At 53.1% G+C, this 115,343-nt stretch carries 104 protein-coding genes and 1 riboswitch (1 of these 105 running past the window's edge); of the genes, 46 read left to right on the top strand and 58 right to left on the bottom strand.

The window, feature by feature from the left end; all coding sequences use genetic code 11:
• Both gsiA and SC127_RS18545 read right to left on the bottom strand, forming a co-directional pair.
• Positions 1 to 11 carry the 5' end (the start) of a glutathione ABC transporter ATP-binding protein GsiA gene (gene gsiA, locus SC127_RS18550; RefSeq protein WP_243078266.1) on the bottom strand. The gene continues 1,846 nt to the left of window position 1, outside the view, so 11 of the gene's 1,857 nt are visible here — the first part of the coding sequence; the start codon lies at positions 9 to 11; its stop codon lies beyond the left edge, outside the window.
• A 9-nt stretch (positions 12 to 20) separates the two neighbouring features.
• Entirely contained in the window at positions 21 to 986 is a 966-nt protein-coding gene (locus tag SC127_RS18545) for an isoaspartyl peptidase/L-asparaginase family protein (RefSeq protein ID WP_215847233.1), read from the bottom strand.
• Positions 987 to 1,212: 226 nt separating this feature from the next.
• On the opposite strand from SC127_RS18545, the gene moeA reads away from it, so the two are divergent.
• Both moeA and moeB read left to right on the top strand, forming a co-directional pair.
• Positions 1,213 to 2,448 (top strand): molybdopterin molybdotransferase MoeA, encoded by a 1,236-nt coding sequence (gene moeA / locus SC127_RS18540; protein ID WP_332627440.1) that lies wholly within the window; start codon positions 1,213 to 1,215, stop codon positions 2,446 to 2,448.
• Positions 2,449 to 3,204 carry a molybdopterin-synthase adenylyltransferase MoeB gene (gene moeB, locus SC127_RS18535; RefSeq protein WP_215847234.1) on the top strand — a complete coding sequence of 252 codons (756 nt, stop codon included), beginning with the start codon at positions 2,449 to 2,451 and terminating at the stop codon, positions 3,202 to 3,204.
• A gap of 40 nt (positions 3,205 to 3,244) precedes the next feature.
• On the opposite strand, the gene SC127_RS18530 is transcribed toward moeB, so the two are convergent.
• The 8 genes from SC127_RS18530 to mntR all read right to left on the bottom strand — a co-directional run bounded on the left by SC127_RS18530 (position 3,245) and on the right by mntR (position 12,584).
• Entirely contained in the window at positions 3,245 to 4,837 is a 1,593-nt protein-coding gene (locus tag SC127_RS18530; RefSeq protein WP_215847235.1) for an ABC-F family ATPase, read from the bottom strand.
• 177 nt (positions 4,838 to 5,014) lie between these two features.
• On the bottom strand, positions 5,015 to 5,416 hold the full coding sequence (locus tag SC127_RS18525; RefSeq protein ID WP_215847236.1) for an H-NS family histone-like protein: 402 nt from the start codon (positions 5,414 to 5,416) through the stop codon (positions 5,015 to 5,017).
• 923 nt (positions 5,417 to 6,339) lie between these two features.
• Complete coding sequence (locus SC127_RS22640) at positions 6,340 to 6,486, bottom strand: MFS transporter (RefSeq protein ID WP_442955762.1); 147 nt, start codon at positions 6,484 to 6,486, stop codon at positions 6,340 to 6,342.
• A gap of 116 nt (positions 6,487 to 6,602) precedes the next feature.
• Positions 6,603 to 8,126, bottom strand: a complete 1,524-nt coding sequence (locus tag SC127_RS18520) for an efflux transporter outer membrane subunit (protein ID WP_442955766.1) — start codon at positions 8,124 to 8,126, stop codon at positions 6,603 to 6,605.
• Between the two features lie 10 nt (positions 8,127 to 8,136).
• Positions 8,137 to 9,705, bottom strand: coding sequence for a DHA2 family efflux MFS transporter permease subunit (locus SC127_RS18515; RefSeq protein ID WP_215847238.1), 1,569 nt, complete (start codon positions 9,703 to 9,705; stop codon positions 8,137 to 8,139).
• Positions 9,702 to 10,853 (bottom strand): HlyD family secretion protein, encoded by a 1,152-nt coding sequence (locus SC127_RS18510; RefSeq protein ID WP_370661505.1) that lies wholly within the window; start codon positions 10,851 to 10,853, stop codon positions 9,702 to 9,704. Before SC127_RS18510 ends, SC127_RS18515 begins: the two co-directional genes overlap by 4 nt.
• 141 nt (positions 10,854 to 10,994) lie before the next feature.
• Entirely contained in the window at positions 10,995 to 12,104 is a 1,110-nt protein-coding gene (locus tag SC127_RS18505) for an SLC13 family permease (protein ID WP_215847240.1), read from the bottom strand.
• A gap of 21 nt (positions 12,105 to 12,125) precedes the next feature.
• The gene (gene mntR / locus SC127_RS18500; protein WP_243078269.1) at positions 12,126 to 12,584 is read right to left on the bottom strand and encodes a manganese-binding transcriptional regulator MntR; all 459 of its coding nucleotides are present in this window, start codon (positions 12,582 to 12,584) and stop codon (positions 12,126 to 12,128) included.
• Between the two features lie 267 nt (positions 12,585 to 12,851).
• Between mntR and SC127_RS18495 the strand changes: the two genes are divergently transcribed.
• Positions 12,852 to 13,043, top strand: coding sequence for a hypothetical protein (locus SC127_RS18495; protein ID WP_215847242.1), 192 nt, complete (start codon positions 12,852 to 12,854; stop codon positions 13,041 to 13,043).
• Positions 13,044 to 13,347: 304 nt separating this feature from the next.
• Here the strand turns inward: SC127_RS18495 and ompX are convergent, their stop codons facing one another.
• Together ompX and SC127_RS18485 are read right to left on the bottom strand one after the other, a co-directional pair.
• Positions 13,348 to 13,860 (bottom strand): outer membrane protein OmpX, encoded by a 513-nt coding sequence (gene ompX / locus SC127_RS18490; RefSeq protein ID WP_215847243.1) that lies wholly within the window; start codon positions 13,858 to 13,860, stop codon positions 13,348 to 13,350.
• Between the two features lie 159 nt (positions 13,861 to 14,019).
• Entirely contained in the window at positions 14,020 to 14,175 is a 156-nt protein-coding gene (locus tag SC127_RS18485; RefSeq protein ID WP_332627434.1) for a hypothetical protein, read from the bottom strand.
• 54 nt (positions 14,176 to 14,229) lie between these two features.
• Between SC127_RS18485 and rhtA the strand changes: the two genes are divergently transcribed.
• The 6 genes from rhtA to ybiO all read left to right on the top strand — a co-directional run bounded on the left by rhtA (position 14,230) and on the right by ybiO (position 20,900).
• A complete protein-coding gene (gene rhtA / locus SC127_RS18480; protein WP_243078271.1) occupies positions 14,230 to 15,144 on the top strand; it encodes a threonine/homoserine exporter RhtA in 915 nt (304 codons plus the stop codon).
• A gap of 324 nt (positions 15,145 to 15,468) precedes the next feature.
• A complete protein-coding gene (gene dps / locus SC127_RS18475; protein ID WP_215847246.1) occupies positions 15,469 to 15,972 on the top strand; it encodes a DNA starvation/stationary phase protection protein Dps in 504 nt (167 codons plus the stop codon).
• A gap of 329 nt (positions 15,973 to 16,301) precedes the next feature.
• Positions 16,302 to 17,048 (top strand): glutamine ABC transporter substrate-binding protein GlnH, encoded by a 747-nt coding sequence (glnH, locus tag SC127_RS18470; protein WP_215848313.1) that lies wholly within the window; start codon positions 16,302 to 16,304, stop codon positions 17,046 to 17,048.
• A gap of 76 nt (positions 17,049 to 17,124) precedes the next feature.
• On the top strand, positions 17,125 to 17,784 hold the full coding sequence (gene glnP, locus SC127_RS18465) for a glutamine ABC transporter permease GlnP (RefSeq protein ID WP_332627431.1): 660 nt from the start codon (positions 17,125 to 17,127) through the stop codon (positions 17,782 to 17,784).
• Positions 17,781 to 18,503, top strand: a complete 723-nt coding sequence (gene glnQ, locus SC127_RS18460; RefSeq protein ID WP_215847247.1) for a glutamine ABC transporter ATP-binding protein GlnQ — start codon at positions 17,781 to 17,783, stop codon at positions 18,501 to 18,503. The genes glnP and glnQ overlap by 4 nt, the downstream gene beginning before the upstream one ends.
• Positions 18,504 to 18,629: 126 nt before the next feature.
• On the top strand, positions 18,630 to 20,900 hold the full coding sequence (gene ybiO / locus SC127_RS18455) for a mechanosensitive channel protein (protein WP_332627429.1): 2,271 nt from the start codon (positions 18,630 to 18,632) through the stop codon (positions 20,898 to 20,900).
• A gap of 81 nt (positions 20,901 to 20,981) precedes the next feature.
• Here the strand turns inward: ybiO and rlmF are convergent, their stop codons facing one another.
• Positions 20,982 to 21,899, bottom strand: a complete 918-nt coding sequence (gene rlmF / locus SC127_RS18450; RefSeq protein ID WP_215847249.1) for a 23S rRNA (adenine(1618)-N(6))-methyltransferase RlmF — start codon at positions 21,897 to 21,899, stop codon at positions 20,982 to 20,984.
• Between the two features lie 185 nt (positions 21,900 to 22,084).
• On the opposite strand from rlmF, the gene SC127_RS18445 reads away from it, so the two are divergent.
• The gene (locus SC127_RS18445; protein WP_332627426.1) at positions 22,085 to 22,717 is read left to right on the top strand and encodes a flavin reductase family protein; all 633 of its coding nucleotides are present in this window, start codon (positions 22,085 to 22,087) and stop codon (positions 22,715 to 22,717) included.
• Positions 22,718 to 22,749: 32 nt separating this feature from the next.
• Here SC127_RS18445 and hutG read toward each other — a convergent pair whose 3' ends face one another.
• The gene (hutG, locus tag SC127_RS18440; protein WP_332627424.1) at positions 22,750 to 23,574 is read right to left on the bottom strand and encodes an N-formylglutamate deformylase; all 825 of its coding nucleotides are present in this window, start codon (positions 23,572 to 23,574) and stop codon (positions 22,750 to 22,752) included.
• Positions 23,571 to 24,734 (bottom strand): imidazolonepropionase, encoded by a 1,164-nt coding sequence (gene hutI / locus SC127_RS18435; RefSeq protein ID WP_332628235.1) that lies wholly within the window; start codon positions 24,732 to 24,734, stop codon positions 23,571 to 23,573. Before hutI ends, hutG begins: the two co-directional genes overlap by 4 nt.
• A 136-nt stretch (positions 24,735 to 24,870) precedes the next feature.
• Between hutI and SC127_RS18430 the strand changes: the two genes are divergently transcribed.
• On the top strand, positions 24,871 to 26,226 hold the full coding sequence (locus SC127_RS18430; RefSeq protein WP_332627422.1) for a formimidoylglutamate deiminase: 1,356 nt from the start codon (positions 24,871 to 24,873) through the stop codon (positions 26,224 to 26,226).
• Positions 26,223 to 26,762 (top strand): HutD/Ves family protein, encoded by a 540-nt coding sequence (locus SC127_RS18425; RefSeq protein WP_332627420.1) that lies wholly within the window; start codon positions 26,223 to 26,225, stop codon positions 26,760 to 26,762. Before SC127_RS18430 ends, SC127_RS18425 begins: the two co-directional genes overlap by 4 nt.
• Here the strand turns inward: SC127_RS18425 and hutC are convergent.
• On the bottom strand, positions 26,746 to 27,501 hold the full coding sequence (gene hutC, locus SC127_RS18420; RefSeq protein WP_215847254.1) for a histidine utilization repressor: 756 nt from the start codon (positions 27,499 to 27,501) through the stop codon (positions 26,746 to 26,748). The two genes, SC127_RS18425 and hutC, sit on opposite strands and share 17 nt — an antisense overlap.
• A gap of 315 nt (positions 27,502 to 27,816) precedes the next feature.
• On the opposite strand from hutC, the gene hutH reads away from it, so the two are divergent.
• The 3 genes from hutH (at position 27,817) to SC127_RS18405 (ending at position 32,617) form a co-directional block, all read left to right on the top strand.
• On the top strand, positions 27,817 to 29,376 hold the full coding sequence (gene hutH / locus SC127_RS18415) for a histidine ammonia-lyase (protein ID WP_332627418.1): 1,560 nt from the start codon (positions 27,817 to 27,819) through the stop codon (positions 29,374 to 29,376).
• A gap of 10 nt (positions 29,377 to 29,386) precedes the next feature.
• Positions 29,387 to 31,072, top strand: a complete 1,686-nt coding sequence (hutU, locus tag SC127_RS18410) for a urocanate hydratase (RefSeq protein ID WP_243078279.1) — start codon at positions 29,387 to 29,389, stop codon at positions 31,070 to 31,072.
• Positions 31,073 to 31,459: 387 nt separating this feature from the next.
• Positions 31,460 to 32,617: a M20 aminoacylase family protein gene (locus SC127_RS18405; RefSeq protein WP_332627415.1), complete on the top strand. Its 1,158-nt coding sequence runs from the start codon at positions 31,460 to 31,462 to the stop codon at positions 32,615 to 32,617.
• Position 32,618: 1 nt separating this feature from the next.
• On the opposite strand, the gene ybiB is transcribed toward SC127_RS18405, so the two are convergent.
• Together ybiB and dinG are read right to left on the bottom strand one after the other, a co-directional pair.
• Entirely contained in the window at positions 32,619 to 33,587 is a 969-nt protein-coding gene (ybiB, locus tag SC127_RS18400; protein ID WP_332627413.1) for a DNA-binding protein YbiB, read from the bottom strand.
• A gap of 29 nt (positions 33,588 to 33,616) precedes the next feature.
• Positions 33,617 to 35,779: an ATP-dependent DNA helicase DinG gene (gene dinG, locus SC127_RS18395; protein ID WP_332627411.1), complete on the bottom strand. Its 2,163-nt coding sequence runs from the start codon at positions 35,777 to 35,779 to the stop codon at positions 33,617 to 33,619.
• A 331-nt stretch (positions 35,780 to 36,110) separates the two neighbouring features.
• On the opposite strand from dinG, the gene SC127_RS18390 reads away from it, so the two are divergent.
• Complete coding sequence (locus SC127_RS18390) at positions 36,111 to 37,196, top strand: iron-containing alcohol dehydrogenase family protein (RefSeq protein ID WP_243078283.1); 1,086 nt, start codon at positions 36,111 to 36,113, stop codon at positions 37,194 to 37,196.
• Between the two features lie 119 nt (positions 37,197 to 37,315).
• On the opposite strand, the gene SC127_RS18385 is transcribed toward SC127_RS18390, so the two are convergent.
• Both SC127_RS18385 and SC127_RS18380 read right to left on the bottom strand, forming a co-directional pair.
• A complete protein-coding gene (locus tag SC127_RS18385) occupies positions 37,316 to 37,840 on the bottom strand; it encodes a GNAT family N-acetyltransferase (RefSeq protein WP_243078284.1) in 525 nt (174 codons plus the stop codon).
• Entirely contained in the window at positions 37,837 to 38,400 is a 564-nt protein-coding gene (locus SC127_RS18380; protein ID WP_243078285.1) for a helix-turn-helix domain-containing protein, read from the bottom strand. The genes SC127_RS18385 and SC127_RS18380 overlap by 4 nt, the downstream gene beginning before the upstream one ends.
• A 149-nt stretch (positions 38,401 to 38,549) precedes the next feature.
• Between SC127_RS18380 and SC127_RS18375 the strand changes: the two genes are divergently transcribed.
• The gene (locus SC127_RS18375) at positions 38,550 to 39,284 is read left to right on the top strand and encodes a MerR family transcriptional regulator (RefSeq protein ID WP_215847261.1); all 735 of its coding nucleotides are present in this window, start codon (positions 38,550 to 38,552) and stop codon (positions 39,282 to 39,284) included.
• A gap of 173 nt (positions 39,285 to 39,457) precedes the next feature.
• Here SC127_RS18375 and SC127_RS18370 read toward each other — a convergent pair whose 3' ends face one another.
• The 4 genes from SC127_RS18370 to osmF are packed head-to-tail and all read right to left on the bottom strand — an operon-like array spanning position 39,458 to position 43,221.
• Positions 39,458 to 40,189 (bottom strand): ABC transporter permease, encoded by a 732-nt coding sequence (locus SC127_RS18370; RefSeq protein ID WP_243078287.1) that lies wholly within the window; start codon positions 40,187 to 40,189, stop codon positions 39,458 to 39,460.
• On the bottom strand, positions 40,177 to 41,139 hold the full coding sequence (locus tag SC127_RS18365) for an ABC transporter ATP-binding protein (protein ID WP_215848314.1): 963 nt from the start codon (positions 41,137 to 41,139) through the stop codon (positions 40,177 to 40,179). The genes SC127_RS18370 and SC127_RS18365 overlap by 13 nt, the downstream gene beginning before the upstream one ends.
• The gene (locus tag SC127_RS18360) at positions 41,126 to 42,307 is read right to left on the bottom strand and encodes an ABC transporter permease (protein ID WP_243078522.1); all 1,182 of its coding nucleotides are present in this window, start codon (positions 42,305 to 42,307) and stop codon (positions 41,126 to 41,128) included. The genes SC127_RS18365 and SC127_RS18360 overlap by 14 nt, the downstream gene beginning before the upstream one ends.
• 2 nt (positions 42,308 to 42,309) lie before the next feature.
• Positions 42,310 to 43,221 carry a glycine betaine ABC transporter substrate-binding protein OsmF gene (gene osmF, locus SC127_RS18355; RefSeq protein ID WP_215847262.1) on the bottom strand — a complete coding sequence of 304 codons (912 nt, stop codon included), beginning with the start codon at positions 43,219 to 43,221 and terminating at the stop codon, positions 42,310 to 42,312.
• 200 nt (positions 43,222 to 43,421) lie between these two features.
• Between osmF and SC127_RS18350 the strand changes: the two genes are divergently transcribed.
• The gene (locus SC127_RS18350) at positions 43,422 to 44,891 is read left to right on the top strand and encodes an MFS transporter (RefSeq protein ID WP_215847263.1); all 1,470 of its coding nucleotides are present in this window, start codon (positions 43,422 to 43,424) and stop codon (positions 44,889 to 44,891) included.
• 50 nt (positions 44,892 to 44,941) lie between these two features.
• Here SC127_RS18350 and idi read toward each other — a convergent pair whose 3' ends face one another.
• The 3 genes from idi to SC127_RS18335 all read right to left on the bottom strand — a co-directional run bounded on the left by idi (position 44,942) and on the right by SC127_RS18335 (position 48,825).
• Entirely contained in the window at positions 44,942 to 45,475 is a 534-nt protein-coding gene (gene idi / locus SC127_RS18345) for an isopentenyl-diphosphate Delta-isomerase (RefSeq protein ID WP_215847264.1), read from the bottom strand.
• A 149-nt stretch (positions 45,476 to 45,624) separates the two neighbouring features.
• Positions 45,625 to 47,520 (bottom strand): methyl-accepting chemotaxis protein, encoded by a 1,896-nt coding sequence (locus tag SC127_RS18340; protein WP_243078288.1) that lies wholly within the window; start codon positions 47,518 to 47,520, stop codon positions 45,625 to 45,627.
• Between the two features lie 195 nt (positions 47,521 to 47,715).
• Entirely contained in the window at positions 47,716 to 48,825 is a 1,110-nt protein-coding gene (locus SC127_RS18335; protein WP_243078289.1) for a suppressor of fused domain protein, read from the bottom strand.
• 255 nt (positions 48,826 to 49,080) lie between these two features.
• Here SC127_RS18335 and SC127_RS18330 point away from each other — a divergent pair, with 255 nt between their 5' ends.
• A complete protein-coding gene (locus tag SC127_RS18330; protein ID WP_252515295.1) occupies positions 49,081 to 49,392 on the top strand; it encodes a hypothetical protein in 312 nt (103 codons plus the stop codon).
• A gap of 90 nt (positions 49,393 to 49,482) precedes the next feature.
• Here the strand turns inward: SC127_RS18330 and SC127_RS18325 are convergent, their stop codons facing one another.
• Positions 49,483 to 50,361, bottom strand: a complete 879-nt coding sequence (locus SC127_RS18325) for an oxygenase MpaB family protein (protein ID WP_332627404.1) — start codon at positions 50,359 to 50,361, stop codon at positions 49,483 to 49,485.
• Between the two features lie 227 nt (positions 50,362 to 50,588).
• On the bottom strand, positions 50,589 to 52,886 hold the full coding sequence (gene bglX / locus SC127_RS18320) for a beta-glucosidase BglX (protein WP_332628233.1): 2,298 nt from the start codon (positions 52,884 to 52,886) through the stop codon (positions 50,589 to 50,591).
• A gap of 154 nt (positions 52,887 to 53,040) precedes the next feature.
• Between bglX and dld the strand changes: the two genes are divergently transcribed.
• The gene (gene dld / locus SC127_RS18315; RefSeq protein WP_243078292.1) at positions 53,041 to 54,744 is read left to right on the top strand and encodes a D-lactate dehydrogenase; all 1,704 of its coding nucleotides are present in this window, start codon (positions 53,041 to 53,043) and stop codon (positions 54,742 to 54,744) included.
• Between the two features lie 71 nt (positions 54,745 to 54,815).
• On the opposite strand, the gene SC127_RS18310 is transcribed toward dld, so the two are convergent.
• The 3 genes from SC127_RS18310 to SC127_RS18300 all read right to left on the bottom strand — a co-directional run bounded on the left by SC127_RS18310 (position 54,816) and on the right by SC127_RS18300 (position 59,107).
• Positions 54,816 to 57,257, bottom strand: a complete 2,442-nt coding sequence (locus SC127_RS18310) for a DUF3772 domain-containing protein (protein ID WP_215847267.1) — start codon at positions 57,255 to 57,257, stop codon at positions 54,816 to 54,818.
• Between the two features lie 137 nt (positions 57,258 to 57,394).
• The gene (gene pbpG / locus SC127_RS18305) at positions 57,395 to 58,342 is read right to left on the bottom strand and encodes a D-alanyl-D-alanine endopeptidase (protein WP_332627401.1); all 948 of its coding nucleotides are present in this window, start codon (positions 58,340 to 58,342) and stop codon (positions 57,395 to 57,397) included.
• A 177-nt stretch (positions 58,343 to 58,519) separates the two neighbouring features.
• A complete protein-coding gene (locus SC127_RS18300) occupies positions 58,520 to 59,107 on the bottom strand; it encodes a Yip1 family protein (protein WP_215847268.1) in 588 nt (195 codons plus the stop codon).
• Between the two features lie 212 nt (positions 59,108 to 59,319).
• Between SC127_RS18300 and SC127_RS18295 the strand changes: the two genes are divergently transcribed.
• Positions 59,320 to 59,904 (top strand): DedA family protein, encoded by a 585-nt coding sequence (locus tag SC127_RS18295; protein WP_215847269.1) that lies wholly within the window; start codon positions 59,320 to 59,322, stop codon positions 59,902 to 59,904.
• Here the strand turns inward: SC127_RS18295 and SC127_RS18290 are convergent.
• Entirely contained in the window at positions 59,898 to 60,671 is a 774-nt protein-coding gene (locus SC127_RS18290; RefSeq protein WP_243078294.1) for an SDR family oxidoreductase, read from the bottom strand. The genes SC127_RS18295 and SC127_RS18290 overlap by 7 nt on opposite strands.
• Before the next feature lie 116 nt (positions 60,672 to 60,787).
• Here SC127_RS18290 and SC127_RS18285 point away from each other — a divergent pair, with 116 nt between their 5' ends.
• The 5 genes from SC127_RS18285 to SC127_RS18265 all read left to right on the top strand — a co-directional run bounded on the left by SC127_RS18285 (position 60,788) and on the right by SC127_RS18265 (position 69,134).
• The gene (locus SC127_RS18285) at positions 60,788 to 62,602 is read left to right on the top strand and encodes a glycoside hydrolase family 15 protein (protein WP_243078295.1); all 1,815 of its coding nucleotides are present in this window, start codon (positions 60,788 to 60,790) and stop codon (positions 62,600 to 62,602) included.
• Positions 62,603 to 62,798: 196 nt separating this feature from the next.
• Positions 62,799 to 63,890, top strand: a complete 1,092-nt coding sequence (locus tag SC127_RS18280; RefSeq protein ID WP_215847272.1) for a L,D-transpeptidase family protein — start codon at positions 62,799 to 62,801, stop codon at positions 63,888 to 63,890.
• Between the two features lie 149 nt (positions 63,891 to 64,039).
• Entirely contained in the window at positions 64,040 to 65,302 is a 1,263-nt protein-coding gene (locus tag SC127_RS18275; protein ID WP_243078296.1) for an HlyD family secretion protein, read from the top strand.
• Entirely contained in the window at positions 65,302 to 67,413 is a 2,112-nt protein-coding gene (locus SC127_RS18270; protein WP_332628231.1) for a peptidase domain-containing ABC transporter, read from the top strand. Before SC127_RS18275 ends, SC127_RS18270 begins: the two co-directional genes overlap by 1 nt.
• Positions 67,414 to 67,532: 119 nt before the next feature.
• Positions 67,533 to 69,134: an inorganic phosphate transporter gene (locus tag SC127_RS18265; protein WP_332627396.1), complete on the top strand. Its 1,602-nt coding sequence runs from the start codon at positions 67,533 to 67,535 to the stop codon at positions 69,132 to 69,134.
• A 36-nt stretch (positions 69,135 to 69,170) separates the two neighbouring features.
• Here SC127_RS18265 and SC127_RS18260 read toward each other — a convergent pair whose 3' ends face one another.
• The 4 genes from SC127_RS18260 to SC127_RS18245 form a co-directional block, all read right to left on the bottom strand.
• Positions 69,171 to 70,361: an MFS transporter gene (locus SC127_RS18260; protein WP_215847274.1), complete on the bottom strand. Its 1,191-nt coding sequence runs from the start codon at positions 70,359 to 70,361 to the stop codon at positions 69,171 to 69,173.
• Positions 70,362 to 70,434: 73 nt separating this feature from the next.
• Positions 70,435 to 71,385, bottom strand: a complete 951-nt coding sequence (gene dusC / locus SC127_RS18255; protein WP_332627394.1) for a tRNA dihydrouridine(16) synthase DusC — start codon at positions 71,383 to 71,385, stop codon at positions 70,435 to 70,437.
• A gap of 3 nt (positions 71,386 to 71,388) precedes the next feature.
• On the bottom strand, positions 71,389 to 72,756 hold the full coding sequence (gene rhlE, locus SC127_RS18250; protein ID WP_243078297.1) for an ATP-dependent RNA helicase RhlE: 1,368 nt from the start codon (positions 72,754 to 72,756) through the stop codon (positions 71,389 to 71,391).
• 280 nt (positions 72,757 to 73,036) lie between these two features.
• Positions 73,037 to 73,429 carry a YbhQ family protein gene (locus SC127_RS18245; RefSeq protein WP_215847277.1) on the bottom strand — a complete coding sequence of 131 codons (393 nt, stop codon included), beginning with the start codon at positions 73,427 to 73,429 and terminating at the stop codon, positions 73,037 to 73,039.
• A 180-nt stretch (positions 73,430 to 73,609) separates the two neighbouring features.
• Between SC127_RS18245 and SC127_RS18240 the strand changes: the two genes are divergently transcribed.
• Genes SC127_RS18240 through SC127_RS18230 form a run of 3 tightly spaced genes read left to right on the top strand, consistent with a single transcriptional unit; the run spans position 73,610 to position 76,580 of the window.
• Positions 73,610 to 74,371 carry an endonuclease/exonuclease/phosphatase family protein gene (locus SC127_RS18240; protein WP_215847278.1) on the top strand — a complete coding sequence of 254 codons (762 nt, stop codon included), beginning with the start codon at positions 73,610 to 73,612 and terminating at the stop codon, positions 74,369 to 74,371.
• Complete coding sequence (gene clsB / locus SC127_RS18235; RefSeq protein WP_215847279.1) at positions 74,368 to 75,612, top strand: cardiolipin synthase ClsB; 1,245 nt, start codon at positions 74,368 to 74,370, stop codon at positions 75,610 to 75,612. The genes SC127_RS18240 and clsB overlap by 4 nt, the downstream gene beginning before the upstream one ends.
• Positions 75,612 to 76,580, top strand: a complete 969-nt coding sequence (locus tag SC127_RS18230; protein ID WP_243078298.1) for a lysylphosphatidylglycerol synthase domain-containing protein — start codon at positions 75,612 to 75,614, stop codon at positions 76,578 to 76,580. Before clsB ends, SC127_RS18230 begins: the two co-directional genes overlap by 1 nt.
• Positions 76,581 to 76,809: 229 nt before the next feature.
• On the opposite strand, the gene SC127_RS18225 is transcribed toward SC127_RS18230, so the two are convergent.
• Both SC127_RS18225 and SC127_RS18220 read right to left on the bottom strand, forming a co-directional pair.
• Positions 76,810 to 77,517: a Bax inhibitor-1/YccA family protein gene (locus tag SC127_RS18225; RefSeq protein ID WP_215847280.1), complete on the bottom strand. Its 708-nt coding sequence runs from the start codon at positions 77,515 to 77,517 to the stop codon at positions 76,810 to 76,812.
• A gap of 95 nt (positions 77,518 to 77,612) precedes the next feature.
• Positions 77,613 to 78,707 carry a DUF1615 domain-containing protein gene (locus tag SC127_RS18220; protein ID WP_215847281.1) on the bottom strand — a complete coding sequence of 365 codons (1,095 nt, stop codon included), beginning with the start codon at positions 78,705 to 78,707 and terminating at the stop codon, positions 77,613 to 77,615.
• A gap of 111 nt (positions 78,708 to 78,818) precedes the next feature.
• On the opposite strand from SC127_RS18220, the gene SC127_RS18215 reads away from it, so the two are divergent.
• Positions 78,819 to 79,601 (top strand): OBAP family protein, encoded by a 783-nt coding sequence (locus tag SC127_RS18215; RefSeq protein WP_243078525.1) that lies wholly within the window; start codon positions 78,819 to 78,821, stop codon positions 79,599 to 79,601.
• Here the strand turns inward: SC127_RS18215 and moaE are convergent.
• The 5 genes from moaE to moaA form a co-directional block, all read right to left on the bottom strand.
• A complete protein-coding gene (gene moaE / locus SC127_RS18210; protein WP_243078301.1) occupies positions 79,598 to 80,050 on the bottom strand; it encodes a molybdopterin synthase catalytic subunit MoaE in 453 nt (150 codons plus the stop codon). The genes SC127_RS18215 and moaE overlap by 4 nt on opposite strands.
• Entirely contained in the window at positions 80,051 to 80,296 is a 246-nt protein-coding gene (gene moaD, locus SC127_RS18205; protein WP_243078302.1) for a molybdopterin synthase sulfur carrier subunit, read from the bottom strand. It abuts the gene before it with no gap.
• Positions 80,293 to 80,775, bottom strand: a complete 483-nt coding sequence (moaC, locus tag SC127_RS18200; protein ID WP_215847284.1) for a cyclic pyranopterin monophosphate synthase MoaC — start codon at positions 80,773 to 80,775, stop codon at positions 80,293 to 80,295. The genes moaD and moaC overlap by 4 nt, the downstream gene beginning before the upstream one ends.
• Positions 80,776 to 80,777: 2 nt before the next feature.
• Complete coding sequence (gene moaB / locus SC127_RS18195) at positions 80,778 to 81,293, bottom strand: molybdenum cofactor biosynthesis protein B (protein WP_332627388.1); 516 nt, start codon at positions 81,291 to 81,293, stop codon at positions 80,778 to 80,780.
• Positions 81,294 to 81,306: 13 nt separating this feature from the next.
• Positions 81,307 to 82,293 (bottom strand): GTP 3',8-cyclase MoaA, encoded by a 987-nt coding sequence (gene moaA, locus SC127_RS18190; RefSeq protein WP_243078304.1) that lies wholly within the window; start codon positions 82,291 to 82,293, stop codon positions 81,307 to 81,309.
• A riboswitch (molybdenum cofactor riboswitch) is annotated at positions 82,283 to 82,417 on the bottom strand. Its footprint overlaps the gene before it by 11 nt.
• A gap of 206 nt (positions 82,418 to 82,623) precedes the next feature.
• Between moaA and SC127_RS18185 the strand changes: the two genes are divergently transcribed.
• Positions 82,624 to 83,529, top strand: coding sequence for a gluconeogenesis factor YvcK family protein (locus SC127_RS18185; RefSeq protein WP_215847287.1), 906 nt, complete (start codon positions 82,624 to 82,626; stop codon positions 83,527 to 83,529).
• Between the two features lies 1 nt (position 83,530).
• Here SC127_RS18185 and uvrB read toward each other — a convergent pair whose 3' ends face one another.
• A complete protein-coding gene (gene uvrB, locus SC127_RS18180; RefSeq protein WP_332627384.1) occupies positions 83,531 to 85,552 on the bottom strand; it encodes an excinuclease ABC subunit UvrB in 2,022 nt (673 codons plus the stop codon).
• Between the two features lie 900 nt (positions 85,553 to 86,452).
• On the opposite strand from uvrB, the gene SC127_RS18175 reads away from it, so the two are divergent.
• Positions 86,453 to 87,175, top strand: coding sequence for an ABC transporter ATP-binding protein (locus SC127_RS18175; RefSeq protein ID WP_215847289.1), 723 nt, complete (start codon positions 86,453 to 86,455; stop codon positions 87,173 to 87,175).
• A 1-nt stretch (position 87,176) separates the two neighbouring features.
• On the opposite strand, the gene bioD is transcribed toward SC127_RS18175, so the two are convergent.
• Genes bioD through bioB form a run of 4 tightly spaced genes read right to left on the bottom strand, consistent with a single transcriptional unit; the run spans position 87,177 to position 90,766 of the window.
• Positions 87,177 to 87,848 (bottom strand): dethiobiotin synthase, encoded by a 672-nt coding sequence (gene bioD / locus SC127_RS18170; RefSeq protein ID WP_332627382.1) that lies wholly within the window; start codon positions 87,846 to 87,848, stop codon positions 87,177 to 87,179.
• The gene (bioC, locus tag SC127_RS18165; RefSeq protein ID WP_215847291.1) at positions 87,845 to 88,600 is read right to left on the bottom strand and encodes a malonyl-ACP O-methyltransferase BioC; all 756 of its coding nucleotides are present in this window, start codon (positions 88,598 to 88,600) and stop codon (positions 87,845 to 87,847) included. The genes bioD and bioC overlap by 4 nt, the downstream gene beginning before the upstream one ends.
• A complete protein-coding gene (gene bioF / locus SC127_RS18160; protein ID WP_243078307.1) occupies positions 88,581 to 89,735 on the bottom strand; it encodes an 8-amino-7-oxononanoate synthase in 1,155 nt (384 codons plus the stop codon). The genes bioC and bioF overlap by 20 nt, the downstream gene beginning before the upstream one ends.
• A complete protein-coding gene (gene bioB / locus SC127_RS18155; RefSeq protein WP_215847292.1) occupies positions 89,735 to 90,766 on the bottom strand; it encodes a biotin synthase BioB in 1,032 nt (343 codons plus the stop codon). Before bioB ends, bioF begins: the two co-directional genes overlap by 1 nt.
• Before the next feature lie 86 nt (positions 90,767 to 90,852).
• Here bioB and bioA point away from each other — a divergent pair, with 86 nt between their 5' ends.
• Positions 90,853 to 92,145, top strand: coding sequence for an adenosylmethionine--8-amino-7-oxononanoate transaminase (bioA, locus tag SC127_RS18150; RefSeq protein WP_332627378.1), 1,293 nt, complete (start codon positions 90,853 to 90,855; stop codon positions 92,143 to 92,145).
• A gap of 75 nt (positions 92,146 to 92,220) precedes the next feature.
• Positions 92,221 to 92,697 (top strand): kinase inhibitor, encoded by a 477-nt coding sequence (locus SC127_RS18145; RefSeq protein ID WP_215847293.1) that lies wholly within the window; start codon positions 92,221 to 92,223, stop codon positions 92,695 to 92,697.
• A 182-nt stretch (positions 92,698 to 92,879) separates the two neighbouring features.
• Here the strand turns inward: SC127_RS18145 and pgl are convergent, their stop codons facing one another.
• A complete protein-coding gene (gene pgl, locus SC127_RS18140) occupies positions 92,880 to 93,881 on the bottom strand; it encodes a 6-phosphogluconolactonase (protein WP_332627376.1) in 1,002 nt (333 codons plus the stop codon).
• Positions 93,882 to 94,035: 154 nt separating this feature from the next.
• On the opposite strand from pgl, the gene SC127_RS18135 reads away from it, so the two are divergent.
• Positions 94,036 to 94,854: a pyridoxal phosphatase gene (locus tag SC127_RS18135; RefSeq protein ID WP_243078310.1), complete on the top strand. Its 819-nt coding sequence runs from the start codon at positions 94,036 to 94,038 to the stop codon at positions 94,852 to 94,854.
• On the opposite strand, the gene modC is transcribed toward SC127_RS18135, so the two are convergent.
• The 4 genes from modC to SC127_RS18115 all read right to left on the bottom strand — a co-directional run bounded on the left by modC (position 94,855) and on the right by SC127_RS18115 (position 97,670).
• The gene (modC, locus tag SC127_RS18130; RefSeq protein WP_243078311.1) at positions 94,855 to 95,913 is read right to left on the bottom strand and encodes a molybdenum ABC transporter ATP-binding protein ModC; all 1,059 of its coding nucleotides are present in this window, start codon (positions 95,911 to 95,913) and stop codon (positions 94,855 to 94,857) included.
• Positions 95,913 to 96,602 (bottom strand): molybdate ABC transporter permease subunit, encoded by a 690-nt coding sequence (modB, locus tag SC127_RS18125; RefSeq protein ID WP_215847296.1) that lies wholly within the window; start codon positions 96,600 to 96,602, stop codon positions 95,913 to 95,915. The genes modC and modB overlap by 1 nt, the downstream gene beginning before the upstream one ends.
• Positions 96,599 to 97,372: a molybdate ABC transporter substrate-binding protein gene (gene modA / locus SC127_RS18120; RefSeq protein WP_332627373.1), complete on the bottom strand. Its 774-nt coding sequence runs from the start codon at positions 97,370 to 97,372 to the stop codon at positions 96,599 to 96,601. The genes modB and modA overlap by 4 nt, the downstream gene beginning before the upstream one ends.
• A gap of 142 nt (positions 97,373 to 97,514) precedes the next feature.
• Positions 97,515 to 97,670, bottom strand: a complete 156-nt coding sequence (locus SC127_RS18115; RefSeq protein ID WP_215847297.1) for an AcrZ family multidrug efflux pump-associated protein — start codon at positions 97,668 to 97,670, stop codon at positions 97,515 to 97,517.
• A gap of 140 nt (positions 97,671 to 97,810) precedes the next feature.
• Here SC127_RS18115 and modE point away from each other — a divergent pair, with 140 nt between their 5' ends.
• From modE to gpmA, 6 genes are all read left to right on the top strand, one after another.
• The gene (gene modE / locus SC127_RS18110) at positions 97,811 to 98,593 is read left to right on the top strand and encodes a molybdenum-dependent transcriptional regulator (RefSeq protein WP_243078313.1); all 783 of its coding nucleotides are present in this window, start codon (positions 97,811 to 97,813) and stop codon (positions 98,591 to 98,593) included.
• A gap of 91 nt (positions 98,594 to 98,684) precedes the next feature.
• Entirely contained in the window at positions 98,685 to 100,157 is a 1,473-nt protein-coding gene (gene modF, locus SC127_RS18105) for a molybdate ABC transporter ATP-binding protein ModF (protein WP_243078314.1), read from the top strand.
• A gap of 249 nt (positions 100,158 to 100,406) precedes the next feature.
• Entirely contained in the window at positions 100,407 to 101,453 is a 1,047-nt protein-coding gene (gene galT / locus SC127_RS18100; protein WP_243078315.1) for a galactose-1-phosphate uridylyltransferase, read from the top strand.
• Positions 101,450 to 102,598, top strand: coding sequence for a galactokinase (gene galK, locus SC127_RS18095; protein WP_332627369.1), 1,149 nt, complete (start codon positions 101,450 to 101,452; stop codon positions 102,596 to 102,598). Before galT ends, galK begins: the two co-directional genes overlap by 4 nt.
• Positions 102,592 to 103,626, top strand: a complete 1,035-nt coding sequence (gene galM / locus SC127_RS18090; RefSeq protein WP_332627367.1) for a galactose-1-epimerase — start codon at positions 102,592 to 102,594, stop codon at positions 103,624 to 103,626. Before galK ends, galM begins: the two co-directional genes overlap by 7 nt.
• A 153-nt stretch (positions 103,627 to 103,779) precedes the next feature.
• Entirely contained in the window at positions 103,780 to 104,532 is a 753-nt protein-coding gene (gpmA, locus tag SC127_RS18085) for a 2,3-diphosphoglycerate-dependent phosphoglycerate mutase (protein WP_215847303.1), read from the top strand.
• Positions 104,533 to 104,594: 62 nt separating this feature from the next.
• On the opposite strand, the gene aroG is transcribed toward gpmA, so the two are convergent.
• Positions 104,595 to 105,647, bottom strand: coding sequence for a 3-deoxy-7-phosphoheptulonate synthase AroG (gene aroG / locus SC127_RS18080; protein ID WP_243078318.1), 1,053 nt, complete (start codon positions 105,645 to 105,647; stop codon positions 104,595 to 104,597).
• Between the two features lie 293 nt (positions 105,648 to 105,940).
• Between aroG and SC127_RS18075 the strand changes: the two genes are divergently transcribed.
• From SC127_RS18075 to zitB, 4 genes are all read left to right on the top strand, one after another.
• Positions 105,941 to 106,303: a YbgS-like family protein gene (locus tag SC127_RS18075; RefSeq protein ID WP_215847305.1), complete on the top strand. Its 363-nt coding sequence runs from the start codon at positions 105,941 to 105,943 to the stop codon at positions 106,301 to 106,303.
• A gap of 92 nt (positions 106,304 to 106,395) precedes the next feature.
• Complete coding sequence (locus SC127_RS18070; RefSeq protein WP_215847306.1) at positions 106,396 to 106,977, top strand: response regulator transcription factor; 582 nt, start codon at positions 106,396 to 106,398, stop codon at positions 106,975 to 106,977.
• Entirely contained in the window at positions 106,959 to 110,033 is a 3,075-nt protein-coding gene (locus SC127_RS18065; protein ID WP_332627363.1) for an ATP-binding protein, read from the top strand. The genes SC127_RS18070 and SC127_RS18065 overlap by 19 nt, the downstream gene beginning before the upstream one ends.
• Complete coding sequence (zitB, locus tag SC127_RS18060) at positions 110,011 to 110,970, top strand: CDF family zinc transporter ZitB (RefSeq protein ID WP_332627361.1); 960 nt, start codon at positions 110,011 to 110,013, stop codon at positions 110,968 to 110,970. The genes SC127_RS18065 and zitB overlap by 23 nt, the downstream gene beginning before the upstream one ends.
• Here zitB and pnuC read toward each other — a convergent pair.
• From pnuC to SC127_RS18045, 3 genes are all read right to left on the bottom strand, one after another.
• Entirely contained in the window at positions 110,964 to 111,686 is a 723-nt protein-coding gene (gene pnuC, locus SC127_RS18055) for a nicotinamide riboside transporter PnuC (RefSeq protein ID WP_332627359.1), read from the bottom strand. The two genes, zitB and pnuC, sit on opposite strands and share 7 nt — an antisense overlap.
• A 25-nt stretch (positions 111,687 to 111,711) precedes the next feature.
• A complete protein-coding gene (nadA, locus tag SC127_RS18050) occupies positions 111,712 to 112,773 on the bottom strand; it encodes a quinolinate synthase NadA (RefSeq protein WP_215847309.1) in 1,062 nt (353 codons plus the stop codon).
• Between the two features lie 154 nt (positions 112,774 to 112,927).
• The gene (locus tag SC127_RS18045) at positions 112,928 to 113,413 is read right to left on the bottom strand and encodes a methylated-DNA--[protein]-cysteine S-methyltransferase (protein ID WP_215847310.1); all 486 of its coding nucleotides are present in this window, start codon (positions 113,411 to 113,413) and stop codon (positions 112,928 to 112,930) included.
• 159 nt (positions 113,414 to 113,572) lie between these two features.
• Between SC127_RS18045 and SC127_RS18040 the strand changes: the two genes are divergently transcribed.
• Positions 113,573 to 115,021: an AlkA N-terminal domain-containing protein gene (locus tag SC127_RS18040; RefSeq protein WP_215847311.1), complete on the top strand. Its 1,449-nt coding sequence runs from the start codon at positions 113,573 to 113,575 to the stop codon at positions 115,019 to 115,021.
• Positions 115,022 to 115,343 lie beyond the last annotated feature (322 nt).

Genomic DNA, 115,343 nt, shown 5'->3' with positions numbered 1-115,343 from the left:
CGCTCAGTCATGCATGCTCCTTAGCTTTCGCGGTAGATCGCCACCTCAGCGGCTTCACCTACCCGCGCAAATCCGCGATACATGCCTTCACTGTTAAACGGCAGCGCGACATTCCCTGCATGATCGATAGCGATAAGACCGCCGCTTCCGCCCATTTCCAGTACTTTATCGTGAATAACACTCACAGTAGCCTGCTGCAGGCTACGTCCACCGTAGCGCATTTGCGCGGCAACATCGTAGGCGGCCAGCGTACGGATAAAGACTTCGCCTGTGCCGGTGCAAGAAACCGCCACGCTGTCGTTGTCAGCGTAGCAACCGGCACCTGGCAGCGGGGAATCACCCACGCGTCCGGCTTGTTTATTAGTCATGCCGCCGGTGGATGTCGCAGCAGCAAGATTCCCTTCGAGATCCAGTGCCACCGCGCCAACCGTACCAAATTTGCGATCGGGGTCGAGCGGATCATCACTGTGACGTTGTGCTTCACCATCATGATCAAGCACCATCTGATCGCTGTTTAGCGCACGTTGCAGCTGTTCCCAGCGCTCAGGTGTGGAGAAATAATCAGGTTCAACCTGCTCGATGCCTTGTGATGCGGCAAACTGCTCGGCGCCTTCACCGATAAACAGCACGTGCGGGCTCGCTTCCAGCACTGCGCGTGCAGCCAGTACAGGATTTCGAATGCGCGTGACGCCCGCGACTGCACCGGCTTCCAGCGTGCGGCCATCCATTACACTGGCGTCGAGTTCATGCGTGCCTTGATGGGTAAAAACCGCGCCTTTGCCCGCATTGAAAAGCGGACACTCTTCCAGCAGACGTACCGCTTCCGTCACCGTATCCAATGCGCTGGCGCCCTGCTCTAACATCTGTTGTCCACGCGTAACGATATCGGTTAATGCCTGACGATATAGTTGTTCTTTTTCTGCGCTCATCGCGGCACGCGTAATCGCGCCTGCACCACCGTGAATGGCGATAACTGCTGTTACCATAACGCTTACCCTGTCGTTGCATCAGATGGAAAAACACTGATTTAGAATGGTTTTCAGCCATTTTTAGTCGTTTTTGACTATAGAAAGCCTGCTAAGGGTTGTAAAGCGGAAACTGTCTCAACAGTCATAACCTTTTATTGTGGCTTATACCGTTGCAGCAGATGTGACTCCTTGCGCAAATGCCACCATAATAAGCAGCAAATGCGATAACCCAGGTTGATACCCAATGGAAAGCTTTACCGCAGGATTGATCTCCCTTGAGGAAGCTCAGGAAAAAATGCTGGCGCAGCTGACGCCCATTACCGATTCACTCAGTGTGCCACTGACCGAAGCCGCAGGACGTATTACCGCTCGCGCCGTGACCTCGCCTATTGATGTGCCGCCTTTTGATAACGCCGCGATGGATGGTTATGCCGTGCGCCTCGCTGATATCAACAGAGGTATTCCGCTGCCTGTCGCAGGAAAAGCGTTTGCCGGGGCGCCCTTTACAGGCAGTTGGCCCGCAGGCAGCGTCATCCGCATCATGACCGGCGCGCCGGTTCCTGCAGGTTGTGAAGCGGTGGTGATGCAGGAAGAGACCGAACAGCGCGACGACGCGATTATTTTTAATGCGCCGGTGAACGCGGGCCAGAACATTCGCCTGATTGGTGATGACATTCGTGCAGGCACAGGCGTGCTTGCGGCGGGCGTCAGGTTAGGTGCTGCGGAATTACCGCTGCTGGCCTCGCTGGGCATTGCAGAGGTCAGCGTGTTGCGTAAACTTCGCGTTGCGGTTTTTTCAACCGGTGATGAATTACAGCCGGTAGGTCATCCCTTGGCAGCAGGTCAAATCTACGACACCAATCGATTTACCGTCTCTTTAATGCTGAAAAAGTTGGGCTGTGAAGTTATCGATCTCGGCATTATTAAAGATGATCCCAACGCGCTGCGTGCTGCCTTTGAAGAAGCCGATCGTCAGGCCGATGTGGTGATCAGCACCGGCGGTGTTTCTGTCGGTGAAGCTGATTTCACCAAAACCATGCTGGAAGAGTTAGGCGCTATTACTTTCTGGAAGCTGGCCATCAAACCCGGAAAACCGTTTGCTTTTGGTCGCCTGGCTAACAGCTGGTTTTGTGGATTGCCAGGCAATCCGGTCTCCGCTGCGGTAACATTTTATCAGCTGGTTGTGCCGCTACTCGCCACGCTAACAGGCCAGAAAAAATCAGCGCTGCCACCGCGTCAAAAAGTCCGTGCGGCAACACGCCTGAAAAAAACGCCGGGCCGCCTCGATTTCCAGCGCGGCTTCTACCGTCGCAACGATCAGGGCGAATTAGAAGTGCATTCCACCGGGCCACAAGGTTCACATGTTTTTAGCTCCTTCGCACAGGCCAACTGCTTTATTGTTCTGGAGCGAGATCGTGAGAATGTTGAAGCGGGTGAATGGGTTGAAATTGAACCGTTCAACGCGCTGCTGGAGGGGTAAATGCTGCCCGAGTTAAGCGACGAAGAAATGCTGCGCTATAACCGACAAATTGTGTTGCGTGGTTTCGATTTTGACGGACAAGAGCAACTCAAAGCCAGCCGTGCGTTGGTGGTAGGTTTAGGGGGATTAGGCTGTGCCGCTGCGCCCTATTTAGCCGCAGCGGGCGTAGGAAGCCTGACGTTGCTTGATTTCGACACGGTGTCGCTCTCAAACCTGCAACGGCAAATATTGCACCATGATGCAGATATTGGTTACGCCAAAGTGGAATCTGCTGCGCAAAGTCTGGCGATGATTAATCCACATTGCCAGGTGAATACCGTGAGCACGCGGCTAGAGGATGAAGCGATGCGCACGTTGATCGCCACGCATCATGTGGTGCTGGACTGCACCGATAACGTTCAGGTGCGCGAGCAGCTAAACCGCTTATGCCGTCAGCAGCGCGTGCCGCTGGTTTCCGGTGCAGCGATTCGTATGGAAGGCCAAATCAGCGTGTTTACCTGGCAGCCGAATACGCCCTGCTATCGCTGCATTAGCCGCCTTTTTGGCGAGCAGACATTAAGCTGCGTAGAAGCTGGCGTCATGGCCCCGCTGGTGGGTGTAATTGGAGCTATGCAAGCAATGGAAGCGATTAAACTGCTGACACACTACGGCACGCCCGCAACATCTCGCTTATTAATGTACGATGCCATGAGTGCAGAATTCCGCAGCATGAAGGTGGCGCAGGATGCGCACTGCGAAGTGTGTGGCGACAAATAGCGAAGAAAAAAAACGGGGTAGCCAGCGCTACCCCGTTTTTTTAGACGATGCCCTGACTGCGCAGGTAATCTTCGTAGTTACCGGTGAAGTCCACGATGCGATCTTCTTTCATTTCCATGACGCGAGTTGCCAGCGAGCTGACGAATTCACGGTCATGTGAAACGAAAATCAACGTCCCCTCATACATTTCCAACGCCATATTCAGCGATTCAATGGATTCCATATCAAGGTGGTTGGTGGGTTCATCCATAATCAGGATGTTCGGTTTTTCCAACATTAACTTACCGAACAGCATGCGTCCCTTTTCACCACCGGAAAGCACTTTAGCTGGCTTCTTAATATCATCCTGAGAAAACAGCAGGCGGCCCAAAATGCCACGAATGACTTGCTCGTCATCACCTTGCTGTTTCCACTGGCTCATCCAGTCAAACACGGTGAGATCATTTGCAAAATCTTCGGCATGATCCTGAGCGTAATAACCGATGCGCGCATTTTCTGACCATTTAACGTTGCCGCTTTCCGGCGTCAATTCGCCCACCAGCGTTTTCAGTAAAGTCGATTTACCGATACCGTTGGCACCCAGCACCGCTAATTTCTCGCCGACTTCAAGCATCAGGTTTAAATTTTTAAACAGCGGACCGTTATCAAAACCTTTAGTAATCGCTTCAACTTCGAGCGCATTACGGAACAATTTTTTATCTTGTTCAAAACGAATAAACGGGTTCTGTCGGCTGGAGGCTTTTACTTCATCCAGCTTAATTTTATCCATCTGTTTCGCACGTGAAGTTGCCTGGCGCGATTTAGAGGCGTTGGCGCTAAAGCGGCTAACAAATGATTGCAGATCGGCAATTTGTGCTTTTTTCTTGGCATTATCCGATAACAGACGTTCGCGGGCCTGAGTGGCTGCGGTCATATATTCGTCATAGTTGCCCGAATAAACACGGAGTTCGCCGTAGTCTAAATCCGCCATATGCGTACAGACCATATTCAAAAAGTGACGGTCATGCGAAATGATAATCATGGTGCTGTCGCGTTCGTTAAGAACCTGCTCCAGCCAGCGGATGGTGTCGATATCCAGGTTGTTGGTCGGTTCGTCCAGCAACAAAATATCAGGATTAGAGAACAGCGCCTGCGCCAACAACACGCGTAATTTAAAGCCCGGTGCAATTTCGCTCATCGGACCATAATGCTGCTCAACTGGAATACCTACACCGAGTAATAACTCTCCGGCACGTGATTCCGCACTGTAACCATCCATTTCACCGTAAAGCACTTCAAGGTCTGCGACTTTATAGCCATCTTCTTCGCTCATTTCTGGCAAAGCATATATACGATCGCGTTCTTCTTTAACTTCCCATAATTCATGGTGACCCATGATAACGGTATCGAGCACACTATATTGTTCAAAGGCGAACTGATCCTGGCGTAACTTACCGATACGTTCATTCGGATCGTAAGAAACATTTCCGCCGCTTGGCACCAGATCGCCACCCAGAATCTTCATGAAGGTGGATTTACCGCTGCCGTTCGCACCGATTAAACCGTAACGATTACCGCCGCCAAATTTAACGGAGATGTTCTCGAACAGTGGCTTGCTGCCAAACTGCATGGTGATATTGCTGCTAACTAACACGGCATTGACCTTTGTGAAGAAGTGGATGAAAAAACGGCGGCTATTATGCCAGATGTGATGTAGCGCACGCCAGCGCAAGGCGTGCGGGCTAAGCAGAGTAGTTGATAAACAGGTGTAAATAAAAAAGCCGAGGCGCCAATATTGGCCCTCGGCTCCCGCATACAAGGATCGTGTCGATTAATCGATCAGGAAACTGTCCAGGCTCTTGCCTGAATCCAATGCTTTTTTAATCGCTGCTGGTGTACGGCCTTGGCCGGTCCATGATTTGGTTTCACCGTTTTCATCGGTATAAGAATATTTTGCTGGACGCGGAGCACGCTTAGAACGTTTTTTACCTGGCTCCAGAGCGCCTAATAATTCATTTGGGTCAATGCCGTCTGCCAACAGCATTTCGCGATATTTAGAGAGCTTTTCTTCTTTTTCGCGATTTTGAGTCTCTTCCGCTTCTGCTTCTTCGCGACGTTCGGTCACAACAACGGTTAATTTCTCGAGAATTTCTTCCAGGTCAGTCAGCGGCAGTTCACGAGCCTGGGCACGTAATGTGCGAATGTTGTTCAGAACTTTAAATGCGTCACTCATCACAATGTCCTTGATTGAGGGGGGTAATTAAAACTGTAGCGTTAAGATTACCTAATTCAAATAAAAAAATAAATTAATTTTACGCTACAGATTATTCTGAGCGCTAATTTAAATCGCTACGCTTTTTTTATCACCTCATTTTATGGGCTTTATTAACGTAGAATTAACAGTCTCGTGGCGTTAACCTCAAACTCTGGAATCGATTTCAGACGCGAGCATTTCATAAATTCTTCCTGATTGCTTTTAAACAAAATCATAAAAAGGTAACAGGATTATTCCCGCAGACGTTGGCGCGCGGCTTTTAACGGGGACTAAACCACGATCTCAATCAGAAGGTTCTACAAGCCACTGCTTTAAAAAAGCGGCTTAATAAATCAAATTTTTATAACCCTTACGAATTCTTCACGTTGGCGTTTTTTAATTACAGAGGTTAATGCTTGTGATTCTTCATCGGATGATAACCCATCATGCAAATAATCTTTCCTCTGTTCCAGGCGTCGGTTATGCGTTTCAGGAAGACACAAAATCACAAAAATGGTCTGCTATACGCGCTCGCGATACAGATAAAAAAGAGATCAGACAGCCCTGCGCTCGCCAGTAAAACAGGAAACATCAGTGAATTAATGAAATTCGCTGTCCCTATGGCAAATACTGCGCCATCCATAACCCAGGCGCGTAGGAAGAATTTCTAAAACAGCAATCATCTCACCGGTGAAAGCACGCCTTGATGAAAGCGATGAGACATAAGCATACGCAATAATCCCCTTTCACTGCACAAAACATCCGGCTAGCCATTCGCTGCTCCGGCATTAAATAGCCAGCGTTGTTGATAAATAATAAGCAAGCCATGCCATCCCATTTCCCCATCTTTGTTGGGGTACAGCGAGCTGTTTTTTCCAACAGCTAAATACTGACTAACGCCATTAAAACAGAAATAGCGCCGTGGTAAGGGTGTTAAATAAGAATACCCTATCGCTCATATCCGCCGCTTTTAACAACACTGGCGCGTAATAAATTCGGATTTTAACGCCGGTAAACGCCTGAATGGCCGCGATGACCATGCCAATCATGTGTTCGGGATGAAACCCGATCTCGCATGTGGCCGACAGGTCAGCGGGCTGTGATGAAACGTGTTTTCATCACAGCCGCGTATCCAAAAGCAATAAAAGTGAGAGGTGAAGGGGGATTAATTTACCTGGGTTGCCGGGCCAAACACATCATATTGCGGCAACGTAACGTTCTGATACGTTTCCCAACCACCCCCCAAGGCTTTATACAAGGCGACTAAGTCTAATCCGCTTTGCATCCTCGCTTGCGTCGCCTGCTCCTGCGCTTGCGCCAGTTGGCGCTGTGCATCCAGTACGTCAAGGAATGTCGACAGACCTTGGCGATAACTGTCGCTGGCAAGGTCAAACGCACGTTGCAGCGCACCCGTGGTTTCATCCAGCGCGGTGACACGCTGCTGGTCGGCGCGGTAACTTACCAGCGCGTTCTCCACATCTTGCAATGCGGTCAGTACCGTTTGGCGATAATCGAGTGCTGCGCTGGCTTGCTGCGCGCGCGCCAATTTCACACTGGAAACCAACTGACCGCCCTGGAAAATCGGAATCGACAGCGAGGGCCCATAGCTGTAGAAGTGGCTGCTCCAGTTATCTAAATAGCTAACATCAGTGTTACGTACACCCAGCTGACCGGTTAATGACAGACTCGGAAAGAGTTGGGCTACCGAGACGCCAATATTGGCCGTCTGCGCGTGTAGCGTGGCTTCAGCCTGACGTATATCTGGTCGACGACGAGCCAGTGTGGATGGAATGCCGACTGAAACAATTTGCGGCAGCGTTGGCAGCGCTTTTGGCGTATTGAGTTCTGCATCCAACGCGCCCGGCGTTTTACCCAATAACACGGCTAAGCCGTTCATCGCTTGACGCGCCTGAGCCTGATATTGCGGCAGCTGCGCCTGCAGCGTACTGAGCTGAGCGTGCGCATTTTCCACATCGGTCACGGGTGCTAAGCCGTTACGTTGCTGACTTTGCGTCAACTCTACGGTTTGCTGGGCAACATCGATCTGCTGCTGTAGCGTCTGCACCGTCGATTGCGCGCCGCGCAGTTGCAGCCAGGCACGCGCCACTTCAGCTTCTAACGACACTAACGCATCATTACGCTGCTCAATCGCTGCCTGCGTCTGTGCGTTCGCTGCCTCAACCTGACGTCGTACCCTGCCCCATAAATCAAGCTCCCAGCTGGCATCAAAACTGCCTTGATAGAGATTAACCGGCTGCGTCAGACTATTCAGCTGGCTGGTAACATCACTATCAAGCTGATCGTAAGCGCCATTTGACTTCAACAGGCCCTCAAGTCCTAGCTGCTGACGCGTCATTTTGGCTGAACCGTTCAGGCTGGGAAACAAACCGCCCTGCGCTTGCGCCAGCTGTTGTCGAGCGCCCGCAATGCGCAGCACTGCCTGTTGCAGCGTCAGGTTGCCTTCAATGGCACGCGCAATCAGGCTGTCGAGTTGCGGATCGTTGAAGCTGCGCCACCAACGAGCGTTGACCGCTGACGATCGCGGTTTAGAGGCTTCTTGTGATTCCAGCGAGTTGTAACCGCCCGGCATTTGCGGTTTCGGTGCCTGATAATCGGGCCCAACGGCGCAACCTGCCAGCCACATTGCCAGTGTTAATAAGCTCAACGGTTTGAGGCCGCGAGAAAACATAAACTTCATGTCAGTGTGCTCCTGCACTGCCTTCGCTCTTAATCGGCGACAGCAGCCAACAAAATGGAATCAATATCAGGGCGACGATGCTCAAACCTGAAAAGACGTCGATATAAGCGAGGATGCGCGACTGGGCAATCATCTCTTGATAAAGCTGCCCGGTGGCTAAGGTGATCGGATCGCCAACAGCCGACGTAAAGTCACGGATCGCCTGTGCCCAATGCTGCACGGTAAGATTGAACGGCTCATTAAGCGGTGTCATGTTGTGCACCATGTGCGCCGACCGCACCTGTTCACGCTCGGTGATCGCCGCGGTAGAAAGTGAGATCCCAATCGATCCTGCCACATTGCGAAACATGGTGAACAGCGCGGAGGCATCGGCATTCAGTCGTTGCGGAATGGTGACAAAAGCGATGGTGGTCAAAGGAACAAACAAGAAACCCAGGCCAATTGACTGAGCACTACGCATCAACACCAGCGTGGTAAAATCGACATTCGGCGTTAAGGTTGCCGAATAGAAAAACGCCACGGCAAGACAGCTAAAACCAAAGGCGATGATATAGCGCGTCTGCACGATCGGCATCAGCTTAAGCACCAGCGGAATGGTCATCACGATCAACACGGCGCCCGGCGATAACACCAAGCCAGACCAGGTTGCGGTATAACCCAAATCCTGTTGTGCCAGCTGCGGTAATACCACCGAACTGCCGTACAGGATCATCGCCATACCCGCCATCAATAAACCCGCCACCCAAAAGTTACGATCCTTCATCACCAGGATGTCGACCACCGGTTTACGCGCATACATCAGCCAGTAAACCGCGCCAACAATGCCGATAACCGCCAAAATGGCAAACAACACAATGAAGTTTGAAGAAAACCAGTCTTCATCTTCACCGCGATCCAGCATCACCTGTAAACAGCCAAGCCCGAGGGTAATCAGTGATATGCCAATGTAGTCGATCTTCAGGCGACCTTTAGCCCACTTGCGTTCCCACGGCGGATCTTCCAGCAGTTGATAGATCGCCATTACGGTTAAAATTCCTACCGGAATGTTGATGAAAAATACCCAGCGCCAGCTGTAGTTATCCGTAATCCAGCCACCAAGCGTTGGCCCGATCACTGGCGCAACAATGATGGCGATAGAGGAGAGACCAAAGGCTTTGCCGCGATCTTCCGGCTTGAAGTAGTCAAGTAGCACCGATTGCTGCACCGGCTGCAAGCCTCCGCCGAAAAACCCCTGTAATACGCGGAACAGAATGATTTGCCACAGTTCGGTGGCGATACCGCACAGGAATGAGCAGATGGTGAACATCACAATGCAGATCAAGAAGAACTGCTTGCGGCCAAACAGGCGACTGAAAAAGGCAGAGATGGGCAGCACGATGCCGTTTGCCACCAGATACGAGGTCAACACCCAGGTTGACTCATCGTAGCTGGAAGAGAGCGAACCCGCGATGTGCGGCAACGCTACGTTGACGATCGTGGTGTCAAGGATCTCCATAAACACCGCCAGCGTAACCGTGATGGCAACTAGCCACGGATTACTGGCGGGTTTCCAGCTCTGCGTTGGGCTCATTCCACCGTCACCTTCGGTTCAACCGACAGACCCAGCGGCAGCGGATGATTGGGATCTAAACCGTGGTCAATAACGATTTTCACCGGCACGCGTTGAACAATTTTTACGTAGTTGCCGGTGGCATTTTCCGACGGGAAGGTCGAGAAACGCGAACCGGATCCCATTTGAATACTGTCCACATGCCCTTCCAGTTTCATGTCTGGCCAGGCATCGACAGTAATCGCCACTTTATCGCCTGGGTTCATGCGCTCAAGTTGCGACTCTTTAAAGTTGGCCGTAATCCAGATATCGGCTGACACCAGCGAGAAAAGTGAGCTGCCAGCCTGCACCAGCGTACCGACCTGAACATTACGTTTCGTCACGAATCCGTCGTAAGGTGCACGAACCTGAGTGTATGAAAGGTTTAACTCTGCCGTGTTGAGTTGCGCTTTAGCCTGTTCAACCTGCTGCTGACGCGCTTCGACATTGGTTTCCTGCTGACGAATTTGCAAAGCAACCTGAGAGGCCACTTCAACTTGTGCTTTGGCACTTTGCAGTTGTGCCTGCGCGGAACGCAGTTGCGCATTCGCTGTATCAATATTGCGTTGGCTGGTCGCACGCGGATCAACACCGCGCTGACGACGATAATCGGCTTGGGCATTCATCATATTTGCCTGCGCTTTGGCTTGATCGGCTAACGCCTGATCGCGCTGCGCCGGATATTGAACGCGAGACAGCGCCAGTTGCGCCTGCGCCTGATGTAATTGTGCCTGCGCTAAGCCAAGCTGGGCTTTAGCCTGATCGCGCTGCGCACTGGTATCACTGGGATCAATCTCAACCAGCAAATCACCCTTTTTCACCCGCTGGTTATCTTTAACCAGCAGTTTGACGACATAACCTGAGGCTTTGGGCGCAATAGTGACCGCATCACCTTCGGTAAAGGCATCGTCAGTGGTCTCTTCATTGCGGGTACTAAACCAGAAATAGAAGCCGACGATCAGCATCACCACAACGATAATCGCTAAAATAATCAGCGGTTTTTTACCGGGGCGTTTACGTTCGGGTTCATCGTTATTCTGGTTTTCTTGTGACTGACTGTTTTTATCCGCCGCGTTATCAGCGTCTTCCTGGCGTGGCTCGCGTTGATCTTTCTCGCTCATAGTTCCCATCACTGGCTAAGGCCCTAATTCCCGGGCATAAAAGGTCAAATTAACCTTAGATGGGAAACTGACAAATTCCAGTGCAACTTTACATAACTTGATGAAAGACGCACGTCCTGCCAATTAATTCATTAGCAGGACGAAATGATGTCAGGAAATCAGGCGCAGCAGCAGCCAGCCGCTCAACATTGCCCAGGCGAGCAATGGCAGGGAAAAGAGATGAAAGCGCCACCAAACGCGGCGATCTTTTGCCATGCGCAAGGCAATCAAATTGGCAAGAGAACCAGGCAGCAGACCGAAGCCACCGATATTTACTGCCCATGCGAGTACCTCTGAAGAAGGCACTTTTTGCAGCAGCAGAATAGTCGCCGGTACGTTGCTAATAACTTGTGATAACGCGATAGCCAGCAAGTAAAGCGCGCCGTCGCCAAGATGCGTAATCGCATCGAAATGCGCCTGTAAAACGGGCAAGCGCGTGAGTAAATAGACATCAACAAACATGGCGATAAAAACTGCCAGCAAGCTCCAGTCGATATTGAGCAATACCGGGCGCGCCATGATTAAAAAGCACAGCACAATCAACAGGAGTGCCCAGCCAGTGAGATGCCATTCCAACGCGGCAATAAACAGCACATACAGCAAGACGCTCACCGCAAACAGCGGCTTCCGCCATTGATGCGTTTCATTATTTTGATGTTTTTGTATTTCTCGCGTTGAAAAGCTCCACCAGGTCAATGCAACCAGGCTCAGCAGCAGCCAGGCCGCCAAGGGAAACATCTGCCCGATAAATCCCGCCACGCTGAGAGAACCGTGGCTCCATAGCAAAATATTTTGCGGATTACCGACCGGCGTTAGCAACGAGCCAGCATTGACCGCCAACGCTTCAAAAATGATTAAACGTGAAAGGGGTAAGCGAGAGAATTTTCGTAGCGTTAACGTTAGCGGCACCAAAATAAACAGTGCAACATCGTTCGTCAGAAAGGTAGAAAGCAGCGCCGCGGCTAACACCATAAACAAGGCCAATGCCCGCTCATGCTTAAAACGGCTGATTAATCGCTCGCCTAGCACATCAAAATAGCCGCTGACTTCTAATCCCTTTGTCAGGATCAACAATCCTGTCAGCGTAATAATGGTATGCCAGTCCACGGCGCCAGGCAGGTCTGACCAACGAAAGTTGGCCAGAAACAGCAAGATCGCTCCAATGATTAACAGCAGATGCAAAATTCGGTCATGCAAAAAGGAGCGAAAAAGAGTGGGCATGTTGGCCGTTCGCCTTAAAGGTTAGCGATTTTCGTAGAATTTCTGGAAAACGGCCAGCGTTTCATCACTGACGTGATGCTCAATGCCTTCAGAGTCGCGGCGCGCGGTTTCTGGACTAATGCCCAGCGCTAACAAGAAGGTTTCAACAATGTAATGGCGTGCACGACTCTCTTCCGCCAGCTTTTCGCCTTCACTGGTTAAGAACACGCCGCGATAAGGAACCTGCTCAACCAAACCGGCGATGCTCAGGCGCTTCAGCATTTTCGCCACCGTCGGCTGTGAGACACCGAGGCGCGCAGCCATATCAACCTGACGCGCTTCGCCAAATTCACCAATCAAATCAGAGATTAGCTCAACGTAGTCATCAATAAGTTCACGGCGATGCGCTTCACGCACCTGCCGAAAACCTTCGACATGCTCTTCAATATCTTTTAGTGGTCCTTGCGGGGCAGTAACCACGCTTTTAGCACGACGACTCATTCAACTTCCTCTTTATTATTATCCGTATTCAACCTGCTCTACGGATTAGCTGCGCTCATTGTAAACCAGGTGCAAAGAAGCTCAAATTTTTCCTAATTAGCATTGGCTAAAGGATATAGCCAATGCTATATTTGTCGATAATGTAAGCAGCAACGCTGGTCAGCCAGTGAAGATCGTGCAAGATCCTTTTTCATCATTGCTGTTGTTCTAAGCTTAATTGACGATCTCTGCTTACTTTTGCGTCAACATTCATTGGGAGGTGATTCTATGAGCACCCTAAAAAGCTGTTTAGATTGCAGCAAATGCTTCCAGGCTGAAAAAACAACGTCCGTGGATATAAAATCCTGGTTGTGCCTGCTGACGCGTTCCCCTTTTACGCTTCGTCTGATGTTGATCGAAAAATTGCTCGGTAAAAAAACTGACAATCGTCGCTGCCAAAACCTGATCTGGCGCGGCTAAACATCCCGCTTTTTAAGCCTTTCACATTAATGCTGAAGGGCTACCAATCTTGTTAACTCCCCTTCGACCGCGCTCGCTTCGTTAGTTTGTGCCCTTTTAATCTGCGACATTGCGTTGTTCAATCATCCGTTTAAATTTTCATCCGAATCTGGAAAGCGCAGTGCATTTCTGAGTCGAAAAAGTGCGCGCCTGACTCAATGATGGTGGGAAAGGTCAATGAATAAGGTGAGAAAAGACGAGGAAGTGCAGAAACGAAAAAACGGCCCATTAAGGGCCGTTTTGGAATAGGCAGTCTAAGCTGAACTTAGAAGCTGTAACCTACGCCAGCAATCCAGGTGCCAACGTCAACGTTACGGATGCGGCTCTGCTCGTAGCCCACGTCCAGTGCAACGTTTTCGATTGGGTTGAACTGCATACCTGCGCCGTAAGAGAAACCTACGTCGCTTGAATCAGATTTGTCGCGTGATGCGGTAGTGTTCTGCTCGAACTTACCGTAGCCGAGACCAACAACACCGTAGATGCTTGCCCAGTCGTTCAGACGGAAAGCAGGACCACCGGTAATGCCGTAGTATTGGCCTTTGTTATAAACGCCAGCTTCGGTACGATCTTTCTCGGTGTAAGTGAAAGAACCGATCCAACCCAGTGGGTTAGAACCGTCTTCGTAGCGGTATTTCAGGTTGAAGCCGTTAGCTTTGTTAGCAACGCCCTGATAATCGCTCTGCGCATAGCCACCAGATACAGTGCTTTGCGCCATTGCGGAACCTGCGGATACAGCCAGAACACAGGCCAGTGCTGAAAGACATGCAATTTTTTTCATAACCACCTCAAATGTGAAAGTACTACTCTCCTGACAACGCTGAAAATATAACAAAAAATAGCGAGAAACTCTGCCCAGATTTTATTGTCTAACAGAAAGTTTGGTGTAACAGGACGTTAATGCACGATCCTATGTCATTCTTTTTTCTTATAAAAACCATCATTTTTCTGCAATAAACTTTTCGTCTTTTAATTTCCGCTTTAAGTAAAATCCTAAAAAATCCTGACGTTTCTTTACTAAATTGGCGCTGAAATTGCGCAATTCATGCGCAGTTAAACCAAATTTAAACCACGCGCCATCGTCTCTTTTGCCCATAAATTCCATTACACTGTGCACTTGTTAAGTAAATGATCAGGATGTAGCCACAGGATGTCACCTACCTCACCCCTAAGAAATCTCGCACCGGTTTTAATGCCTATTGCGGTACTGCTCATCGCGATGCTTTCACTGCAAGGCGGCGCATCGCTGGCCAAGTCGCTTTTTTCCACTGTGGGTGCCACCGGGATTACAGCGTTACGTTTAGGGCTGGGGACGCTTATTCTCTGTGCAATTTTTAAGCCGTGGCGTCTACATTTCACGCGTGCGCAGCGCATGCCGCTATTGATGTATGGCCTGGCGCTCGGCGCTATGAACTTCTTGTTTTATCTTTCTATTCGTACCGTGCCGCTTGGCGTGGCGGTTGCGCTGGAATTCACCGGTCCCTTAACGCTTGCACTGCTTGGTTCACGCCGCTTGCTGGATTTTGTCTGGGTCGTGCTGGCCGTGATTGGATTATGGTTTTTGCTGCCGTTCGGCGCGAACATGACGGCAATCGATCCGCTGGGTGCAGCATGCGCTGTTGGCGCAGGCGCATGTTGGGCATTTTATATTTTGGCGGGGCAACGTGCGGGCGCGGAACACGGTCCTGCCACCGTGGCGATGGGTTCGTTGATTGCTTCTGTTATTTTTGTACCGCTGGGTCTGACTTTTGCGGAAAGCGGCATCTGGCACTGGAGTGTGCTTCCCATTGCGTTGCTGGTCGCTCTGCTTTCCAGTGCCATCCCCTATTCTCTTGAAATGATCGCGTTAACCCGCTTACCGGCACGCATTTTTGGTACGTTGATGAGTCTGGAACCCGCGATGGCAGCGTTATCGGGCATGCTTTTTCTTGGCGAAACCCTGAATGGACAACAATGTCTTGCCTTGCTGGCGATCATCATAGCTTCTGCCGGTTCGACACTCACAATGAAGCCAAAAAAGAACCGGTTAAGTGAGGTTGAGTTAAATAATGCAGCGCCAAAATAAATTATTTGGCCTGTGAAAACGCGGGCCAAATAACAAGCGTATTAATCTTGATAAGCCTTCTTAATTAACGAACGGCTTTTACCGTATTATTTTGAAACAGTCAGATATACCACATTGACACATTAACCTAACCACCTGTAAATATTAAATTTTTATCTCACGCTAAATTTAACATTGCATTAACTACCTTGGCTAAATGCTTATTTATAACCAGGAAGTGCTCTATTTCAGCCATCGGCATAGCCGTTACTGCAAACTCCCAAAGCGCTGCTATACTTATTCCCGTACTTGACTAGGACAACCATCAAAGAGAGGACTGAAACGATGAGTACCGCTAAACTGGTTAAAACAAATTCTTCTGATCTCATTTACACCCGTAATGACGTGGCTGAAAACGATAAAAAAGCCACCATCGAGGTGCTGAACCGGCTGGTAGTGGAGTTCATTGACCTGTCGTTGATCACTAAGCAAGCGCACTGGAACATGCGCGGTGCGAACTTTATTGGTGTGCATGAGATGCTGGACGGCTTCCGCACCACAATTACCGATCATCAGGACACGATTGCAGAACGCGTTGTGCAGTTGGGCGGCGTAGCACTCGGTACAGCGCAGGTGGTGAGTGATAAAACGCCACTGCAAAGCTATCCGCTGAATATTCATAGCGTACAGGATCATCTGAAAGCACTGGCAGATCGCTACGGTCTGGTTGCTAACGATGTACGTAAAGCCATCACTGAAGTGAAGGATGAAGATACCGCTGATATCTTTACCGCAGCGTCACGTGACCTCGATAAGTTCCTGTGGTTTATCGAAGCTAATATCGAATAAGTTATAAGTTAACGTTCAACATGATAAATCAGGCGGGGAAACCCGCCTTTTTTTATGCCTTGTTACCGGCTTTTTATGACTTCGTTAACAGTTTTCCCTTTCAGATTTTTACCGCCTCCGCTTTTACGTCACACTTCCTGTTGCACCAAAATAACCTTACGCACCAATATAGGGCGCCATTTTAGTGCAAAGCGCTAATGCGATGCAAAATCGTGTCAGCCAGCCTGTCCAACTCACTGATTTTAGAGATTTTGCAAAGTTGGCATAATTCTTTCATATGACAAGCCGCAAACACGGGTTTTATAACCTTGTAGTAATAAGGAAAAATGATGAAGTCACTGTTTAAAGTCTCTGTGGCCGCGCTGGCGCTGGCCTTCTCACTCTCTTCTACCGCAGCTGAAAAGAAATTGGTTGTCGCCACTGACACCGCCTTTGTTCCTTTCGAATTTAAGCAAGGCGACAAATACGTCGGTTTTGACGTTGATTTGTGGGCAGCTATCGCGAAAGAACTGAAACTGGATTACACCCTGAAACCGATGGACTTCAGCGGCATCATTCCTGCACTGCAAACGCGCAACGTTGACCTGGCGTTAGCGGGTATTACCATTACCGAAGAACGTAAAAAAGCCATTGAGTTTTCTGACGGTTACTACAAAAGCGGCTTGTTGGTGATGGTGCGTAACAACGAAAACGACATCAAAGGCATCAGCGATCTGAACGGCAAAGTCGTGGCAGTGAAAAGCGGAACCGGTTCGGTCGAATACGCTAAAGCGAATATCAAATCTAAAGATCTGCGCCAGTTCCCAAATATTGACAGCGCTTATATGGAGCTTGGCACCAACCGTGCTGACGCTGTACTGCACGACACGCCAAATATTCTGTACTTCATCAACACCGCCGGTAAAGGCCGCTTCAAAGCGGTAGGCGACTCAATTGAAGCTCAGCAATATGGTATCGCCTTCCCGAAAGGCAGCGACGATTTACGTGAAAAAGTAAACGGCGCACTGAAGACCATTAAAGAAAACGGGACTTACAACGAGCTGTACAAAAAATGGTTCGGCAGCGAACCTAAATAATAATTTGAGCTCGATTTAATTTTCAGCAGGGAACATTTCCCTGCTTTTTTCCATCGCAACATATCTGGAGTTCACCATGGAGTTCGACTGGAGCGTTATCTGGCCAGCCATGCCCGCGCTGCTTGAAGGCGCCAAACTGACCCTAATCATCTCCGTTATTGGGCTGATTGGGGGGTTGATCATCGGTTTGGTCGCAGGTTTTGCCCGCGCCTACGGCGGTTGGTTCACCAACAACCTCGCACTGGTGTTCATTGAAATTATCCGCGGCACGCCAATCGTGGTGCAGGTAATGTTCATCTATTTCGCCTTGCCCATGGCTTTCCCGGACTTGCGCATTGATCCGTTCAGCGCAGCGGTTGTCACTATCATGATTAACTCGGGTGCCTATATCGCGGAGATCACGCGCGGCGCGGTGTTATCCATTAATAAAGGTTTTCGCGAAGCTGGATTGGCGCTTGGCCTGTCAGGCCGTGAAACCTTGCGTTATGTCATTATGCCGCTGGCGCTGCGCCGCATGTTGCCACCGCTGGGCAACCAGTGGATTGTCAGCATTAAAGACACCTCGCTGTTCATCGTTATCGGCGTGGCGGAACTGACACGTCAGGGTCAGGAAATTATTGCCGGTAACTTCCGTGCACTGGAAATCTGGAGCGCGGTTGCGATCATTTATCTGGTGATTACGCTGGTGTTGAGCTTTGTGCTGCGCCGTATTGAAAAAAGGGTGAAAATCCTGTGATTGAATTTAAAGACGTCTCGAAGCATTTTGGTAAAACGCAGGTGCTGCATAACATCGACCTGAAGATTAATCAGGGTGAAGTGGTGGTGATTATCGGCCCTTCTGGTTCAGGTAAATCCACGCTGCTACGCTGCATCAATAAGTTGGAAGAGATCACCAGCGGCGAGCTGATTGTTGATGGATTAAAAGTGAATGACCCTAAAGTGGATGAGCGTCTGATCCGCCAGGAAGCGGGGATGGTGTTCCAGCAGTTCCATCTGTTTCCACAGATGAGCGCGTTGGATAACGTCGCTTTTGGACCGATTCGCGTCCGTGGTGCGAAAAAAGAGGCAGCGCGCGCACTGGCGCAGGAACTTTTGGGCAAAGTCGGTCTGGCGGAACGCGCCCACCACTTCCCTTCTGAACTTTCTGGTGGTCAGCAGCAACGCGTCGCGATTGCGCGTGCGCTGGCGGTGAAGCCTAAGATGATGCTGTTTGATGAGCCAACCTCCGCGCTCGATCCTGAACTGCGTCACGAAGTGTTAAAAGTGATGCAGGATTTGGCCGAAGAAGGCATGACCATGGTGATCGTCACCCATGAAGTTGGCTTCGCTCAGAAAGTTGCCTCACGCCTGATTTTCATCGACAAAGGCCGCATCGCTGAAGATGGCAATCCCGATGCATTAATCAGCAATCCGCCAAGCGATCGTCTGCGCGAATTCTTGCAGCACGTCTCTTGATAAAACGGGCCGCTTTATAAGATTGCGGCCCTTTTTTATCTGCCCTTCTTCTTTCAGAATTTTGATTCGCCATCCCTGACTATACTTTTTCTCTTGTGAAGCAAGCATGTTGCTAAGGAGAAAGCCATGTTGTCAGCCTGCCCACCCCGCACATTTTTGCGGCGTTGGATTCTGCTCTGTCTGTTATTTTTCATTACGCTACCTACAGCACAAGCCGTTTCATTGCCCCAAGCCGCTGTTGCGGCACAACAAACCAAAACCGATTCAGGTAATGCGCAAGAACCTGGCCTGAGTGATAAAAAAGCCGCGTATGCGGCATTGGCAAACATTCTTGATAACGATCAGTCCCGCCAGGAATTAATTGAGCAACTGCGTAATGCCGCCGCGACACCCACCGATACCGGTACACCAGAACTGGCACCGCCAACCGAGGAGCCGGAAGAAAAGACCGTGCTGCAAGGGCTCACCGATATGACGCGCCAATATGGCGGTGAAGCCGCTACGCAATTCATTCGGCTGCACGACAATATTCTCTACGCGCCACATAAGCCCTTTAATCCCGTGACCTTTGTGAATGCGGTAAACCATTTTGCCGGCCTGGCCTTGGCGATGTTTGCCCTTTACTGGCTGCTGCGTCGTTTGGTTTATCCACTCTATCAACGTCTTGGAGCATGGGGACGACAGAAAAACCGCGATCACCGTAACTGGCTACATCTTCCCGCTACCATCATTGGCGCGTTTATCATTGACCTGTTGCTACTGGCGCTGGCGTTGTTTATCGGCCAAATTATCAGCGATAACTTTCACGGCGATAGTCGCACTATCGCTTATCAGCAGGGTTTGTTCCTCAACGCCTTTGCCTTAATCGAATTTTTTAAAGCGCTGTTGCGCCTGATTTTCTGCCCGCATTTTCCTGAACTTCGTTTTTTTCATCTCAACGATGAGCGCGCCAGCTACTGGAATACGCGGCTAAGCTGGCTCAGCGGCATTATGGGTTACGGTTTATTGGTGATCGTGCCGATTGTGTCTAATCAGGTGAACGTGCAAATTGCAGCGCTACTGAACATTGCCATTATGGCGATCATGACCTGTTGGGCGCAGTGGCTGATATTCAGTAACAAACGCAATATTCACAATGCGTTGATTGGGTTAGCCAACCGCAGCATGGCCTTTTTTGCCTTCTTCATTCGAGCGTTTGCGCTGTTCTGGCACTGGCTGGCGAGCGCGTATTTTATCGCGCTGTTTTTGTTTTCGATTTTCAATCCCGGCGACAGCCTGAAATTTATGATGTCCGCCACGGTACGCAGCCTGGCCATTGTCGGCATTGCCGCTTTTGTTTCCGGTATTTTGACGCGCTGGATAGGTAAAACCATTATTTTGTCACCCGATCTGCGCCGCAATTACCCTGAATTGCAAAAGCGCGTGAATGACTGGGTTCGCGCCATGCTAAAGCTGGCCCGCATTCTCACGGTTTTTGCTACCTTGCTACTGCTACTTAATGCCTGGAACCTGTTTGATCTTTGGCATTGGCTAACCATTGGTGCTGGCGAAAAAATGGTGGATATCCTGATCCGCATCGTGATGATTTTACTGCTGTCCGCGATCGGCTGGACGGTGCTGGCGAGTTTGATTGAAAGCCGTCTCGCCTCTGATTCACATGGCCGTCCAATGCCCAGCGCCCGCACACGTACGCTGCTGACACTGTTCCGCAACGCGTTAGCCGTGGTGATTAGCACCATTACCATCATGATTTTACTGTCAGAAATTGGCGTCAATATTGCGCCTCTGCTGGCGGGTGCAGGCGCCTTGGGGCTGGCGGTTTCCTTCGGTTCACAAACGCTGGTGAAGGACATTATTACCGGCATTTTTATTCAGTTTGAGAATGGCATGAACACCGGCGATTTGGTGACGATAGGCGCCATTACCGGCACGGTGGAGCGCATGTCAATTCGATCTGTTGGCGTACGTCAGGATACCGGCGCTTATCACATCATTCCCTGGTCTTCGATCACCACCTTCGCCAACTTTGTGCGCGGTATCGGCTCGTTTGTTGCGAACTATGATGTCGATCGTAATGAGGATACGGAACGCGCTAATCGAGCGCTGCAGGCGGCAGTAAATGAACTGCTGGAAAACCCAGAGATTCGCGGCATGGTCATTGGCGAACCAAACTTTGCAGGTTTAGTCGGGCTGACTAATCAGGCATTTACTGTGCGCGTCTCGTTTACCACCCAGCCGCTTAAGCAGTGGACGGTACGTTTTGCTTTAGATGAAAAGGTGAAGAAGCATTTTGATGCTGCAGGCATCAAAGCGCCGCACCAAACGGTGGAAGTGATGCAAACCGGACCTGACGTTGCAGGCGCCGCTAGCTTACCGGCGTTACCGGCCCCGCAATAACCGCGCTATTTTTAGTCGGTACCACAAGCAGAACATCCGTCACCTGAATACAGGTGGCGGATGCCATCAACAAACGTTGGATTAACGTAAACGCTGCGCGCGTGTCGCCGCAGGCATAAATGACCAGGCCAGGAAGCGGCTCTGTTTCTGGCCCTGAGCCATGTTCACTACGCGAACCTCTACATCCAGCGCCTGCAACTGTTTTTCCAGCGCAGCCAGATTATCTTTGCTGGAGATCAGCGACGTGAACCAGATGCATTGACGCGCCAGCGCCACGCTTTCCTGAATCATTTTGCTGACAAAGGCTTTTTCGCCGCCGACGCACCATAACTCATTATGTTGACCACCAAAGTTCAGCGGTGCGGATTTCTCCAGACCCAAATTACGCACTTTACGCTGTGAACTGGCCGCAGCTTCAGCGGCAGAGGCATGGAACGGTGGATTACACATCACGGCGTGGAAAAAATCGTTCTTGTTCACGACACCCGCCAAAATAGCATCGCTGTTTTTTTGACGGCGCAGGCGAATATTGCGCTGCAAACCAGGATTCGCAGCCACGATTTGATTCGCGGCTTTCAATGCGCTTTCATCAATTTCAGTGCCGGTGAAGCGCCAGCCATATTCAGCCTGACCAATCAGCGGATAGATGCAGTTTGCACCACAGCCGATATCCAGCACATCGGCCATCGGGATTTTTCCTTGATTATCCAGCGCCAGCAGATCGGCCAGATAATGCACATAATCTGAACGACCCGGCACGGGCGGGCAGAGTGAACCCGGCGCAAGTTGCCAGTCAATGCCGTAAAACAGCTTGATCAAGGCCTGATTCAGCAGCATCACCGCCTCGGGATCGGCAAAATCCACCGACTGCACGCCATAACCATTAGGGCGCACTTTCACCGCCAGCGGTGGATGTGCAGCGATTAAGGCGGCAAAATCGTATTCACTTTGATGGCGATTACGGGCATGGAACGGTGACGAACTGGCTGACTTTTTCATACTTTCTCTCAATTATTCGGGCGCGCGTACAATACGCTGTGCATCGCTGAAAATAAATAATGAATATGCGAAGAGCGTCGGGTTGAGACAACTACGCGGCTTCGCACAATCCGCTTACACAATTCTCGCCGACTCAATCAATGCTGTAAGACTAAGATAAAACAAAAAACGCTATCGGAGATTTCATGACGCACAAACGTTACTCTTACCAACCGCGCGCAGGTCACGGATTGCCGCACGATCCTCTCAATGCGATTGTTGGGCCACGCCCAATTGGTTGGATCAGTTCCATCAGCGCCAGCGGTCATCGCAACCTTGCGCCTTACAGCTTCTTCAACTGCTTTAATTATCATCCGCCCATCATCGGATTCGCCAGCAGCGGATGGAAAGACAGTGTGCAGAATATTTCTGAGACCAAAGAATTTGTCTGGAACCTGGCAACGCGTTCGTTAGCAGAAGCGATGAACGAGAGCTCCGCTTCGGTGCCCGCCGATCAGGATGAGTTTGCTATTGCTGGCTTAACGCCGTTGCCCGCCTCGCAGGTCAAGCCGAGTTTAGTGGCGGAAAGCCCGGTTAATTTTGAATGCAAGCTCACGCAGCTCATTCAGTTGCAGGATGCACAAGGTCAGCCGATTGATAGCTGGTTGGTCTTGGGTGAAGCGGTGGCGATTCATATTGATGAAACGCTGCTGGAAAATGGCATTTATCAAACCGCCAAAGCCGAGCCGATTCTGCGCGCTGGCGGACCGAGCGCCTATTACAGCATCACTGAAGCGCAGCGTTTTGATTTAGTGCGCCCGGATGCTCGTCGGGCATAAAGCATCACAGCGCGTCTTCTCGACGCGCTTGTTTACACCTTTCCTTGTTCGATAAATGCCTGTATCAGCGGCTTCAACACCTTCTGTAGCGCGGTGGCACGTTCCTGTCGCCAGGCAAAGGGGGGTGTTTCATCCATGTAATTGCATTGCGCCAGTTCGAGCTGCACCGCTTGCACATTCTCATCAGGTTGCGCGTAGGCGCGAGTAATGTAACCGCCCTTGAAGCGCCCATTCAGCACCCAGCTGTATTTATCTTGTTCAGCACACACAGCCTGAATAGCGTTAATCACCGCTGGGCTACAGCTGGCCCCGTCGTTGGTACCAATATTGATATCCGGCAGGCGTCCTTCAAACAGGCGAGGAATCACGCTGGCAATCGAGTGGGCATCAAACAGCAAGGCATAACCGTATTCGGCTTTGAGTCGCGCCAGCTCATGTTGAATTTGCTGATGATAAGGCTGCCAGATGTGATCAATATAGCTTTGGCGCTGTTCAGCGCTTGGCGTTTTTCCTTCCGCGAAGGTCGGTGTGCCATCAAACAGCGTTTCGGGAAACAAACCAGTGGTTGCGGTGGTGTACAGCGGTTGGTTGTCGGGCGGACGATTAAGGTCAACGACGAAGCGTGAGTAGCGGCCAATGATCACGCTGGCACCCAAATCGCGCACAAAATCGTACAATAACGGGATGTGCCAATCGGTATCCGGCAAGCTGCGCGCGGCATCGCTCAACGCGTTTTCAACCTCTGGCGTAAGCAGCGTTCCCGCGTGCGGAATGCTAACCAGCAGCGGGATCTTGCCTTGGGTAAAGTGAAAACAGGTGGATTCACTGCTTGTTTCGCTGATTTTTTCACTGCTCATTGTGCTTCTCCACGATAGATGACTTTACAGGGCAGCTCACCACCCAACCAGTAAACCAATTCTGCCGGACGGGCTAATGGCCAATGAACGAAGCTGGCGACTTTGCCCGCTTCAAGCGTGCCATGAGTCTGTTCCAGTCCAAGCGCTTTTGCTCCCCAAATCGTCACGCCTGCCAGCGCCTCTTCCGGTGTCATGCCAAATAGCGTGCAACCCATGTTTAACATCAAGCGCAGGGATAATGCCGGTGATGTGCCAGGATTCGCATCGCTTGCCAGCGCCATCGGCACGCCATAACGGCGGAACAGTTCAACCGGCGGACGCTGAGTTTCACGCAGCAGGTAAAACGCACCCGGCAGCAACACCGCAACCGTTCCATGCTGCGCCATGGCCTTAACATCATCTTCCGTGGCGTATTCCAGGTGATCGGCAGAAAGCGCGTCGTAACGCGCTGCCAGTGCGGCACCGCCTAGCGATGAAAGCTGTTCTGCGTGTAACTTAACCGGCAAACCCAACGCTGTTGCCTGATCAAACACACGCGCCACCTGCGCAGGCGACAAAGCCAGATGTTCGCAAAAAGCATCGACCGCATCCGCCAGCCCTTTCGCTTTTACCTGCGGCAATAGCTGATTGCAGATGACATCAATCCAGCCGTCGGGATTGTGTTTGAATTCTGGCGGGAAACCGTGGGCGGCTAAACAGGTCGCGAGCACATCCGCTGGCACGCTTTCGCTTAACTCACGAATCGCACGTAACATGCGCAGCTCACTCTCTTCATCCAGACCATAACCCGATTTGATTTCAACCGTAGTCACGCCTTCTGCCAGTAAGCGATCCAGTCGCCAGCGCGCAGAAGCCACTAACTCCTGCTGACTGGCCGCGCGCGTGGCACGCACGGTAGAAAGAATACCGCCGCCCTGCGCAGCAATCTCAGCGTAGCTAACGTTATTTAATCGCTGCTCAAACTCCTGGCTGCGATTGCCGCCAAACACCAAATGGGTGTGACAATCCACCAAACCCGGCGTGATGATGCCACCCGAAAGTTGATGCTGCTCACGCGCGTGAAACGCCGGCATCGTTTCACGCGGCCCTACCCAGTGCAGCTTCCCGGCTTTTACCGCCAGTGCGCCATCTTCGATGATCTGGTACTTACCGCCCTGCATAGTCACCAGATCGGCCCCTAGCCACAGGCTGTCTATTGATAAGTCATCTGCTGTTGTCACCTCATCGCTCCTGAGATTTACACTGCGCATCAAAGTATGTATATGTATATACAACCACATCCGTTGAGGATCAACCATGGCGACTTTTTTTGCCTCCCGCGCGCTGCTTACTGAAGGCTGGCGCAGGCAGGTGCGTATTTCAGTCAATCAGTCTGGATTCATTGAATCAATCATTCCCGACAGTCAGGCACAAGAGGCGAGGCCCCTGCATGGCGACGTGATCCCCGCGATGGCAAACCTGCATTCACATGCGTTTCAACGTGCGATGGCGGGATTAGCAGAAGTCGCTGGCGATCCTCAAGACAGCTTCTGGACCTGGCGCGATCTGATGTACCGCATGGTGCAGCGCCTGACGCCCGAACAGGTTGGCGACATTGCCGCGCTGCTTTACATCGACATGCTGAAAGGCGGCTACAGCCAGGTCGCTGAATTCCACTATCTGCACCACGACCCGCATGGCGCGCCCTATCCTGATGATGCGATGTTACAGCAGCTGATTTACGCAGCCGAGACAGCTGGCATCGGTCAAACGCTGCTGCCGGTGCTTTACAGCTACAGCGGTTTTGGTGCGCAGCCACCTTCAGACGGGCAAAAACGTTTTATTCAGCAAACCGATCGCTATCTGCAGCAGCAGGCTTGGTTGCAAAGCAACCTGCGCAATAAGCCGCTGCACAATCAAGGTCTCTGTTTTCATTCGTTGCGGGCGGTGAGCGAAGCGCAGATGCGCGAGGTGCTGGCAACCAGCGACGCCGCTTTGCCGGTGCACATTCACGTCTCTGAGCAGGAAAAAGAGGTCAATGACAGTCTGGCGTGGAGCAGCGAGCGCCCGGTGGCTTGGCTGATGAACCGCTTTGAGGTTGATGCGCGCTGGTGCCTGATCCACGCTACACATCTGGATGAGCAAGAAGTTCGCCGACTCGCAGCCAGCGGTGCGGTAGCGGGTTTGTGCCCAACAACAGAAGCTAATCTGGGTGATGGCATTTTTCCCGCCGTTGATTACATCGCGCAGGGCGGACGTTGGGGCATCGGTTCCGACAGCCACGTTTCGCTCAGCGCCCAGGAAGAGTTGCGCTGGCTGGAATATGGGCAGCGTCTGCGTGACCGCCGACGTAATCGCATCACCACGCCTCATCAAGCTTCGGTGGGCGATCTGTTATGGCAACAGGCGGCGCAAGGTGGCGCGCAGGCGTGCGGCATTCGCAGCGGTGGACTCGCCGTGGGGCAACGCGCCGACTGGCTGGTGCTCAAGGATGATGCCTGGTTTAGCCATATTGACGATCGCGCCCTGCTCAATCGCTGGCTGTTTGCCGGACAGCGCGATCAGATTCGTGATGTGTATGTTGCGGGCAATGCCGTTATCCAGGACGGTCATCATGCCGCAGAAGAAGCCTGCACCGCGCGGTTCAAACAGGCCATGGCGGCACTACGATGAAGCGCTTTTCCTATGCTGATTTACCGGTTAGCCGCTGGCGCAACGGCGGCGGCGAAACGCGCGAGATCGTCAGCTTTCCGCTTGGTGAAGCGCAGTTCGGCTGGCGCGCCAGTATCGCCACCCTTGCCGCGGACGGGGATTTTTCACTGTTTCCAGGGGTGGATCGGGTTATCACGCTGCTGCACGGTGATGACGTCTTGCTGAGTACATCGACTTTGCAGCATCGCCTGATCCCCCATCAACCCTGGGCTTTCCCTGGTGAGTGGGCACTGCAAGCCAGCCTTAAAGGGGGCGCCAGTGAAGATTTCAATATCATGACGCGGCGTGATGTCTGGCAATCTTCAGTTGCGGTGGTGACAAAACAGGCTGGCAGTGAAAACGGTGTGGCGTGGGTGTTATGCGGAGAATGGCAGCTGGCGAACGGAGAAACACTTTCTCGCCAGCAGGGCGTCTGGTGGATGGATGAAACGCTGCAGCTGACGCCTTTAGGCGATGATGCGCAGCTGCTGTTTACCCGCCTCAGCCGTGTCCTTTGAATCGGCCCAGCAGCTTGTAGCGTGAACCCGGATACAGTAAACGCGCATAGGTGACGATTTTGGTATCGCTCCACGTCTGGCGGCGGATCAGCAAGCAAGGTTCGTGCTCATCCAGCGCCAGATGTTTACGCTGACGCGCATCCGGTAATACCGCTTCAACAATATGTTCGCCCGCCGTCAGTGGCGCGACGCGCATCAAATAGGTGTAAGGCGTAAAGGTATGGTAATCCTGCGTCAGGTAATCCGGTGCCACGAGCGGATTGACCAGGCGATCTTCCAGCTGAACCGGCAGCTCATTTTCATAATGAACAATCAGCGAATGGTAAAGGGTTTGCCCAGTGCTTAGCCCTAAAACGGCGGCCTGCTCGGGATCGGCTTTGTTCTGACCGATGGCGAGGATTTTACAGCTGTGTAGATTCCCACGCTGGGCGATTTCATCGGCGATGTTATGCACTTCCAGCATCGCGGTGTAACCTTTCATCTCCGCGACAAAGGTGCCCACGCCTTGCATTCGCACTAAAAAACCTTCGCCAGTCAGCTCACGCAGCGCGCGATTGATGGTCATGCGGCTGACGCCCAACTCATTCACCAACTCGCTTTCTGACGGTACGCGCTGATTCGCTTTCCAGTGCCCTTCACGAATCTGACTCACGATTGCCTGTTTAACGCGCTGATAAATCGGTGCGGGTTCATCACTCATGGCCGCAGCCAGTTGTGCTATCGCCGTATGCTCGACCATTTGCTGTTCCTTATCCTGATAATACCCCGAGTTTACTGTCTCAACCTGCAAATGTATATACATCCATATCAGGTAGATGCACGTTGGTAGTGCAGCTGGCGCATCGTTGCAGTGCAAACCCTTGCGGTAAAAACAGCGCAACCACAGATGACAACAAGCATGAATTTTGTGATCGGTTTGGCACAGCCCTTGCTAATTGTATATACAAGGATAGACAAGATTAAACCCATATGCTTCACTCGAATAAATCCGCGGGGTCAATGCGCTTAACAGCGGCTAACAGCCCCAGCAAACTTGTATAGACAGGAGTAGGTTATGTCAGGCTCTTCTCAGCATTTGCGCCTGGTTCCAGGCGAGGTGGATCTCGCTACGTTACGCGCAATCTATCAAGGTGGTGTTTCGCTTAGTCTTGATGACCAGGCACGTAACGCCATCGCGCAGGCACAGCAAACCGTTGACACCATCGTCGCCTCTGGCAACGTGGTTTATGGCATTAATACCGGATTTGGCAAGCTGGCACAGACGCAAATTCCCACGTCACGTCTGGCCGATCTGCAACGCAATCTGGTGCTATCACACAGTGTCGGCTTGGGCAATTTGCTACCGGATAACGTAACGCGCCTGATTTTGGCTACCAAGATCGTAAGCCTGGCGCGTGGACATTCTGGCGTGCGTATCGAACTGGTTGATGCGCTACTGGCTTTGTTCAACGCGGGCATCATGCCTTGCATCCCCGAAAAAGGCTCGGTTGGTGCGTCTGGCGATCTGGCTCCGCTGGCGCACATGTCGCTGATGTTATTAGGTGAAGGTCAGGTCCGTGTTAACGGTGAGCTGATTTCTGCCGTTGATGGCCTGGCCAAAGTGGGATTAACCCCCATCGTACTGGGCCCCAAAGAGGGCTTGGCGCTGCTCAACGGCACGCAGGTCTCTACCGCATTGGCGCTGCGGGGATTATTCGAAGCAGAAAATCTGTTCGCAGCGGGACTCATGGCGGGCGCGCTGTCGCTGGAAGCGATCAAGGGATCGCTGAAGCCCTACGATGCACGCATTCATCAGGCACGCGGTCAGCAAGGTCAAATTGCGGTTGCCGCCGCAGTGACGTCGTTGATTGAAGGCAGTGAAATTCTGGGTTCGCACGCTAACTGCGGTCGCGTACAGGATCCTTATTCTATTCGCTGCGTACCCCAAGTGATGGGCGCATGTCTGGATAACCTGAGCCACGCCGCACGCGTCCTGCAAATTGAAGCCAACGCCGCATCAGACAACCCGCTGGTGTTCAGCGAGTCCGGTGACGTCATTTCCGGCGGCAACTTTCATGCTGAACCGGTGGCCTTCGCGGCTGACATTCTCGCCCTGGCAATCGCTGAAGTGGGCGCTATTTCTGAACGCCGTATGGCGCTGCTGCTCGATACTGGTTTATCCGGCTTACCGCCCTTCTTGGTGCGCGACGGCGGTGTGAACTCGGGCTTTATGATCGCGCAGGTGACAGCGGCAGCGCTGGCATCTGAGAACAAATCTCTGGCGCATCCGGGCAGCGTTGACAGCCTGCCAACTTCCGCTAATCAGGAAGATCACGTTTCAATGGCGACTTACGCCGCACGCCGTCTGGGCGACATGTGCTTTAACACCGCTGCGGTCGTCGGCATTGAAGCGATGGCGGCAGCACAAGGCATTGAATTCCATCGTCCGCTGCAAAGTTCGGCCTTAATCGAGCAGGAAATCAGCACCATTCGCGAGCAAGTGGCTTTCCTTGAGGAAGATCGCCTGCTGGCACCTGACATCGACGCCATGCGTCAGTGGGCAAGTCGCACCGCCTGGCCTCAATCCTTGACTGCGCTGCTGCCGAGTATGCGCGCTGTAACGTCTGCTGAATAAGGAACCTGTAATGAGCGAAACCCTGTCTCAGGCCGTAGCACGCGAAGTTCGTGCACCACACGGTAACGAACTGCATTGCGCTAACTGGCTGATTGAAGCGGCTTACCGCATGATCCAGAACAACCTCGATCCCGACGTCGCCGAGCGCCCGGAAGATTTGGTGGTATACGGTGGCATCGGTAAAGCGGCGCGCAACTGGGAATGCTTCGAGCAGATCCTGCGTTCTTTAGAAGTGTTAAAACCTGATGAAACGCTGCTGATTCAATCGGGTAAGCCGGTCGGTGTGTTTCGTACTCACGCCGATGCGCCGCGCGTCCTGCTGGCAAACTCGAATTTGGTTCCGCATTGGGCTAACTGGGATCACTTCCACGAACTGGATAAAGCCGGGTTGATGATGTACGGCCAGATGACAGCCGGCTCATGGATCTACATTGGTGCCCAGGGCATCGTGCAAGGCACTTACGAAACGTTTGTTGAAGCGGGTCGCCAGCACTACAACAACGACCTCAGCGGACGCTGGATTTTGACCGCAGGCTTAGGCGGTATGGGCGGCGCACAACCGTTAGCAGGTGTCTTAGCGGGCGCCTGTGTGCTGGCGATTGAGTGTCAGGAATCACGTATCGATTTCCGTCTGCGCACCCGCTATGTCGATCACAAAGCCACCTCGCTGGATGAAGCATTAGCGCTAATTGCAGAAGCGACCCAAGCGAAAAAAGCCATTTCCGTGGGTTTGCTGGGTAACGCGGCAGAGATTTTGCCGGAGCTGGTGAAACGCGCTAAAGCGGGCGGCCCACGCCCCGATATCGTCACCGATCAAACCTCAGCGCATGACCCGCTTAATGGTTATCTGCCGATTGATTGGGATCTGGCGCGCTGGCAGCAGGAGAAATCCAGCAATCCCAAGGCGGTAGAAAAAGCGGCGCGCGCATCAATGGCGGTGCACGTACAGGCGATGCTCGACTTCTGTCATATGGGCATTCCCACCGTTGATTACGGCAACAATATTCGTCAGGTCGCGCTGGATGAAGGCGTGAAAAATGCGTTTGATTTTCCAGGTTTTGTGCCGGCTTATATTCGCCCACTCTTCTGCGAAGGCAAAGGCCCGTTCCGCTGGGTTGCGCTTTCGGGCGATCCAGAAGATATCTACAAAACTGACGCCAAACTGAAAGAGCTATTCCCACAGCATGCCAGCCTGCATCGCTGGTTGGATATGGCGCAGGAACGTATCGCCTTCCAGGGTTTGCCTGCACGTATTTGCTGGTTAGGCTTGGGTGAACGTCATCGTGCCGGGCTGGCTTTTAATGAGATGGTGCGCAACGGTGAGCTCAAAGCGCCGGTGGTGATTGGGCGCGATCATCTGGACTGCGGCTCTGTTGCCTCGCCAAACCGTGAAACCGAGGCGATGAAAGATGGTTCCGACGCCGTTTCTGACTGGCCGCTGCTCAACGCGCTGCTAAACACGGCGGGCGGCGCTACCTGGGTCAGCCTCCACCATGGCGGCGGTGTGGGCATGGGCTTCTCACAGCATGCAGGCGTGGTCATTGTCTGTGATGGCAGCGAAGCCGCCGATGCACGTCTGAGTCGCGTATTGTGGAACGATCCTGCCACCGGTGTGATGCGCCATGCTGATGCAGGCTATGAGCAAGCGCAAGCTTGTGCTAAGGCGCATGGGCTGAATCTGCCGATGCAGAAGTAAAGAAGTGCGAGGTCGTTTGGCCCCCACCTCGCTCCTCTTGAGTGCGAGGTCGTTTGGCCCCCACCTCAATCCTCTTGAGTGCGAGGTCGTTTGGCCCCCACCTCAATCCTCCCCCATACATGGGGGAGGAAGATGCTGCAATATGCGAGTAGTAAAGCTGCCTGTGGCAGCGTCTCCTTCTCCCGCTTCACGGGGCGAGGCTGGGATGGGGGACCGCGCGCGCTTCACTTTCTGCGCGCCTACGCTGACTCAAACCCATCGCACTTCCTTATTACTTATTCCATTTTGATTTAGCCTATAGCCAAAATTCCCTGTTTCGGCAATAGACGTGCGCTCGCCAGACCTCTAAAGTGAAATCTTCTCAATCCGTAAGGAGCGCGTTTCTGCATGACCCTTTCCCCTGCTCTGCTTGAAGATGCCCTGCGCTGGCGCCACCAGTTTCATCAGGAACCTGAACTCGGCTATCAGGAGCACAAAACCAGTGATGTTGTCGCTCAACAGCTCGAACTGGCTGGCCTGCACGTTTTTCGTGGATTAGCGGGAACGGCAGTGATTGGCACGCTGGAAAATGGTGCAGGTCCGGTAATTGGCTTACGTGCAGATATGGACGCCCTGCCTATCACCGAAAAAGGTGATGTTGCGTGGCGCTCTGCGCAACCTGGCGTCATGCACGCCTGTGGACACGATGGCCACACCGCCATTCTGCTTGCTGCCGCAAAACAACTGGCCGCAACGCGTCAGTTCAGCGGCACGGTGCACTTCATCTTCCAACCTGCTGAAGAGAACCTTGGCGGCGCGCGGAAAATGGTAGAAGAAGGTCTGTTCCAGCGCTTTCCGATGGATGCGGTTTATGCCATGCACAACTGGCCAGGTATGGCGCTGGGCACGTTGGCGGTGAATCCTGGCGCAATGATGGCTTCGCTTGACTCCTTTGAAATCACTCTGAATGGCAAAAGTTGCCACGCGGCAATGCCAGAAAGTGGTGCCGATCCGATGGTGGTCGCTGCAGAACTGATTTTAGCGTTACAGACAATCCCCTCACGCCGCCTGTCGCCGCTGGCCTCTGCGGTAGTGAGCGTGACGCAAATCCACGGCGGCGAGGCAATCAACGTGATTCCCGAACAGATAAAGCTGCGCGGCACGGTGCGCTGTCTGCAAACCGACGTGCGCGATCGGGTACGTCAGTTAATTGAAGATTTTGTGAGTACTCTGCCGAAACCGTTTGGCGTCTGCGGAGAAATCGATTGGTTACCCGGTTATCCGGTAACGGCCAATCACGCTGAGCCAGCGGAACAGGTGCGCGCAGTGGCGCTGAACACGTTTGGCGAAGAGAACGTCAAATGGCAGGTTAATCCTTCCATGGCATCAGAAGATTTTGCCTGCATGATGGAAGCGTGTCCGGGTGCCTATTTCTGGCTAGGTGTGGATGGCGAAACGCCGTCGGCACCTTTGCACAACGCCCGTTATGATTTTAACGATGCGCTGATTCCGCTGGGCGTTGAATTTTGGCAGAACCTGGTTGAACAGGCGCTGCCAAAAGCCTGATTTAATAACCCGCCTCGCTAAGGCGCTGTAATCCCGCGTCCAGCGAGTCACTTTGTCCGCTGGCACGTAAACAGCAGGCGATCTGCAAACGCAGCGCTTCTGGCACCGGTCGCTGTTTCGCCAACACCGCGTCAATCCAACGCGCCGTCACGGCAGCTGTTTTATCGCCTGGCAGTTCCAGCGTGACTTCTGGCTGACGTTCAACCCACACCTCTGCTTCCGTTTCTGCGCCGTGAATGTAGCTGATTGCCGGACAGCGCTGTGGATTGGCATAAACCTCACCTTCAGTGCCGTTCAGTAAAAGGCCTGGCGCATCAATATCACTGAAGAATTTGCCCACGCGCGGCACATATTCTGGGTGCGACACGCTGGAAAGACGCAGCGCCTCACGCTCACCAAACGGGGTGGCCAATTTGACCAGCGTGTGCGCGCTGTTACGCACGCCCATGCGCCAGCGCAGCGACAGCTGTTTTGCCATGGGCGGGCAAAGGTTGTCGATGGTGATAAACACCAACTCGCCGTTATCCAGTTTTTCCTGCGCCTGCTGCTGTGTGGTCGCAGGTTGTACACCAAGTTCAGCAAAAACCGCTTCGCTGGTTACGCGCGTGGCATCTTCACTCACGCCATGCACCAGCACCGGAAAACCGAGCTGGTTGAGCAGCCGCGCCAGCAAAGGTGTCAGGTTGCCTTGACGACGTGCACCGTTGTAGCTGGGAATGACAATCGGCATAGGACGATCAACGGGTGCACGCAGCGTCATCATTTGCGTTTGCATCGCTTGATAAAAGCCGCGCATTTCGTCTTCGCCTTCGCCTTTAATACGCAGCGCAATTAAAATGCCGCCCAGCTCCAGATCGGGAACATCGCCCGCCAGCATTGCACTGTAAAGCGCCACTGCGGTATCGAAGCCGATGTCACGCGCGTGATTCTTTCCACGCCCAATCTCTTTAATAATCTTATTCAGTTCCATCACTCGCTTCCGTTAAAGTGCGCGACCATTTAGCGCCGCGTGGGACGTTTTTTACGCACGGTTTGCGTGGGTGTGCTTATTATTTTTGCAGGTTCGGGCGCTGCTGGCTGCTCAATCGGAAACACCGGTAACGCCGCCAGCAAGCGGCTGCCGTATGCTTTGCTCAACAAACGGCGGTCATAAATGACAATTTCGCCATAACATTGATGGCTGCGAATCAGGCGTCCGACCTGCTGAATCAGCGTAAATGAAGCGCTGGGTAAACTCTGCACCTCAAACGGATAGCGTTTCAGGCTTTTTAGCCATTCACCTTCGGTTAAAATTACCGGACTGTCCACCGGGGGAAAAGCAATTTTATGGATATGCACCTGACTTAGCAGGTCGCCTTTTAAATCCAGCCCTTCGGCAAACGACTGCAAGCCAATCAGGATACTGGTTTCGCCCTTTTCCACTCGCTTGCGGTGCAGCTCCACTAATCGACTGCGCGGTTGATCGCCCTGCACCAGCATCGACAGACGCAAATCGGGCAAACAGGCGACAAACTGCTGCATGGCACGGCCGCTGGCAAATAACACCAGCACCCCTTTGTGTTTCTCTTCGTGCATTTGCTGACGGAAAAATCCCGCCATCTCAGCAATGTGCTCTGCTTCGTTAGCCATGACGGGCTCGTAACGCATCTGCGGAATCACCAGCTTGCCTTGATCGATATGATTGAACGGCGAGTCGAGCGCCACAAAGCGATCGCCAGCCTTCTCATTCAGACCAGACATCTCCTGCAAGCGATTAAAACTGTTCAACGAACGCAGCGTGGCGGATGTCACCACCACATGCGGTATTTTCCGCCACAGCATTTTTTCCAGCTGATCGCTGACGCGAATGCCGGCGCAGTGAAACAGCAAATGTGCCTGACCCTCACGCAGTTCTCGGGTGATCCATTTTGATACCGGCGCGCCAGAGGCTTTTTCCAACGCCGCCAGTCGCCATAATTTGCTCACCGACTCAAACCAGCCAAACTGACGATTGAGCTGCAACAGGCTGCGGTGCAACCGCACCAGATCCACTTTGCCCGTTTGCTCGCTTAGCGCGTTGATCAGCCCTTCGGTTAAGCCTCGCAGCGCATCACTGAGCTTAAACAGGCGCGCACAGAGTTCGAGGATTTCCTGCGGCAATTCGCCCAGCACAAAACGGAATTCGCCGGGCTGATTATGCGAAGGCAGCAGCGGATTGAGTGCGTTACTCATAATCGTGAGCAGCTCACGTAGCTCATCGCAGTGCGCTTTAAGCCGTTCAGGATTCGTCAGTGGCGGCGGCGATTTAGGTCGCATCTGAGTCATGATGCTGTCCACCAGCTTCACGAAAAGGTCGAGCTGCAAGCTGCTCCAACCGGGTGTGATATCAGCGCTCATTTCCAGCGCATCGCGCGCCACTTCGGGCAGATGATGCCCTTCATCAAGCACCAGCATCAGCTGTTTAGCAGGCGGCAACACCGATTCGTTTTCCATTGCCGCCATCACCAACGCATGGTTTGCCACCACCACATCCACCTGCTCAATTTCACGGCGGGCGACAAAAAACGGGCATTCGCGATACCAGCGGCAATGCGCGCCCAGACAGCTGGCTTTATCGGTAGAAAGCCGCTGCCATAAGCTGTCGCTGATGTTGTCTTCACTGTGATCGCGCAAACCATCCCACTGATAACGATCCAGCGACTTCTGCAAGCGTCCGCATTGGGTTTGTTCTTCTTTAGTGCTGCTGATCGCTTCGTCATCCAGATAAAGCAGCAGATCGCCCTGCTGCTCGTCATCCGCTGCCAGTGCGGCCAAATTGCGCGGGCAAACATAGCGACCACGGCCAAAAGCAGCGGTAAAGGTGAGATCGGGAATGATTTTTTTAAGCAGCGGCAGATCCTTGGTGAAGATCTGATCCTGCAACGCCACGTTGGCGGTGCTGATCACCAACCGCTTCTCTTCAGCACGGCTCACCGCAATGCCGGGAATGAGATAGGAAAGGGTTTTACCGACGCCGGTTGGCGCTTCGACCGCCAGATGACGGCCATCGTCACCGGCCAGGCATTTCGCCACTTCGGCGATCATCTGCCGCTGCGGCGGGCGCGGAATAAAGTCAGGCACCTGTTGCTGCAGCGCTTTATACCACTGCGCTATCTGGCTTTTTATTGCTGCTGTCAGGGCCATTGTTTCATTACCACCAGGAACGCTCTACTACAGGAAATTGCCTGTATTTTTACACAGTGTCTGGACGGCGTCAGCTTTCGCTGTGATTTTTTCGCGTCATGTTCAGAATTTCATGCGTTGTGATGTTCACTCTTTCACGGCTGCACAGCGTAAAAAATAAAATATTATGGCCAGTTGTCGCGGCAGATCAGATTGATTATCACGCCGACTTTTGCTGTAGTCGATGCCTGCTTTGCCCTGCGATATCAGCGGCATGACTTCGCCGCAGATAAACACTATTTTTTTGAGATGCTGTGCGATCTGCCCGGCCTCGGTGATCTGGAAAAACAGAATGCATGAAATGAACCTTGTCTTTCCCGCTCGCGTACTGCGTGGTGCAGGCGTGTTAAATCAGCTTGGCGGCCTGTGCGCCAGCCTGGGGCAGCGAGCCGTGCTGATTGGCGGTCATCAAGCTTTGCGAGCAGTTGAAACGCAGGTACGTGAACAGTTGCAGGCCGCAGGCGTAACGCTGCTGGCGCAAGAGTGGTTCGGCGGAGAAACCTCGCTAACGCACATTGATCGCTTAGCCGCATTGGCAACGGAATTAGCAGCAGAGGTGATTATCGGTGTGGGTGGCGGTAAGTCGCTGGATACCTGCAAAGCGGTGGCGGCGCAAATCGGGCTGCCGCTGGTGACCATTCCCACTATCGCCGCAACCTGTTCAGCGGTCACGCCGTTAGCGATTCGCTATGACGACAACGGCAATTTTTTCGATATCTTTCCCTTACCACAAGCGCCTGCTGCGGTGTTAATCGACAGTGAGTTACTGGCAAAAGCGCCGGCGCGCTGGTTAGCTGCTGGATTGGGCGACACGCTGGCAAAATGGTATGAGTTTCGGGCGGTCAGCCAACGCCATCCCGCCCGTGATGGCAATGCGCGCTCTTCACTGGCACACAGCAAAATCTGTTACGACGTCATTGCAGAGCAAGGCCCGAATGCCTATCAGGCCGTGTTAAATGGCGAAAGTAGCGCGGCGTTAGATCAGGTTTTGGATGCGATTTTTACCTGGGCAGGCTTAACGTCGCTGATGAGCAATGGCTCGCATGCCGCTGCGGCCCATGCGATTTATGAAGGTTTTACCTTCTGTGATAAAACCCGTGAGTTTGGTCATGGGCTGCTGGTTGGTTTCGGTAATCTCTGCCTGCTGGCGCTGGAAAATCGCCCCGACGCGGAACTGCTGAATGAGATGCGGCTCGCACGCGATTGCGGCGTCCCGCTGACGTTACAAGCCATTGCCTCACTGGACGACACCGAACGGGCATTGATAATCAAAGAATCGGTACACGCACCAGACATGGCCATGATGGCGGAACCGGTGAATGAAGCGCGTCTGCTGGCCGCTATTCAGCGAGTAGAGACGTTAGCAGAGCAGGTTTAATCTTGTACTTTATGCCCGGCTTACTGCGGTAAATCGGGCATAACACGTTTTGCTGGCCGTAACGGCTACCCCGCTTTACAACATCGTTCGGCGACAAGCTGTGTAACACACTAATCGCGCTAAACTTTTTTTAACACTTTAAACATCACCGTTGTGGCATCCAATATTCCCGCTGTCGATTCTGCATAAAACGGAATCGACCCAGCAATCTGCCAACCAAGCGAAAGGTAGAGATCGCTGGCAACATCACCGCTGCGCGTATCCAGCACCAGTAATACTTTATCTTGCTCGCGGGCACGCTGCTCAGCCTGTTGCATTAATTGACGCGCAATGCCCTGACGCCGAGCCTGCGGCCGCACCAGCAGTTTACTGATTTCAGCACGATGGCGGCCGTTCGGCATACTGCTGTAATTCACCATCACGGTGCCTGCCACCACGCCATGCTGACGCGCGACCAGCAGCTCACACTCGCCGCTGGCGAGGCTACGTATTTTATTCTGCCAAAACTGCGTTATGACTTCCCGATCGTCAGCATTCACAAAACCAATGCTGGCCCCCTCAACCACGCACGCCTGTAGAACATCACATAACTGCGGCAAAACCTGTTGCGCCTGCCTCGCATTAAGCGGCTCATAATCGATCATGGTTTGCACACCACCAGTAAATAGCGCGCACCTTCTGTCAGATGTGCAGCGAAAGAGGATTTTCCTGTTAAGTGAAAACGTAAACTGTCACCCGCTTTCATCGTCCACTGCTGCGAATCCATGCTGACAGTGAGTTCGCCTTCACGTAGCCAGATATGTTGCTCCATGCCGTGCAGTGGCGGCGCGTCATAATCGATACGAGCGCCGGGACGTAACTTGCCCTCAACCAATTCGCATCTAAAATGAGTGGCAGGGGGTGAAACGTTACGGCGGTGAAACCCGCTGGTTTCATCTTGCCAGACCGGCTGCTGGTCACGCGTAAGCAGTAAGTCTACGCCCTCTTCTACTTCGCTTAACAAGCGTGACATGGTTAATCCATAAGCCACGCAGAGGCGATTAAGGAGCGCGGCTGTTGGGCTGGTCTCGCTGCGTTCAATACGTGATAATGAAGCGCGACTGATTCCGGTTGCGATTGAAAGTTCATCCAGCGACCAGCCGCGTTGCAGTCGAAGCTCTGCAAGACGCGCCGCTAAGCGTTGTTCGGTATCTTGAATCTGCATGATTATGTCTCACTTTTGGGAAATTATTCTCATAAGTGAGAATACAAACAAAATAAGCCCGCCGGCAAGTTGTACAGGCAAAAAAGTATTGTACAACTTAGCTTGCCTGGTTATGGTGTTTCGACTCAGGTCAGCATGAAGAGGAAAGTATGACCTTATACAGTATCGGTGATGTGGCCGAACGCTGTGGGATAAACCCGGTAACTTTGCGCGCATGGCAAAGACGCTACGGCTTATTAAAGCCACAACGCTCTGAAGGTGGACATCGCCAGTTCGACGACGTCGATGTTAATCGCATTGAAGAGATCAAACGCTGGATAGAAAGTGGCGTGCCGGTTGGGAAAGTCAAAGCGTTGCTGGAAGGCGGTGACGTTGATGCGCATGATGGCTGGACCGCCCTACAAGACGAATTGATTAGCGTTTTACGTCACGTTCGCCCCTCTAAATTACGCAATAAAATCGCGACAATTGGTCGTGAACATCCCGTTGATGCCCTTATCGATCATGTTTTCATGCCGGTAAGACAGAAGCTCGGACTGGATCAAAACACGGCGCGCACCATGTGCAGTCTGCTTGATGGCATATTGATCGATTACGTGGCTTTCTGCCTTACGGCAAGCCGCAAGAAAGCCGGTAAAGATGCATTGATTATTGGCTGGGGCACTGATGATCGTACCCGTATTTGGCTGGAAGGCTGGCGTCTTTCGCAACATGGCTGGCGTATCGATGTCTTGGCTGAACCACTTGATCTGCCGCGCCCAGAGTTGTTTCCAGGCATGAATATGTTTGTCTGGACCGGTAAAAAGCTGACGCGTCGCCAGCAGGAACAGATGGAACACTGGAAAGAGCAAGGTTATACCGTTCATCTGCACGAAACGCCTTGATAACAAAAACGCACGCTGGGCACTTTGCCTCCTGCCTCGCGCGCGCTATTATCCCCCGCTCCACGTCATCCACTCAGGTTTCTTCATGAACTGGCAAAAAATCTTCTTCGCAACTCTGTTTTTCATCATGGCTGTTGGCGGCACGGGCGGCATGATGCTAGTGGGTTATAGCCTTATCGTTCATTCAAACTAAACCAACGCTGCAAGCGCTCAAACAGGCGATCGCTGACAATCGCTAACAGCGCAACCAGCAAGGCTCCCTGAATAACGTAGGCGGTATTAAAGCCGCTCAAACCGATAATCACCGGCGAACCCAGGCTTTTTGCGCCCACGGTTGAGGCAATCGCGGCGGTACCTATATTAATGATCACCGAGGTACGAATACCGGCGATGATCACTGGCGCAGCCAGCGCTAACTCAACCTGCCATAAACGCTGCCATGCGTTCATGCCGACGCCTCGCGCAATTTCGCGACTGCTGGCGGGTACGCTATCAATACCCGCTAACGTGCCCTGCAAAATGGGCAACAGCCCATATAACAGCAACGCGACGATCGCAGGCCAGGCGCCGAATCCCATTACCGGCACAGCAATGGCTAATACCGCCACCGGTGGAACAGTTTGTCCAGCGGCAACAATTGTCTCAATCAAGGGACGAAAAGCGCGCCCGCTGCGACGCGTCACCGCTACCCCACTTCCCACGCCGATCACTATCGCCAGCAAACTGGCCGTCACCACTAAAAAAAGGTGCGCCAGCGTCAACTGCCAAAAGCTGTCCTGCTGATAAAGCGGACGCGCCAGCTCAGGAAACCAGTGGGCAAACAGCGGCGCGCTGTAAGGCATGGCGCTGAGCAGCGCAAGATAAAGGATAACCAACCACAGTAACGGATCTTTTAACCAGCGCATTGCACGCCCTCACGGAGATTAAGCTCGCGCAGATTAAGCAAATCATTGAAGTGAAGTACGCCAATCGGTTGTTGCCGATCGTCCACCACCGGCAATTTGTCGGTACGGCGGGTGATAAACTGCGACAGTGCTTCACGCAGCGTCAGCGCAGCGGCAATCGGTTCGCCTTCCAGCCATTCACCGCGCCGTGCCGCATTCCCCGCTTGTCCCAGCGCCAGTAACCGCACGCCCATTTCACTGCGGCCAAAGAAATTACGCACAAACTCATTTTTGGGCTGAGTCAGCAGTTCGACCGGCTTGCCCTGTTGCACGATTTCGCCCTCATCCATTAACACAATGTTATCGGCCAGGGTCAGCGCTTCGTCGATATCATGCGTCACTAGCACAATGGTTCGGCCCGATAAGCGATGGATACGCAACATTTCCTGTTGCAGTGCCCCGCGCGTGACCGGATCAAGTGCCCCGAAAGGCTCATCCATCAGCAGCACTTCTGGATCGGCCGCCAACGCGCGTGCCACGCCAACGCGCTGCTGCTGCCCGCCAGAAAGCTGATGTGGATAACGCTTTAGCAGTTGTCGATCAAGGCTCAGCAGCGAGAACAACTCCTCGACCCGCTCGCTTACTCGCACCTTTGACCAGCCTAACAAGACGGGTACCGTGGCGATGTTTTTCTCCACCGTCCAGTGGGGAAACAGGCCGATGGATTGAATGGCGTAGCCCATGCGGCGACGTAAAGTGCGCGCCTCCATTTGACGAATCGCTTCACCGGCAAAACGAATTTCGCCCTCATCTGCCTCAATCAAGCGGTTAATCATTTTTAAGGTGGTGGATTTGCCTGAACCTGAGGTGCCCAGCAGCACGCTGAATTCACCCTTCCCCACCGTTAGCGACAGATTTTTTACTGCCGCTTTTCCGGCGAAATACTTGGTCACGCCATCAAACTGAATCATCTTTTTTCTCCAGCAGAGAGATCAGCAACCGGAACAGCGCATCAATCACCACCGCCAGCGCAATCACAGGAATAACGCCCAGCAGCACCAAATCCAGCGCACTACTCAGCAGGCCCTGAAAAATAATGGCACCGAACCCGCCTGCGCCAATCAACGCGGCCACCACCGCCATCCCTAAAGTTTGCACCACCACCACACGCAGTCCCGCCAACCACACCGGCAGCGCCAGCGGCACGTCAACGGCAAAAAATTGCTGGCGCTCGCCCATTCCCATTCCGCGCGCACTTTCACGCACCTCATGCGGCACCTGCTGCAAACCCACTACCACGCTGCGAACCAGCGGCAGCAAGGCATACAGTACCAGCGCGATCAATGCGGGTGCCATACCAATACCGCTAATGCCCCACTCGCCCAGCCACGGAAAACGATTAGCCAGACCGGCTAACGGTGCGATCAGTAGCCCAAACAGCGCCACCGAAGGCACGGTTTGAATCACGTTGAGCACGCTGAATACGCTGCTTTGCCAGTGAGCCCGACGATAAAGCGCCACGCCAAGCGGCAGCGCAATCAGCAGCGCTGGCAGCACGGTGCCGCCCAGCAGCAGCAAATGTCGCGTTAGAGCTGCATCAAAAACGGCCTGCCGATTGGCATACTCTTTAAGTAATGACAGGTGCTCAAGCGTGCCGCTAAACAGCAGCAAGAGTGGAATGATCCATACTTGAAGATTCAGCAGCAGCTGCGCAAATCGATGGCGGGTTACGCGGCGTATTACATCCGTCATCAGTAATAGCGTTAATCCACTGGCGCACCACATGCCGCTGCCAAAACTGGTTCGCGCCAGCGGGCTACCTTGCTCCGCCAGCAGCGTCGCCTGATGGCCGCTGAGCCAGATCATTCCCGCCAGGAGCACTTCACTGGCGAGCAATGATAGCAGCAACGTTGTGCGCGACGACTTACACCACAGCAGCCCCAGCAGCAGCGCCAGCGGCGGCAACAACATCGCCGCATCTTTAATCTGCCACAGCATCAAAGGTTGCCCGCCAACCAGGCGATTGGCGGCGTATTTGAGAAAAGGCAGGCTCACTAAGCTGATGATAATTACTACCACCAGCAGCAGCGCAACCGGAGAATGGCGTGGGCGGATTATCGCATCCCGCGATAACAGCATGGTTACAAGAGCTTTTTCTGTTGCAGCCATTGAGTGGCTACGCTGCTGGCATCCTGCCCATCGACAGCAATTTTGGCATTCAGCTGTTGCAACGTTTTCTCATCCAGCGCACTAAATACCGGTTTCAGCCAGTTGCCGATCTCCGGGTAAGCTTTCAGCACTGACTCGCGAATCACTGGCGTAGGCGCATAGATCGGCTGGACGCCTTTCGGGTCGCTTAACGTTTGCAAACCCAGGGCCGCAACGGGACCATCGGTGCCATAAGCCATTGCCGCATTAACCCCGGAAGTTTGCTGCGCCGCTGCACTGATGGTGACAGCCGTATCACCGCCCGCCAGGGACAACAGCTGATCTTGTTTCAGATCGAAGCCATAGGTTTTTTCAAACGCCGGTAACGCATCGCTGCGCTCAATAAATTCCGCCGAGGCTGCCAGCTTGAAGGTGCCGCCCTTTTTCAAATATGCGCTGAGATCATCCAGTGATTTAAGCTGATTTTTGTCCGCGAGATCTTTGCGTACCGCGATCGTCCAGGTGTTATTAGCGGGCGCGGGTGTGAGCCAAACCAGATGATTTTTGTCTGCATCCAGCTTTTTCACTTTCTCGTAGCCCTGCTGAGCATTTTTCCATGCACTGTCTTTTTCATCGTTAAAGAAGAAGGCGCCGTTGCCCGTGTATTCCGGGTAGATATCTAGCTCACCGGCGGTAATCGCGCCGCGCACCACCTGCGTGGTGCCCAACTGAATTTTATTCACCGTTTTCACACCGTGCTTCTCCAGCACCTGCAAAATGACATTGCCGAGCAGTGAACCCTCCGTATCAATTTTCGACCCCACGCGTACCGGATCGGCAGCCTGCGCAACGCCCAAGCTGAGCAGCAATGCGCCCATCCCCACGATTCCCCGAAACTTAGCCATGACGCATTCCTTCTCTGTTTTTTGTTGATAGCGATGTGCATTAAAAGCGTAGCCTGGCATTGCCAATACGCGACCTACTTTAGCGCATCCTAATAACAATTCGAGATTGTTAGCTTATCATCTATAACTAAATAGAATTTACGTCTAGACGTCCAGACATTATTCTCAGTTACCATTTTTATAAAAAAACAGACAACATCATGTCCGAATTAACATCTTCAGCCCACGTGGCAACGGCAGGGAGTGCGCCTACGGGCGAAACGCAATGGATCCGCAGCGCGTCAGACGTTTCTAATCTGATAAACCACAGCGATAACGCCCGCAACAATGCGAGGATTGTGGTCGCTATTGCGCTTGGCGGCGTGTTTCTTGACGCGTATGACCTCGGTGCACTGGCGTTCGGTATCAAAGATGTCGCACGTGAATTTAACCTGACGCCAACCGGCACCGGCATGGTGGCTTCTGCTATCACCTTCGGTGCCATCGTTGGTGCGCTGATTGGCGGCTATCTCACCGATAAAATCGGTCGCTATCGGGTTTTCATGGCCGATATGTTTTTCTTTGTGGTCGCGGCTTTGGCCTGTGCGTTTGCGCCAAATGAGTACGTGCTGGGCGGTGCCCGCTTTGTGATGGGGCTTGGCGTCGGTATTGATTTACCGGTGGCGATGGCGTTTTTAGCGGAGTTCTCGAAACTGCGCGGTAAAGGCAACAAAGCCGCCTCCGTAGCGATGTGGTGCCCGACCTGGTATGCCGCCATTAGCATTTCCTATCTGCTGGTGCTGCTGCTGTATGCGGTGCTGCCAGAAAGCCATTCGGACTGGTTATGGCGTTTGATTTTGGGCTTTGGTGCGGTACCGGCTATTTTGATAATCCTGATTCGCAGCCGCTACATGAGCGAATCGCCGGTATGGGCAGCCAACCAGGGCGATTTACAGGGAGCCGCTAATATTCTGCGCAGCGCGTGGAATATTAATGCGCAGGTCGCAAAAGATGCGCCGCTGACGCCAGAAAAACCGGCACGTCGCGCCAGCTGGCGTAATTATGGCGCGCTGTTGCAGGGCGTTTACCTACGCCGAACGGTGTTGGCGACCATAACCTCGATCGCCTCAGCGTTTGCTTACAATGCCGTGGCGTTTGGTTTACCGGTGATCATTTCCAGCTTCCTGGCGCAATCGATGCTCACCACCATTTTGGTGTCGCTGGCGCTGAACCTGCTGTTTGCCTTTGTCGGCGGGATCCTTGCGGTACGGCTGGTGCCGCGTCTGGGGGCGTGGAAGATGTCGGTGGCGGGATATGCGTGTCAATGTATTGCACTGTTAGGACTGGCCTTGATTGGTCGCCCGGAAGGCGGACAAGAAGCCGCATTAGCGATCGCGATGCTGGCGCTGTTCCTGTTTGGTCAGGGTTTTGGTCCCGGTTCGCACACCATGACGTATGCCTCGCTGAGTTACCCGACTTCGCTGCGCGGCGTTGGCGTGGGCTTTAACCAGACGCTGATGCGCGGCAGCTCAACCGTTTCGCTGTTCCTTTTTCCGGTGTTGGTCGCTGCGCTGGGCACCGGGGTTTTCTGGGTCATCTTTCTCGCTCCGCTGGCGGGTTTGCTGGCGCTGCTGGCGATTCGCTGGGAACCCTCGGGCTACGACGTTGATGCGGAAGATTTTAATCGCTAAGACACAAGCCGCACCCTAAAAGGTGCGGCTTTTTTTATGCCATTCTTGATTTATGCAGGGAAAGAAAAAGCGTCGATGTAGGCAGGAATACGCGGAAAGGTGTAAAGAAACCACGGCGTAAACTGCTGAGGATTTTGCTCCATCTGTTGCTGAATCTTTTCCATTGGACGGTATTCAAACGCATCCGCTTCTTCCGGGTTGAGGTGCGGCAATGCATCGCAAACGGCAAAAAATACGTGACCATATTCATGTTCGGTCAAACCGTTACTCAGCGGCAGGTTGTAGCTCAGCTCAAACATCGGCGTCAGTGAGACGTTCATGCCCATCTCTTCACGCAGGCGACGTTCGGCCGCATCCTGGGTGGATTCATGCGGATACGGATGGCCGCAACAGGTGTTGCTCCATAATCCGCCGCAGTGATATTTTTCGCTGGCGCGACGTTGTAACAGCAATTCCTGTCGGGAATTGAAGACGTAAACCGTCACCGCACGGTGCAATAATCCTTTCTCATGCACTTCCAGCTTTTCCATTTTGCCGGTGGGACGATCAAGATGGTCGACGAGGATAACTTCAATAGCAGACATGTCGGTTCCTTGAGCTTATTCCTAACTATTTTGGCACAGGATTTGGCATATGGAGCGCATAAAATCGTGCTATTTGCCGTCAGGCCATGTCAGACAAGGGTTTCGAGCGAGGAAAAAAATTGGGCCAGCCGCGCTGGCCCATTGAAAATTTACAATTTGAAGCTTTGAACCACCAATTCCAGCTGCACGCTTTGCACTTCCATAGCCTGCGCGGCGGCAGAGACTTGTTCAACCAGCACGGCATTTTGCTGCGTGGTGCCATCAAGCTGCGTAATGGCAATATTGACCTGCTCAATGCCCATGCTCTGCTCACGGCTGGCTGACATGATTTCACTCATTAAGGTGGTCACGCTGCTCACGCCCTGCATCAGCTCATCCATGGTGTTACCGGCCTGTTCCACCAGCTGACTACCCGCATCGATGTTGGCTACTGACTCCTCAATCAGCTTTTTGATTTCACGCGCGGAATTAGCCGAGCGCTGTGCCAGATTGCGCACTTCCGATGCCACCACCGCAAATCCGCGCCCCTGCTCGCCAGCACGTGCAGCTTCCACCGCTGCGTTCAAGGCCAGGATGTTAGTTTGAAACGCGATGCTGTCGATAACGCTGATGATATCCACCACTTTGCGCGACGAATGGTGAATTTCGCCCATGGTGGTCACCACCTGCCGCACCACGTCGGTGCCGCGTGCTGCCACTTGTGACGCGCCATCCGCCAGCTGGTTAGCATGGGTTGCGTTATCCGCGTTCTGTCGCACCGTGCCCGTCAGCTGCTCCATTGATGCCGCCGTTTCAACAATCGAACTGGCCTGATCTTCGGTACGTGACGATAAGTTGGCATTGCCACTGGCAATTTCACGTGAGGCGGCGGTGATCGCCAATGCGCTTTCTCCAACCTGACGCATCAGGCCTTGCAGGTAGCTAATAAACTGGTTAAAGCTTTGCGCTACCGCATTGAATTCTGGGCTATTGCTGGCAGGCAAACGCTGGGTTAAATCCGCGCCGCCCATTGATAACGCTTCAATATTGCTATTAAGCACGTTGAGGCGTTTCATCATGGTACGCACGAAACCCAGCAGCACCAGCAGCAGAATCACTGCCAGCGGGATCTGCACTAAGCCCAGGCGCGTCAACATGTTGTGGGATTGCGCTTTTAGCAAACTGGTGGGCACGCTGCTGGCGAGATACCACGGACTGTTAGGGATCGCCTGCAAGAACAGCGTTTGCTCGCCCTCATCACTGTCGAATGTTGACTCAGCGGGCTGTGTGCCTGCACCTGCCAGCAATGCTTTCAACGGTGCCGCCATCGGCGATTGCAGGTCAGCCAGATTCTCAAGCTTCGGTGTGGCATCAACCAGCGCGGCGTTTCCGACCACCTTGCCATCAGCTTCCACAATCAGCACGTTGCCCTGAATGGCTTCACCCATCTGTTTTGCCAGTTGATTGAAGAAGCCGAGCGTCACGTCAATGGTTGCGACCCCCCAAACGTTGCCATCACGATAAATGGCCATGGCACAGTTGGTGCGCGGCTGCGGGCTGGCAGCATCCTGGTACGCTTTTGCCCAAGCGCACTGCCCTTTTGCCGCTGCTAAGCCATCCTTGTACCAAGACTGCTCCCAATATTTGTCGGCAGCGTCAGAGTTCCAGTAGGTGTTTACCTGCAGTTGATTACTGGCATTACGGGCGAAAAAGCTGCTGTTTTTCTCTTTGTCAGCATCACGACGATTAGGTAACGGCCAGATGCCGCCGCCAAATACGTTGCTGTCCTGATATTGGTTCACTAACGTCGGCAGCAGCGTATCGATGGTGGCGCTTTCCATCACCGATGCCGCTTCAGTGATGGCGCGTTGCTGCGCCTGTACGCGGTTCATCTGCTCTACGATGCCGCTGGCAAGCGAATCAACCTGATAACGCACCAGACGGCTTTCGTTATGAATGAGCTGTGGTGCGACAAACTGGTTGATCACCAATACGGTAATCAGCATCAATAAAATAAAGAATGCGATGAGTGTTGCGGTGAAGCGGGATTGGGTTGTTTTAAACATCTTTGTTCCCTCGAGCCTGGTGCGGCGCAATTGCCTGATCCGGTTTAACGGCGCGGCCGTGAGGAACTTGAGGTGGGCGAGATCACAGATTGACGAAATAGTTGATAAGGGTAAGGATTTAGTTAGCAGGCGCGATAAAAAAACCACCGGCTCTGCTCCGCGTGCAGACGAAAGAGCCGGGATAAGAGCTGAAGGTTACTCGGGTGAATCAACCACTTGCTGTCGGGGTCGGAAAATATGATTGCTGCCCTGCGCGGTTAATAGCTCTCGCAGCCGCTGACCGCCCTGTTCATCCGCCTGAGCAAATATACGCTCCGCTTCTGTTACCGGCGTGGCCCACAACAGTTTGGGTCGGTCATCATCGCGCTTCGGCAATTTAAACTGCGCTTTGTCTTCGGCCAGCTCATTAGCCAGCAGGAAGCTCTCAAAGCCCACCGGCGCAACTTCTGATGCCAGCGTATGACCTTCGCCCAGCCAGGTCAGGCGCGCCCACGGCAGATGAACGAACTCCGCCAGCGCACTGGCCATCTGCACCGCATTGCTTTCGGTCATCACTTCGCCATCCACCGCCATCGCCAGTTCGATGCGGCGATACTGCGGGGCTAACTCGTCAAACAAGTAATCCACCTGCGGCATAGGACGAATGCTCATACCCAGCGTCAGGAAATACCAAATGCCTTTGTGCCAGTGCTGCGAAATCGCCATAGGCGGCCAGCTACCCTGATCGATGGCGTAATATTTTACCGATTCGCCAAACTGCGCCTGGTAACTCACCATCAATTCTTTTTGTACCCGGTCCCATTCGCTGCCGTCATGCCATTCGCGCCAGAATTGGCGCTGCTGCTCAGCACGTGCGTAGTATTCATTGGTAGAGGCGGAACCCAGCGGCGCGGTTAACCGATTCTTTTTGATGCAGCCCGCAGAAAAGCTCACTTGCTTATCCTGATACAGGCTCCATCCCGGAATTACCGCCAGCAGTTGGCCGTAATACCACAACGCTGCACCATCATCGCTGGGTTCCCACAGCACCTGAAGCCCGGCGGGATCCAGGGCAGGCTCCGCTTCCAGCGTGCGGCAGAATTCAGCGCTCAACAGCGGCGCAATGCCCTGCTCCATCGCTTCGCGATCTTCTAACGCGGGAGCGGGCTCAAGGTTACGCAACCAGCAGCCACGCACCGCATATTGGCTACGAAACAGATCCGTCGGCCAGATGTAGAAGTAAGCGGTGCGCGCATCCTGTTCGACAATCGCCGTCAGGGTACGTTGCTGATTGTGGACTTCGGCAATCAGAGGTTGGTACGTCATAGAGCCTCGACAAAACCAGGAGGAAGTCATTTTCCCCGAGATTAGAGCAGGATCCTGACTGCCGCCACATGTGACAAGGGTAAAACTCTCAAAGTGTGAAAAGCACAGTTTAAGCAAACTGATTAACGCAAACTGGAAATGGTGATTACCCCGATCAAACCCGTAATTTGGCTTAAGATTATATACCGCGCTTTATGCAGTTTATTCCGCGATTGGACCGAGTAAGCCAGTGCTATCGTCAACGGATGCGGATAAATGCCAGAGAGAGTTAACATGTTGCTGGGCACATTAGATTTTGGATTTCGTGAGGCGGTGATTTTGGCGATATTTGCGTGGCTCTATTATCGCCATACCTGGGTGATGATTGCTGTTACGTTAATGGCGTTAGGCTTGGTCATTATAATGATTTTACCTGCCGATCTTTATTACAGTCTGCCACCGCTGGCGCTGTCTGGCTTTGGATTAGGCATGCTGTTTTATCACTATCAGCTACGACAAATTACACTCCGCCGGGAGGCTAAAACACCGCGTACTTATCACCGCAAACAGGATGGGCTCAAGAGTTAAAAGGCGTTAAAGGATCCGGTGACAATTAGCACAAATTTCCCGGTGTCCGCCGCGAAAAAAGCGTTCTAACCGGTTAGCCTGGGTAATATTTCAGCTTTGAGGATTTCTGCCCATACGCTGCATGGCACGCTGATAAGCGCCGCGCTGAATCGACCAGCGCAGTGCGGCAGAGATAACGTTGATCTGCCGATCAAGCAGTGATTGCTGCCAATGCCCGATGCGATAACCAGACATCTCCTGCGCCCAATCCGGCATCAACCCAACACCCGCTTTCAGCATGGTTTTCATCACCGGTTTCGCCTGCCAGCTTGGTGCGGGCGCATTCATCAAGGTATGGGTGACGTCTGCGGTGCGTGCATCGAAACGCAATTCGCTGCGCATCGATTGCAGATAATCTTCTATAGCTGCACAACTTTTTGGCACTTTTTCTGCGCCCAGCGCTTCAGCGACAATGGCCGCCTCGGCGTAGTAACGATCTTGTTCCGCTGGACTTAGCGACGGATTTTTATAGCGAAGATGGGCGGCCAGAAAGCGACTGGTTTCGGCGACGTGCACCCAAGTCAACAGATGCGGATCGCTGGCGGCATAGGGTTTTCCTTCGCTGTCTACGCCGCTGACCCTGAGATGGATACGCTTTACCTTCTCAATAAGAAATTGCGCGTCGTGTTGATTACCAAAAGTGGTGACGGCAATGAACTGGCTGGTGCGGCGCAGGCGCCCCATCATATCTTCACGAAAGTTGGAATGATCCCATACGCCCGCCAGCGCGGCCGGATGTAACATCTGCAAAAAAAGCGCACTGATGCCACCGCACATCATTGAGGAAAAATCGCCGTGTACGCGCCAGATTACACTGTCGGGGCCAAACAGGCCCGGATCACCCGGCGGTTGAGAAATATCGAATTCATTAAGCGCCAGACCATTCAGGCGAAAAACCTGCTGCTGGATGCGGTATCGGATGTTAACCATAGTGAGTTTTCTCAGAGTCAGGCGTCGTTTGCTCTCACTTCGGTCCTGTTAAGGGCGAGGTCGTTTGTCCCCACCTCAGCCCTCCCCATAAATGGGGAAGGAAGACACTGCCCTGTATCAGTGCTTTACCTGCATGTGGCAGCGTCTCCTTCCTACGCAAGCGGGGGAAGGCTGGGATGGAGGACAGCCAGCACAATCCAGGATCGGCCAGCACAAACGAAACAGACTTACAAATAATCGAACTGCGCATCCTGGGTTCGTACAGAATCCAACCCGATCATCACATTGAATTTACCTGGCTCAGCGACATGCTGCATCTGCTGATTCCAGAACTTCAGTGCATCAACGTCAATCTTAAACGTCACCGTCTGCGATTCACCCGCTTTCAGCATGATGCGCTTAAAGCCGCGCAACTCCTGCACCGGACGACTCATTGTCGCCACGGGATCATTCAGATAAAGCTGCACCACGGTTGCGCCGTCACGTTTGCCACTGTTGGTCACCGTCACGCTGGCGTCGATGGTGCCGTTGCGCGGCATGGTGCGCGAAGACATCTTGACCGGCGACACCGTAAAGGTGGTGTAACTCAGGCCATAACCAAACGGGTACAGCGGGCCGTTGACCGCATCATAATAATGCGAAGTGTACTTGTTAGGCTTCTCCGGATTGTAAGGGCGACCCGTTGGCAAGTGATTGTAGTAAATGGGTATCTGTCCAACCGAACGCGGGAACGAAGCGGGCAGTTTACCGGAAGGATTGTAGTCCCCGAACAGCACATCAGCGATTGCGTTGCCGCCTTCAGTGCCGCTAAACCACGTTTCAAGCATCGCGTCGGCCATGTGATCTTCTTTGACTACCGTCAGCGGACGACCATTCATCAGGACAATCACCAGCGGTTTACCGGTTGCTTTCAGCGCGGCCAGCAAGTTCTGTTGGCTTTGCGGAATCACCAAATCGCTGCGGCTGGACGCTTCATGCGCCATGCCCTGCGCTTCACCTACCGCTGCGACAATCACATCCGCCTGTTTGGCTTTCTCGACGGCTTCGTCAATCAACGCCTGCGGCGAGCGCTTATCGACCGTTACCGCAGGTTCGTAGAGATTGAGGAAATCCTGAATGCCTTTATTGTCAGAAATGTTGGCACCCTTGGCATACAGCAGCGTCGCTTTGCCCGCTGTTGCATTGCGCATGCCTTGCAGCAGCGAAATGGATTGCTTCGCGACGCCCGCGGCTGACCAGCTGCCCATGATGTCACGTTGGCTGTCTGCGAGCGGCCCCACCAGCGCAATCGTGCCCGATTTCTTCAGCGGCAAGGTTTCCAGGCGATTTTTCAACAACACCATACTCTTACGCGCCACATCGCGAGCTTCCGCACGGTGCAGACGGCTTTCAGCGTTGGTGTCCTGAGGATCGCTTTCTTTCGGACCGAGATGGCTGTAAGGATCGTTAAACAGCCCCATATCATATTTAACGTTCAACACATGACGCGCAGCATCATCGATTTCCGCGATGCTGACCGCGCCACTTTTCACCAAACCCGGCAGATATTTGCTGTAGTACTCGTCGCTCATACTCATGTCGACGCCCGCTTTCAGCGCAATGCGCACTGCATCCTGCGGATCGCTGGCGACACCGTGCTTGATCAGCTCTTTGATCGCGCCATGGTCGCTGATGGTAATGCCTTTGAACTTCCATTCGCCGCGCAGCAGATCTTTCAGCAACCAGCCATCAGCAGTTGCCGGTACGCCATTGATGGAATTCAGCGAGACCATCACGCCACCGCTGCCGGCATCTAGCGAAGCCTTATAAGGCGGCAGGTAGTCCTGGAACATACGCTGCGGACTCATATCAACGGTGTTGTAATCACGTCCGCCTTCTACTGCGCCATACAGTGCGAAGTGCTTCACGCTGGTCATGATGGAGTAACGATCTGCCGCGTTTTTACCTTGCATCGACTGCACCATGCTGCGACCCATTTCAGAGGTCAGCCAGGTATCTTCGCCAAAGCCTTCCGAAACGCGACCCCAGCGCGGTTCGCGGCTGACATCAACCATGGGTGCCCAGGTCATATTCAAACCATCATCTGCGGCTTCATAGGCAGAAATGCGTCCGACATCGCCAACTGCATCCAGATCCCAACTGGCCGCTAAACCCAGCGGAATGGGGAAAATGGTGCGCTGACCATGAACCACGTCATACGCGAAGAACAACGGAATTTTCAGGCGGCTGAGCTGCATCGCCTGATCCTGCATCGCGCGAATATCCTGGCGCGTAACCGTATTGAAAATGGCGCCAACCTGGTTTTTTTGAATCATCTCGCGGATGACTTCTTTCGGATTGTCGGGGCCGACGCTTATCAAACGTAGCTGACCGATTTTCTCATCCAGCGTCATTTTTTTAAGCAGATCGTTGACGAAGGCATCACGTGCCTGCTCCGTCATCGGGTGATTACCAATCAGCTCCTCCGCTAAGGCGGGTTGAATAGCGAGGGAGACAGCGAGACTAACAGAGTAAATCCATTTCATCAGGTCGGGTTCTCTTAAGTGACTGCGCAATATCGAATTAACTGGCGGCAGTTTGCCACAAGAAGAGGATAGCAGGTAGCCGCTGCTGTCACACTGGTCCTGCGCGGTTGACGTGCTACAGTAAGGACGCATGAATAAGACAAGGGAATTGCCCATGATTAACGCCTCCGCCCTACTCGCAGATTTACGCCGTTTGGTCGGCTCTTCTCACCTGCTTACTGAAGCAGCACAGACGGCACGCTACCGTAAAGGCTTTCGCTCAGGCGAAGGTGATGCGCTGGCGGTGGTCTTTCCCGGCACGCTGTTGGAGCTGTGGCGAGTGCTGCAAACGCTGGTGAACGCCGACGCGATCATCTTGATGCAAGCGGCCAACACCGGCTTGACCGAAGGTTCAACCCCACAAGGCAATGATTACGATCGTCCGGTAGTGATTATCAGTACGCTGCGGCTTGATAAGCTACAGCTCATTGATGAGGGAAAACAGATCTTAGCGTTTCCGGGCAGCACGCTGTATCAACTGGAAAAAGCGCTGAAACCGCTGGGGCGTGAGCCGCATTCAGTCATCGGTTCATCCTGCATTGGCGCATCCGTATTGGGCGGAATCTGTAATAACTCCGGCGGTTCGCTGATCAAACGCGGCCCGGCATACAGCGAAATGGCGCTGTTTGCACAGAGAGATGCACAAGGCAAGTTGAAGCTGGTGAACCATCTGGGCATCGATCTTGGCACCTCGCCAGAAGAGATTTTAGGACGTCTCGATGACGATCGCTGGCAGACCAACGATGTTCAGCATGATGGTCGTCATGCATCAGATAATGAATACGCTGAGCGAGTTCGTGAGGTTGATGCCGATACACCGGCACGCTTTAACGCTGACGCGCGTCGGCTATTTGAAGCCTCGGGTTGTGCAGGCAAGCTGGCAGTATTTGCCGTGCGACTTGATACTTTTCCCACCGAACCGCAGCAGCAGGTGTTTTACATCGGCACCAATGATGTCTCGGTATTGAGCGACATTCGTCGTCACATGCTCGCGCACTTTAAAAACCTGCCGGTAGCGGGTGAATATATGCACCGTGACATCTACGACATCGCTGAAGTTTACGGCAAAGACACCTTTTTGATGATCGACAAACTCGGCACCGACAAAATGCCGCTGTTTTTCACATTAAAAGGCCGCGTGGATGCCTGGCTGACAAAACTCTCTTTTGTTAAACCGCACTTCAGCGATCGCCTGCTGCAGCGTCTGAGCCGCCTGTTCCCCGCGCATTTACCCAAGCGCATGAAGCAGTATCGCGATAAATATGCGCATCATCTCATGCTGAAAATGTCTGGCGACGGCGTGCAGGAAGCGCGCGAATATCTAAAAGATTATTTCCGCGAAGGCGGTGGTGAATTCTTCGAATGTGAAGGCAAAGAGGGCGCACATGCCTTTCTGCATCGCTTTGCCGCAGCGGGGGCCGCGGTGCGCTATCACGCAGTCCATGCTGACGAAGTCGAAGAGATTTTGGCGCTGGATATTGCACTGCGCCGCAACGATCGTGACTGGTTTGAAACGCTGCCCGCAGAGATCACCCAGTCACTGAGCCACAGCCTTTATTACGGGCACTTCTTTTGCCACGTTTTTCATCAGGATTACATCGTGAAAAAAGGGGTAGATGCGCACGCATTAAAAGAGAAAATGCTGGCGATATTGCAAGCGCGTGGGGCGGAGTATCCGGCAGAGCACAATGTCGGTCATCTTTATCAGGCCAAACCGCAGCTGGCGTCGTTTTATCGCCAACTCGATCCCACCAACACGTTTAATCCGGGCATCGGCAAAACCAGCAAACAGAAAGGCTGGGCGGTGAAACAGATTTAATCTGCGCGAGGAGAAATGCTGAGGGCGGTTTAAAGCAAAAGGCCCCCGCACATGCGGAGGCCTTTTTGTCTTTACGGCATTTGCTCTTCAGCAGCGGCAACCGCTGCTTGATGACGACGCTCAATAATCATCGTCTGCGGCGCGGACAGCATAATGCCCTCTTTGCGCAGTCGCGTCAGGATGTCGAACAGCAGATCGCTTTTGGCGCCTGAAATCTGTCGTTGCCCTGCTACGTTTCCGGTTACGCTCAGTACAATGCCCTGCGGAGTCAGATCCTTGAACGAGACCGACGGTTCCGGTGTTTCCAGAATACGTTCGTTTTCGTTATACACTTCCAGCAAAATTTCACGCACCTGCACAGGATCGATATCTAATGGGAAGGTCAGCAAAATAGTGACCACACCTTGTGCATTGCCCATCGTTGCGTTGCGTACGTTTTGCGAAATGAGCTGCGAGTTCGGCACAATCACCGTGGATTTATCGCTGAGCTGAATCTCGGTGGCGCGCACGTTAATGCGACGAATATCCCCTTCGATTCCGCTTATGCTCACCAGATCACCCACTTTTACCGGACGTTCAGTCAGTAGGATCAGGCCCGAGATAAAGTTTTTCACTATTTCCTGCAAGCCAAAACCGATACCGACCGACAAGGCGCTGACGATCCATGCCAGCTTATTCCACTGTAAGCCCATGATAGACAGCGTCAGCAGGATAATCAGTACGTAGCCTATATTGCTGAACAGGGTCACCAGTGAAACGCGCATGCCCACGTCCATGGTGGTTTTTGGCAGGAAATCGTTATCCAGCCAACGGCGCACCGAACGCAGCACATAAATACCCACAATAAGACAGATAATCGCATTTACCATGTGCGCTGGCACAATATTCAGCGATTCCAGTCCTTTACCACCCCAGAATTCGATAGCTTTTTGCAGCAGCTCAATCGGCGTTGACGAGGCGAACGTACCATTCAGCAAGGCCAACGCGACAAACAGAATCAGAAATGTTTTGCCGATTGCCGCCAACACCGTTGCCGCCTGCTGTAGGTGGCGCTCATCGATATTCAGCGAACTTTGAATGCGTTTGCCAGATGAGTTATTGGTTGAGAACAGACTTTCGCACCCGTCATTGACCAGATGACTGAGGAAGTAAAACGAGCCAAACAAGATGCCGCACCAGATCACCTCATAACTCAAGTAGCGGGCCAGCGTGACGTAGCCGATGATCAGCGACAGCAGAATCGCCACCGCTGTCAGCGTCAACGCCATTTGTATCAAACCTACCACGGTAGAGCGGGCTTCTGGCGGCGTGCCCGCCAGCGCCATGCGACGACGAACGCGATTGGTGCGCACGCTGATCGCCAGCGCTGTGCTGCCAATCAGCAGCGCGGTTAAGCCATTGGCAAAAATGGTTGTGTTCAGGCTGGTGCCAACACTGTAGTTAAAGGCTTCTACCGTCTGGAATATAAACACCAGCACCGCTGTAATCGGCGGGAACGGCTTCAGCGCCAGCGCCACTTCGTTGGAAAGCGCCGGTAAGCGCCAGCTTGGACGGCGCGTGGACAAGAAAGCGCGGCCTAAGCCCGCTATCAGCCCACAAAACACACTGAGCTGTACTAATCGATCAACAAAATCCTGCACATCCGTTGAGACTTCATCGCGGCGGGTCAACGCTAATGCGATAAAGTTGAAGGTCAGCACCACCGCAGCCAGCGTGGTGAGTGCAATGGTCGCGGCGAGGAAGCTGCGACGCAATCGCCCTTCCGGCATTTTGTGAATGCTAACCCAGGCGAGAAACTCTTCGCTATAACGACGTCCTAACGTCATCACCAGCATCGCCGCAACCAGCCAGGCGATGGTGCCAAAGCGCCACCCCGATTCCCACGACATGGCAGCGGTATCTTGCAGTTCGCTGAGGAAGTCGTTGATTTTTTCGCCATCAAGATCCTGACTATTAAACACCGGTGCCCAAAAACGTGGCCCAAAAATACTGCCGGAGTTCAGCGCCAGCTGGCTTTTCAATTGATCACGACGCAGATTAACGATTTGCGATGACAGCATCAGCGCGCCGTTTTTAATGCCTTCGGCTTGCTTGATCTGTGCATCCATCTTGGCTTTCTGGCTTTCGAGGGCGCTACGTTTGCGCACCACTTCTGCGGTCTCTTTCATGCCGCTGTCTGGCTTGGGAGCCGGACCCAGCACCGCCAGTTGCGCGTCAAGTTGCTGACGATCCGGCAACAACGCCTGACCCAGCGTATCGGCGCTGCCCGACAGTTCAAGCGCCATCTCATTCAGCTGATTGAGTTTGCTTTCACTGGTTTCCCCCGACACCTGACCTTTGATCTTGTCGAGGATTTTTTGCATTTTCGGCAATTCAACCGCAGCGTTAACCTTGGGTTGCTCGTCTTGTTCCTGAGCGGCGCTAACCGCATCGTCCGCTGCCAGGCTAAGCGCAGGCGCAAAAGCCACCAGAGCCAGCATTAACAGCGCAAAAAAGGATTTTAACTTAAACATGAGAATGGGATTCCAGCACAGTAATCAGGCGATCTTCCCTCGCCAGTCGCGCGTAGTGTAGGGCTTTGCGAGAGTTGAGACTATAGGAATGCAGGTTAATTCTGAGGGTGCTCACCGAGGTGAGCACCGCTTATTTTTTACTCAACGTCGGAACTGCTGGCAGCGTTACTGGCCACCTGACCCGCTTTTTGTTTTTTATAGGCCAGTGCAGCAGCCGGGACTGGCGCAGCTTTGCCGGTTTCAAGCCAGTCGCGAAGGCGATTTGCATCAGCAAAATGGGTGTATTTGCCAAATGCATCTAAAACCACCAGCGCCACTGGACGATTGTTGATCATGGTGCGCATCACCAGACAATGCCCCGCCTCATCGGTGTAACCGGTTTTGGTTAACTGAATGTGCCAACCCTGTTTGTAAACCAGATGATTAGTATTGCGGAAAGGCAGCGCATAACTCGGATGAGCAAACACCGCCGTCTCTTCTTTAGTGGTGCTGAGCTGGCCCAGCAGTGGATATTCACGCGTGGCTTTTAGCAGCTTGATCAAATCTTCTGCGCTGGAGACGTTGCGAACCGATAAACCTGTGGGCTCAACGTAGCGCGTGTGGGTCATGCCAAGCGCTCGCGCTTTGGCATTCATGGCGCGGATAAAGGCGTTGTAACCGCCCGGATAAGCATGCGCGAGGCTGGCCGCCGCGCGGTTCTCTGAAGACATCAATGCCAACAGCAGCATGTTGCGGCGGCTAATTTGGCTGTTGAGTTTAACGCGAGAAAAGACGCCACGCATTTCTGGCGTCTGGCTCACATCCACCGTCAGCATTTCGTTCATCGGCAAATGGGCATCCAGCACCACCATGGCCGTCATCAACTTCGTGATGGATGCAATGGATCGCACGCGATCGGGATGACTGGAAAACAGGACTTTATTTGTATTGAGATCAACGATCATTGCACTGCCAGACGCGATTTGCGGCTGAGCAATCGGTGCCAGTTGCGACAGCGACGTCGCCGCCTGCGCTGGAAGAGAAAGCATCTGCCCGGAAAAGAGCAGCGCCAGCGACAGTAGAGAAAAACGAATTTTTGCAGGCATCGTAAGAAAAAACCCGGTTGAGATTGTGCGCTGTGTCAAACACAGGCCGCCCGCTTCAAACCTGTCAGAGCGCGGGCTGGCAGCAGCATCATACTCTGAAGCTTGAGAATTTTCCTGGTGAGAGTGTTTCCGAGCGTTAAAAATAAAACTGCCGCCAGAGCGGCGGCAGTCGCAGGATTAAAACAGTCGAGGTCCATAACCCCATAAAACAACAGTCATCGCCAGTAACACTTCGAATACCAGCACACCAATCGCCAGGGTTGATCCCGAGAAACGCAGGCTCTCTTCACGATCGATATTCAGGAACAACGGAATACCGACATAGAGCAGATAACCGGTGTAGACCAAGGCCAGCGCACCCGCCAAGACACACAGCCACACCAGCGGATAAAGCGCCACCAGCCCACTCAGAAACAGCGGTGTAGCGACATAACCGGCAAACACCGTACAGCGTTGCGTGCTGGGACGCTGCGGGTAATTACGCGCCATCCAGTGAATGACCCGACCCATAACGGCCACGCCACCGAGAATAATCAAATAAAATACAATGCCGAGTCCAATCCCGGTCAGCAGGTTAAGTTGAATATATTGCCCTTCGCCCAGATTCCAACCCAACTGTGTCGTGCCGATAAAAGCGCAAATTACCGGAATTGCAGCCATTAACAGAACATGGTGGGTGTAATGGTGCGAAACGCTTTCGTTCTCTTGCTTAATATCGCGCATTTCCTGATTAGGATGCGCCAGAAGGCCCCAGACATGATTCATACAGTCACTCCTCTGATGCGATGGGCCGCCCTCCTCTCAACTTCAGACTTGTCCTAAGGGCAGCTTCTTCTCAAGTATAAGCGTCACAGCAATTTCTGTGGTACTTGCTCAATAATTCATCGCTAAAAGCAGTAGAGGCCCTTTGCTGGGCGGAAGGAAACGCCGTTAGCGTATAGACTGAAAGTCTAATTCTCATAACAGGGAGGTCTGTTTTGCATTTTGATATCAACGGATTAATTACCCAATACGGTTATTTGGCACTTTTCATTGGCTGCATTGCTGAAGGGGAAACATTTACATTACTCGGTGGCGTGTCGGCACATGAGGGCTTACTGCATTTTGGCGGCGTGGTGCTGGCTGCGATGGCGGGCGGTATCGTCGGCGATCAATTGCTTTATTGGCTGGGACGACGCTACGGTACGCAAATTTTGCGCCGCATCAAAAAGCATCAGGACAAAATTGTTAAAGCGAACCGTTTGATTAAACGTCGCCCCAGCCTGTTTGTGATTGGTGTGCGCTTTATGTATGGCTTTCGCTTAATCGGCCCGATTATTATCGGTGCCAGCCGCCTTAATCCGATGAAGTTCTTTCTCCTTAACATTGTGGGCGCAGCCATCTGGGCACTGATCTTTGTCACACTGGGCTATTTTGCGGGCGGCATTATTGCGCCTTGGCTACACAAACTCGACCAGCACTTAAAACATCTGCTTTGGCTGGTCGGTGCGATTGTATTTGCCCTGCTGCTGCGCTGGGTGATCCGCCGCTGGCACACCAAACGTGCGGATGCCGATCAGTAACCTTTAAACTGCGGATTCGCTAGCATGAATCCGCCATCCACAATAAATGACTGCCCGGTGGTGTAAGTTGCCCATTCTGAGCATAACCACGCCACCAGACTGGCAATTTCATGGGTATCGCCGGGTCGGCCTGCTGGAATTTCCGGCATTTTTATCTGATGCGCATCGGCATCGCTCATCTCGTTCATCGGCGTGGCAATCGCGCCAGGCGCAACGGCATTCACCAAAATGTTATGCGGCAACAGGCTCAGCGCCATGGACTTAGTCAAGCCGCCAATGGCATGTTTTGATGAGGTATAAGCCACTGAACCTGGCAGCGGCGTGTGTTCGTGAACTGAGCTAATATTGATGATACGGCCACCGTCACCCTGCTCCACCATCTTACGTGCGGCAATCTGGCTACAAACGAATGCACCTTCAACGTTCACGCTAAAGACTTTGCGCCAGTCTTCAAATTTCACATCAAGAAAATCGGCTTTGATATTGACGCCAGCATTGTTGACCAGCACATCAATACGGCCAAACTTATCGATCAACTGTTGCAATGATTCACCTCCCTTTTGCGGATCGGAGAGATCGAGGTGAATAACTTCTGCACGTTGGCCTTTATCACGGACGCGCTGTGCGGTTTCGTGCGCGCCCTTGTCATCTGAGCGCCAGGTAATACCAATATCAAATCCCTGTTCCGCCAGCATTTCAGCGCAGCGGCTGCCGATGCCAGAATCTGATGCGGTAATGATCGCGACTTTGGTGTGTTGTGCCGTCATTGTTACCTCCTTCACGTGTATGTCCCAGAAGTATAGAACTTATCCTTCTGTGCCCAAGCGAGACCGCGCTGTGTCTCTTGTCTATAGTTAAAGTTGACCACGACCGGGAGAAAGGGATGAGCACCGTAAAACGCAAAATTGAGGATCACGGCGTTATTGGCGATTTGCGCACCTGCGCACTGGTCGCTAATGACGGCACCATTGACTATCTCTGCTGGCCAGAACTCGACAGCCCTTCGGTTTTTACAGCTTTACTTGATGGCGATGACAGCGGCCTGTTTTCTCTTGCACCCGACTGGCCAGATGCCCGCCGTCAGCAGCTTTATCTTCCTGATACCAATATTCTGCAAACGCGCTGGTTAGGTGACGACGGCGTGGCGGAAATTACCGATTACATGCCGATTTGCGACGATCGCGACAAATTACCGCGTATCATTCGGCGGATAAAAATGGTGCGTGGCAGTGCGCACTTTACGATGCGCTGTTCGCCGCGCCATGATTACGCTCGCGCACAAACCCATGCCGAAGCCCAGCGCGGCTGCATTGATTTTCATGCCGAAGGCCAGCCTTCTCTGCGCCTGGCGGCAACGGTTGTCATGACGCTGGAAGCGCACGCCGCCACCGCCAGTTTTACGCTCAAGGCGGGCGAGCATGCCGAATTTGAATTTGGTAGCGTCAACGATTCACATATCGAAGCGATCAAAACCGAACACTGCTTTCAGGAAACACTGGAATTCTGGTGCCGCTGGAGCAACAAAAGTAATTATCATGGCCGCTGGCAGGAAATGGTGCAGCGCTCGGCGCTGGCATTGAAATTACTCACCTCATATCAACACGGCTCGATCGCTGCTGCTGCCACGTTTGGCCTGCCGGAAGAGTTAGGCGGCGAGCGCAACTGGGATTATCGCGCGTCCTGGATCCGTGATGCGTCTTTCAGCATGTATGCCCTGATGCGTCTCGGCTATGTGGATGAAGCCAAGCATTTCACCCGATGGGTGGGTCGATGTGTGGAGAATAGCCATCACGATGAAATGCGCTTGCAGGTGATGTATCGACTCGACAGCGGCACCGAACTGCATGAAATGGAGCTACTCAATCTTTCTGGCTATGGCGACTCACGTCCGGTGCGCATCGGTAATGATGCCTGGCAACAAACCCAGCTGGATATTTATGGTGAATTAATGGACGCCGTTTATCTCGCCAACAAATATGGCGAAGCCATTTCTCAGCGCGGCTGGCGTCACGTTTCGCAGATGATTGATCGCCTGTGCGATAACTGGAATCAACCCGATGCGGGGATTTGGGAGATGCGCGGCGAGCCGGAGCATTTCCTGCATTCACGGCTAATGTGCTGGGTCGCGATGGATCGTGCGCTGCGTCTGGGCATGAAGCGCTCGCTACCAATGCCTTATGAACGTTGGGATCGGGTACGCCGCGAGATCCGCGAAGATATCTGGCAAAACTTCTTTAACAGCGAGCGCGGTCATTTTGTCTCAACCCGCAATGGCGAATATCTTGATGCTTCTATGCTGTTGATGCCGCTGGTGCGCTTTGTCGGCGCCACCGATCCAGACTGGCTGGCGACGCTGGACGCGATCAAATCACAGCTGGTCAGCGATGGCATGGTTCGTCGCTACAATATTCACCAAACCCCGGCTGATGGATTGAAAGGTGGCGAAGGATCATTTGGTGCGTGTTCGTTCTGGTATGTGGAATGTCTGGCGCGCGCCGGACGTATTCAGGAAGCCCATTTTGAATTTGAAAAGCTGCTCAGCTATGCCAACCCGCTTGGGCTGTATGCGGAAGAGTTCGATAGCCGTGGACACGCTTTGGGCAATTTTCCACAGGCACTGACGCATCTGGCGTTGATCAGTGCCGCTTTTTTCTTGAATCGGAAACTCAGCGGTGAAATCACGTTGTGGCAGCCCTAAAAAGGCCTGTTTCGTCTAAAATGGCGGAAAAAATCATCTGGATAACACGGTAAGTTACGTAAAGAGTAGTAAGACGGTTAAAATCCCGATTCACAACTTGAGATCAATGAACATATAATGCGCAGCAGGTCACCTTGACCAGCATGGGTTCGATACACTGACAAGCCTGAAACATGGCGATAACGACTTGTAAAATATGAAAATGAGCATTCGCGCGTTCGCTTCAATCGCTTTGGCTCTGGCTGCTTTCAGCCAGTCCGCCTTCGCTGTGGTTTACCCCTTGCCTGCGGCAAATAGCCGTCTGACCGGGGAAAATATCGAAATTACCGTTCCACAGGACAGCAAATTGCCGCTGGAAGCTTTTGCGGCGCAGTATCAAATGGGTCTTAGCAATATGCTGGAAGCCAACCCGGGTGTGGATGTTTATCTGCCTCAGGCTGGCCGTAAAATCATTATCCCACAGCAGTTGATCCTGCCCGACGCGCCGCGTGAAGGCATTGTGATTAACAGCGCGGAAATGCGTCTCTATTACTACCCGAAAGGCACCAAAACGGTCGTTGTGTTGCCAATTGGTATTGGTGAGCTGGGCAAAGATACGCCGATTAACTGGACAACCACCGTACAGCGCAAAAAAGATGGTCCAACCTGGACCCCGACTAAAGCGATGCATGCGGAATATGCTTCACGCGGTGAAAACCTGCCAGAAGTCTTCCCGGCCGGTCCAGATAATCCAATGGGCTTATATGCGCTCTATATTGGTCGTCTGTATGCGATTCACGGCACCAATGCCAACTTCGGCATTGGCCTGCGCGTAAGCCATGGTTGCGTACGTTTACGTGCTGATGACATCAAGTGGCTGTTCCAGAATGTGCCCGTCGGAACACGCGTTCAGTTCGTTGATCAACCCGTGAAAGCCACGGTTGAGGCGGACGGTTCACGTTATATCGAGGTGCACAATCCACTTTCTACCACTGAAGAGCAGTTCAACTCGCGCGAACTGGTGCCGATTACGCTGACTCAGGCGGTAAGTAAAGTGTTGGTTGAAGGCAGCGTGAATCAGGATGCCGTCAATAACGCGATTCAAGCACGTACCGGCATGCCGGTAAAAGTTAACGGTGTAGAAAACAGCATTCAAACTGCACCGGTTGACGTACCTGAAACGCAGGACGCGCAGCCAAAAGAAGAGCCAATGACGCCAATGACCTCACAAGGCGCTAACGTCACGGATCCCAACGCTGCTCAGCCGGCACAATCACAGCCTGCTGCTACCAGCAACGACAATTCGTAATTGTTGAGTGGTTCAAAAAAGCCAGCGCTTGTGCTGGCTTTTTTATTGCCATCGCGCTGATTTCCCGCCCTTTGTTAGATGAATCGATATTGATTCTGCTGCGTTCTCGTCGAATAATCGCCCGCAATTAACCCGCTCAGGAGAGCCGGATGGCGACGCCACTTTTTCGACAGGGATTTATCGATAGCCAGCAGCAGCCTACGCTGCAAGGCACGCTGGTGTTGCCGGTTCAGGGTAATCTCACGCTGCTTGCTGCGATCTCTTTACTCCTCTTGCTGTTGCTCATCTTGTTTCTGGCTTTTGGTAGCTATACGCGTAAAGCGCAGCTTCAGGGCATTATTTTGCCTGCTGCCGGGCTGTTTCACATCACCAGCCCGCGCGATGGTTATGTGCAGCGCCTGATGTTTCATGAAGGAGAGACTGTCTCGCCAGATGCCACGCTGTTGCAACTCAGTACGTCATCATTACAAGGGATCGGCGACGACAATTTACAGGCGCAGCGTGATTCGTTAGCGCGTCAGTTACAGCACCTGGTGCAGCAACTTATGCAGGAACAGGCGTTGATGCAGTTGCAACAGCAGCACAGCGAACTGCATCGTCAGCAGTTGTTAGCGGAGAGGGTCAGCGCTGACCATACGCTAACCCTTGCCAGGCAGAGATCAGCACTATTGAAACGCGATGCCACGCGCTTTCAGCAACTCCATCAGCATCAGTTCGTTTCAACCCGTGAACGCGAACAGCAGCAGCTGATGCTCAATGAAGCGCAGCTGGCAGAAACGCAGTTGCATCAGCAAAAGCAGCGGCTGGAGCGCGAACTTATTCAGCTTGATACCAGCCAGCTGCAACAAAACCAGCAGTTTGCCATCCGTCGCGAAACGCTGCTGGGCCAACAAGCGTTACTGCAACAACAGCAGTTAGCGCTGGCGGCTCAGGGCGAAAGCCATATTCGGGCGCCGGTTGCCGGTCAAATAGCGGCCTTGCTGGTGAAAGCCGGTGAAAGTGTGCGCGCCGGTGAACGCCTGCTGACGTTATTGCCCGCTGATGCACAGCTACAGGCAGAGCTTTACGCCCCGAGCAGCGCGGTGGGATTTATCCAGCCCGGTCAGCGTGTAGGATTGCGGCTTAATGCATTCCCCCATGAGAAATTCGGTATTCAGTGGGGCAAAGTGCAAACCATGACGCTGGTGAGCCTGCAAGCCGGCGATGTCTTGCCGCGCCAGCTGGCCACCTGGCAGCGCAGCGAGGCGCATTATCGCATCGTGGTCGCGTTGGATAGCGCCACGCTGCGCGCCTACGGACGCGACGAGCCGCTGCGCCCCGGCATGACATTAAGCGGTGCAGTAGAGCTTGAGCAGCGCTATTTGTGGGAATGGCTGTTAGAGCCGCTTTGGGCGTTGCGGGGTAATTTGTGATGCGCTATGAGATTCGCTGGCGGCGTCGTATGCCGCTGATCATGCAAACTGAATCAGCGGAATGTGGGCTGGCCTGCCTTGCAATGGTACTCGACCACTTCGGTCAACGCTGCGATCTTGCCAGCCTGCGCAACCGCTTTTCGCCCTCCTCTCAAGGCATGCGCCTGAATGAACTGTTGGCTTGTGCCGAAGCCTGTGAACTGCAAGGGCGTGCGCTGCGGCTGGAGATGGATCAGCTGCGGCAGTTATCCTGCCCGGCGATTCTGCACTGGGATAACCAACATTTCGTGGTGCTGGTAAAAGTCTCACGCCACGGGATTGTGATTCACGATCCCGCGGCTGGCCGCACAACACAAAGCTGGGCGGCAGTGAACCGCCATTTTACGGGTATTGCGCTGGCGTTAACGCCGCGTCCGGCGTTTGTGCCGCAGGATCAGCGCCGTGACATCGGCTTACGTCAGTTGTTGGGGCAATGTCATGGTTTGATCCCCGCGTTGGCACGCATTTTTTGTTTTGCCTGCGTCCTTGAAGTCTTCGCCTTGGGCGCACCGTTGCTGAACCAAATGGTCATTGATGATGTGCTGGTAGCGCGTGACAGCAGTTTGTTGACGCTGATTACATTGGCGCTATTGCTGCTAGTCGCGGTGCAAACGCTGCTCGGTCTGCTACGGCAATGGGCGATTTTATCGCTGTCGCTGTCGCTCAACGTGCAGTGGAGCCAGAACGTATTTCATCATCTACTGCGTTTACCGATCGCCTGGTATGAAAAGCGTGATACCGGCGGGATCAGCGCGCGTTTCGATGCGGTAAATACGTTGCAAAGCACCTTGACCAACACGCTACTCAGCGCGCTGCTTGATGCCCTTTTGGTTCTCACGCTGTTAGCCATGATGATGAGCTACAGCATAAAGTTGAGTGCTATCGCACTCGTCAGCGCCCTGCTCTATTTTTTGCTGCGGCTGGTGGCCTATCGCCCGTTTCGTCAGGCGACCGAGCAAAGTTGGCAAGCTGCAACGCGTGAAAACAGCCATTTTCTTGAAACGCTGCAAGGCGTGCTGAGCCTGCGTATCAATGCGGCTATGTCGGCGCGAGAGAGTGCCTGGCTGCAGCTTAATATTGCCCGACGCAATGCCGAACTGGCTGAGCAAAAGCTGTCGATGCTGTTTGGGGTCATTGAAATTGCCTTGTTGAGCCTGAGCGCCGCGCTGGTGTTATGGCTGGGCGCAACCGAAGTATTGGAGGATCGTTTCGCTGTTGGGATGCTGGTGGCGTGGCTCAGCTTTCAGGGTCGCTTCTCCAGCAGCATCAGCAACCTCACCGACAGCTTGTTTAGCTGGTTACAGGTTGGCGTCTATCGCGAGCGGCTGGCCGATATTGTGCTGGCGCCGCTGGAGGCCGCCGCTAATCTGCGGCCTGAACCTCTCGTTACGTCATCTGCGCACGTTATAGAGGCGCATCAACTCCGCTTCCGTTATCACCCCAACGCGCCATGGTTGTTGGATAACGCCACATTTACCTTGGGTGCCAATGAAATAGTGGCGATTACCGGCCCCTCAGGCTGCGGTAAAACCACGCTGGCTAAACTGCTGCTGGGGCTACATCCATTAGAAGGCGGCGAAATTATCTTATTGGGTCAGCGGCTCAGCGCGCAGCATTGCGCTAACGTGCGGCAAAACGTTGGCTGCGTGTTACAGGAGGATCGACTATTTAGCGGATCGATTCTGGAAAACATTACGCTGTTTAGCCAACCCGCCGATCGAGAATGGGCGCAACACTGCGCAAGTCAGGCACAGATTGACGATCACATTCAGCGCTTACCGATGGGATATCAGACCTTATTAGGCGAACTCGGCGGCGCGCTCTCTGGCGGCCAGCGTCAGCGCTTACTGCTAGCACGGGCGCTCTACAAACGGCCGCGTTTGTTGATTCTTGATGAAGCCACCAGCCAGCTCGACAGCGAAAACGAACGCCTGATCGCCAACGTGCTGCGCGATTTACATTTACCGGTGTTGCTGATCGCGCATCGGCCTGAAACCCTTGCCAGCGCCGATCGGGTGCTGATATTGCAGCAGGGTCAACTGTTGCCTTGGGCGAATACAGACACGCCTTAACCCCATGCACTGTTAAGCCCAGAATCGAACCCGATCATTTTTCTGTCATACAACGCGCGTATCACACTGCAAATACCGGGTGCGAAATGGCATCTGCAACCTGAAAGCCGAGGTATGCCATGAGTGAAAACAGCGTCTCTTCCCCAATAAACCGAGGGCGTCCTAATTTCGACAGCAAAGGCAACCGATATTCGAAGCCGCTGTTTCTCATTTTGCTGGTATCAGGTTTGGCCTTTGCCGGTCTGAATTTATTTCATGATGTCGAAGAAACCGGTGCGCCAGTGACCAGCTACGTGCCCTTTCTGCTGCTGGGTTTAGCGCTGCTAATTGCGCTTGGTTTCGAATTCGTCAACGGTTTCCATGACACCGCCAATGCAGTGGCAACGGTGATTTACACGCACTCGCTGACACCGGGCGTTGCGGTGGTCTGGTCAGGCATTTGCAATTTTCTTGGCGTGCTGCTCTCTAGCGGCGTGGTGGCATTCGGTATTATTTCATTGCTGCCGGTTGAGTTGATTTTACAAGCCGCCAGCGGCAGCGGCTTTGCCATGGTTTACGCGCTGCTGTTCTCAGCGATTATCTGGAATCTTGGCACCTGGTATTTTGGCCTTCCTTCTTCCTCATCCCACACGCTGATCGGATCGATTATTGGCGTAGGTGTGGCGAATGCCTTGCTGCACGGCCGCAGCGGTTTGAGTGGTGTCGATTGGGATCAGGCATTAAAAGTGGGTTATTCACTGCTGCTTTCGCCGATTGTGGGCTTCGTTTGTGCCGCCCTGTTGCTGTGGGCGATGAAGATGTTGATCCGCAATCGTCAGCTTTATCAGGCACCGGCAAACGATCAGCCACCGCCAGTCTGGATCCGCGGTATGCTGATCCTGACCTGCACCGGTGTTTCGTTTGCGCATGGATCAAATGATGGGCAAAAAGGCATGGGATTGATCATGCTGATCTTAGTCGGCACCATGCCGATCGCTTATGCGCTTAACCGCTCGCTGCCCCCCGATCAAATTCCGCGCGTGGCAGCATTAACCCAGGTGACGGAACAGCAACTGCTGCAAATTCAACCCGCCGCTAATCCGCTGCCCCCCTCGCGTGAGGTGCTCACCGAATTCGTGCGCAGCAGCACCCTGAATCCAAACGTTCTGCCCGCGCTGGCAATGACGCTAAGTGATATCGGCGACCAGATTCGTCGTTATGGCTCAATGGAAAATATCCCGGCTCAGTCTGTTTCCAATACTCGCAACCAGATGTATCTGGCATCAGAATCGATCAAGCATTTGCAAACCGCTGAAGCCAAATTGCCGGAAGAGACCGCTCGCAATTTAACAGCGATGAAGCATGAACTGGACAGCGCAACGCGCTTTATTCCGATGTGGGTAAAAGTGGTGGTGGCGATCGCGCTGGGGCTGGGAACCATGGTGGGATGGCGACGAATTGTCGTTACGGTGGGAGAGCGCATTGGTAAAACTCATCTTACCTACGCGCAAGGTGCCAGCGCCGAATTAGTGGCAATGATGACGATTGGTGCTGCCGACGGCTTTGGCCTGCCGGTTTCAACTACCCATGTTCTCTCTTCGGGCGTTGCCGGCACCATGGCTGCGAACCGCTCAGGTTTGCAAATGTCCACATTGCGCAACCTTGCCGTCGCCTGGATATTAACGCTGCCGGTTTCTATTCTACTTTCAGCCCTGCTATATGCGCTGTTTATCCATTTTTAATCAAATGACGTTGCGCGGCATAATACCGCGCAACGCTTATTGGCTCTGACGCGAACGTTGCAAATGCAGCCGTAACGTCATCAGCATTGCACCCAGCACCATCATTGCGGCTGCCAGATAGACTGATTGCATGCCCCAATGGCTGATAAACAATCCCGCCACCGGACCGGTTAATCCCAGCCCTAAATCCAGAAAAGCTGAATAGGTACCCAATGCAGCACCCTGATCCTGCCGCTGAACCTGTTTTACGGCTTCAACGCCCAGAGCCGGGAAGATCAACGAGAAGCCGCAGCCGGTAAGAAAGGCGCCGAACCCTACGACCATTGCACTGTCGGCTTGCCAGATGATAATCAAGCCCAAACATTCCAGCAGAAAAGAGCCGAGCGACACCTTTAAGCCGCCAAAACGCGTGATGTAACGGCCAAAACCCAAACGCACCATCACAAAACCCAGGCTGAATACCGACAGCGCCAAAGCCGCGCCACTCCAGTCGCGGCTGGCAAAATAGAGCGTAATAAAGGTGGCGATAACACCAAAACCGATGGTGCCAAAACCCAGCGCCATGCCGTATAACCAGACACGCGAAAAGACGCGATGGAAAGGCGTACGTTCACCGACGCTCACGCTAACCGCAGGTTTGCTGCTCGCCAGCAAATAACCGCCAATGCCCATTAAGGCAATCAATCCGGCAAAACCGCTCATGCCAAACCAATTATTGAGCATCACACCCAGCGGAGCACCAATTGCCATGGCCAGATAGGTTGCAACACCATTCCATGAGATAACGCGCGCCGTTTGCAATGGCCCAACGACGTTCATGCCCCACAAAGTTGAACCGGTGCTGCTGAAGCTTTCACCTACGCCAAGAAACAAGCGCCCCAGCGCCAGCAGGCCCAAACTGAGCATCGGTGAATGACTCATAAGCGCTGCCAGAATGGTAAGCACGCCGCTCATGCCGCAGCAGATCAATCCCAGCATCACCACGCGTTTTGGCCCGAGGCGATCGGCAAGAATGCCCGATTGCGGACGGCTGAGTAAGGTCGCAAAGTATTGCAAACTGATGATTAATCCGGCGATAAACGCGCTAAACCCCAGCTGATTTTTAACAAAACCGGGCAGCACCGCCAGCGGCAGACCGACAGAAAGGTAACAAAAGAAGGTGAAGATGATGACGGAGAGAATACGTTTGTTGAGTTGGCTGTTACTCAATACAGCGACGTCAGACATAGCAGGCTTTTAATAGAGGTGGAAATATCGTCCATCATACCCTTAGCATGCTAACCAGTCGCCTGCTTTTTTATCACAAGCCGTGAACAGCCGCATGACGATCAATCGCTAAAGCAATGTCACTCGAGGTTTTTAACGCACGGATTTCGCTGAATAATCCATCCGCTTCGCGATAAGCTTTGCGCAGGTAGCCGAGCCACTGTTTGATGCGTGCGACATGATAAAGTCCGGTGTCGCCCTGCTTTTCCAGGCGGGTATATTTTTGCAGCAACGCAACGACATCCGGCCACGGCATTGGCGCTTCGTTATATTTCACAACCCGACTCAGATTGGGCACATTGAGCGCACCGCGACCCAGCATTACCGTATCACAACCCGTTATTCGTAAGCAGTCTTGCGCGCTTTGCCAGTCCCAAATTTCACCGTTGGCGATAACAGGAATGCGCAGTCGCTGACGTATTTCGCCAATCGCCTGCCAGTTGATCGCTTCGGCGCGATAACCGTCCTCTTTGGTACGACCGTGCACCGCCAGCTCGCTGGCTCCAGCCTGTTGCACTGCATCAGCAATTTCCATGCTGCGCGCACTGGAATCCCAGCCAAGGCGCACTTTTACCGTCACCGGCAAGTCTGCGGGAACGGCTTCACGCATCGCTTTAGCACCGCGATAAATCAGTTCGGGATCTTTGAGTAATGTGGCTCCGCCACCGCTGCCGTTCACTAATTTGGAAGGACAACCGCAGTTGAGGTCAACGCCCCATGAACCGAGTTCTGCCGCACGTGCGGCATTCTCAGCGAGCCATTCAGGATATTGCCCCAGCAGCTGCAAACGCACCCGCGTGCCGGATGGCGTGCGGCTGGCATTTTGCAGCTCGGGGCAGAGACGATAAAAGGATTTTACCGGCAGCAACTGATCAACTACGCGCAAAAACTCAGTGATGCATAAATCGTAGTCGTTCACTTCCGACAGCAACTGGCGAACCAGCGAATCAAGCACGCCTTCCATCGGCGCCAGTAAAACCCTCATCGCTTAGACGTTCCCGGTACGCTTCGCAGCGGCAGGACGACGTGGATGCGCAGGCTTATCGCCATGCGTGGTAGACGCTGGTCCCTGACGACGCGGCTGTGGTGCACGTTTGTCACCCGAAGAGCGAGGCGCTGAAGAAGATGAACCGCCTGGGCCGCGACCACGACCACCGCCGCCGCCGCGCGTTTGCTGCTGCTGGCGACCATTCTGGATCGGTTCAGCTTTAATGCTTGGATCGGGCTCGTAACCAGCCATCGCTACGCGTGGAATTTCACGCTTCAGCATACGCTCAATATCACGCAGCAGTTTGTGCTCATCCACGCAGACCAGCGACAGTGCGGCGCCGGTTGCGGCTGCACGACCGGTACGGCCGATACGGTGTACGTAATCTTCAGCAACGTTTGGCAGCTCGTAGTTAACGACGTGCGGCAGCTCTTCAATATCCAGGCCACGCGCAGCGATGTCTGTTGCCACCAGCACACGAATGCCACCCGATTTGAAGTCAGCCAGTGCACGAGTACGCGCGCCCTGACTTTTGTTACCGTGAATCGCTGCGGCTGTGATGCCATCTTTGCCGAGCAGTTCAGCCAAATGGTTAGCACCGTGTTTGGTACGGGTAAAGACCAACACCTGCTGCCAGTTGCCTTCGCCGATCAGCTGGGACAGCAGTTCGCGCTTACGCTTCTTATCAACAAAATAAACTTGCTGAGAAACCTGTTCAGACGCCGTGTTGCGGCGCGCCACTGCAACCTCTTCTGGATTATGCAGCAGTTTTTCCGCCAGACCTTTGATCTCGTCAGAGAAGGTGGCAGAGAACAGCAAGTTTTGACGCTTGGCGGGCAGTTTTGCCAACACGCGACGAATGTCGTGGATGAAGCCCATATCCAGCATGCGGTCTGCTTCGTCCAGTACCAGCACTTCAACCTGTGACAGGTCAACCGCGTTCTGATGGACCAGATCCAGCAGACGGCCTGGCGTAGCAACCAGGATATCGACGCCGCCACGCAGCTTCAACATCTGTGGATTAATGCTCACGCCGCCAAATACCACCAGCGAACGCAGCGGCAAATACTTGCTGTATTCGCTAACGTTTTCACCAACCTGTGCGGCCAGTTCACGGGTTGGGGTCAAAATCAGGGCGCGAACCGGACGACGGCCACGCACGGCGCCTGTTTTAGCACTGAGCTTTTGCAATAACGGCAACGTAAATCCGGCCGTTTTGCCGGTGCCGGTCTGGGCACTTGCCAGCAGATCGCGGCCTGCCAGCACCACAGGAATCGCCTGGCGCTGAATAGGAGTGGGTTCGCTGTAGCCTTGTTCAGCGACCGCGCGCAAAATATCGGCACTCAGGCCGAGAGAGTCAAAAGACATTAAGTGTTGTACTCCGGTCCGCTCTGACCGTGATTCACGGTGTAGTTTTCAGAGGGATAGTGACGCCAGCTGGTGCTGACGCGTGAAAAGGGCGCAAACTACGATGCGTAAGCGGGCGAGTGTAGCAGCTTTAATACAAAGGCGCGAGATAGCTCACATTTCCTGACAGAAATTGCTGAATGGATTTTTCGGTGAGGTGAGATGAAAGAGTGGCAAACGTCATTTAAAACAACAACGATGAGAGCGGAAACAAAAAGGCCACCTTACGGTGGCCTTTAACTTAGCTACGTTTTTTCTCGATGCGCCGCGTCGGCTCTTTCGCCAGCAGCGACACCAGCGCCGGTCCCACTAACATCACCAGGCCCAGACAGGCCAACAGCAGATTGTTATGGAAAATGCGGGACACCAGGAACAGCGTCATCATTGCCGCGCCAAAGTAGTAAGTGGTGGTCGCTTCTTCAAGGTAATCACCCAAAGTGCGTAAACGAGCACTACGCTGCGTGACCAGCATGGCGATAAACACCGCCACATAAGCCGCCACCAGGGTACTGCACACTTCAACCAGTGCTCTGTGTTTCCAGCCCCAGACCAGCGCCACAATTATCAACAGGTGCAGCGCGATATGCGCATACGTTTGACCCGTGGTAATTTGAATACGATTAGACCATTTCATTTTCTTCTCCTGGCGAACCTCAGAGGTCGCCCAAGTGCAACCGGCAAAGGCCGGTGACGTGTTTCCTCAATGTAAAGCAAATTTCGGATAACGCCCTAAATATCGCCCTTCTTCACCATCTGTTTGTGACAAAGACTACACTTTGATCCAATTGATGATGAAAAGGAGTGCGTCGCGAGTATGCCACAAAACAAGCAAGGATTTTCATTTAAAGTCCTGACGATCAATACACACAAGGGTTTCGCCCCTTTCAACCGCCGCTTTATCCTGCCGGAACTGCGAGAAGCTGTACGTGCAACGTCAGCCGATGTGGTCTTCTTGCAAGAGGTAATGGGTACGCATGACATCCACCCTTTACACCATGAAAACTGGCCAGACACACCTCATTACGAATTTCTTGCCGATACCATGTGGAACGATTTCGCCTACGGGCGCAATGCGGTTTATCCCGAAGGACATCATGGCAACGCCGTTTTATCGCGCTTCCCGATTCTTGAATATGAAAACCGGGACATCTCCGTTGCCGGCAGTGAAAACCGCGGCATGTTGCACTGCAAAGTTGCCCTGCCAGAACCGCACGGCACGCTGCACGTTATTTGCGTGCATTTGGGGTTAAAAGAGGCGCATCGCCACGCACAAATGAAGATGATGTGCGAGATGATCGCTTCGCTGCCAGCGGACGCACCGCTGGTGGTGGCGGGTGACTTTAACGACTGGCAACATCGTGCCAATAAAATCTTAAAACATGGCGCAGGTCTGAAGGAGGTGTTCAGTATGACAACGGGTCGCCCAGCGCGTACCTTCCCGGCACGCTTCCCAGTGTTACGCCTGGATCGCATTTACGTGCGCAATGCGACCGTGAGTCATCCCTGGTTGCTTCCGCGCAAACCCTGGTCACATCTTTCCGATCATGCGCCGCTAGCCGTGGAGATTCATCTATGAATTTTCATTGGCAAGACGGTAATAAGCTGCGTCTGCTGGAAAACGGCGACGAATTTTTCCCTCGCGTATTCGGCGCTATTCAGCGTGCCGAGCGCACGCTCATGCTTGAAACATTTATTCTGTTTGAAGATGAGGTGGGCAAAGCGCTGCACCGTGAATTACTGGCAGCGGCTAAACGCGGCGTAAAAATCGAAGTGATGGTGGACGGCTACGGCTCGCCCGATCTCTCCGATGCGTTTGTTAACAGCCTGACCGGCGCGGGCGTGCGCTTTATTTACTACGATCCGCGCCCGCTGGTAATGGGTATGCGCACCAATGTCTTCCGTCGGTTACACCGTAAAATCGTGGTGATTGATGATGTAATCGCTTTCGTTGGGGGCATCAATTTTTCCGCTGAACACAACACCGATTATGGCCCCGAAGCCAAGCAGGATTATGCGGTGGAAGTGAAAGGCCCGGTGGTAGCGGATATTACCCGTTATGTGGAAAGCGCCATGGGCAGCGAACAAACCACGCGTCGCTGGTGGGGTTCACGCTCGCATCGTCCGGCAAAAAATGCCACGCCGGGTGATGCACAGGTGTTGTTTGTTTACCGCGATAACGACGATCACCGCGACGACATCGAAATGCACTATCTCGACATGCTGCGTGACGCCAAAGAGGATGTGATCATTGCCAACGCCTACTTCTTCCCTGGCTACCGTTTACTGCGCGAGATGCGTAATGCGGCCCAGCGTGGCGTGCGTGTCAGGTTGATTGTACAAGGTGCACCGGATATGCCGATTGTGAAAGTGGGCGCGGAGATGCTTTACAACTATCTGGTGGATGCAGGCGTTGAAGTTTATGAATATATCCGCCGTCCGCTGCACGGCAAGATCGCCGTAAAGGATCAGCAATGGTCAACGCTCGGCTCGAGTAATCTTGATCCGCTGAGCTTGTCACTCAATCTGGAAGCGAACTTAATCATTCACGATCGCCAGTTTAACCAGACGCTGCGCGATAATCTGGAGCATTTGCTGGCGGAAGATTGCCAGCGCGTACAGGACGATAAATTGCCGCCACGCAACTGGTGGAATCTCACCAAAGGCGTGATTGTGTTCCACTTCCTGCGCCATTTCCCGGCCATTGCCGGTTGGCTACCTGCCCATACGCCACTTCTGGCTCAAGTTGATCCGCCGGTGCAACCGTCGATGGAGACGCAAGATCGGGTTGAAACAGATAACGAAGGAGCGAAGTCCTGATGGCGAAAAAGCATCCGCGCTGGCAACTGGCGAAAAAAATACTGACCGGGCTCTTCTTTATTGCGGTGATCGTGCTGTTGGTGGTCTACGCACGTAAAGTGAACTGGGAAGATGTCTATGAAGTAATCGTTAATTACAACCGGTTTGTGGTGTTAATCGCTGCCGGTTTGGTCGTGGTGAGTTATCTCACTTACGGTTGTTATGACTTGATTGGTCGCGCTTACTGTGGTCATAAGCTGGCGAAGCGCCAGGTGATGCTGGTCTCATTCATCTGTTATGCGTTCAATTTGACGCTGAGCACGTGGGTGGGCGGTGTGGCGATGCGCTATCGCCTCTATTCACGTTTGGGTTTAGACAGCGGCACCATTACGCGTATTTTCTCGATTAGCATCGCCACCAACTGGCTGGGTTACATTTTGCTGGCAGGCATCGTGTTCACGGCGGGCATGGTGTCGATCCCCGAAGGCTGGTTTATTGGTGAAACAACGCTGCGGTTGATTGGTGCCGTTTTACTGGTGTTAGTGCTGATTTATCTTTGGGCCTGCGCCTTTTCCAAACGCCGTCGCTGGACAATCAAAGGCCAGACATTGCAACTGCCATCGCTGCGCATGGCGGTGCTACAGTTTGTGGTTTCCTGTGCCAACTGGATGGTAATGGGCACCATCATTTGGCTGCTGCTGGGCCGGGATGTCGGTTATCCGATGGTGCTGGGCGTATTGTTAATCAGCAGTATCGCAGGCGTGATTATTCATATTCCTGCAGGCATTGGCGTGCTTGAGGCGGTGTTCCTGGCGTTATTGAGCGGTCAACACACCACGCATGGCGCTATTATTGCCGCGCTGCTGGCTTATCGCGTGCTCTACTTTATTTTGCCGCTGCTGCTGGCGCTGGTGCTTTATCTGTTGCTTGAAAGCCGGGCGAAGCATCTTCGCGAGAAGAATGAGAAGAAGTTGCAGAATTCATCGTAATGATTGTGCTGGCTATCCCCCACCTCGCTTCTCCCCCATGCATGGGGGAGGAAGACGCTGCCTTATGTCAGCCCGGAGCCTGCATAGAAGACGCTGCCTTATGTTAGCTCGGCGCCTGCATAAATGCGCGTTACGCGCATGGGGCAGCGTCTCCTTCCCCTGGTAACACGGGGAAGGTCGGGATGGGGAACAATCAACGTCAAACCGAAATTAACACTCTCTGCAAAAATCAGCGGCGGTTGCCAAAAATTCTCAGCAGCATCAGGAACAGGTTGATGAAGTCGAGATACAAGGTCAGCGCGCCCATGATTGAATAACGACGCAGGTTCTCTGTGTCACGCACATCAATCTGCTCACCGATGTTTTTCAATTTCTGTGTGTCATAGGCGGTTAATCCCACAAACACCACCACACCAATGTAGGTAATCGCCCACATCAACGCCGGGCTTTTCAGCCAGAAGTTTACCAGCGATGCTAATACGATGCCGATCAACGCCATAAACAGCAAACTACCAAAACCGCTGAGATCGCGTTTGGTGGTGTAGCCGTAGAAGCTCATCGCGCCAAACATGCCGGCAGTGACAAAGAAGGTGCTGGCAATCGACGAGTAGGTATAAACCAGGAAAATACTCGCCATCGTCAAACCGGTTAGCGCCGAATAGAGCATAAACAGGCCGGTTGCGACCGCGCCGCTCAGGCGATGAACCATGCCAGACAGGAAAAATACCAGTGCCAGCTGCGCGATGATCAAGCCAAAGAAGGTGATGCGGTTAGCAAACACCAGCTCCATCAACGCTGGCGTACGCGCAGCAAACCAGGAGACAAACGCGGTAAGCAGCAATCCGCACGTCATCCAGCCATAAACCTGCGCCATATAGGCCTGCAGCCCGCGGGTTGCAGGCTGAACAATTGAATCATTACGTGGATATCGGTCCATGATGCACCTCTTGTTAATCGGATTGGACACACCCCGCGAAATGGGGCCTCGCTAAGTGTGGCACAGCTCAGCTCAACTGTGCCACAACGCAGACGTTAACGGCGCGACATGCACTGCTGATAGCGGCTATCGACACGCTGTGCAAACCACGCCGTGGTGAGATTACGGGTAATTTTAGGGCTTTCCAGCTTGATGCCTGGCAACATTTCACGCGGCACACGGCGGCCTGCCATTTTATCGGCCAGCGTGAACACCTGTTTCCAGAGATCGCTGTCGCTAAAATCTGCCTTTTCACCTTTTTCTAAATCATCGCGAATTTCGCTGTTACTCATATCAATCCGCTTCGCCAGCGTCCGCACGGCTAATTCAGTGGAGCCCGCTTTTTCAGAACCGTAAAGAATTAAATCGCCATCCAGCGCCAGTTTCATACCCGTTGCGCGTGCTACGGCAGCCTGGAAAGCAGCGTTACGACTCGCGTACCATCCCGCGTTGAAATCAGCAAAGCGATAGAGCGGCTGACTGTAATCCGCCGGATAACCCAGCAGATGCATGATGCCGAAATACATGCCGCCGTGGCGGGTAAAGACTTCGCGACGAATGGAACCGTCAACCGGCCACGGATACCCTTTGGCATGCGCTTCGGCAAAGTCGATGCTGACCTGCATCGGTCCGCCAGTATGAATCGGATTGAGGTTGCCAAACAGTTTTTGCCCCATCGGCACCATATCAATGAAATCATCAAAAATAGCGCTCAACTCTTTTTCACTGCGTACTTTATCCAGTCGTGCAGCGTAACTTTCGCCGTTGGATGATTTAATCATCAGCGCCGTCCGCACGACAAACGCCGGAACATGCACTTTAGCGGCGCGGCGATCAATTTCGCCCCAGGCAATTTTAGGTAAGCCTGACACCGCCGCTTCAGCACTGAAATTGGATTCCTGAGCGGCAACGGCAATCACTGAGCACAAATTACTGGCGCTGGGATCGATCTGTTGAGTACGGAATGAGGTGTAAATGTCATCAGCCCAGCCCGCTTTATTGCTCACCTGTGCGGGCAGGAGCTTTTGAATTTGTGCCTTAACATCAGCGGGTTGACGAACCGGCGCTTGCGGTTCTTTTTTAGTGCTACAGCCCGCCAGCACTAACACAGCAACCAGCGTCAACCGTTGCAAAAGAGATGGAGATGACATACCTGTCCTCGGAAGAAACCAAACGACTACCTTATCATTGCAACGCAATAGACGGCAGGTGCGATTTTCTGAACTACTTTTATCTTTTTAAGGTTAAAAGGATGGAACATGTTGAAAATCTTACCTCTCGCTGCGCTTACCCTGTTATTAGTCGGTTGTGGCGGCAATAATTCTCCGGCCAACGTCAACGCGCCGGGCGCACCTACGTCCCCTTCCCTTAAAGTGCTGGAAACCGGCGCGGATGCCTTGCAATCCCGCCCGCCTATTGACGCTATCAGCGCCTACCTTGATGGGTTTCATTTTTACAATGGTGATCAAAATGGTCAGATGGAAGCGCATCACTACGTTACGGTGTTAAACGAAGATGTGATGCAGGCGGTGATTTACGACGGCAATACACGCGACGCAAAACTCATGGGCGTGGAATACATTATCAGCGAGCGGCTGTTTAAAACGCTACCACCGGAAGAGAAGAAGCTGTGGCACAGCCATCAATATGAAGTGAAATCGGGTTCATTGATTGCGCCAGGTTTACCGGCTACGGCCGATCATGCGTTGATGAAACGCATCGCTAATACCTACGGGAAAACCTGGCATACCTGGCACACCGATCGCGATAAAAACTTACCGATGGGCATTCCGGCGTTGATGATGGGCTTTACGGCTGACGGCCAACTCGATTCTCGTCTGTTGGCCGATCGCGATAAGCGCTTTGATGTGGACAGTAAAAAAATCCGTGCTGAGCGCGCCGATATTGTGACGCATCCCGTGGTACCCGGTGCGAATGCCTGGGAACAAGGTCAGGTTATTCAGTTGAAGCGTGTTACCGGCGGCGGTGAGCATGCCCATGGCGAAACGCACTTCGCGCCCGCCGAGCAGCTTAAAAAACCTTAATCCCAGCGCTGGGCTGACTGATGATCGCTGTCACGCGCATCCACCCAGCGATCGCCGTCATCGGTGGCTTCGCGCTTCCAAAACGGCGCACGGGTTTTTAAGTAATCCATCACAAACTCCGCAGCGGCAAAGGCGCTGCTGCGGTGTGCGCTGGTAACGCCGACAAACACGATTTCATCGCCGGGAAACAGCTCTCCAATACGATGTATCACCGTTACACGCTGTAACGGCCAGCGCTGGCGCGCATCATCGACAATGTCCTGCAATGCTTTCTCGGTCATGCCGGGATAATGCTCCAGCGTCAACGCCGCAACGTTGTCCCCTAAATTGTGATTGCGCACTTTGCCGGTGAACGTCACTACCGCGCCATCTTCGTGACGTGCCGCCAGCCAGCGATACTCTTCAGCCATGTCAAAAGGCGCATGGCCAACACGAATTTGCGTTTCCATCTATCCTCCCGTTACCGGTGGAAAGAAGGCCACTTCATCGCCTGCACGCAGCGGATGCGTCATTGGCACCAGGGTTTGATTGACCGCAGCCAGCAGCTTGCCGGACTCTAACGCCAGCGCCCAGCGGTCGCCCTGTTCTGTCAGCGCGCTGCGTAATGCTGCGACATCAGGATAGTCGGTGGTTATCTCAAGTTCGCTGGTGCCGATTAACTCGCGCACTTGGGCAAAAAACAGCACTTTGATCATGCTTCACCTGCCTGAAAGTCACCCGATTTGCCGCCGCTTTTGCTCAGTAAGCGCAGTTGATCGATAACGATATCCTTCTGCACCGCTTTGCACATGTCGTAAATGGTCAGCGCCGCCACCGAAGCAGCGGTCAACGCTTCCATCTCAACGCCGGTTTTACCGCTCAAACGGCACAGCGAGGTAATGCGCACGCGATTGAACTCTGGCTCTGCAACCAAATTGACTTCAACCTTGCTCAGCATCAGCGGATGGCAAAGTGGAATCAGCTCCCAGGTACGCTTAGCGGCCTGAATGCCCGCAATGCGTGCAGTAGCAAAAACATCACCTTTGTGGTGGCTGCCTTCAACAATCATTTGCAGCGTTTCGGGCTTCATCAGCACCAGCGCTTCAGCCTGTGCTTCGCGCACTGTTTCCGCTTTGGCTGAGACATCCACCATGTGCGCTTCGCCTGCGGCGTTTATGTGTGTGAGTTGTGACATGCTTACACTTTCTTCAAATGTGAAACGAAATTACACGGACGCGTACGCGCATCCAGCTGATCGGCAATAATGCGTTCCCACGCACTGCGGCAAGCATTGGTTGAGCCAGGCACGGCAAAAATCAGCGTTTGATTCGCCAGGCCAGCAACAGCCCTTGATTGCAGCGTAGAACTGCCAATTTCTTCATAGGAAATCATGCGGAACAACTCACCGAATCCACTGATTTCACGGTCAAACAGCGGCAGCAGCGCTTCTGGCGTGCTGTTCTTCAGATTGAAACCGGTGCCGCCATTGATAATCACCACCTGAATATCTTCACTGGCAATCCAGCGTGAGACGATGGCGCGAATGCGGTAGAGATTGTCGGGGACGATGGCGTGGTCAATCACGCTGTGTCCGGCTTCGCGGGCAGCTTCACGCAGATAATCACCGGAAGTATCATTACTGGCTTCGCGGCTGTCCGAAACGGTGAGCAGCGCAATTTGCACCGGTTGGAATTCGCTGGTTGGTTTACCCATGATTGCTCCTTAATTATCCGCCAATGTAGGACAGGTTCTGCGTAATACCCGTATTGCCCTGATGCAGAAAATGTGTCTGTTTTTTCTTACCCAGACTGCTGGCGATGCGCGCCTGCAGTTCCTGTTGCTGATCATCCGAAGCGAGCAAATCGCGCAGCGGAAGGCCACCGTCGCCGAACAAGCAAAGATGCAGATTTCCCTGTGCAGAGACGCGCAGACGGTTGCAGCTGGCACAAAAATCTTTGGAATAAGGCATGATCAAACCGATCTCACCGACGTAATCAGGGTGATAAAACACCTGCGCCGGGCCATCGCTGCGCCCGCTTAAGCGGCGCTGCCAACCCTGCGCGATCAACTGATCGCGAATCACTTCGCCGGAAACGTGTTGCTGGCGGAAAAGCGCGCCGCCTTCGCCCGTTTCCATCAGTTCGATGAAACGCAGTTGAATTGGACGGGTACGAATCCATTCCAGGAAGGTCATCAGATTATGACTGTTGATATCGCGCATCAGCACGCTGTTGACTTTGACCTGCTGAAAGCCAGCGTCAAAGGCGGCATCAATGCCTGCCATGACCTGATGAAACTTATCCTGGCCGGTAATAGCATGAAACTGGCGGGCATCCAGGCTGTCGACGCTGACGTTGAGCGCGGTCAAACCGGCGTCGCGCCACTGTTTGACGTCGCGCGCCAGGCGATAACCATTGGTGGTAACCGCAATATGGCGTATCGAGGCGTTTTCACGCACTGCAGCAATGATGTCCGTGAAATCACGGCGCAGCGAGGGCTCGCCGCCTGTCAGACGCACTTTTTCAGTGCCTGCAGCAGCAAACGCACGCGTGACGCGGCGAATTTCATCCAGCGAGAGAAAACTTTTGTTGCGGATGCCGTGCGGTTTGTAGCCGTCCGGCAGACAATAGGTACAACGGAAGTTACACACATCCGTGACCGATAAGCGCAAGTAGTAAAACTTGCGCTCAAATGCATCAGTAAATTGTGACACCTGGACACCTTTCCAAATTCGGGAGATGCAGTCATTTCTTTCTGCACCCTGGCAGCGCGAAGGCTACGGCCTGAATCCCCTATCTTGCGACTTAGGCACTCAGGCTAGAGTGTACGTTGACCTTATGATCAACGCGGTTAGTGTGATGGTAGCGCGAAATTTCACACGATTCCACCGGCTGTTTTCGCTATATATTTGATGATATAGCGAATTTTCACCGCATTTTCACAGCAGGATACGTTAAAATACGCCGCAGAATTTGCTGTATGTCATCCCTGCCCGGACTTGCGCTTAAAAGAGCCATAATCTGGGCGCGTTTTAAGGAGAAGTATGAATCGAACACTGGCCGATCTCGATCGCGTCGTGGCTTTAGGCGGCGGACATGGATTGGGACGCGTGATGTCAGCGCTGTCACCGCTCGGTTCTCGCCTGACCGGCATTGTCACCACCACCGATAACGGCGGATCAACCGGACGTATTCGTCGCTCAGAAGGCGGCATTGCATGGGGCGATATGCGCAACTGTTTAAACCAGCTCATTGCTGAACCCAGTGTCGCTTCAGCCATGTTTGAATATCGCTTTTCTGGCAATGGTGAACTGGCGGGACACAATTTAGGTAATCTGATGTTGAGAGCGCTGGATCACCTTAGCGTTCGCCCGTTAGAAGCCATCAATATCATTCGCAATTTATTGAAGGTTGATGCTTTTCTCATTCCGATGTCCGAGCAGCCGGTTGATTTGGTGGCGCTCGATAGCGAAGGCAACATGGTTTACGGCGAAACCGATATTGATGAGATGAAGCAACCGCCGCAAGAGATGATGCTGCATCCCAACGTGCAACCCACGCGTGAAGCGTTGGAAGCCATTGCTGAAGCTGATCTGATCCTGATTGGTCCCGGCAGTTTCTATACCAGTCTGATGCCCATTTTGTTAATGGATGAGATGGCACAGGCGTTGCGCCGCACGCCAGCCACCATGGTGTTTATCGGCAACCTGGGACGAGAACTTAGCCCCGCAGCCGCTAATCTGACCGTCGCTGATAAGTTAGAAATGATGGAGCGCTATATTGGCAAGCGAGTAATCGATGCCATTGTGGTGAGCCCAGCCGCGGATATCAGCAACGTCGAAAATCGGTTGATCGTGCGTGAACCGCTGGAAGCCGCCGACATTAAATATCGTCACGACCGCCAGCTGTTACGCGTCGCGTTGGAACACGCGATTCAGGGATTTAACTGAGCTACGATGCCGCAATAAACAGCGTGCGCAGTTCATGCAGCTGATCGCGCACGTTGGCTGCCTGTTCGAACTCCAGGTTCTGCGCATGCTGCTGCATCTGCCCTTCCAGTTCATGAATCTTTTTCTGCAACGCCTGTGGCGTCAATGACAGGTAATCAGCTTCGGCATCAGCGGCGCCTTTGCGGGCCGACTTACCTTTGCCGCGCACTTTCGCCACGTTGTTACCCAGTTCCAGAATATCGGTAATCTTCTTATTCAGGCCCTGCGGCACAATGCCATTTTCCTCGTTGTACAGTCGCTGCTTCTCGCGGCGGCGCTCGGTTTCCTCAATAGCCCGCGCCATTGATGGCGTGATTTTATCGCCGTAGAGAATTGCTTTGCCGTTAATGTTACGCGCCGCACGTCCTATAGTCTGAATCAGCGAGCGTTCAGAACGCAGGAACCCCTCTTTATCTGCGTCCAGAATCGCCACCAGCGACACTTCTGGCATATCCAGGCCTTCACGAAGCAGGTTGATACCGACCAGCACATCAAACTCGCCCAGACGCAAATCACGGATGATCTCCATACGTTCAACCGTATCGATGTCCGAGTGGAGATAACGCACCCTTTCACCGTGCTCTTCGAGGTATTCGGTGAGATCTTCCGCCATGCGTTTGGTTAACACCGTCACCAGCACACGCTCTTTGACTGCCACGCGCTGACGGATTTCTGATAACAAATCGTCAACCTGTGTCCCAACGGGACGTACTTCGAGGATCGGATCCAGTAACCCGGTAGGACGCACCAACTGATCGATCACTTCAGTGCCCGATTTTTCCAGCTCATATTTACCCGGCGTCGCCGAAACATAAATCGTCTGGGGCGCCAGCGACTCAAACTCTTCAAACTTCATTGGGCGGTTATCCAGCGCCGACGGCAGACGGAAACCGTATTCCACTAACGTCTCTTTACGCGCCCGGTCGCCTTTATACATACCGCCAATTTGCGGAATGGTAACGTGCGATTCATCCACCACCAGCAGGCCATCTGCCGGTAAGTAATCAAAAAGTGTCGGTGGCGCTTCGCCTGGCCCGCGTCCCGAAAGATAGCGCGAGTAGTTTTCGATACCAGAGCAATAACCCAGTTCACCCATCATCTCGAGATCAAATTGAGTACGCTGCGTAATGCGCTGTTCTTCCAACAGTTTGTTGTTTTCCAGCAAATTTTTCCGACGATCGGCCAGCTCGACTTTGATCTCTTCCATCGCCTGCACAATGCGCTCGCGTGGGGTGACGTAGTGCGTTTTAGGGTAAATCGTGAAGCGCGGGATCACCGATTCCACTTGGCCGGTCAGCGGATCAAACAGTGACAGCCGCTCTACCTCTTCATCAAAAAGCTCAACACGCAACGCAATATCATCCGACTCTGCGGGGAAGATGTCGATCACTTCGCCGCGCACGCGGAACGTACCGCGCTGGAAAGCCTGATCGTTACGCGCATATTGCAGCTCTGACAGGCGACGCAAAATGCTGCGCTGATCGATGATCATGCCGCGCGTCAGATGCAGCATCATTTTTAAATAGAGATCAGGATCGCCCAAACCATAAATGGCTGACACCGAAGCCACCACAATGACATCGCGGCGTTCCAACAGCGCTTTGGTCGCGGAGAGACGCATCTGCTCAATGTGTTCGTTTACCGAGGCGTCCTTTTCAATAAAGGTATCGGAGCTGGGAACATAAGCTTCTGGCTGATAATAATCGTAATAAGAGACGAAGAATTCCACGGCGTTATCGGGGAAAAACTCTTTCATTTCACCATACAGCTGCGCCGCCAGCGTTTTGTTAGGTGCCAGCACCATGGTGGGACGATTGAGATCGGCAATGACGTTGGCCACGGTGAACGTTTTCCCCGAGCCGGTTACGCCTAACAGCGTTTGATGGGCCAATCCATCCTCAAGCCCCTCTTCCAGACGGCGAATCGCTTCGGGCTGATCGCCAGAAGGTTTGAAAGCGGAGTTCAATTTAAAGGCTTTACTCATGAATGCGGTTCCTGCTGAAGAAGTCGGCGGGCAGGCAATCATTTTACTCTGCTATGGTGATTTTGCCAGAAATAAATACTGGATATAAAAACAGTAATGATGCACAGTTATGGAGAACCCCGCTGCGCCGTATTAACAAGATTGATAGCCCGCAACGTTAATTCTTGTTGCGCAAGGTTATCCCCAAGCAGAGCTTGATTTTAACATTTGTCAATAGAGCGTCATAAAATTACAGTTTGATGAACTGGCAGATAATCCTTAGGCTTGTTTTTTACTAAGTCATTGATTTATATTGTTTATGCAGAAAAGCCCAGTTTCTCATCACAATGTAAGCAAGCCGCGTATTTCCTCGCTTCTAACCTGTTTTCATGAGCTAATGCACAAGGTTATCCACAGGAATGGTGGATAACTGAGGGCAGCCCAATCGCCATAGGCTGTGTATAATTTTTTCCCGCATTAGTTCCCTGCTAAAAATATTTTTTTTTCGATTTAATTTCACCACTTTCCCTCATGTATTAACTATGCTTTTGGAGCCTTAGCGTAAAAATTATGCATCCGAAGCGCGGGCCAAGGGCCATTCTTAATCAGACTCTATGCCTTCTAAATGTACAGATGCACCAGTAACGTTAAGCATTCCGCACCGTTAATGTGCATGCCTTTTATCACCCCGAGCAATTGTTAAGCATTGCTCATATTTTGCTGCGCTTTTTCCCGTCCAGTACGCTAAATTAGGCTTTTTTAGGAATTTGGCCTGGTAATTGCAGTACTCATTCCAGTACGTATCACCGCGCCAACCGGCGCACTGTGCGGCAATGGCGTTAACGCCATCGTTGATGACTTGTTTGCCAGACGACAAAGAGCGGAAGCATTCAGGCTAATTATCTGGAAGGAGTGTGTCAGATGCTGAGTTTACGTTCGGTGAATCAGTTTTACGGTCAAAACCACATCTTGTGGGATGTGGATCTCGATCTGCCGCCCGGCACCTGCACCGGTGTTTTGGGTCGTCCCGGCATGGGCAAAACCACGTTAGTTAACTGCATCATGGGTAAGCTGCCGATCAACAGCGGCTCAATATTTTGGCAGGAGAATGGCGCGCCGCCGGAGAATCTTCTGCTACAGCCGGCTGAACAGCGTGCGCGCAGAGGGATCGGTTACGTGCCGCAAGGTCGCCATATTTTTACGCAGATGAGTGTTGAAGATAATTTATTGATTGGCCTGTTGGCTGGTGCGGCGCAGACGGATCGCCATCGCGCCATTCCGGAAATGGTTTTCGACCTCTTTCCGGCACTCTATTCCTTACGCCAACAGCGCAGCGGCGATCTTCCCATCGATCAGCAACAGCAGCTTGCGCTGGCGCGCGCACTGGTTTTACAGCCTAAGCTTTTGATTCTGGACGAACCCAGCGACGGTATGTCACCTTGGCTCGAAGAGGAAATGGGTAATTTGATTCGCCGCCTCAATCTGGATTATGGCATGACCATATTGCTGCTGGAGCAGCGCGTGTCACTGATTCGACGTGTAGCCGATTACTTTTTCCTGCTGCATCGCGGACGCAATGTGGCGCAAGGAAAAGTCGCCCAACTGGATGACAGTACCGTCAACAAATGGCTGACGGTAGCGTAACTTACTCAGGCAGGGTCAAATAAGCGCCGCAATCAGCGTGTTGAGCGATGTCGGTGAGATAGGGAATTTCACCGAGGCACGGTGCCGGTAAGCGCTGTTTTAGGGTGGCAAGGTATTCCTGATGGCGTTTTCCTGGCGGTACGACGGTGTTGGCGATCCAGCCCGCCAGACGCAGTCCGCGCGCCTGAATGGCATCGGCTGTCAGCATTGCGTGGTTGATACAGCCCAGTTTCACACCGACGACTAAAATCACCGGTAACTGTTCCGACGTTACCCAATCGGCGTAAGTATCGCGTTCTGACAGCGGCGTATACCAACCGCCCGCGCCTTCGATCAAAATCCATTCTGCCAACGGTTCCAGATCGCGCAGTCCAGCCGACAAGGTGCTGAATTCAATGGGCCGTCCCTCGTCTGCGCTGATGATATGCGGTGAAGTGGGTTCGACAAACGCCAACGGATTGATCTGCTGATAATCCAACGTCACGCTGCTATAGCGCTGTAAAGCCAGTGCATCGCTGTTGCGAATGCCTTCAGCGGTGATTTCGCAGCCCGAGGCCACCGGTTTGTAGCCCGCAGTACGATAACCTGCGCTGTTCGCGGCCTGCAGCAATGCGCTGCTGGCAACCGTTTTACCAACTTCAGTGTCGGTGCCAGTGATAAACCAGCGTTTCATGATGGGCTTACTCCATACATCAAATGGTAACTCATGCGAAATCCCTGCGCGTCTTGTGGCCAGTGTTTTTCTAGCTGTGCCAGACGCTGACGGGTTAATAAATGGCCTTCTCGCCCTGCATGCAGATGCGTTGCACCGATGCCTTTTAATGAACGCATCGCGCTAAGCGCATCAGGAAAATGCATTGTGATCACCTGCGCCTGACAATGTAATCCCTGCTCAACGCAGGCGGCAGTAATCTCCTGCTCACTCAGGAAGCGGTTAGCGTGGGCAACATCATCAATGTGCGACCACGCTTGATGCACCTCATGCAGCGATCCCGCGCTCAACGTGGAAAACAGCAAGCAGCCTTCAGGGCGTAAAACGCGTTTGAACTGGTGCAGCGCTGCACGCAAATTGTCACTCCACTGCACCACTAAATTGCTCCACACCACGTCCATGCTGGCATTGGCGAAAGGTAAAGCATCAATATCGCCCGCTAAATAGTGTTGCGCTACGTTATTCGCGCGCGCCTGTTGCAGCATTTGTGGTGACAAATCCAGCGCCGTGACCTGCTTGCCGCGCTGCCGCCAGGTGCGGCTATACCAGCCCGTTCCACATCCTGCATCTAACAGCTTGTCACCGGTTTGCGCCGGGGCTAGTGCCAGCAAGGCGTCGCCGCTTAAACGTTGCAGCTCGGCGTGGCGATCGTAATGCAGCGCAGCACGCCCAAAGGCGCGAGCCACGGCGCGTTTATCTACCTGCAGCGTCATGCAGCGCCTCCAGTAACAGATCGATATCTTCCGGCGTGTGCGCCGCAGTCAAGGTAATACGCAAGCGCGCGGTGCCTGGCGGCACGGTCGGTGGTCGAATCGCGCTAACCCAGCAACCAGCATCAGCCAACGTTTTTGATAACGCCATCGCCTCGGCGTTGCCGCCAACAATCAACGGCTGGATGGCACTTTCTGATTGCATGAGCTTCCAGGGCAATGAAGCGGCACCAGCACGAAAACGTTGAATGTTGGCGTAAAGCCGCTGACGTAATGCATCGCCCTGTTGAATCTGCTGCAGCGCCGCCTGCAACGCGCAAGCTTGCGCGGGTGGCATGGCGGTTGAGTAAATCAGGTGACGTGAGAATTGCAGAAAATAGTCGGCGATAGCGTCATCACACAGCAGCGCTGCGCCGCTGACGCCAAAGGCTTTACCAAACGTCACTACCAGCAGCTCTGGCTTCACGGCTTGCTGCCAGCAGCTGCCGCGCCCTTGCTCTCCTACCACGCCAATGCCATGCGCATCATCCACCAACAGCCATCCTTCAGCGCGGCGAGTCTGATCGGCAATATCGCGCAAGGGGGCGCTGTCGCCATCCATGCTGAAAATGCCTTCGGTCACGACCAGCGTTTCACCTTCACATGGCACCGCTAAGCGTGTTGCGAGGCTGTGCGAATCGTTATGGCTGAAACGCCGCAGCTGCGCCGGACTGTGGCTTGCGGCGTCAAGCAGCGACGCATGCGCCAGTTTGTCGGCAAGGATACGGTCGTTTTTTTCCGCCAGCAGATGGATCACCGCCTGATTAGCGGCGAAACCAGAGATAAACAGCAGCGCGCGCGAGTAGCCCAGCCAGTCTGCGAGCTGCGCCTCTAAATCGGCGTGCAGACGGTTAAAACCGGTGACGTGACTGGATGCGCCCGCGCCTGCGCCTGCCAGGTCAGCGCCTCGCTGCCAGCCCGCGATTACCGCCGGATGCTGGCTCAATCCGAGATAATCGTTACTGGAAAAATGGCGATAGCGCTTGCCCGCTAGCGTCAGCGAGCGAGTGTGATTCTCTTCAGTGATATGCCGCTGACGCCAGCCATCAGCGGCTCGCCGCTGCGCCAGCGCCTGCGTAATACGATGCTGCCAACTCATTACACCGCCGCGTTGTAAAACTGTTCAGTGTCAGCATTGAATAGCTGCTCGCTTAACTGCTGCTGCTGTTCATTATCGCCATTTTGCGTGTGCGTATGCTCCGGGTTCAGGCCCAGTTTGCGAAACAGCAGCATGTCTTTGTCTTCTTCTGGGTTTGGCGTGGTCAACAGTTTGCAACCGTAGAAAATGGAGTTCGCGCCAGCCATAAAACACATCGCCTGCGTTTGCTCACTCATCTGTTCACGACCGGCAGAAAGACGCACATGCGAGCTCGGCATCATGATGCGCGCCACCGCAATGGTGCGGATAAAATCAAACGGCTCAACATCATCGTTATCGGCCATCGGCGTGCCTTTCACTTTCACCAGCATGTTGATGGGCACGCTTTCTGGTGGCGTAGGTAAATTCGCCAGCTGCACCAGCAAACCCGCACGATCGTTAATCGTTTCGCCTAATCCGACAATGCCGCCGGAGCAAACTTTAATGCCCGCGTCACGCACTTTTCCCAGCGTATCGAGACGTTCCTGATAGCTGCGCGTGGTGATAATGCTGCCGTAGAATTCGGGTGAAGTGTCGAGATTGTGGTTGTAAAAATCTAATCCCGCGCCAGCAAGACGCTGTGCTTGCGCCTCGCTGAGCGTGCCAAGCGTCATGCAGGTTTCCATGCCCATCGCCTTGACGCCTTCAACCATTTTTTCGAGGTAAGGCATGTCGCGATCGTTGGGGTTTTTCCACGCTGCGCCCATGCAAAAACGGCTTGAACCCGCCGCTTTGGCTTTGCGGGCAGAAATCAACACGTCGTCCACTTCCATCAGGCGTTCCGACTCAAGGCCGGTTTTGTAGCGCGCGCTTTGTGGACAATATTTGCAATCTTCCGGGCAGGCGCCGGTTTTGATAGATAACAAGGTGCTGACCTGCACCTGGCGCGGATCAAAGTGCTGACGATGCACCTGCTGCGCTTCAAACATTAACTCGAGAAAAGGTTTATCAAACAGCGCTTGTGCCTGCGCGATTGTCCAACGTTGTGCCATTGCTTGCTCCAAAAAAGGGTGTCATCCCGACGATTAACGTGGTTATACTTGTAAACTATATTTTTTATTTTTGGTTTACAATACCCATGTTCACCCAAAGCGACATTGAGTTTGACCGTCAGCATATTTGGCATCCTTACACTTCAATGCTGGATCCGCTGCCCTGTTATCCGGTGGTGGCGGCGCAAGGTTATCAACTGCAACTGGCGGATGGCCGCCAACTCGTGGATGGCATGTCGTCGTGGTGGGCCGCCATTCACGGCTATAACCATCCTCGCTTGAATCAGGCGCTGCAGCAGCAAATGACGCAAATGTCGCATGTCATGTTTGGTGGCATTACACACCCTTCAGCCGTTGCGTTATGCCGCAAACTGGTAGAGATGACGCCCGCCGCGCTGGAGTGTGTGTTCCTTGCCGATTCCGGTTCAGTTGCCGTTGAAGTGGCGATGAAAATGGCGCTGCAATACTGGCTGGGCCGTGGTGAAACGCGGCAAACATTTTTGACATTGAAGCGCGGTTATCACGGCGATACGTCTGCTGCGATGTCGGTCTGCGATCCCGATAACTCCATGCACAGTTTGTGGCGCGGTTATCTTCCTGAGCATCTCTTCGCTGCCGCTCCGGCTTGTGGCTTTGATGACATCTGGGATGAGCGTGACTTTGATGATTTTGCCCGCCTGATGGAACAACATCATCACCAGTTAGCCGCTGTCATTCTTGAACCTATCGTGCAGGGTGCAGGGGGGATGCGCTTCTATCATCCACGCTATTTGCAACGTGTGCGTGAATGTTGCGATCGCTATGGCGTGTTGCTGATAGCGGATGAAATCGCGACCGGCTTTGGTCGTACCGGTAAACTTTTTGCCTGTGAACATGCCGGGATTGCGCCAGATATCTTGTGTGTTGGCAAAGCGCTGACCGGCGGCACCTTGACGCTGGCCGCAACGCTCACCACGCGGGAAGTGGCCGACACCATCAGCTGCAGCCCGGCGGGTTGCTTTATGCATGGTCCAACCTTTATGGGCAATCCGCTTGCCTGTGCGGTGGCGGTGGAAAGTTTGGCGCTGTTGCAGGAAGGCGATTGGCAAACGCAGGTGGCTACTATCGAACAGCAACTGCGTGAGCAACTGCTACCGCTGCGCGCTTCGCCGCAGGTTGCGGAGGTTCGTGTGTTGGGTGCCATTGGCGTGGTGGAGACGCATTCCCCTGTGAATATGGCCGCTTTGCAGCACTTTTTCGTTTCGCAAGGCGTGTGGATCCGTCCGTTTGGGCGCCTGATTTATCTGATGCCGCCTTACATCATTGCGCCAGCCGCGTTGAAAAAACTGGTTCAATCGATTGGCGCTGCGCTTGAGCATCCTCTGCATTTTAAGTCATAAAGCAGCCTACGCTCTGAAAGTGTTGCGCTTTTGGTTAAGATGAAGCGTGATTCCTCGACAACCAAAGGAGATGTAATGCGAGTATTTAGCCAGGATTTCAATGACGGCGACAAAATGCCAGAGAAGCATGTCTTCAATGGCATGGGTTATCAAGGCGAGAACGTGTCACCCCATCTCGCGTGGGAAGATGCGCCCGAAGGCACCAAAAGCTTCGTAGTGACCTGCTACGATCCTGATGCGCCAACCGGTTCTGGCTGGTGGCATTGGGGAGTAGCTAATATTCCTGCCAGCACAACTTCTCTGCCACAAGGCGCAGGCTCGGGTGTAGCAGCCTTACCGACGGGTGCCATTCAAACGCGTACCGATTTCGGCCAGGCAGGTTACGGTGGCGCAGCACCGCCGCAGGGCGAAAGTCATCGTTATATTTTCAGCGTACATGCTTTGGACGTGGACAAGCTCGAGGTCGATGAAGGGGCGAGCGGTGCCATGGTCGGCTTTAATGTGCATTTTCATGCGCTGGCTAGCGCAACCATTACGGTGATCTATTCGTAAGGCGTTGTCAGGCTGACAGTTAAAGCAATAAAGCGGGATGAGACTTGCAGGCAAATGTGATGCAGGATTTCATCCCGCTTTTTTCGTTTATCAAAGGTGTCAGACAAGATGACCAAGCCCTGTTGACGCCTGATAACATGACTTAAAAAAAGCCCGCTTTGAAAGCGGGCTTTATCAATCAATTAAGCATCAAGCTGATGAATCACAACCCACATTGGGCCTTGGCCTACAGCATAACGACTTAACGGTTTCAGCAAACCTTGTGGTTCGGTAATGCTGTAAATTTCGATATGGTGAGATTTCTGTCCTGCCGCGACCAAATACTTGCCGCTGTTATCGATATTAAAACCGCGTGGTTGCGTTTCAGTCGGTTGGAAGCCTTCAACCGCCAGAATTGCACCATCTTCACTCACGCTAAATATCGCCAGCGTGCTGCTGGTGCGATCGCAGGCATAAAGGTATTTGCCGTTAGGGGTTAAATGAATATCTGCAGCCCAGCGCGTACCATTGAAGCCTGGCGGCATCAAATCGACAGTTTGCACGCGGGCGACTTCACCGTGTGCATTATTCAGCGCCCAGACATCTACTGTGCTATCCAACTCATTGACACAATAGGCGTAATTGCCATTGGGATGGAACACCATATGACGTGGACCTGCGCCTTCCACCGTAGTGACTTGCGCCTGCTTACGTGGCGTTAGCTGACCTTCTTCACCCAGTTCAAACAGGCAAATGCGATCCTGTTTCAGCGCAGGAACAAACAGCGTTTGGTTGGCATTATCGATATTGGCGGAGTGGCAACCGGCCAAGCCGTTAATCACCTGGGAAGGTGCCTGAGGAATGCCCTCTGCATTAATGGGGCTAACGCTAACACATTCGTCATTGTACGAGCCGCAAAACAGGAATTTGCCTGCGCGATCAGTTGAAATATGTGTTGGGCTACCCGGCAAAGGTGCCTGGCCCGCTTCGGTCAACGTACCGTCAGCCGCAATGCGGAAGGCTAAAACGCGGAAATTAGGCCGTACGCCAACATAGAGAAAATCTTTTTTTGGACTCACCACCATTGGCTGAACCTGACCGGCGACATCCGTCACCTGAAGCAGAGTCAATACGCCCTCTTCATTTAACTGCCAGACGTGAATCTGCTGACTCTCGGGACTGGCGGTATAGACAACTTGTTTCATGTATTCTCCTTTTACGCTGCCTGCTAATCTTCAGTGGGTCACTTTAGCGCGTTTTCCCCCCCTACGCTGGAATCATTTGTGCCTTGTTTTTTGTCTCCGGGCCGCCAGCAATGTAGACTTGACGCCTCGCTAATGCATACAGACGGAAGGATTAATGAGCTATCGTGTAATCGCCCTCGACCTCGACGGCACGCTGTTAACGCCAGCAAAAACCATTCTGCCGCAGTCCATCGAAGCGCTAAAACGTGCCCGTGAAGCAGGCGTTAAAGTCGCCATCGTTACGGGTCGTCATCATTGTGCTATTCATCCTTTCTATCAGGCGCTGGAGCTGGATACGCCCGCCATCTGCTGTAACGGCACTTACCTTTATGATTATCAGGCGAAAAAAGTGTTAGCCGCCGACCCGCTGGATAAACAGCAGGCGCTGCGTGTTATTGACATGCTAGATGAGCAAAAGATTCACGGTTTGCTGTATGTGGATGATGCGATGTTGTACCAAACGCCCACTGGCCACGTTACTCGCACCCTAAACTGGGCCGAATCGTTGCCGCCGCATCAGCGTCCACTGTTTAAACACGTACCCGATTTGGCACAAGCGGCACGCGAAGCTGAATCAATCTGGAAATTCGCCTTGTCGCACGAAGACACCGTTGCACTGGAACTGTTTGCAGAGAAAGTAGAAGCGGAATTAGGTCTGGCTTGTGAGTGGTCATGGCACGATCAGGTCGATATTGCCCGTGGCGGCAACAGCAAAGGCAAGCGTCTGGCGCAATGGGTTGAGTCGCTGGGTCTGAGCATGAGTGAGGTGATCGCGTTTGGCGATAACTATAACGATCTCAGCATGCTGGAAACGGTTGGCTTGGGCGTAGCGATGGGCAACGCCGATGAAGCAATTAAAATCCGGGCGAAGAAGGTGATCGGCACCAATCTCGAAACGGGCATTGCCGACACCATCTACCAGGAAGTGCTGTAATCAGGGCGTCACTGAGACGCTTTTAATCTGGGCATACAGCCATTGTTCTGGCCGGATGCCCAGCTCATCTCGCGCCCAAGGCGAGATGCGCGCCCACAGTTCGCTGATACCGATGCGCAGCTTCACTTCTATCTGATCGCCAACTTCAATTAACTCCACCACCTGCGCCGGCAATATATTGCGGATGGAGGTGTTGTGCGGCGGTTGCAGCGCCAGTGAAACGTCAGCTGATGCGATACGGATACGCAGCGGCGTTTTTACCGGCTGGTTCACCCGGCTAACCCAGATGTGTTGATCGCCCAATGACAACGCCGTCATGGGGTAATCGGGATGCTGCTCCAGTACCTGTACGCGCAAAACGCTGGTGAGTTCATTCATTGGCAGCCACGGCCGCATCGCGCTGCTGCTCCAGACGCGTTCTAGCGTGCCGAACGCTTTAACCTTTCCACTGTCTAGCACCAGGACGTTATCAGCTAATTGCAAAATCTCTTCAAGGCTGTGCGACACATATAGCAGCGGGATCTCAACCTGCTTCGCCAGCTTTTGCAAATAAGGCATCAGCTCGCGCTTACGCGGCAGATCCAGCGACGCCAGCGGCTCATCCATCAGCAAAATGTCGGGCGCACTCAGCAACGCTCGGCCAATCGCCACTCGCTGCTTTTCGCCACCAGAAAGCGACAGAGGGAAACGTGTTAACAGCGTTTCCAACCCGAGCAGCGACACCAGCGGGTCAAAATGTGCTTTCATTTTTGATGACATGCCATATTGCAGATTGCCCCGCACTCGGTAATGCGGAAACAGGCGAGCATCCTGAAATACGTAGCCAATGCGGCGTTTTTCAGGCGGCAAAGCGATCTGTTTTTCTGTATCGAACAAGACGCGATTATTGAGGTGAATATAACCGCGCTGTGGCTGGGTTAATCCACCAATGGCGTTGATCAGCGAGGTTTTGCCCGCGCCTGACACACCAAAAATCGCGGTAATACCTTTGGCCGGAATCTGCGCGTTGACCTCAAGCAGATGATCGCCCAGCTGCTGAGAAAAATTAAGTGACAGCATTAAGCCCCCATGCGCTTACGGCCCCAGCGGGCCAGCCATTCCGACATCAACAACGACGCCAGCGCCAAGACAATGGCAATCACGCATAATCGTGCTGCTGCGCCTTCTGCGCCGGGCGTTTCAATCAGGGTATACATCGCCAGCGGAATGGTGCGTGTTTCGCCGGGAATATTTGAAACGAAGGTGATGGTTGCGCCAAATTCGCCGAGCGAACGCGCAAAGGCCAGCACGGTGCCGACAATAATACCGGGCAAGGTCAGCGGTAAGGTGATGGTAAAAAATACCCGCCAGCGCCCGGCGCCCAGCGTGCGTGCTGCTTGCTCCAGCCGGATATCAACCGCTTCCAGCGCCAGACGAATCGCCCGCACCATCAGCGGAAAGGCGATCACAGCGGACGCCAGCGCGGCTCCTCGCCAGCTAAAGGCGAAGCTAAAACCAAACCAGTCATAGAGTTTTTCACCGATAAAACCGCGGCGGCCCAAACCAATCAACAACAGATAACCGACCACAACCGGCGGCAGCACCAGCGGCAGGTGAATCAGACTATCAAGCAGGGTTTTGCCTGGAAACCGGCAACGTACCAGAATCCAGGCCATCAAGATGCCAAATGGCAGGCTGCAGAGCACGGCAATGCCAGAAACTTTTAGGCTGAGCATCACCGCCTGCCATTCGAGATCGCTAAGTATCATGTCTTCGGTGTGAATCCGTAATGTTTAAACACGGTAGCCGCTTCCGGCCCTTTTAAATAATCATAAAAATCATTTATGGCCTTGCCGTCGTGATCCTTAACGATCGCCATTGGATATTCTACTGCTTTATGGCTCGACTCAGGGAAAGTCCCCACGACCTGCACTTTGTTGCTAGCGACAGCGTCGGAACCGTAGACGATGCCGTACGGCGTTTCGTTTCGTTCAACCAGCGCCAGCGCAGCACGCACGTTGTTAGAGCGGGCCAAAACAGGTGACAGCGTTTCCCAGGCACCCAATTTTTGCAGGGCTTCTTTGGCGTAAATACCCGCTGGAACATGATCGGGATCGCCCACCGCTAAACGCTCGCCCTTTAGCAAACTTTTCCAGTCTGTTTGCGCATTGATGGTGACAGCTTTCGCTGAGGCGCTTCGCGGTGCCACCAGCACCAAATCGTTGCCTAACAACGTGAAGCGGGTGGTGTCGATCATGCTTTTTTTCGCGACTGCATCATCCATCCATTGCTGATCGGCGGAGATAAACAGATCGGCGGGTGCGCCCTGCTCAATCTGGCGCGCCAGCGTTGAGGAGGATGCAAAAGATGACACCACTTCAACCCCACTTTTTTTCTGATATTGCGTGGCAATATCTTGCAACGCATTGGTCAGCGAGGCGGCGGCAAACACCGTGATTTTTTCTGCCGCCACGGCCTGTCCAGCAACCGATGCACTTAAAACAGCAGCCATACCCCATTGGGTGAGTGAAACAGACATTTTTATTCTCCAGTGATTCGTTGTATAGGCGATAATACAACGCCAGTTCTCGGAGTGTCATGAAATTATCGGCAGGAAACAGAGAAGGTTGAGGATGAGTAAGAAACAACAACGCCCGCAGCGTTGGCGGGCGTTGTGGGGATTAATTGTGCGAGCGGGATGAAGACTTTTCGCGATGACCAAATTTTGAGATGACGTTAAACACTTCACCCAGGCCATAAATCAGACCCAACATCAAGGCCATCACGATTGGCACCATTATCACCGCCACGGCGAGGCTTTTTAGCAATTCCAACATGGAGAGTCTCACTTTGCGATCAAAAAAGAGATTGTAACGGTTCAGGAAAAGATTGCGCAGCCCTTTTCGTGCTTTTACTTTACGAGCGAAACGCCGCTATCATCGCTGAATTGCTTACGTTATCTTTCCCCGGAGCTGCCATGCAAGCCGAACTTTCCCTTCATATTCGATTACAGCAGAAACTTTTTGCCGATCCGCGTCGCATTGAACTGTTAAAACGGGTTCAGCAAACCGGCTCGATCAGCCAAGGCGCTAAGCTGGCGGGCATCAGCTACAAAAGCGCCTGGGATGCGATCAATGAAATGAATCAGCTGGCGGATGAGACGCTGGTTGAGCGCGCAACGGGCGGTAAAGGCGGCGGTGGCGCCAGCCTGACGCGTTACGGCGAGCGGCTGATCCAGCTGTTTCAGTTAATGGAGCAAATTCAGCAGAAAGCCTTCGACGCGTTGCAGCAAGATTCGCTGCCGCTCGACAGTTTACTGGCGGCAATTGCGCGCTTTTCACTGCAAACCAGCGCGCGTAATCAGCTGTTTGGCAAGGTCATCGCCAACGATGCTCAGCAGGTCGTACAGCATCTGACTGTTTTATTAGCCGATGGCAAAACTCAGCTCAGCGTGGCGTTAACCCAACGCAGCGCACAACGCTTACAGCTTGCAGAAGGCAAAGAGGTTTTATTGCTGATCAAAGCGCCGTGGATTCGGGTTAATCATCAGCCAGGCGAAGAGGATAATCAGCTGGTCGCGCAGATTAGCGCGATCGAACCGGGCGAGCAGGTCAGCGAAATTTTAATGACGTTAGCCAGCGGTGAAACCTTGTGCGCCACCTTACCGAATGCTGAAGTGCAGCAGCAAAACTTCCAACCAGGCGATCCGGTTACCGCCAGTTTCAACGCCGAGCACGCCATCGTGGCGACGTTACTTTAGTTAATTGCTACCGCGTTTTAAGGGCGTGATTTGACTTCATCGCAGCCAGTGGTTACAACTCAGTAACTCGATGCATAAAATGGAACAGATCATGGCTTCATTGCAAATTTCGCAAGGCACGTTTCGTCTTAGCGACACCCGAATTCTGACCCTGAATGATGTGCACCTTCACAGCGGTGAAAGCTGGGCCTTTGTCGGTGCTAACGGCAGCGGCAAGTCATCTCTGGCGCGCGCGCTTTCCGGTGAACTCTCTCCGCTAAAAGGGACGTTCAGCACGACTTATCAACGCCCGACGCGTCTGTCGCTGGAGCAACTTCAGAAGCTGGTTTCTGATGAATGGCTGCGTAATAACACCGATCTGCTCAGCGAAGGTGAAGATGATACCGGCCGCACCGCGGCTGAAATCATTCAGGATGAAGTCAACGATGCCGCGCGTTGTGCGCATCTGGCAGAGCAATTCGGCATTAGTTATCTGCTGTCACGCCGTTTTAAATATCTCTCAACGGGCGAAACGCGAAAAACGTTGCTGTGTCAGGCACTGATGAAGCAGCCTGATCTGTTAATTCTGGACGAACCGTTTGACGGGCTGGATGTGGCGTCTCGCGCCAGCCTGACCAAAACGCTGCAAAGCTTGCAGCAGCCGGGCTTCACGTTGGTGCTGGTGCTTAATCGCTTCGACGATATTCCTGATTATGTCCAGCAGATTGGCGTATTGGCGGAATGCACGCTGACCCATGTGGGCGCGCGTGAAACTATTCTGGCTGAAGCGCTGGTGGCGCAACTGGCACACAGCGAGCAGCTACAAGGCATGGCGCTACCGGAAGCGGACGCGCCCGATCAGCTGCCGCCGCTGGCCGATGATGCGCCGCGAGTAGTTTTGCGTAACGGCGTCGTATCCTATAACGATCAGCCAGTGATTAACGGGTTAAACTGGCAAGTTGAATCAGGCGAACACTGGCAGATTGTGGGGCCAAACGGTGCAGGTAAATCAACGTTACTGAGCCTGGTGACCGGCGATCATCCGCAAGGCTACAGCAATGATTTAACGCTGTTTGGCATGCGTCGCGGCAGCGGAGAAACCATTTGGGATATCAAACAGCACATTGGCTACGTCAGTAGCAGCCTGCATTTGGATTATCGCGTTAGCGTGAACGTGCGAACCGTGATTTTGTCTGGCTTTTTTGATTCGATTGGCTTGTATCAAGCGGTATCGGATCGCCAGATGGCGCTGGCTCGCCAATGGCTGGCGCTGCTGGGCATGGATAATGCCCTTGGCGATGCGCCTTTCCACAGTTTGTCGTGGGGCCAGCAGCGTTTAGTGCTGATTGCACGCGCCTTAGTGAAGCACCCCACGCTGCTGATTCTCGATGAGCCGTTGCAAGGACTGGACCCTATCAATCGTCAGCTGGTACGCCGCTTTGTCGATGTGCTGATTGGCGAGGGACGAACCCAGTTGCTGTTCGTTTCGCATCACGCAGAGGATGCGCCGCACTGCATCACCCACCGCTTAAGCTTTGTGGCTCGTGAAGGCGGCTACGATTATGTGCAGGAAACGCTGCGCTAACTTTGCCTCCATCGCTTGCATCCGTTTCAGTAAACGCCGCATTGTCGGCGTTTTTTTCATCTCATAATGTAACCGCTACCATTTATGTTGCGCTTTTAAGGTGATTAGCTTCGCACAAAGCCACAAAATGAGAATAGTCAGCTTGTGTAAACGATACCATTTATTCAGACTTGATCACGCTTTCGCCCGTGCCAATGTGCTACTTTTTAACGATGCCTTACCGGCTTTTGACGCTTACCAGGATTAAACATGGAAAAATTCAACCCGGTCGATCATCCACATCGCCGTTATAATCCGCTGATTGATCAGTGGATTCTGGTTTCTCCCCATCGTGCTAAACGCCCGTGGCAGGGTGCGCAAGAAACACCTGCTACCAATACTTTACCGGCGCACGATCCCGACTGCTTTCTTTGCGCTGGCAATACGCGCATTACCGGCGATAAGAATCCCGATTACACCGGCACTTACGTCTTCACTAACGATTTTGCTGCATTGATGACTGACACACCGGATGCGCCCGCCAGCGACGATATTCTGATGCGTTGTGAAAGCGCGCGCGGCACCAGCCGGGTGATCTGCTTTTCTCCCGATCACAGCAAAACGCTGCCGGAAATGTCACTCAACGCGCTCGAAATCGTGGTGCGCACCTGGCAAGAACAAACGGCCGATCTCGGACAACATTATCCGTGGGTGCAGGTGTTCGAAAATAAAGGCGCGGCAATGGGCTGCTCTAATCCTCATCCGCATGGTCAGGTTTGGGCCAACAGCTTTCTGCCTAATGAAGCGCAGCGTGAAGATGATAATCAACGCGACTATTTCGCTAAAAACGGCTCGCCAATGCTGGTTGATTACACCGCCCGTGAACGGAAAGATGGCAGCCGCACTGTGGTAGAAACCGAGCACTGGCTGGCCGTTGTTCCCTGGTGGGCGGCATGGCCTTTCGAAACGCTGCTGCTGCCTAAAGCACACATCAAGCGTTTGACCGATTTGACGGATGCCCAGCGCAAAGATTTGGCATTAGCGATAAAGCAGCTAACCAGCCGCTACGACAACCTGTTCCAGTGCTCTTTCCCCTATTCCATGGGCTGGCACGGCGCGCCATTCAACGGCGAAGCCAACGATCACTGGCAGCTGCACGCACACTTCTATCCACCGCTGCTGCGTTCAGCAACGGTACGTAAATTCATGGTCGGATATGAAATGCTGGCCGAGACCCAACGTGATCTAACCGCAGAACAGGCGGCTGAACGGCTGCGTTCTGTTAGCGATGTACACTTCCGCGAGGCACAACAATGAGTTTAAAAAACACCACGCATCAGGTTTTCTCTGACAGTTTCGGCTATGCGCCAACGCACACCATTCAAGCGCCAGGCCGCGTAAACTTGATCGGCGAGCATACCGATTACAATGACGGTTTTGTGCTGCCCTGCGCCATCGATTATCAAACAGTTATTGCCTGTGCCAAGCGTGACGATCGCCAGGTACGCGTCATTGCCGTGGATTACGACAATGCGCAAGACACCTTCTCACTGGATGAGCCGATTGTTAGCGTGCAAGAACCGATGTGGGCCAACTACGTGCGCGGCGTGATAAAGCATCTGCAAAAACGTCACGCGGATTTTGGCGGCGTGGATATGGTGATCAGCGGCAATGTGCCGCAGGGTGCAGGCCTCAGCTCCTCCGCATCACTGGAAGTGGCGGTGGGCACCGTGCTGCAACAACTTTATGCGCTGCCGCTGGATGGTGCTGCTATTGCAGTGAATGGCCAGGAAGCGGAAAACCAGTTCGTAGGCTGCAACTGCGGCATTATGGATCAGCTGATTTCCGCGCTAGGCCAGAAAGATCACGCCATGTTGCTGGATTGCCGCACGCTCGGCACGCGCCCGGTTTCCATGCCGGAAGATATCGCCGTGGTGATCATCAACTCCAACTTCCGCCGCAGCCTGGTGGGAAGCGAATACAACACGCGTCGTGAACAGTGTGAAACCGGCGCGCGCTTCTTTGAGAAGCAGGCGCTGCGTGATGTTGAGTTAGCGCAATTCGACGCAGCCGAATCAAAACTGGATCCGCAAGTGGCCAAACGCGTGCGCCACGTGCTGACGGAAAATGCCCGTACGCTGGAAGCCGCCGATGCGTTGACGCAGGGCGACCTGAAACGCATGGGTGAGCTGATGGCTGAATCACATGCTTCGATGCGTGACGATTTTGAAATCACCGTGCCGCCTATCGATGCGCTGGTTGAGATCGTAAAAGCAGAAATCGGCGAACGTGGCGGCGTACGTATGACCGGCGGCGGCTTTGGTGGCTGCATCGTGGCGTTGATGCCATTGGATTTAGTCGATCAAGTCAAAGCCGCAGTAGCGGAGCAGTACGAAGCAAAAACCGGTATCAAAGAGACGTTCTACGTCTGTAAAGCGTCTGAAGGAGCGGGCCAATGCTAAGTGATGTGCAATCTCACGCACCTGATGGTCAGCCATGGCGTATTACCGTGCTGCGTAATGCCAACGGCATGATCGCAACTTTTATGGATTGGGGCGCAACCTGGCTTTCCGCACGTGTGCCAATGCAGGATGGCTGCGTGCGTGAAACGCTGCTCGGCTGCGCTACGCCGTCCGACTATTTGCATCAGGATGCTTATCTGGGTGCCACGGTTGGCCGTTATGCTAACCGCATCGCCCACGCCAAACTGACAACGCTTGATCGCCAACTGCAGGCAAATCAAGGTGAACACCAGTTGCATGGCGGCCCGGAAGGGTTTGATAAACGCCGCTGGCAGATTGTCAGTCAATCCGACAGCGAAGTGCACTATCGTATCGATTCACCTGATGGCGATCAGGGCTATCCGGGCAATTTGATTGCCGATGTACGTTTTCAGCTCGACGACGATAACTGTGTGTCGATCCGCTATGAAGCCCGTTGCGATCAGGCTTGTCCGGTTAACCTGACCAACCACGCTTACTTTAATCTTGACGCGCATCATGGCAATGCGCGTCAACATCGCTTACAACTGCACGCCGACCGTTACTTGCCGGTCGACAGCGCGGGTATTCCCAATGCGCCGCTGAAAGCGGTAGCAGGCACCAGCTTCGATTTTAATCAGGCTAAAACCGTGTCGCAGGACTTCCTCGCCGACGACGATCAAAAGGCGGTGAAAGGGTATGACCATGCGTTTCTGCTCAACAGCGCTGGCGACGCCAATCAGCCCGCCGCAACGTTGTGGTCGGCAGATGGCAAGCTGGAGCTTAGCGTGACGACGTCCGCGCCGGCACTGCAGCTGTACTCCGGCAACTATCTTGAGGGTACGCGCGCGCGCGAACAAGAAAGCTATACTGCTTTCCAGGGTATTGCGCTGGAGAGCGAATTTTTGCCTGACTCGCCCAATCATCCTGAATGGCCGCAAGCCGATTGCTGGCTGCAACCGGGCGCTCGCTGGGAATCGATAACGCGTTATCGCTTCACGCCGCGCTGAGTTGCCGGATGAAAAACGCGCAACGCGTAATGCTCGGGCTTACGCGTTGCGCTGTTTTCCGTTATGGTATGGCGCTATCAATGCGCCGCTCGTCGGGCTGGCAGCAGCAGGTTTCCATTATCATAGAAACATTAAGTATTAAGGAGTTAAGCTATGGCCGTAACTAAGCTGGTTCTGGTGCGACACGGCGAAAGCCAGTGGAACAACGAAAACCGCTTTACCGGATGGTACGACGTGGATCTTTCTGACAAAGGTCGCACTGAAGCCAAAGCAGCCGGTCAGCTGCTGAAGAAAGAAGGTTTCGTCTTTGATTTTGCTTATACCTCTGTGCTGAAACGCGCTATCCACACGCTGTGGAATGTTCTTGATGAACTGGATCAAGCCTGGCTGCCTGTTGAAAAATCCTGGCGCCTGAACGAGCGTCACTACGGTGCACTGCAAGGTCTGGATAAAGCGGAAACCGCCGCTAAATATGGCGACGAGCAAGTTAAACAGTGGCGTCGTGGCTTCGCGGTAACCCCGCCAGAGCTGGATCGCAGCGATGAGCGTTTCCCAGGGCACGATCCACGTTACGCATCATTGACTGCTGAGCAGCTGCCAACCACCGAAAGCCTGGCGCTGACCATTGATCGTGTGATCCCTTATTGGAATGAAAGCATTCTGCCGCGCATCAAAAGCGGTGAGAAAGTGATCGTTGCTGCACACGGTAACTCACTGCGTGCACTGGTGAAGTATCTCGACAATCTGAGTGAAGACGAGATTCTGGAACTGAACATCCCAACTGGCGTGCCGTTGGTGTATGAGTTCGATGAAAACTTCAAACCACTGAAACGTTACTATCTGGGCGATGCCGACGAAATCGCTGCGAAAGCAGCCGCCGTGGCAAACCAGGGTAAAGCGAAGTAAGCTGAGGCTGAAACGCAAAAAGGCCAGACGCGAGTCTGGCCTTTTTTATTGCCTGCGGAAAATTAACCGCGACGCTGTTTTACCGCCGCCGCTAACTGGCGCAACACTTTATCGGTGTCGTCCCAACCAATGCAGGCATCCGTCACGCTTTTGCCGTACACCAGCGGCTCACCACTTTCCAGATTTTGATTCCCTTCCACCAGATGACTTTCAATCATTACGCCGACAATACCCTGCTCGCCCGCGATAATTTGCTGTGATACATCATCCGCCACCAGCATCTGCTTTTGATACTGCTTGCTGCTGTTAGCATGGCTGAAATCGATCATCACCTGTTGAGGCAAACCGGCTTTTTCCAGGCCTGACTTAACTGCGCTAACGTGATGTGCGCTGTAGTTAGGCTCTTTGCCGCCACGCAGAATGATGTGGCAGTCAGCGTTGCCGCTGGTTTCCACAATCGCAGAATGACCATATTTGGTCACCGACAGGAAACAGTGCGGCGAACCGGCGGCGTTAATGGCATCAATCGCCACTTTGATGGTGCCATCGGTGCCGTTTTTGAAACCAACCGGGCAAGATAATCCCGACGCCAGTTCACGGTGAACCTGAGATTCGGTAGTGCGCGCGCCAATTGCGCCCCAGCTCATCAGGTCAGCAACGTATTGCGGAGTGATCATATCTAAAAATTCACCCGCTGCTGGTAAACCGCTGTCGTTAATATCCAGCAGCAGCTTACGCGCCATGCGTAATCCATCATTTAACTGGAAGCTGCCGTCCATATAGGGATCGTTAATCAATCCCTTCCAGCCCACCGTCGTGCGCGGCTTTTCAAAATAGACGCGCATCACAATTTCCAGCTCGCCTTTCAGCTCTTCACGCAGGGTCAACAAGCGTGACGCATACTCTTTGGCCGCTTCGGTATCATGAATAGAGCAAGGGCCAATCACCACCAGCAGGCGATCATCCTGACTTTGCAGGATCTGATGAATCGCCTGACGCGCCTGCGAAACGGTTCTCGCCGCGTTATCTGTGGCCGGGAATTTTTCAAGCAGCGCAACAGGGGGTAACAGCTCTTTAATCTCTTTGATGCGTAAATCATCGTTCTGGTAATTCATACATATTCCATATTATTTCAGGCCCAGCGCGCGCCGGGCACAACCCGAACAATGTAGCCCGTTGTGCTGGGGCTGTAAATTACCGTTCAGGTTAAAATGTGCGCGTGAAATTTGCATTTATCAGGTCATCAACTAAGCTTTTTACTTGTAAGCACTGAGGAACTGGCTGCTTACAAAATTAATATTTGCTAATAAGCCAAACGGTGAAACTTTATTTCGCCCGAGAGACTTTTACTCCAAATCTGCAGCAGAAGATTTGAGACAAGCAACTGTCATTAATTAACAGGAGCATAATGATGAATAAGTTTGCAATTATCTTTTTGACGGCAGCAATGACACTGGGCAGCGGCGCGGCAATGGCGGCGAGCAGCAATAACGGTACAGCGAACCAGGCCGCTGATGCAGGCGCAGCAGCAGGTGGCGCAAATGAAAATCTGCCACCTAACAAAGTTGATAACAGCAAAATCAACAACTCTGGCGTCAATACCAATTCTGCCGCTTCTGGCAGCAGCACCAGCAGCAGCGGTATGTCTGCTAATGATATTGACCAGAACAGCCAGTGCAAAGATGGCAAATGCCCGAACATCAATAAAAAAGTCCAGACTAAAGAAGGTGGTGGTGACGTAAACACCAAAACCGACGGGACTTCGCAGTAATTCATTGTTAAAGGAGAGCATTCGCTCTCCTTTATATTATCCCTTCTGTTCTTCCGCTATGCTGAGCCTGTGAAATTAACAGGGACATTTTCATGGCTTCTTTGCTACTCATTGACGATCATCCATTAGTTGAAGTGGCGTTGGAAGCTGCGCTCACCAAAGCCCCTTTTCCCATTCGCTTGTTTTCAGCCAGCAGCGAGAAAAATGCGCGTCCTTTTTTACAGCAACCGCTCGATATTATCGTCTTGGATATCGGTTTACCCGATGACGATGGGCTGGAAATCCTACGTCGCTTGAAAGTACATCTGCCGAATTGTCCGGTATTGATCTATTCCGGCCAGCAAACCAGCCATTATGTGCGCCGTGCTCAAGCACTGGGGGCCGCAGGCTATGTTGTGAAGAGTCAGCGCATGGAGCAGTTGCTTAGCGCCATTCTGGCGATATTGGGCGGACAGTCGGCTTTTCCTGCTACCTGTGATGCGCCAGAGTTGCCGCTTACTACCAAAGAACGTCAGGTTCTCGCCTTGCTTGCCAGCGGCCTCTCTAATTTGCAAATCGCCGAACAACTCCATATCAGCAACAAAACTGTTAGTACCCATAAAAAGAATATCCTGGAAAAAACCGGCACGCGTTCAGTGGTCGAATTGGCTGATTTATGGAAGGCGCAGCAGTGAAATATTGGCTGTTCACTCTCCTGCTGATTACGACGTTCACGCAGGCCAATTTACGTCCGGTGAGCAGCGTCAATTTGCCGATGATGATGCCGATTAAAGCCGCTGAAACCATGCAGGGCAAGATGCTTCGTGTCGGGATTCTTGAGGATAACAATGCACCCTGGACGATGCGGGTGGGCAACGATCTTTACGGCATTGATGCCGATTACCTTGCTGCGCTGCGTCAGCTTACCGGTGCGCAGTTCGCCTTGACTCAGTACGCAACGCAGGCCGACTTGTTACAGGCGCTACAACAGGAAAAAATCGATTTCGCGCTGGGCATGTTAACGCCGCCGCTGCCATCTGGCACCTTAAGCAGTGATAACTGGTTCAGCAGTCCGCTGCGTATTTATCGCAATCAGCAGAATCAGCGCGCCGTGATGTTCAACAGTCAAAACGCCCAGTTAGCCATCAGCGAATCAACGCTGGCGCAGTTACCTGAAACATTGGCTGCACGTCACCAATGGCGAACCTACAGCAGCGATCTGCAGGCGCTGTATACGTTATTCAATCAGCAAAATGATTATGTGGTAGCAGATGAAACCAGCGCTGGTTTTCTGCTGAGTCAGCTACAGCAAGGGCAGATTTATCAAATCGCCTCAGGCATCGAAGCCGGTCAACTCAACCTTCGCGCCTTTGCTCGCGATCCGGCGATGGTGAATTGGCTCAACCAAAGTTTGCGTCAGCTACCGGCTGAATTAATGAGTTCATTGCAAAATCGCTGGAGCACGCCGCTGCCACGTTATCAGGATACGCAAACGCTGATGCTTAGCGCGGCGGAGCGCAGTTGGATACACGCACATCCGGTCATTTATTATGCTGCCGAACGGGATAACTATCCGTGGAGCTACCGCGACAGCAACGGCACCGCGCGGGGTTACGGTATCGATCTGTTAAAAGCGGTGGCGCAAAGTACGGGTCTGCGCTTTGAACCGCGCTGGGTTACTAATCCGCAGCAGGCTGCCGCTTTGATGACTCAGCAGCAGGCGATGCTGCAATTGATGCAGCCGTTAAACGGTGAAGCGATGCAAAGCGCCAGCCTGCCGGTTTGGCGCGCGTTATGGGGAATTTATACCCTCCGCGATGCTGCCCCAGCCCACTGGAGCGATCTGCGTGGTAAGCGAATAGGAATTTTACAAGACGATTTAGCGTCTCAACTGCTCCCTGCTGACATGCAGGCGCAGACGTTTGCCGATCGCGCCAGTTTGTATGATGCGCTCTCTGCCGGGCAGACAGATGCCATCGTTGATAATGTGCTGTCGGCACGCTGGCGTATTGCCAGTCGCGATGACAGCAAAATTCACCTTGCCTTTGCCGCCAGCGACATCGCCTGGCCGATTGCGTTAGGTGTTACGCCGAATCAGGGGGTTTTGCGCGCCCTGCTTGATCGCGCGTTGCAGCAAATTCCCGCCGATACGCAAAGCCAGATGCGTGACAGATGGTCAACACCACCACAGCCGGGTAGTGTCATGGCGATGCGTTCCTTGCCGCTGATGGTACTCGTCGGCGCGGGTGTGGCGATTATCGTTTTACTGCTGTTGCTGGTGCGCCGTTACTGGCAACAGCGCCGCGATCGTCAGCAGCGTGAGCAGGCTGAGCACGCCAATGCCATGAAGAGCCAGTTCCTGGCGACCGTTAGCCATGAATTACGCACGCCGATGCAGGCGATTCTTGGTTTGCTAGAACTAGAAAAGCAGCAGCATCCTAATCCTAATCTCCGGTTACTGCATAGCAGTGCCCAATCGCTAATGACCCTGCTAAATGATTTGCAAGATCACGCGCGCATTGAAAGCAACAGCTTTAGCCTTGCTCCGCGTCCGCTGGTGTTGGCGCAATGGCTAACGCAGCAGCAGCACTATTATCATCCACTGATGCACCGGGATGGCCCGACCTTAACGTTTAACGCGCTCACCCCTTTGCCGCCGGCTGTATTGATCGATGCCGATCGTTTGCAGCAGGTGGTGAATAACCTGATGACCAATGCGCTGAAATTCACCCGCCACGGCGAAATTTGCCTGACGCTGGCCGCCAACGATGCGCTTATTTTCACCGTCAGCGATAGCGGCAGCGGCATTCCACTGCAAGAGCAGCAAAAGTTATTTGATCCTTGGTATCAGGCGCCGTCCGGCAAATCAGTATCGGTTCAGGGCAGCGGCTTAGGGTTATTTATCTGCCGTGAAATCGTGCTGCGCATGGGCGGTGAGATCAGCGTTAATTCAGAACCTGGCGTGGGAACCCAGGTCATTGTCACGCTGCCTTTGATCCTGTGTGATGCTCCTGAAATCAGTGATGAAGATGCGTTGCCGCTTTATCCTCATTTGCGCGTCGCTATCGTGGACGATCATCCTGCCAACCTGATGGTTATGCAGCAGCAGCTGGCCCGCTTTGCTATCCAGGCGGACTGCTTTGAGCAAGGCCGCGCCTTGCTGTTAGCTGATGCCCAGCAGCCTTATGATTTACTGTTTATTGACCAAATGATGCCGCGTCCAAATGGCATGCAGTTGCTTCGCCTGCTACGCCGACGTGACCGCCAGCGCAAACGTCAGCCGTTGCGTGTCCTTTGTTCAGCTGATGCACAAATGCTGAATGTCATGCTACAGGATAATGAAAGGGTGCTGATCAAACCGGTTCAACTGCAAGATATCGCCGCACTCCTTCAAACCTTGCAAAACGATCCGCTCACGGCTGTAGATGAAAACTTGTGGCAGTTGGCGCAACAGAATGAGAAATTTCTGACGCGCTTAAGTCACACATTACGTGACACGTTGACCACGGATCTGACGCAGTTAATAGCCGCACGGGAAGCCACTAATTGGTCGCTGTTGGCAGAAACCGCACATCGGATGAAAGGAAGCTGGCTGTTAATGGGTTTAAGCGAAGGCGCAGCGCTGAGCCAGCAGTTGGCCGAAAAAGCAAAACAGCACCAGGACGTGTCTGAGGAGTGGGATTTGCTGATATCATTAACCAACAGGTTACTGAAAAAACTGGATTCTTATGGCTCACACGCACTCACATAGCGGGCAAGACAGCAATCGCAAACGCCTCGCTGCGGCCTTTGCTGTTACAACCGTCTTCATGTTCGCCGAGGTGATTGGCGGATGGATGTCTGGCTCGCTGGCGCTGCTGGCGGATGCCGGCCACATGTTAACCGATGCCGCCGCACTGTTGATGGCACTGCTGGCAGTTCAGTTCGCTCGACGCAAACCCAACGCGCGCCACACGTTTGGCTTGCTACGACTTACAACGTTGGCGGCTTTCGTCAATGCTATTGCGCTGCTGGTGATCACGGCATTAATTGTTTGGGAAGCGATACGCCGCTTTTATCAACCGCAGCCAGTAACCGGCGGCCTGATGCTGGGGATTGCTATTGCTGGGCTCTTCGCCAACCTGCTGTCGTTTTGGTTGTTGCATCATGGTAGTGAAGAGAAAAATTTAAATGTGCGAGCGGCAGCGCTGCACGTGATGGGTGATTTGCTGGGTTCGGTAGGCGCAATTGTCGCGGCAGTCATTATTATGCTGACCGGCTGGATGCCCATCGACCCGATATTATCCCTGCTGGTGTCACTGCTGGTATTGCGCAGCGCATGGGCGTTGCTGCGGGAAAGTTTGCATGAACTGTTAGAAGGTGCGCCGAGTTCAGTAGACACCAACAAGCTTGCGCGCGACCTGACGTTGAACATTGCCGAAGTACGCAATGTTCATCACGTTCATTTGTGGCAGGTTGGCGAAAAACCGGTATTAACGCTGCACGTGCAGGTGATTCCACCTTACGATCATGATGCGCTGCTGCAACGTATTCATCACTATTTGCACCAGCACTACCAGATTGCCCACGCGACGGTACAAATGGAATATCAGCCGTGCGCCGGTCATGATTGTGACCTCGGGCTTAGCAGCGCTTCAGCTGCCGAGCATCACCATCATCATCATGGTGAACACGCCCACCCTCACTGATTGGACAACGCGCGTGAGCCCTGCTCACGCGCGCTTTTGATCCACATCCGCGAACCGTTCAAAGCAATCAGCGTCAAAATCATATACTCCAGCGACATGGCGTAGACGCCCTGACGAGCGAAAATCATCACGCTGATAACGTTGATGATGACCCATAACAGCCAGTTTTCAACGTATTTACGCGTCATTAAAATCATCGCCACGATCGACAGTACCATCATGCAGGAATCCCAAAACGGGAAAGCATCCGGCTGCAATTCAGGCATGACCACCGCCACGCCTAACCCATTCATCAAGCTCACCGCTGCATGCGTCAACACGGCGAATACCGGATTGATATACAGCGTCATCAAGCCAATGGCGATAACGCAGACCGCTCCCCAAAGCAGCGCTTTGTTCAACGGCAGCCAGCGAATTTTAAGCGCGGCCTGATTATCCGACGTTTGTCGGCTCCAGGCATACCAGCCGTAGACGTTAGCAACGAAGAAAAACAGCTGCAACAGCAGGCTCGCATAGAGTTGGATTTGAAAAAAGATCACCGCAAACAGCGTGACGTTGATCAGTCCAAAAGGATAATTGATGATTTTTTCCAGGCTGGCGAACCAAATACACAGCAAACCCGCCAGCGTGCCGATAGCTTCGATCCATGAAAGATCGTAGCCACCTGCGCCCAAAGGAATATGAACCAGAATATTTTGTGTGCTTAAGAAATCCATCGCGGGCACCTGTGAAAGAGACGCATCAGGCGTTTCCTTTCACTTTAAGTTTGAGTTCCGCTGCAAAGGATAGCATGCGATTCAACGGCAGCAATGCCGCTTCTCGTAATCCAGCATCAACATGGATTTCATGGGTTTTCCCACCAAATTCCAGGCTTTCTGCTATGGCTTTGAGGCCGTTCATCGCCATCCACGGACAGTGCGCACAGCTGCGGCAGGTTGCGCCCTCACCTGCAGTCGGTGCTTCCAGCAGCTCTTTATCCGGCACAGCTTGCTGCATCTTGTAAAAAATACCGCGATCGGTTGCGACAATCATTTGTGGATGCGGCAGGCTTTTCGCCGCCTGAATCAGCTGGCTGGTCGAGCCAACGGCATCAGCCAAATCAACAATGGCCTGAGGTGATTCGGGATGAACCAAAACCGCTGCATCAGGATAGAGCGCTTTCATGCGCTGCAGCGCCTGGGTTTTGAATTCGTCATGCACGATACAAGCACCTTGCCAGCACAGCACATCAGCACCCGACTTTTGTGTAACATAGCGGCCCAAATGACGATCGGGTGCCCAAATGATTTTCTCACCCAAGCTATCAAGGTGTTCAATCAGTTCTACCGCAATGCTTGAAGTCACAACCCAGTCAGCGCGCGCTTTTACGGCCGCCGACGTATTGGCGTATACCACAACAGTCCGGTCAGGATGCGCATCGCAGAAGGCATTGAACTCCTCAATGGGGCAACCCAGATCCAGCGAACATTCCGCCTCTAAAGTGGGCATTAAGACGGTTTTTTCCGGGCTAAGGATCTTTGCTGTTTCACCCATAAAACGCACACCCGCTACCAGCAGCGTGGTGGCTGAATGATTACTGCCGAAACGAGCCATTTCAAGTGAATCGGAAACACAACCGCCGGTCTCTTCAGCCAGCGCCTGGATTTCAGGATCGGTATAGTAATGCGCCACCATCACCGCATTGCGGGCCTTGAGTAACGTTTTGATTTTTTCGCGATAGAAAGATTTTTCATCATCGCTTAAACGGGCAGGTTTGGGCGGGAATGGGTAAATGGCGCTCTCAGGATCGAACATTACACTCATGACACAGCTCTCGTTTTATGAAATTAACGATAATCGCCTTTTAAGACGACTAATGGCGCTCATTCCGCCCTCGTGTTTTATATGCTAAACACGATAGCGGAAAAGCCCCTGAGTGTCGTGCTTTTTGTGTTCATGTTTTTAACAATGCGAGACGCTACGCGCTTGCCGGAGTTTCAAGTTGCAACAGAAATGCTTTAACATCGAGCCCGCCCGCAAAACCGGTTAGCTTGCCGTTTGCGCCAATGACCCGGTGACATGGCGCGATAATAGAAATGGGATTTTTACCGTTTGCTGCACCCACGGCACGCATAGCGGCGGGATGGCCGATTTGCTCGGCAATCTGACGATAGCTGCGCGTTTCACCAAACGGAATCGCCACCAGCGCCTGCCACACTTTCTTTTGAAACTCTGTGCCAGTGAAATCGAGTGCTAACGTGAAGCGTTGGCGCGTGCCGGCAAAATATTCCAGCAACTGAGTTTGCGCTTCACACAACACGGGATGGTGATCGTTGCGTTCCAGCGGTGCCAGGCGTACGCGTTTAGGATCGTCGTTTTGCCATAATATGGCCGCCAGCCCGTGATCGCTGGCAACCAGCTTGAGTTCGCCAACCGGCGTTACAACAGATTTGTAGTAGTACATGGTTTTTCTCCCGCCAATGTTATGCCATGCATTATCGCACTTTTGTATCAGCAAACTGGCTGTTTTCGGTCATCACGATAAACTGTTGTGCTGTCCGAAAACAGCCAGTTTGCTACAGGATTGCGGAGGTAAACTGCGTTTTATTTGTCGGAGACGTTCATGCTCAATCATGATATGGCTTACCAGGCGCTAACCTCGCGAGATACGCGTTTTGATGGCGTTTTTTTTGTTGGTGTGACCTCAACCGGCATTTATTGTCGTCCGGTCTGTCCGGTAAAGGCACCCATGCAAAAAAATTGTTTGTTCTTTGCCAGCGCAGAGGCAGCTGAGAAAGCGCATTTTCGTCCCTGTTTGCGCTGTCGGCCTGAGCTCGCGCCCGGTAATGCACCCGTGGATAATTCCCATCGCGTAGCCGATCGTTTGGTTCAGCGCATTGAAGAAGGTTTGCTTGAAGAACATGGCGGCCTGGATGAAATAGCGGCTGAGTTTGGTCTGAGTTCTCGTCAGTTAAGGCGCATCGTTCAGCAAGAGCTGGGTGTTTCGCCGTTAGAGCTAAAGCAGACGCGCCGGATGCTGTTAGCCAAACAGCTCCTGACTGAAACCCGTTTGCCCATCATTGATGTCGCTTACGCCAGCGGTTTTAGTAGCCTGCGCCGATTCAATGATGTGTTTCAGACGCGCTACCGCATGACGCCGAGTGCGTTACGCAAAGAAGTTACTCAACCTGCCCAACGCCATTCTGGCGATACCGCAACGTTACGCCTCAGCTATCGGCCGCCTTACGACTGGCAAGCGATGCTCACTTTTTTGCAATTACGGCTAATGAAAGAGGTCGAGGCGGTTGAAGGTAATATTTATCGCCGTACGGTGGCATTGGGGAAATATCGTGGCTGGATCAGCGTTTCTCATCTGCCGGCGAAAAATGCTCTACTGGTTGAGTTCACGACGTCATTAACGCCTGTATTACCTGCCCTGCTGCGTAGGTTACGTGACTTGTTTGATTTGAATGCGCAGCCGCTGCTGATTGCAGCTCATCTGCGGCAGGATCCTTTGCTGATTGATAGCATCAACCGTTTTCCCGGTTTGCGCGTTCCGGGTGCCTTTGACGGCTTTGAGTTAGGCGTCAGAGCAATATTAGGCCAGCAGATCACGGTAAAAGCCGCAACGACCTTAAGCAGCCGCTTTGCTCAAGCTTTTGGTGAGCCATGCGTAACGCCTTTTGCCGATTTGTCCCGCTATTCTGCTCAGTCACAACCCGTTGCCGTTGCCACAATAGATGATATTGCCAGCCTGGGGATTGTCAGCGCGCGTGCTAAAGCCATTCTCGCCTTCGCTAACGCCTGTATGACCGGGACTTTAAGGTTCAACGCAACGTTGACACCAGAAGAAATCATGGCGCTGCTGGTGAGCCTGCCAGGTATTGGTCCTTGGACAGCAAACTATATTGCCATGCGCGCGTTACGCTGGCCCGATGCCTTTCCGAAAGAGGATATCGCGATTCGTAATAACCTGGGCGGTCTGACACCTCGGGTTGCGGAAGAGCGTTCACAGCAATGGCGGCCTTGGCGCAGTTATGCGGTGATGCATATTTGGAAGAGCTTGTCGTAAATGGGATCGTTCCTTTTTAATGGGCTCGTTTTCTCTTGAGGTCATTGAGGGAGTCGGCTTTTTAATCGAAGTAAAGTCAGGCATAGACGACCCGATCGCAAAGGAATTTCATATTCATGTAGATCGTCCATCTCTCATCCTGCACGTTTGAGAGCTGTGCAGCAGAAACAAAAAAAGCGCCTGAAAGGCGCTTTTCTCTGAATTGGTGGGTCGTGCAGGATATGCCTCGGCCCTTCCGGGGCCTTGCCCTGCGGGTGATGCTGACGCATCAGCCTGAATCGCTCCCGGCGATTCAGTCGAACCTGCTGCAGGTTCTCATCCT

Source organism: Pantoea sp. T14, assembly GCF_036663535.1.
In the GTDB taxonomy this organism is placed as follows: Bacteria; Pseudomonadota; Gammaproteobacteria; order Enterobacterales; family Enterobacteriaceae; genus Pantoea; species Pantoea phytostimulans.
This window is presented reverse-complemented; position numbering and strand designations above follow the sequence as displayed.

Coding starts and splice junctions, on each gene's coding strand:
- SC127_RS18390 (WP_243078283.1), top strand. CDS start 36,111: ATGCATGAAATGAACCTTGTCTTTCCCGCTCGCGTACTGCGTGGTGCA.
- SC127_RS18330 (WP_252515295.1), top strand. CDS start 49,081: ATGCCAGAGAGAGTTAACATGTTGCTGGGCACATTAGATTTTGGATTT.
- galT (WP_243078315.1), top strand. CDS start 100,407: ATGGAAAAATTCAACCCGGTCGATCATCCACATCGCCGTTATAATCCG.
- bioA (WP_332627378.1), top strand. CDS start 90,853: ATGTTCACCCAAAGCGACATTGAGTTTGACCGTCAGCATATTTGGCAT.
- hutG (WP_332627424.1), bottom strand. CDS start 23,574: ATGAGCAGTGAAAAAATCAGCGAAACAAGCAGTGAATCCACCTGTTTT.
- moaB (WP_332627388.1), bottom strand. CDS start 81,293: ATGGGTAAACCAACCAGCGAATTCCAACCGGTGCAAATTGCGCTGCTC.
- glnH (WP_215848313.1), top strand. CDS start 16,302: ATGAAGTCACTGTTTAAAGTCTCTGTGGCCGCGCTGGCGCTGGCCTTC.
- SC127_RS18375 (WP_215847261.1), top strand. CDS start 38,550: ATGACCTTATACAGTATCGGTGATGTGGCCGAACGCTGTGGGATAAAC.
- dld (WP_243078292.1), top strand. CDS start 53,041: ATGATTAACGCCTCCGCCCTACTCGCAGATTTACGCCGTTTGGTCGGC.
- SC127_RS18245 (WP_215847277.1), bottom strand. CDS start 73,429: ATGAAATGGTCTAATCGTATTCAAATTACCACGGGTCAAACGTATGCG.
- SC127_RS18370 (WP_243078287.1), bottom strand. CDS start 40,189: ATGCGCTGGTTAAAAGATCCGTTACTGTGGTTGGTTATCCTTTATCTT.
- SC127_RS18265 (WP_332627396.1), top strand. CDS start 67,533: ATGAGTGAAAACAGCGTCTCTTCCCCAATAAACCGAGGGCGTCCTAAT.
- SC127_RS18275 (WP_243078296.1), top strand. CDS start 64,040: ATGGCGACGCCACTTTTTCGACAGGGATTTATCGATAGCCAGCAGCAG.
- SC127_RS18520 (WP_442955766.1), bottom strand. CDS start 8,126: ATGTTTTCTCGCGGCCTCAAACCGTTGAGCTTATTAACACTGGCAATG.
- nadA (WP_215847309.1), bottom strand. CDS start 112,773: ATGAGTGTAATGTTCGATCCTGAGAGCGCCATTTACCCATTCCCGCCC.
- SC127_RS18260 (WP_215847274.1), bottom strand. CDS start 70,361: ATGTCTGACGTCGCTGTATTGAGTAACAGCCAACTCAACAAACGTATT.
- SC127_RS18385 (WP_243078284.1), bottom strand. CDS start 37,840: ATGATCGATTATGAGCCGCTTAATGCGAGGCAGGCGCAACAGGTTTTG.
- SC127_RS18040 (WP_215847311.1), top strand. CDS start 113,573: ATGCTCAATCATGATATGGCTTACCAGGCGCTAACCTCGCGAGATACG.
- SC127_RS18285 (WP_243078295.1), top strand. CDS start 60,788: ATGAGCACCGTAAAACGCAAAATTGAGGATCACGGCGTTATTGGCGAT.
- rlmF (WP_215847249.1), bottom strand. CDS start 21,899: ATGAAAAAGTCAGCCAGTTCGTCACCGTTCCATGCCCGTAATCGCCAT.
- pgl (WP_332627376.1), bottom strand. CDS start 93,881: ATGAAACAAGTTGTCTATACCGCCAGTCCCGAGAGTCAGCAGATTCAC.
- ybiO (WP_332627429.1), top strand. CDS start 18,630: ATGTTGTCAGCCTGCCCACCCCGCACATTTTTGCGGCGTTGGATTCTG.
- SC127_RS22640 (WP_442955762.1), bottom strand. CDS start 6,486: ATGATTGGCATGGTCATCGCGGCCATTCAGGCGTTTACCGGCGTTAAA.
- SC127_RS18065 (WP_332627363.1), top strand. CDS start 106,959: ATGGAAGGCGCAGCAGTGAAATATTGGCTGTTCACTCTCCTGCTGATT.
- SC127_RS18545 (WP_215847233.1), bottom strand. CDS start 986: ATGGTAACAGCAGTTATCGCCATTCACGGTGGTGCAGGCGCGATTACG.
- aroG (WP_243078318.1), bottom strand. CDS start 105,647: ATGAATTACCAGAACGATGATTTACGCATCAAAGAGATTAAAGAGCTG.
- SC127_RS18485 (WP_332627434.1), bottom strand. CDS start 14,175: ATGGGCAAAAGAGACGATGGCGCGTGGTTTAAATTTGGTTTAACTGCG.
- modF (WP_243078314.1), top strand. CDS start 98,685: ATGGCTTCATTGCAAATTTCGCAAGGCACGTTTCGTCTTAGCGACACC.
- bioC (WP_215847291.1), bottom strand. CDS start 88,600: ATGACGCTGCAGGTAGATAAACGCGCCGTGGCTCGCGCCTTTGGGCGT.
- SC127_RS18325 (WP_332627404.1), bottom strand. CDS start 50,361: ATGGTTAACATCCGATACCGCATCCAGCAGCAGGTTTTTCGCCTGAAT.
- galM (WP_332627367.1), top strand. CDS start 102,592: ATGCTAAGTGATGTGCAATCTCACGCACCTGATGGTCAGCCATGGCGT.
- dusC (WP_332627394.1), bottom strand. CDS start 71,385: ATGAGGGTTTTACTGGCGCCGATGGAAGGCGTGCTTGATTCGCTGGTT.
- ybiB (WP_332627413.1), bottom strand. CDS start 33,587: ATGGAACTGAATAAGATTATTAAAGAGATTGGGCGTGGAAAGAATCAC.
- SC127_RS18505 (WP_215847240.1), bottom strand. CDS start 12,104: ATGCCCACTCTTTTTCGCTCCTTTTTGCATGACCGAATTTTGCATCTG.
- SC127_RS18075 (WP_215847305.1), top strand. CDS start 105,941: ATGATGAATAAGTTTGCAATTATCTTTTTGACGGCAGCAATGACACTG.
- modA (WP_332627373.1), bottom strand. CDS start 97,372: ATGTCTGTTTCACTCACCCAATGGGGTATGGCTGCTGTTTTAAGTGCA.
- mntR (WP_243078269.1), bottom strand. CDS start 12,584: ATGAGTCGTCGTGCTAAAAGCGTGGTTACTGCCCCGCAAGGACCACTA.
- uvrB (WP_332627384.1), bottom strand. CDS start 85,552: ATGAGTAAAGCCTTTAAATTGAACTCCGCTTTCAAACCTTCTGGCGAT.
- SC127_RS18365 (WP_215848314.1), bottom strand. CDS start 41,139: ATGATTCAGTTTGATGGCGTGACCAAGTATTTCGCCGGAAAAGCGGCA.
- SC127_RS18515 (WP_215847238.1), bottom strand. CDS start 9,705: ATGAGCCCAACGCAGAGCTGGAAACCCGCCAGTAATCCGTGGCTAGTT.
- hutH (WP_332627418.1), top strand. CDS start 27,817: ATGTCAGGCTCTTCTCAGCATTTGCGCCTGGTTCCAGGCGAGGTGGAT.
- SC127_RS18300 (WP_215847268.1), bottom strand. CDS start 59,107: ATGAATCATGTCTGGGGCCTTCTGGCGCATCCTAATCAGGAAATGCGC.
- SC127_RS18185 (WP_215847287.1), top strand. CDS start 82,624: ATGAATCGAACACTGGCCGATCTCGATCGCGTCGTGGCTTTAGGCGGC.
- SC127_RS18335 (WP_243078289.1), bottom strand. CDS start 48,825: ATGACGTACCAACCTCTGATTGCCGAAGTCCACAATCAGCAACGTACC.
- SC127_RS18070 (WP_215847306.1), top strand. CDS start 106,396: ATGGCTTCTTTGCTACTCATTGACGATCATCCATTAGTTGAAGTGGCG.
- SC127_RS18405 (WP_332627415.1), top strand. CDS start 31,460: ATGACCCTTTCCCCTGCTCTGCTTGAAGATGCCCTGCGCTGGCGCCAC.
- hutC (WP_215847254.1), bottom strand. CDS start 27,501: ATGGTCGAGCATACGGCGATAGCACAACTGGCTGCGGCCATGAGTGAT.
- bioF (WP_243078307.1), bottom strand. CDS start 89,735: ATGAGTTGGCAGCATCGTATTACGCAGGCGCTGGCGCAGCGGCGAGCC.
- pnuC (WP_332627359.1), bottom strand. CDS start 111,686: ATGGATTTCTTAAGCACACAAAATATTCTGGTTCATATTCCTTTGGGC.
- SC127_RS18380 (WP_243078285.1), bottom strand. CDS start 38,400: ATGCAGATTCAAGATACCGAACAACGCTTAGCGGCGCGTCTTGCAGAG.
- SC127_RS18240 (WP_215847278.1), top strand. CDS start 73,610: ATGCCACAAAACAAGCAAGGATTTTCATTTAAAGTCCTGACGATCAAT.
- modC (WP_243078311.1), bottom strand. CDS start 95,913: ATGCTGTCACTTAATTTTTCTCAGCAGCTGGGCGATCATCTGCTTGAG.
- SC127_RS18290 (WP_243078294.1), bottom strand. CDS start 60,671: ATGACGGCACAACACACCAAAGTCGCGATCATTACCGCATCAGATTCT.
- SC127_RS18445 (WP_332627426.1), top strand. CDS start 22,085: ATGACGCACAAACGTTACTCTTACCAACCGCGCGCAGGTCACGGATTG.
- ompX (WP_215847243.1), bottom strand. CDS start 13,860: ATGAAAAAAATTGCATGTCTTTCAGCACTGGCCTGTGTTCTGGCTGTA.
- SC127_RS18430 (WP_332627422.1), top strand. CDS start 24,871: ATGGCGACTTTTTTTGCCTCCCGCGCGCTGCTTACTGAAGGCTGGCGC.
- SC127_RS18495 (WP_215847242.1), top strand. CDS start 12,852: ATGAGCACCCTAAAAAGCTGTTTAGATTGCAGCAAATGCTTCCAGGCT.
- bioD (WP_332627382.1), bottom strand. CDS start 87,848: ATGAAACGCTGGTTTATCACTGGCACCGACACTGAAGTTGGTAAAACG.
- clsB (WP_215847279.1), top strand. CDS start 74,368: ATGAATTTTCATTGGCAAGACGGTAATAAGCTGCGTCTGCTGGAAAAC.
- dinG (WP_332627411.1), bottom strand. CDS start 35,779: ATGGCCCTGACAGCAGCAATAAAAAGCCAGATAGCGCAGTGGTATAAA.
- SC127_RS18230 (WP_243078298.1), top strand. CDS start 75,612: ATGGCGAAAAAGCATCCGCGCTGGCAACTGGCGAAAAAAATACTGACC.
- SC127_RS18350 (WP_215847263.1), top strand. CDS start 43,422: ATGTCCGAATTAACATCTTCAGCCCACGTGGCAACGGCAGGGAGTGCG.
- gpmA (WP_215847303.1), top strand. CDS start 103,780: ATGGCCGTAACTAAGCTGGTTCTGGTGCGACACGGCGAAAGCCAGTGG.
- SC127_RS18145 (WP_215847293.1), top strand. CDS start 92,221: ATGCGAGTATTTAGCCAGGATTTCAATGACGGCGACAAAATGCCAGAG.
- dps (WP_215847246.1), top strand. CDS start 15,469: ATGAGTACCGCTAAACTGGTTAAAACAAATTCTTCTGATCTCATTTAC.
- pbpG (WP_332627401.1), bottom strand. CDS start 58,342: ATGCCTGCAAAAATTCGTTTTTCTCTACTGTCGCTGGCGCTGCTCTTT.
- moeB (WP_215847234.1), top strand. CDS start 2,449: ATGCTGCCCGAGTTAAGCGACGAAGAAATGCTGCGCTATAACCGACAA.
- moeA (WP_332627440.1), top strand. CDS start 1,213: ATGGAAAGCTTTACCGCAGGATTGATCTCCCTTGAGGAAGCTCAGGAA.
- moaE (WP_243078301.1), bottom strand. CDS start 80,050: ATGGAAACGCAAATTCGTGTTGGCCATGCGCCTTTTGACATGGCTGAA.
- moaC (WP_215847284.1), bottom strand. CDS start 80,775: ATGTCACAACTCACACACATAAACGCCGCAGGCGAAGCGCACATGGTG.
- bglX (WP_332628233.1), bottom strand. CDS start 52,886: ATGAAATGGATTTACTCTGTTAGTCTCGCTGTCTCCCTCGCTATTCAA.
- galK (WP_332627369.1), top strand. CDS start 101,450: ATGAGTTTAAAAAACACCACGCATCAGGTTTTCTCTGACAGTTTCGGC.
- modB (WP_215847296.1), bottom strand. CDS start 96,602: ATGATACTTAGCGATCTCGAATGGCAGGCGGTGATGCTCAGCCTAAAA.
- rhlE (WP_243078297.1), bottom strand. CDS start 72,756: ATGTCTTTTGACTCTCTCGGCCTGAGTGCCGATATTTTGCGCGCGGTC.
- SC127_RS18270 (WP_332628231.1), top strand. CDS start 65,302: ATGCGCTATGAGATTCGCTGGCGGCGTCGTATGCCGCTGATCATGCAA.
- SC127_RS18135 (WP_243078310.1), top strand. CDS start 94,036: ATGAGCTATCGTGTAATCGCCCTCGACCTCGACGGCACGCTGTTAACG.
- SC127_RS18280 (WP_215847272.1), top strand. CDS start 62,799: ATGAAAATGAGCATTCGCGCGTTCGCTTCAATCGCTTTGGCTCTGGCT.
- SC127_RS18220 (WP_215847281.1), bottom strand. CDS start 78,707: ATGTCATCTCCATCTCTTTTGCAACGGTTGACGCTGGTTGCTGTGTTA.
- hutI (WP_332628235.1), bottom strand. CDS start 24,734: ATGCAGGGCGGTAAGTACCAGATCATCGAAGATGGCGCACTGGCGGTA.
- idi (WP_215847264.1), bottom strand. CDS start 45,475: ATGTCTGCTATTGAAGTTATCCTCGTCGACCATCTTGATCGTCCCACC.
- SC127_RS18115 (WP_215847297.1), bottom strand. CDS start 97,670: ATGTTGGAATTGCTAAAAAGCCTCGCCGTGGCGGTGATAATGGTGCCA.
- rhtA (WP_243078271.1), top strand. CDS start 14,230: ATGTCACCTACCTCACCCCTAAGAAATCTCGCACCGGTTTTAATGCCT.
- SC127_RS18525 (WP_215847236.1), bottom strand. CDS start 5,416: ATGAGTGACGCATTTAAAGTTCTGAACAACATTCGCACATTACGTGCC.
- SC127_RS18225 (WP_215847280.1), bottom strand. CDS start 77,517: ATGGACCGATATCCACGTAATGATTCAATTGTTCAGCCTGCAACCCGC.
- SC127_RS18175 (WP_215847289.1), top strand. CDS start 86,453: ATGCTGAGTTTACGTTCGGTGAATCAGTTTTACGGTCAAAACCACATC.
- moaD (WP_243078302.1), bottom strand. CDS start 80,296: ATGATCAAAGTGCTGTTTTTTGCCCAAGTGCGCGAGTTAATCGGCACC.
- SC127_RS18360 (WP_243078522.1), bottom strand. CDS start 42,307: ATGCTGTTATCGCGGGATGCGATAATCCGCCCACGCCATTCTCCGGTT.
- zitB (WP_332627361.1), top strand. CDS start 110,011: ATGGCTCACACGCACTCACATAGCGGGCAAGACAGCAATCGCAAACGC.
- SC127_RS18425 (WP_332627420.1), top strand. CDS start 26,223: ATGAAGCGCTTTTCCTATGCTGATTTACCGGTTAGCCGCTGGCGCAAC.
- SC127_RS18310 (WP_215847267.1), bottom strand. CDS start 57,257: ATGTTTAAGTTAAAATCCTTTTTTGCGCTGTTAATGCTGGCTCTGGTG.
- bioB (WP_215847292.1), bottom strand. CDS start 90,766: ATGGCACAACGTTGGACAATCGCGCAGGCACAAGCGCTGTTTGATAAA.
- SC127_RS18340 (WP_243078288.1), bottom strand. CDS start 47,520: ATGTTTAAAACAACCCAATCCCGCTTCACCGCAACACTCATCGCATTC.
- hutU (WP_243078279.1), top strand. CDS start 29,387: ATGAGCGAAACCCTGTCTCAGGCCGTAGCACGCGAAGTTCGTGCACCA.
- SC127_RS18045 (WP_215847310.1), bottom strand. CDS start 113,413: ATGTACTACTACAAATCTGTTGTAACGCCGGTTGGCGAACTCAAGCTG.
- SC127_RS18510 (WP_370661505.1), bottom strand. CDS start 10,853: ATGGGAACTATGAGCGAGAAAGATCAACGCGAGCCACGCCAGGAAGAC.
- osmF (WP_215847262.1), bottom strand. CDS start 43,221: ATGGCTAAGTTTCGGGGAATCGTGGGGATGGGCGCATTGCTGCTCAGC.
- modE (WP_243078313.1), top strand. CDS start 97,811: ATGCAAGCCGAACTTTCCCTTCATATTCGATTACAGCAGAAACTTTTT.
- glnP (WP_332627431.1), top strand. CDS start 17,125: ATGGAGTTCGACTGGAGCGTTATCTGGCCAGCCATGCCCGCGCTGCTT.